Source organism: Streptomyces griseochromogenes, assembly GCF_001542625.1.
Lineage (GTDB): Bacteria > Actinomycetota > Actinomycetes > Streptomycetales > Streptomycetaceae > Streptomyces > Streptomyces griseochromogenes.
Window position 1 is genome coordinate 222,787 of sequence record NZ_CP016279.1, and the last position, 114,229, is coordinate 337,015.

Here is a 114,229-nt window from a genome sequence, read left to right on the forward strand (position 1 = left end):
GCGAATGCGAGGCCCTCGCCGTGCGGGACCAGGGTGAGGTCGAGCGGCTGGGCGTTGACGGCGAAGCGGTGGCCGCCGAGCAGCAGGGTGCGGCCCTCGTCGGCGTACAGGTCGCCGCGGTCGCGCAGGGCGCGGGCGGCCTCCTGGCGGGCGGCGGCCAGCCGGCCGTCGAGTTCCTCGGCGCGCACGCTGTCGCCGAGGGAGCGCAGCTCGTCGGCGGTGCGGCGGACCTTGGCGACCATCGGGTCCGAGGCGAAGTACGTGGTGATCGCGTCGGTGTCGGCCAGCGTGGCCGCGCGGCGGGCGACCGTCTGAAGCACCCGGGCGGCGGAGCCGGCGAGCTGCTCGGCGCGGCGGGCGCGGGCGTCGGCGAGGGACTGCTTGCGGGCGGCGAAGGCCTCGTAGATCTCGGTGCGCCGGCCGTCGAGTTCGGCGAGGAAGTCGTCGAACTCGGCGAATCGGGCGTCCAGGTCCTCCACCCGGGCGAGTACGGCGGCCAGCTGGTCGTCGCAGGCCTCGGGCGTGCCGGACTGGGCGAGCGCGGCGGTGACCGCCTGGGCCAGCAGGGCCGTCTCGGCGGCGAACTCGGCCCGGCCCTCGCGGTCCAGGAGGCCGCGGCGGCGGGCCTGAAGGGTGGCTCGGGCCCGGTTGACGCCCCCGAGCACCTCCGCGATCCGCTCCAGGATGGCCGTACGCACGGTCGCGTCGGCGATGTCGAGGCCGGTGACCACCTCGGCGACCGTGCGCAGCCCGTCGGCGAGGTCGTCGAGACGGGCGGCGACGGGCGCGGTCGCGGCGACGGTCCCGGCCGAACCCGCCTGCGCCACGAGCTCTTCGACGTCCGCGTGATGGGCGGCGAAGGCGTCCTCGCGGGCCAGGAAGGACACCGCGCGCCGCCCGAAGGCCGCGAGATCGTCCTCGGCCTGTGCGGCCAGCTCGTCCACCCGGGCGAGGTCCGCGTACCGCAGCTCCTTCAGCGTCAGCAGATGGCCGTGGGCGTGCCGGAGTTCGGTCAGGCCCCGGACCCAGGCGGCGGCGTCCCGCGGGGCCTCGCCGCGCAGCCGGCGGACGACGGCGGCGATGCGCTCCGCGGCCTCGTCCAGCGCCTCGGCGGCCTGCCGGGACAGGGCGCGCACGGTCTCGAACTCGGCCAGCACCTGCTCGGCGGTCTCCCGCACCGCGTCCAACGGGCCGCCGAGGCCGCCGAGTTCGGGATCGCGCAGCCAGTGGTGCGTGTCGGCGGCGCGTACACAGGCGGCGGCCAGCGCCCGGTAGCCCTCACTCGTCTCGATGCCCTCGGAGACGAGCCGGGCGACGGACAGGCAGTCGGCGAGCCCGCGCACCAGGTCCGCGTTGCCGGCCCGGGCCAGCGCGCCGGTGCCGGTGCGCAGGGCGGCCGCGTGCGTGTCGGAGACGTACGGGGAGGTCCACCACTGCAGGGCATGCGCATGCGCGGGCTCGTCGCCCTCGGCGCGCAGCACCGCGAGCGCGCCGTCCTCGAACAGGGCCCAGCCCCGGCAGGACAGCGGGTTGGCGACCTCCTTGCGCAACGTGTTGTACGACAGCAGGAGCGTGCGGCCCCGCGCCCGGGAACGGAACGCGTAGAGCACGTCCTCCCCGTTGGGCGAGCGCACCTCCCGCTCGAACTCGAGGCCGTCCGCGTCGGTGTCGTACGTCTTGTGGGCACCCGAGGCCAGGCAGTACCCGCCCGGGAACACGATGCCCTGGTCCTCGGGCAGCCGGCGGCACGCCTGCCCGATGCCGTCGAGCCGGACCACCGACCGGGTCAGCGTGTTGAACACCAGGTACCGGTCGGTGTCCTCCTTGTAGGGCCGTACCCGCAGCAGGACCAGCGCCCCCACGCGCGCGTGCGCGACGGCGGCGTCGGCCAGTGCCTGCAGCGGCTCCTCGACCGGCTCGGCGTAGAGCTCCTCGCCCTCCGGGCCGCGCACGGTGAGCCGCCCGCCGACCGTCGCCACGCCCGCACCGCCCGGCACCGCCACATACGGATCCCGGCCGAGGACGTGGTCCTCGCGTGCGGTGTCGGTCCAGGCGAAGTCGTACGCGGGCGGGAAGACGTCGTCGCGGTCGCCGCGCGCGTCCTGGAACCGGGCACCGCCGGCGGCCGGCAGCCAGCGCAGGGCGCGGACGTCCTCGGCCTTCTCGCCGGTGCGGAACACCGCCAGCAACCGGTCGTCCAGGCGCCGGAGCCGCAGCAGCCGGGCCTGCCGGTAGTAGCGGTGCAGGGCCGTGAACTCCCGGACGAACGCCGGGTCGTCGAGCAGCCCGGGCACGGCGTCCTCGGGCAGCCGGTTCAGGTCCCGGTCGTACAGCGCGAGGACGTCGGCCACCGCCGCCCCGCTCCCGTCGGCCGTCCGGCCGCTGCCGCCGAACAGCAGCACGTCCCCGACGGCGACGACGTCGCAGGGCACGCACGCGTGTCCGGTGCGTAGTCGCGCGGTGGCGGCGAGGGCGAGCCCGGCGGAGCCGAACTCCTCGGCGCGGCGCGTGTTGAGCGCCTCGGCCCGCCGGGCCAGGTCGGCGGCCTGGGCGGCCAGCCGGTCGCGCAACACCTCGTAGGTGCCGGCGTCGACGGTGTCGTACGAGCCCGTCTGAGGCGCGGTGGCCATCGAGCGTGCATCCCTTCAAGGGCGTCCGGTACTGCGGGGAAACGGGAGGTGGCCGGGCCGCCGACCCCCGTACAGCGGCCCGGCCACGGAGATGTCAGGCCCGGGCGGTGCCGTTCAGCGCGGCCACCGGGGTGTCCGCGAGGCCCAGTTCGCCCGCCCGGTCCAGGAGCTGCCGGAACTGGGAGGCCTGCGGGCCGCCGGAGTTCATCAGCTTCATCAGCAGCGCCGACACCGTCAGGTTCTGCACGTCGGCCGTGCCGAGCGAGCCGAGGATCCGGCTCAGGTCGTCGGTGAAGCTGCCCGAGCCGTCCAGCCAGGGCTTCGCCAGCGCCTGCGCCGTACGGGAGTTGTCGACGAAGCCGTCCACGCCCTTGCCGAGCGAGACCGCCGAGACCAGCCGGTCGAAGAAGACGGACTCCCCGCCGACGATGTCGATGTCGGCGTGCTCCAGACCGGTCGCGAGGACCGTGGCCTGCGCCTCGGCGACCTGCCGCTGCGTCTCCAGACCGGCCAGGCGGATCTCCTTCTCCGCCTGCAGCCGCAGCCGGTACTCCTCGTGCCCCCGGGACGCCTCGTCCAGGGCGGCCATCGCGGCGGCCTTCTCGGTCAGGCCCGCGGCCTCGGCCTTCAGCTTCTCGCCGATGGCGACGGCCTCCGCGAGCGCCTTCGCCTTGGCACCCTCCGCCTCGGCCTTCAGCCGGGTCTCGGTGGCCTGCGCCGCCGCCTGCGCGCCCTGGGCCTCCGCGAGCCCCCTGGCCCGTGCGCCCTCCGCCTCGGCCTTGAGCCGGGCCGTGGTGGCCTCCGCCGCAGCCCGCGCACCCTCGGCCTCCGCGAGACCCTTCGCCTTCACGGATTCCGCCTCCGCGAGCCCCTTGGCCCTGGCGCCCTCGGCCTCCGCCAGCGCCTTGGCCTGCGCGCCCTCCGCCTCGGCCCGCAGCCGTGCCTCGGTGGCCTGCGCCTCGGCCCGGCCCGACTTCTCGATGACCTCGGCCTCCTTGTCGCGCACCTGCACGGCGGCGAGCCCCTCGGCGGCGGCCTCGGCCTGGACGCCCTCGGCGAGCCGCAGCTTGGCCCGCGCGTCCAGGTCGGCGGTCTTCAACCGGGCCTCGGCGAGGGTGAGTTCCTCGGCGGCGCGGTGGGTGGCGGCCTGTTCGGCGGCCTCGGCGGCCTTGATGTCCTTGACCAGCTTCTCCTGCGCCTCCGCCTCGGCGGCGATGACGATGGCCTGCCGGTCGCGCTCGGCCTGCTCGACCGCGCGCAACTTCTTGATCGACTCCTCCTGCTCGGCGACCGTACGGTCCACCGCGACCCGCTCCCGGACGACCTCGGCGATCTCCCGCTTCTCCGCCTCGACCTCCTTCTCGGCGGCGATCTTCGTCAGCTGGGTCTCCCGCTCCCGGGAGATGACCTCCAGCAGCCGGTCCTTCTCGACGCGCTCGTTCTCCACGGCGATGACCCGCTCGCGGTTCTTGGCGGCGACGGCGATCTCGCGGGCCTGGTTCTCGCGCTGGACGCCGAGCTGCTCCTCGGTACGCAGGAACGCGCTCTGCGCGCGCAGCCGCTCCTCCTCGACGACCCGCGCGGTCTCGGCCTCCTCGCGGGCCCGGGACGTCTCGATCTCCCGCCTCTGCTTGATCTCGGCGTCGGCCTGCCGGCGCTCCAGCTCCAGGATGGCCTCGCGGGCGTCCACGTCCTGCCGGGTGATCTCCTTCTGCTCGTTGCGCTGCGCCTCGTTGGTGCGCACGTGCTCGATCGACGTCAGCTCGGTGATCTTGCGGATGCCCTGGGCGTCGAGGACGTTGGCCGGGTCGAGCTGGGTGAGCGGGGTCTGCTCCAGGTAGTCGATCGCGGCGTCCTCGAGGTGGTAACCGTTGAGGTCGATGCCGATCAACTCGATGATGTGGTACCGGAGTTCCTCGCGCTTGGTGTAGAGGTCGGTGAAGTCCATCTGCTTGCCGACGGTCTTCAGCGCCTCGGAGAACTTCGCGTGGAACAGCTCCTGGAGCGTGTCCTGGTGGCTGGCGCGCTCGGTGCCGACGGTCTGGGCGACCTTGATGACGTCCTCGACGGTCTTGTTGACCTTCACGAAGAACAGGATCCGGATGTCGGCGCGGATGTTGTCCCGGCAGATCAGCCCGTCCCGGCCGGACCGGCTGATCTCGATGGTCTTCACCGAGATGTCCATGATCTCGGCCTTGTGCAGGATCGGAAGCACGACCTGCCCGGTGAACGACACGTCGACCCGCCGTGTCTTCGACACGATCAGGGCCTGGCTCTGGTCCACCTTGCGGTACATCCGGGCCGAGCCGAGCAGGGCGAGCAGAACGACGACGAGACAGACGGCGATGAGCACGCCGAGCGCTTCCATGGCTTACGTCCTTGTGGTCAGACGATGAAGACGGAAGAGCTCCCCCCGGTTCCGGTGCGGGACGCCTGCCGGTGCCCGGCACCGGAACCATCCGTAGTGCTCCCCTTGTGCGATGGTGCACCCGGCGCGCACCCCCGCGCATTGCCGGTCAACGGCAGCGTTCACTATGTTCTCGATGCCGGAGGAGCGCTAAGAAAGCGTCACCGGCGCGTCAATATCACGGGGGAACGCGGGGGGACGGGGACGGCGTGAGCGAACACGCGATACCTGAGCACTATCTGGCCGGCTATGCCGGCACCCTGGCCGAGGTCGCGGCCACCGGCCGCCGGCTGACCCGGGAGGAGCTGGCCGCGCGCCGCTCCCTCGGCGAGCAGGCGGCCGACGCCGGTCACGGGCTGCGTGCCCTGGTGGTCGCCCATCTGGCGGCCGCCCGCACCGCCTGGCCCGGCGTTCCGGGCTCGACCGACAGCACCCTGGCCGCCGTACAGCAGGCGATCGACGCCTTCGCCGAGGGCTACGAACGTGCCCAGCGGCTCGCCGTGCGCCGGGAGGAGGCCGCACGCCGGGAGTTCATCGACGACCTGCTCTACGGCCGCAGCGACCTGGGCCGCCTCGCCGAGCGCGCCGAACGCTTCGGCCTCCGGCTCTCCCGGGCGCACGCGGTCGCCGTCGCCGAGGGCCCCGTCGCCTACACCGAGGGCGACCCGGTGACCCGGCAGGTGGAACGGGCGGTCCTCGGCCGCTTCGACGCCCGCAGCATCCTGCTCACCACCAAGAACGGCCGGCTGCTGTGCGTCGCGCCCGGCGACGAGGACGACGTCCTCACGTACTTCGCCAAGCAGGCGCACGCGGCCACCGAGGGCGGCCGGACCGCCGTCGGCCGCCCGCAGCCCGGCCCCGGCGGCGTCGTGCAGTCCTACGAAGAGGCCCTCGCCGCCCTGGAGATGGCCGACCGGCTCAATCTGGACGAGCCGCTGCTGCGCGCCGCCGACCTGCTCGTCTACCCGGTCCTCGCCCGGGACCGCCAGGCGATGGCCGACCTGGTCACACACACCCTCGGCCCGCTCACCACGGCCCGCGGCGGCCCCCAGCCCCTCCTGGACACCCTCACCGCGTACTTCGACTCCGGCTGCGTGGCCACCGAGGCCGCCCGCCGCCTCTCCCTCAGCGTGCGCGCGCTGACCTACCGCCTGGAGCGCATCCACAAACTGACCGGCGCCGACCCGACGGACCCGGCGCACCGCTACATGCTGCAGACGGCGGTGATAGGAGCCCGCCTGCTGGACTGGCCGGCCAAGTCGCTGTGACGGGTTCTTACGGACCGGTGACGGGTGGGGCGTGGCCACCGGTGCCGGGGCGGTCGCGCACCTAGCGTGGCCGTATGCGTGTACTGGTCACCGGCGGTGCCGGATTCATCGGGTCCCATGTCGTGGACGCCCTGCGGGCGCGCGGCCACGAGCCGGTCGTGTACGACGTCCGGGACGCCCCCGGCGCCGACGTGCGCAACCCCTCGGCCGTCGCCGCCGCCCTGGCCGGCGTGGACGCGGTCTGTCACCAGGCGGCCATGGTGGGCCTCGGCAACGGCGTCGCGGACGCGGCCGAGTACGTCTCCCGCAACGACCTGGGCACCGCCGTCCTGCTCGCCGCGATGGCCGAGGCGGGTGTACGGCGCCTGGTGCTGGCCGGGTCGATGGTGGTCTACGGGGAGGGCCGCTACGAGTGCCCCGCCCACGGCGTCGTACGCCCCGGCCCGCGCGCGGTGACGGACCTGAACGCGGGCCGCTTCGAGCCGGGTTGTCCCGCGTGCGGCGCACCGCTGTCCCCCGGCCTGGTCGACGAGGACGCCCCGACCGATCCGCGCAACGTCTACGCCACCACCAAGCTCGCCCAGGAGCACCTGTCGGCAGCCTGGGCCCGCTCGACGGACGGTACGGCGATCTCCCTGCGCTACCACAACGTGTACGGCCCCCGGATGCCCCGCGACACCCCGTACGCCGGAGTCGCCTCCTTCTTCCGCTCGGCCCTGGAACGCGGCGAGGCCCCGCGCGTGTTCGAGGACGGCCGCCAGCGCCGCGACTTCGTCCACGTACGCGACGTGGCCGCCGCCAACGTCACCGCGCTGGAGGCCGAGCCGCGTCCCGGCACCCTCACCGCGTACAACACCGGCAGCGGCACCCCCCACACGGTCGGCGACCTGGCCCGCGCCCTGTCCGCCGCGTACGGCGGCCCCGAACCGCTCATCACCGGCGAGTACCGCCTCGGCGACGTACGGCACATCACGGCGGACTCGTCGCGGCTGCGGAGGGAGCTGGGGTGGAAGACGGAGGTGGAATTCGAGGAGGGGATGGAGGAGTTCGCGCGAACTCGTTGATCCGCAACCGCACTTACCGTTCTTGTTCCGGCCCGTGCCCTCCAGCGGTACAGCCCTCAGCCGCCGGCCGGGACCAGGCGTCCGAAGGAAGCCGCCGCTATCTGCAGGGTGTACCGCTGCTCCGTGCCGTTCAGGTTGGTCGGGTTGAGCGAGTAGACGATCTTGCGGGAGAGGTCGCGGGTGGCGAAGACGCCGCTGGTGTAGCCGGGGCGGGAGCCGGTCTTGCCCCAGACCTCCACGCCGTTGGCGGCCTTGACCCGCATGATGCCCATGCTCATGCAGGCCCGGCCCGCGTCGGACTCGGTGCGGCACTGGCTGCTGTGGAAGCTCGGCACGTCGGGGACGGTGAAGAGCTTCTCCTGCTGGGCCGGCGGGAGCAGACGGCCGCGGAAGAGCGCGGTGATGAAATGGTCGAGGTCGGCCGGAGTGGAGATCATGCCGCCCTCGGCCCAGGGCCAGGGGCTCTGCTCGCTGACGTCCGCAGGGTGTGTGGTGCCGTCCGCCGCCTTGACCGTCAGATAGCCGTGCGAGTGCGGGGCCGGCAGGCGCGGGTCGTCGGCGTCGGGGACGTAGGTGTCGTGCAGGCCGAGGGGCCGGGTGATGCGGGACCGCACCTCGTGGGCGAAGCTGTGGCCGGTGATCTTCTCGACCAGCAGGCCCGCGACGTAGTAGTTCTCCCCGTTGTACTGCTGCGCGGTGCCCGGCGCGAACTCCATCGGCTGGCCCGCCATCAGGTCGATCACCCGCTGCGGGGTGAAGCTCTTCAGGCGGTTCGCGGCGAACCATTCCGGGCTGCCGTCGCCGAAGTCCGGGGTGTCGGCGCCACGCGGCAGGCCGCTGGTGTGGTCGAGCAGCTGGCCGACGGTGACGGGAGGGATGCCGGCGGGCAGGACGCCCGGCAGGTACTGCTGGACGGGCGTGTCCAGGTCGATCCGGTGCTCGGCGGCGAGCTGCAGGACCAGGGTGGCGGTGAAGACCTTGGAGATGCTGCCGATCCGGATGTGCGCATCGCGCGGAACACCCTCACCGGTCTCCAGGTCGCCCACGCCCGAGGTCCCCGACCAGTGGCCCGCGCTGCCGGTGATCCGGAGCAGCGCGCCCGTGACGTCCGCGTTCGGCAGGCCGCCGATGGCCGCCCGCAGCGCGGCCGGGTCGAGGGCGGGCAGCGGCGCGGTGGCGGCAGCGGCCGCGGGGCGCGCGGCGGCCGGGGTGGCGGCGGAGGCCGGGGCGGCCATGCCCGCGGCCAGGGCGACCAGGACGGCGCCGGAGGCGGCCATGGCGGTCCAACGACTGGGACGGACGGTGCGGTTCACGACGGTCTCCCCCGTGAGCGTGAAAGTGGTGGTCGGACCGGCAGCGACCGGCCCTGCCCACGAGTCTCCTGCGCACCAGTGACCCCGCTCATCAGGGAACGCCCCTGAGCAGACCCTGACCGGACCCCGACAGCGCCCTCCTGGATCCCACCTCAGGGGTGCCGAAGAGCGCCGCCGTCACCGACGAGAGAGCAGGCCTTCCGGTCCGGGTACCGGCGCGGCCGGTGTCTCCGTGACCGGAGGGGTCACTTCGCGGCCTCGGCCCGCGGCGCGGTGTGCCGGCCGCGGACGGTCTCGGGGTAGCGCACGGTGAACAGGACCGGTACGACGAACGCGGCGACCGTGAGCAGCGTACGGGCCGTGCCGTCGTCCGGGCGGTAGTGGCGCAGCAGCGCGCCGCCGGCGCCGCTGACGGTGAACGCGACGGCCCACACGGCGGTGATGACACGGTTGACGCGTACGAACAGTGGGCTGTTCCACACGTGTTCGGGCACCTGGGTGCGGGCGATGCCGAGCGTGAAGGGGCGGCCGAGCGCGAGCGAACCCCAGGCGGTGGCGGCGAGCCACACCGAGGAGAGCGGCGATCCGTAGTGGGCGACGGCGGCCGAGCCGGGCGCGGTGAACGCGGCGGCCGCGTAGACGGCGAAGAACAGCGCGGCACTGCACTCGATCACCTGCGCGTCCCAGCCGCGGCCCGCGCGACGCTGGACCGCCACGAGGCCGACGGCCAGGACGAGGCCCGTGAGCACGGCCCAGCGGATGTCGACCGAGCCGGTCAGTACGGCGACGGCGATCCATGGGACGAAGCTGCGGACGTAACCCATGAGTGGTTTCCCCCTTGTGGTCGTGCCGGGTCACGGATGCCGGAAGCGACGGCCCCCCTTCGGCCCGGCGCCCCCAGACTGCCGTTCCGCAGTGCGCACCGCCACGGGGAGAAGATGCAAGACTCTGCGGCAGGAAGTTGCACGGTACGGGGGTGCCATGAGTCTGCAGAGCCTGGGACTGACGCGCGATCAGGAACTGGTCTACCGCCATCTCCTGCGCACCCGGCGATTCGACGCCGGGACGGCCGAGGCGGAGCTGGGCGTACCCCGTCCGAGCGCGGTCCTCGACGAGCTGCGGGCGCTGGGGGTGGTCGACGGCCATCTGGTCCCGCTGCCGCCCGCCGCCGTCGTCGACCTGCTCCTCCGCCGCCAGGTGGAGCGCACCTCACGCGAACTGGCCCGGCTCGACGGGGTCTTCGACGTGGTGCGCGACCTGGCCGAGGAAGCGCGCCGCGGCCGGCCCGTCGAACTCGTGGAACGCCTGGAACACAGTTCGGAGGTCAACCTCCGGGTCGACGCGCTGCCCGACCGCGCCGAGACGATGAACGCCAAGCGTCTGCCGCGCTCGCCGGGCCACTCGGAGGAGGCCGCGCGCACCTTCCGCCGTCGGCTGACCGACGGCATGACCAGCCGGACCCTGGTCGGCGCGACGACCCTCGACCTGCCCGAGGAGATGGCCTACGCCCGGCTCATGCACGGGTCGGGGGACCTGCACCGGGTGACGGCCGAACCGTTCCTCCCCCTGCTCGTCATCGACCGGCGGATCGCCTTCGTGCTGGTCGACCCGGACGAGCCGGACGCCGCCGTGCTGATGATCCGCCAGCCGGGCATCGTGGCCGCGCTCGTCAATCTGTACGAGGCACTGTGGTCGCGCGCCGCCGACCTCGACGCGCTCGACCTCTCGGCGACCGAGGCGCGGGTCCTGCGCGCCCTGGCCGCCTACGGCAAGGACGAGACCGCCGCCCGCGAGCTGAACATGTCCCTGCGCAAGTACCGTGCCCACGTGGCCGACCTGATGAGCCGCCTCGGCGCCACCACCCGCTTCCAGGCGGCCCTGCGCGCGGTGGAGCGCGGCTGGCTGTGACGGGCGGCCGCCCGGCGACGCGCTCCGCTCAGCGGCCCGGCTCGCCGCCCAGGACGCCCGCGAACTCGGCGGTGAACCCGGTGAACGACCGGGCGGCCCCGCCCGTCAGCTTCTCCACGTCGCTGGTGACGCCGGCCGCGCCGCCGGCCGCGTAGAGCCCGTACAGCTCGACCAGACCCGCCGCCCGCCACGGGTCCCAGTCCGCGGCGAGCATCCCGGCGAGCGCGGCGTCGGGTTCCGTGGCGGTGTACGTCACCGGGTGCCCGACGGCGGCGCCGAGCCGCCCGGCGATCTCCTCGTGGGACAGGGCCTCGGGACCGGTCAGGGTGTACACCGCGCCCTCGTGCCCGTCCCCGGTCAGCACCTCCACGGCCGCGGCCGCGACATCGCGCGCATCGACGTACGACACCGCGCCCGTGCCGCCCGGCAGGGCCAGATGACCGCCGCGCACCGCCTCCGCCATGCCCAGGAAGTTCTGGAAGAACCCGTTCGGTGCCAGCACCGTCCACGGCAGTCCGGTGGCGGCCAGACGGTCGAATCCGGCGGCGTGGGCGGCCAGGAACCGTACGCCGTCGGGCCGTTGCCCGAGCCCGGCGGCCGCGTGCAGCACGACGCGGGGCCGCCGCCCGGTGCGGACGGCGGCGTCGACGACGTTCTTCTCGTGGGTCCCCATCTCCGGATGGACCGCCACGAGCAGGTACACCGCGTCGGCCCCGGCGAGGGCCGCGTCCAGCGAGTCCGGATCCGCGAAGTCGGCGGCGACCGCCTCGACCCGCGGACCCCATGCCGCCGGTACGGCCGACCCGGCACGCACCAGCGCCCGGACCTCCTCCCCGCGCCCGAGCAGCCCGCTGACGACCTCCGACCCGACGGTGCCGGTGGCTCCGGTGACGACGATCATGAATTCCCCCTGTGGCTCGAGTGGCCTCGTCCCCCAACGAGACAATGACACCGGGGAGTTGGCGGATCAAGCCGCCGCCGTTCGGCCGCACCGGCCGCCGAGCCGCGCTCGCATAGGATCACGGGCGTCGGGACACTGCTGACGGGGGAGGTCTGGTGTCCGGTTCGGCGCGGGGCGTCACCGTGGTGGTCCTGGCCGCCTTCGCGAGCGTCTATCTCGTCGCGGGATCGGTGCTCGCGCCGGCCGTGTTCGGACTCCAGCTCTTCCACGTCCTGCCCGCTCTGCGGCGCCGGGTGCCCGGACGGGCGTGGCCGCTCGCCGCCCAGGCGGCGGCCTGCTACGCGGCGGTGTACGTCACCGGTGCCTCCGTGGGCATCCTCGGCTTTCTCGGCGGTTCGCTGCTGCTGACCCCCGCATGGCCCCTGGCGATACCGGTCGCCGCGGGCGCGGCGGTCACCGGGCCCCTGGACTCGGCCATCAGCATGGTGCTCATGAGCCTGGTGATCTACGGCCTGACCCGGCTCACCGAGCGCGCGGACGAACTCCACACCGCCCGGCTGGGCCTGACGGCCGCCGCCGTCGCCGAGGAGCGGCTGCGGATCGCCGGTGAGCTGAGCGAGGGCCTCGGGCGCGGCCTCGCCGAGATCACCACCGGTGTACGGGCGGCCCTGGCGAAGCCGGAGCGGGCCGAGCGGCTGCTCGCGAGTGTCACCCGCTCGGCACGCGACTGCCTCGCCGACGCCCGGCGCTCCGCCGCCTCCTTCCGCTCCCTGTCGCTGGCGCCCGAGGCGACCGCGGCGCGGGCCCTGCTGACCACCGCCGGGATACCCGTGGAGGTGCGCACCGGGCACACCGAACCCCTGGGCCCGGCGGGCACGTTGCTCGCGGACGTGCTGCGTGAGGCGGTGACCGACCTCGTGCGCCGTGGCACGGCCACCGGCTGCCTGATCGAGACGGCCGCCGAGCGGGGACGGATACGGCTGCGCGTCGTCAGCGACGGGGCGCGGACGGCCGAGGACGAGAGCCTCGGCGCCCTGCCCGACCGGATCGCCGACGCGGGCGGCACGCTGACCACCGGGCTCACCCCCGAAGGGCGGCACGTCGTGGAGGCCGAACTGCCCGATGCGGCGCGGCCCCCGGAGCCGGCCGGCGACCGGTACGCCCATGTGCTCTCCGTCGCCCTGCTGGTCACCGTGCTGGTCGGGTTCTCGCTCAAGAGCCTGCTGCTCGTCCCCGGCGACCTCGTCCTGCCCGCCGCCGCCTGTATGGCCCTGGTGATCGCGCTGCAGGTCCGCTCGGTCCGCGGACGGCACATGGTGGCCCTCGCGGTGATGGCGCTGTGCACGTATCTGCCCCTCCTCGCGTTCGGCCGCGCCTGGATGGGGGCCGCCGGGTTCCTCGCCGGACCGCTGCCGCTCGCGTTCGGCCGCCGGGTGGGCTGGCCGCTGGTCGGCTGTGTCACGGCGAGCGTCGCGCTGATCGGGACGTGGCTGCGGCTGCCGGTCGCGACGACGGTCAACTACACCCTGAGCGCCGTGGTCACCGGGCTCGTCGTGTACGGGCTGCTGCGGCTCGCCCAGATCGTGAACGAACTCAGGGAGGCGCAGCGGCGGCTGGCCCGCGCGGCGGTCGTCGAGGAACGCCTGCGCGCGGCCCGCGACCTGCACGACCTGCTCGGCCACAGCCTGGCCGGCATGCTTCTGACCTGCGAGCTGGCCCGCAGGCTGCCGCCCGAGCGGGTCCCCGCCGTCCTGGCGGACGTCCTGGCCATGGCCGAACGCGGCGAGGCCGACCTGCGGGCGGCCACCGGCGGCACGGGCCGGATGTCACTGACCGCGGAGGCGGCCTCGGTGCGCGCGGTCCTGGCCGCCGCGGGCATCGACGCCGAGGTGTCGCTCGCCCACGACGGCCTCTCGGCCCCGGCCGAGACCGCGCTGAGCGCGGTGCTGCGGGAGGCGGTCACCAATGTGCTGCGGCACAGTGCCGCCCGGTCCTGCGTGATCTCGACGGTGATGGAGGACGGCGGGACGCGGCTTCGGGTGCGCAACGACGGGGCGCGTGGCCCGCGCGGCCGCAGGGGATCCTCGGGGATCGGCAACCTGACGACCCGGCTCGCGGCGCTGGACGGGAAACTGACCGTCATCGCGTCCGGCGACGGCTGGTTCGAGCTGGTCGCGTGGATACCGTAGCGCTCCGCCGGAGGACCGGTACGTCATCCGCGGATTCGTCGTGGCCGGTCGCGACCGTGTGACGGAGCCGCGCATCGATTCGTCCGCGCCCTTTCGGGGCGCTGCCGCACCGCGAACAGTCCTAGATCCAGCCCGCCTCCGTCGCGATCCGGACCGCGTCCGTGCGGTTGCGGGCGTTGAGCTTGGTGACGACGGCCGTCAGGTAGTTGCGGACCGTGCCCGCCGTGAGGTGGACCTGTCGAGCGATCTCGGTGGCCTCCGCGCCCGCCGCCACCAGCCGGAGCACCTCGGTCTCGCGCGGGGTGAGCGGATTGTCGGCCAGGTCCCACGCGGTGACCGCGAGCGAGGGGTCGAGCACCCGCTCGCCCGCCGCCACCTTCCGCACGGCGGCGACCAGTTCCTCCGGCGGCGCGGTCTTCAGCACGTACCCGTCCACCCCCGCACCCAGCGCCCGGCGCAGATGCCCGGGTTTGCCGTACGCGGTGAGCATCAGCACCCGGCAGCCCGGCAGCTTCTCGCGCAGTACGGCCGCCGCGTCCAGCCCGTCCAGCGCGCCCGGCATGTCGATGTCGAGCACGGCCACGTCCGGCTCGTGGACCCGGGCCGCGTCCACGGCCGCGGCGCCTGAGCCGACGTCGGCGACGACCTCGAAATCCTCCTCCAGGCCGAGCAGCGCCGCCAGCGCCCCCCTGATGATGTGCTGATCCTCCGCCAGAAGCACCCGTATCACCCGGCCACATATACCAGTTGGGCCGCGCCGTGTCCGGTTCGTCCGGCTCATGACGAGGTCATGCTGCGGTCATGACGCCGTCCATGGGCCGCCTCGTTTCCGCTCGGCAGGCTGGAAGCCATGGATGACACAGTGCGGTTGGACGCGGTCAGCAAGGTCTACGGCAAGGGGCAGGGGGCCGTCGCCGCGCTCCGTGAGGTCTCGGTGAGCATTCCGCGGGGCAGCTTCACCGCGGTGATGGGCCCCTCGGGATCGGGCAAGAGCACGTTCCTGCAGTGCGCCGCCGGCCTCGACACCCCCACGTCGGGCACCGTCCGTCTCGGCGGGACGGATCTGACCGGGATGAACGAGACGAAGCTGACCCGTCTGCGCCGGCAGCGGGTCGGGTTCGTCTTCCAGGCGTTCAACCTCGTCCCCTCGCTGACGGCCCAGGAGAACATCACCCTGCCGCTGCGCCTGGCCGGTGTCCGCCCGGACCGGGCCTGGCTCGGCGAGATCGTGCGGCGAGTGGGTCTCGAAGGCCGTACGAACCGCCGCCCGGCCCAGCTCTCCGGCGGCCAGCAGCAACGCGTCGCCCTCGCCCGTGCCCTGGCCGCCCGGCCCGAGGTGATCTTCGGTGACGAACCGACCGGAGCACTCGACACGATGACCGCCCGCGATGTCCTGGCCCTGCTGCGGGAGACGGTCGACGACATGGGCCAGACGGTGGTCATGGTGACGCACGACCCGGTGGCGGCCTCCTACGCGGACACCGTCCTGTTCCTGGCCGACGGCCGCATCGTGGACCGGATGAGCGGTCCTTCCTCCGACAAGATCGCCGAACGGATGACCCGGCTGGGAGCGTGGAAGTGATGGCCGTGCTGACCCTCGCACTGAAGACCCTGCGCCACCGCAAGGCCGCCTTCGCGGGCGCGTTCGTCACCCTGCTGTGCGCCGCCGCGCTGATCACCGCCTGCGGGATGCTGCTGGAGACCGGGCTGCGCGGCCGGGTCGCACCCGAGCGCTACGCCGGTGCCCCCCTCCTCGTGGCCGGGGACCAGTACGTGCACCGCACCGTCCACAAGTCCAACGGCAAGACGAAGCACAAGGCGAAGCCGATCGCCGAACGCGCCTGGATCCCCGCGTCGTTGACGGCGAAGCTGCGCCGGACCCCCGGTGTGCGCGAGGCGGTCGCCGAGGTGACCTTCCCCGTCGGCACCGGCGGCGGCCGGGCGCAGGGCCACGGCTGGGACTCGGCGGCACTCACCCCCTTCACCCTGGCCTCCGGTCACGCCCCGAGGACCGGCGGCGAGGTGGTCGTCGACGCCCGCTCGGGCGCCCGCGTGGGCACCCGGCTGTCCGTGCTCACCCCGGCGGGCCCCGCCGCCTACCGGGTCTCTGGCGTCACCCGGCAGGCCCTGCCCGGCCAGGACACCCTCTTCTTCGCCCCGGCCGAGGCACGCCGACTCGCGGGCCGCCCGGGTCAGGTCAGCGCCATCGGGGTGTTCCCGAAGCCGGGGGAGCGGCCCGAGGTGGCCGCCGCCCTGCGCGGCACCGGGGCGCTGGAGTACACCGGGGAGGCCCGCGGCGCGGTCGAGTTCCTCGACGCGCAGCGGGCCCGGGTCAAGCTCGTCAGCCTGGGCGGAGCACTCGGCGGCACGTCCCTCCTGGTCGCGATCCTCGTCGTGGCCGGCACCTTCGCACTCTCCGTCCAGCAGCGGCAGCGGGAGATCGCCCTGCTGCGCGCCGTCGCGGCCACCCCGAAGCAGCTGCGCCGGCTGCTCGGCGGCGAGGCGCTGGTGATCGCCGTCGCCGCGGGGGCGGCCGGCTCCGCCGCCGGCGTCGGACTGGGCTTCTGGCTGCGCTCCCGGTTCGTGGCACTGGGCGCCGTACCGGAGCATCTGCGGCTGGTGGTCAGCCCCTTCCCCGTCTTCGCCGCGCTGCTCGCCACCATGCTGGCCGCATGGGCCGCGGCCCGTCTCGCGGCCCGCCGGGCGGTGCGGGTGCGCCCGGCCGAGGCGCTCGGCGAGGCGGCGCTGCCGACCGCGCGGCTGCCCTGGGCCCGGCTGGTGGCCGGGCTGCTCGCCACCGCGGGGGCCGTCGTCCTCACCCTCGTCCTGTCGACGCTGTCCACCGAGGCGGCCAGCAGCCCCGTGGTCATGGTCACCGCCCTGATGTGGACCGTGGCGGTGTCCCTCCTCGGCCCCCCGCTGGCCCGCGCGGCCGCCGCCCTGCTCGCCGTGCCGCTGCGCGCCTCCCGCGTCGGCGGACACCTGGCCGCGGCCAACCTGCGCACCGGCTCCCGCCGGCTGGCGTCCGTCATCACCCCCCTGTGCCTGCTCGTGGCGATGACGTGCACCATCCTCTTCACACAGACCACGATGGGCCACGCGGCCCAGCGGGAGGTCGCCGCGGGCAGCCGCGCCGACTACGTCCTCGGCCCCCAGGTCCCCGGCCCGGTCGCCCGGTCGCTGCGCGGGAGGCCGGGCGTCGAGGCCGTCACCGAGGTGCTGCACACCTCGGTACGGGTCGGCCTGTCCAAGTACGCCGCACAGGCGGTGACGACCGAGGGCCTCACGCGGACGACCGACCTGGGTGTGACCGCCGGTTCCCTGCGCGGTCTCGGCAAGGACTCCATGGCGGTCAGCGAGAACGCCGCCGGCCGCCTCGGCGTCTCGGTGGGCGACACCGTCAGCCTCACCCTCGGCGACGGAACCCCCGCCACCCTCAAGGTCGCCGCGCTCTACACCCGCGGCCTGGGCTACGGCGACCTCACCCTCTCCCACGACCTGGTCGCCCCGCACGTGGACGATCCCATGGGCACCCTCTACGTCGCGGCCCCCGGCCTGAGCCGCGCCGAACTGTCCGCCCTGGTAGCGGGGGTGCCTTCCGTCACGGTCATGGACCGCGCCCGGGCCGTCGCCGCGAGCGCACCGGACGCCGAGGTGAACTACGTGGCCATGGGCCTGATCATCGCCTTCAGCGCGATCTCCGTGATCAACACCCTGGGCATGGCGACCGCGGACCGCTCCCGGGAACTGGCCCTGCTGCGGCTGGTGGGCACCACCAGGCGCCAGGTCCTGCGCGTGCTGCGGCTGGAGGCGCTCGCCGCCCTCGCGATCGCCACCGTCCTCGGCACGGGCATCGCCCTGCTCACCCTGACCGCCTTCGCCACCGGCATGACCGGCTCGCCCCTCCCGCACATCCCGCCGCTCACCTACCTCGGCGTGCTGGCCCCCACGGCCGCCCTCGCCCTCGCGGCGACGTCCCTCCCGGCCCGGGCGGCTCTGCGGCAGCGCCCCGCGGAGGCGGTCGGCGGCCGGCAGTGACCGGCACTCCCGCGTGGCCGGTGGACCGGCCGCGGGGACCACGGTGTCACCGTGCTGCCCGGCCCGGGACCGCCGCCGCCGGCGGACCACCTCCGGTGCGGGCCGGCCGGGCGATCCCCTCGGCGAGGGTGAGGGCCTCCGAGACGGCGTGCGGCGGCAGCCCGGCCGCCTCGCTGTCCGCGGCGGCCGCGAGCAGGGCCGCGTCCAGGGTGTCCGCCGCTTCACCGAGCTGATCGCGGAGCACCCCCGGCTCACCGCCACCACCGTCCAGACCGTCGGGGCCAAGGGCTACGACGGTTTCACTCTCGCCCTGGTCACCGCCTAGCGGGGCGGGCGGGCGCGTCGGCACGGGCTCAGCGCCACACGCGCAGGTAGTCGGTGGTGAAGGTGATCGGGGTGGTGCCGCTCGGTGCGGGGTGGTAGGTCCCGTCGCTGACGGAGAGGTTGAGGATGATGTTGGGCGACCAGGTGGTGCCGACGCCGGTCTGGTCGGAGTAGATCCGGCTGCCGTTGATGTACCAGTCGTCGTTGGTCGCGCCGAAGCGGACGCCCACGGTGATCCACGCGCCGGGATAGATGGTCCTGGCGTTGACGTAGTAGATGGCGGCCGGGCGGACGTGGTTGGTGATCTCCAGCAGGTTCGGGTTGTCGGGGTGGTACTCGAATCCGTCGATCTCGCTGTCCCCGTCCAGCCAGGTCCAGCTGGCGGGCCAGGTGCCGTCGGCGCCGGGCAGTTGGACGCGGGTCTCGATGTAGTCGCCGGTACGGGTCCGGAAGTTCTGTGTGGTGCCTTCGGTGGTCAGCAGCCCGGTGTCCCACGACCGCAGGCCGTTCTCCAGGATGTGGCTGCCGGGCGTGGCGGTGAAGGTGGCCGTGCCGCTGCCGGGCACGGTGATCGCCGGGGGGGTCAGCCAGTCGAGCTTGCTGTCGTACGGGTTGTGGTTGCCGTACTGGTAGGCGCTGGTGGTGGAGCCGTTCCAGCGGCTGCCGAAGGCGAGGGGGCCGTTGAACTCCTCGTCGAAGGCGAGCGACTTGCCATAGGCGGGTGAGGACGACGGGGGGCCGGTGATGGTGAGTGTGCGGGAGGGCAGGTTGTGATAGCCGGTGGACGTCCGGTAGTAGCCGAACTCGGTGTAGGTGCCCGGAGCGAAGGTGCGCGGACCGGTGGTCATGGTCAGGCCGTTGCCGCAGATCGTCGTGGTGCCGCGCGCGCCGGGGAAGTCGAGGTTGTCGCCGGCCGAGTCGCGCACCGCCACACCCAGCTGCTGCACCGTCAGACAGCCTCCGGTGGTGTGGACCCGCAGGGTCGCGGTCACCGGCGTGGTCAGCGAGGCGGTCGTGGGGCCCAGGAAGTCCTGGACGACGGTGGGCGCGGCCCAGGCGCGGCCCGTGGGGATCAGTGCCAGCAGTATCGCCATCGCGACGAGGCCGACGCGATGACGGATCGACAGGGTGACGGGCGCGGTCGCGGGGCGGCTCATCGTCAGCCCACCTCGATGACATAGGACGTGGTGTTGTTGCCCAGGTTCGTGTCGTCCGGGCTGGTCACGCTCACCTTGCCGCCCGAGAGCGTGGACCCGGGCGTGGTGCCGGCCCGGATCAGGACGGGGATCTGCACGGTGGCGGTCTTCAGCAGCCGGAGCCCGGGCGCGAAGGTGCACACCACGGTGCTTCCGTTCGCGTTGGGGGTGCAGGTCGAGGGGAAGTACGGCCCGATGGCCGTGGCGCCGGTCGGGACGGTGACGGTGACGGTGGCGGTGGAAGCCGTGTCGTCGGGCCCGTAGTTGGCGATGAGCACGCGCAGCCTGGTGATGCCACCGACCGGTGCGCCGGCGATGCCGGCGCCGACGATGCCCAGATCCGAGTGGGAGGGGTCGGCGGCACGGTGAGGCGTCGGCCGTACGGCCAGGGTGTGCGGCCGGGCTCGTAGCTGGTCGGCTGCGGCGGGCGTCGATCCGGCCGCGCACACCGCGGCGACCAGAGCGACTCGACACACAACCGAGGACCGGATCCGAGGCACCTGTGCTCTCCTCTTGGGTGCGTAGGCGAAGGTGGGGGCGGCGACACCGCACACCGACACTCCCCGGATGCGTCACGCGGCATATGCCGTCCACGGCAGGACCACTCCAACAGCCCAGGCGGCCGGGCAATCCGTCTGGCCCTGTCGCCCGTATGTACTCACAGAAGGAACTCCTTCCACGGCGACAAGTCCTTCCGCGGCGATTGCGCCACCCTCCGGCCGGGACCCTCTCATCCGTTGCCCGAACAGCTGGAGTCGCCATGAACTCCGCCCATGTCACCGAAGTCGCTCTGACGGGAGTCGGAGTGTGCTGTGCCGTTGCCAACGCGGTTCTGCACTCGCTTCTCGTGCCCGATCATCTGGAGGAGAAGTTCTACATCGGCGTCCTGTTCGCCGTCGGGAGCGCCGTCATGCTGGTCGTGGCCGTGGCGCTCCCCCTCCTGAAACGCCCGATCGCCGCATGGCTGACCGGGTCGGCCGTCAGCCTCGGCATGATCGTCGGCTTTCTGCTCTCGCGCACCGTCGGGCTGCCGTACGGCTACCACGAATCCGGCTGGGAGCCGCCGTACGGCCCCCTCTCGCTGCTGGTCGAGGGACTCTTCGTCCTCGCCTTCCTCACCTGGCTCGGGCTCGGGGCGGCCGAGGACGCCGTACCCGGACCTCCGCCGGCGGCGGAGCGTGAGCGGGTCTCGCCCGGGCGGGTCACACCGCGACGCGGGCCGGGCTGAGCCGGACGCACTCCTCTTCCGGGGCGGCCCTGCTCGGCCTCCTGGCCGCCGGGGCGCTCGGCGCCTGACCATTGCGTGAGGTACGACGGCGGATGCGGCGCTTGCTACATTCGGCTCCGTGCCGTCCATGGAACCGGGGAGCCGCCGGCCGACGCGCTCTCCCTCGGCCAGGGGATCCGGCCGCTCCGGCGGCCCGACCGCGGCCCCGGAGGGGGAGCGGTGAGTGCGCGGGCGGCGCCGGCCCGGCAGATGTGGCCGCTGTACGCGGCCGGGTTCACCACCGCCTTCGGCGCGCACGGCATCGCCGCCAACCTCGGCGGCCACACCGCGGACGCGGTCACCTCCCTGCTGGTGCTGGGCGGGCTGCTCGCCCTCTACGACGGCGCCGAGGTGGTCCTCAAACCGCTCTTCGGCACCCTCGCCGACCGCGTCGGAGCCCGCCCCGTGCTGCTCGGCGGGCTCGCCGCCTTCGCCGCCGCGTCCGCGCTGTACGCCGTCGCGGACAGCCCCGGCTGGCTCTGGGCCGCACGGCTCGGCCAGGGCGCCGCGGCCTCCGCGTTCTCCCCGTCGGCCTCCGCGCTGGTCGCCAGGCTCAACCCGGCCGCGGGGCACGGCAGGGCCTTCGGCAGCTACGGCTTCTACAAGTCCGTCGGCTACACCCTGGGTCCGTTGCTGGGTGGTGTCCTCGTGTGGGCCGGACAGCTGCGGCTGCTGTTCGCCGTGCTCGCGGTGCTCGGCGCGGCGGTCGGTGTCTGGGCCGCGCTCGCCGTGCCCGTCGTACCCCCGCTGCCGAGGGCCCGGCAGACGGTGCTCGATCTGGCCCGGCGGCTGGCCGACCCGGCCTTCCTCGCCCCGACGGCCGCGCTCGCGGCGGCGACCGCGGCGCTGTCGGCCGGGGTCGGCTTCCTTCCGGTCTCCGGCCGCGCCGCCGGGCTGGGCACGGTCGCGACCGGGGCGGCGGTGTCGGTGCTCGCGGGCTGTGCGGCCGTCGTCCAACCGCGGGCCGGGCGGGCGTTGGACGACGGACGGCTCACCACTCGGTCCGGTCTGGCCGCGGGGCTGTCGCTCACCTCCGTGGGTCTGGGCTGCGCGATGCTGCCCGGGCTGACCGGCATCCTCGTCGGAGCCGCCCTGATCGGCGTCGGTACGGGTCTGATCACCCCGGTCGGTTTCGCCGCGCTGGCCTCGTCGACCCCGCAGGAGCGGTTGGGGCAGACCATGGGCGCGGCGGAACTGGGGCGCGAACTCGGGGATGCGGGTGGGCCGTTGCTGGTGGCCGCAGTTGCCTCCGGCAGCACGCTGAGCCATGGCTTCGGTGCGCTCGGGATGCTCATCGGGGTGGGGGCGTTGGCGGCGTTCGTCCGTCGGGGCGGCTGAAGTGCGGTGACCCGGAGACGTGGCAGCGGTCCTGAGTCGCATCGCCATCGCCAACCAGGTTGTGAGTCTTGCCAGTTGCTGTCCGGCTCTCTACGTTAAGTGTTCCATTAAGTCTACTTAACTGGACACTTAAGCGAGGTTTCCGTGCCGCACCGTGCAAGAGCGCGTACGCGCAGGATCGCCGCCGCCTCAGCCGCCTTCCTCGCCGCCGCGGCGATGGCCGTCGCGGCGAGCCCGGGACCGGCCGCGGCGGCCGGCCCTCCCGCTCACACCCAGCGCGTCGAGTACTTCCCCGGTCCCGGAGCGGAGCCCCGCCAGGTGACCGTCCCGGCGGACACCCCGGGCCGAACGGCCCGCCCCGCGCCGGCTCCGGGAGGCGTCACCCCGGCGGTGAGGGCGCTGAAGCGGACCGGACCCGTGACCGGGCGGCTCGACCTGGTGGTGATGGGCGACGGCTACACCGCGGACGAACAGGGCGAGTTCACCGCGGCCGCCAAGGAGAAACTGGACGACATCTTCGCCGTCGAGCCGTACCGCAGCTACCGCGGTCTGTTCAACATCTGGCTGGTCGACACCGTCTCCGGGGAGTCCGGCGTCTCCGGCGACCCCACGGCCGACGTCGTGAAGGACTCCGCGCTGGGCGCCCGCTTCTTCTGCGACGACGTCGAACGCCTGCTGTGCGTCGACACGGACAAGGTCGCGCGCTACGCCGCCCTGGCCCCGGACGCCGACATCGTCTTCGTCATCGCGAACTCCGCCAAGTACGGCGGCGCGGGCTACTCCGCCGGCGACCTGCCGCCGGGCTCGTCCTTCCACGGCGTGGCGACGATGTCGTCCGACAACGACAAGTCGTACCTCATAGGAGCCCATGAACTGGGCCATTCCATAGGCCACTTGGCCGACGAGTACCAGTACGCGGGCTACGGCGCCTACCCGTCCGCCGACGAACCGGCCGCGGCCAACCTCACCCTCCTGCGCGATCCGGGCGCGACGAAGTGGTACCGCTGGCTCGGTGCCCAGGACCCGACGGGCTCGGTCGTGGGCACGTACGAAGGCGGGGGGTACTACGAGACGGGCATCTACCGGCCGACCGACACGTCGATCATGCGCTCCCTGGCCTCGACCGATTTCAACGTCGTCGGGCGCGAGGCGATGATCGCCGGCTTCTACGCCGACGCGGACGCGCTGACCTCCCCGGTCCCCACCTCCCGACCGGTCGGGCAAGGGCGGCGCATCACCGTACGCCTCGCCCCGCTGACCGGCCTCGCCGACCTCGAACTGACCTGGTACGTCGACGGCAGACCGGTGCCGTCGGCCACCGGCGCCCTGTCGATGACGCCACACCGGCTGGGCGTCCGCGGCCGGGGCCATGTGGTCACGGCGACCGTGACCGACCGCACGGCGGCCGTACGGGACCCCGCGGTCCGCGCACAGACGTCCAACTCGCTGACGTGGCGGGTGCGGTGACGCGGCGGCCCCTCGCGGCGCGGGCCTAGTGGTGCGGGCCTAGTGGTGCTTCCCGCCGCCCTTCCCGTCGCCCGTCCGGCCGCTCCCGGTCGCGTTGTGCGTGCGGGACGGGGCGGCGCCGGGCGTGCCGTTGCCGGAGCCGCCGGTGTTCCCCGCCGTGCCGCCGCCGGAGTTCTCGGCATCCTTGCCGGGTTTGCCGGTGCCGGCCCGCCCGTTCGGCGTGGCCTTCGCCCGCGCCAGCTGCTCGGCGCAGTACGCGGCGACCTTGTCCTTTCCGCCGGCGGCCGTGACGAGTCGCTGCCAGGCCGTCGAGTCGAGTGCCTTGCCGTGCTTGTCGACCTGCTCGTAGGCACGGCAGTGGGCCTCGGTGTCCTTCGCGGGGGAGGGACGGTCCTTCGGCCCTGAGCGGCCGGGGGACGCCGACGAGGCCGCACCGCCCGGCCGGTCCGGGGCGAGGGCCGACGGGCGCGTGGTCCCCCGGTCGGCACCGCCACCGTCGTGGGACGAGCCGACGGAGCCGATCGCCGCGACCGCGACACCGCCCAGGGCGAGGCTGGCGAACACCGCGCCGAACGTCATCCGCAGCGGGAGCCGGACGCGCCGCTCCTCGGGCAGCCGCCAGTCGTCCCGGCGCCGGGTGCGCGCCCGGCGCGCGCCGTCGCCGTGGGCGGCGGCCCGGAAGGCGGCCAGGGCCCGCTGCTCGGCCTCGGGGTCGAGGTGCTCCGCGCGGATGGCGGCGGCCAGCACCGTCTCCAGCGCGGCGGAGTCGTGCGTGTCCCAGGGGTCGGACACGGTGCCGCCAGGGTGCACATGCCGGTGACGGACCGGAACTCCGTCGCCGCTCAGCCGTTCACCCATGTCCGCTTCCGTTCCCGTCCGACCGTTTCGATTCGTTTGAGGTACAGGGCCTGACGCCTTCCGGCCGCCTGCCGTAGCTCTCGTTGTTCACTTCGACTCCCCCAGCGTTCGGGAAGCCTCATCCGTCACACCCGCCTCCGCCTCCCCGCCGACGCCCAGCTGTCGGGCGAGGCGTTTCAGGCCCCGGTGGGCGGCCGTGCGCACCGCTCCCGGACGCTTGCCGAGGGCGCGTGCGGCGGCGGGGCCGTCCAGGCCCACGACGACCCGCAGGAGCACCGCCTCGGCCTGGTCCCGCGGCAGTGCGCGGACCAGCTCCAGGGCCTGCTCGGTGGAGAGGGACTCCAGTGCCTGGTCATGGGTGCTGTGCGGTGCGGGCAGGTGCAGTATGTCCTGTTCCGTCCCGCCGGTCCGGGGTCGTGCGCGCTGGCGGCGCAGATGGTCCAGTGCCCGGTGCCGGGCGATGGTCGCGGTCCACCCGCGGAACCCGGCCCCGTCTCCCTTGAAACGCCCGAGGTCGCGGGCTATCTCCAACCAGGCGTCGGAGGCCACGTCCTCCGCGTCGTCGCCGACCAGCCCGCGCAGAAAGCCGAGCAGGCCCGGCTGCACGATCCGGTAGGCCACCGCGAAAGCGGCCTCGTCGCCGTCCTGGGCCCGTGCGACCGCAGCGCCCAATTCCCCGTCGCATGCCTGGATGCGCCGGGGTTGCCGTACTTGGCCCAAGACTGTCCTCGTTCGCACCGGGTTCATGGCGAGTCCGTGTCGTCCGCCGCGCTCCGGTCGCGTCGGCGGCCCCATGATGAACAGCGCCTGCGCTCACAGAAGTGTCACAACGCCCCAGTGGCCCTTCACGTCGCAGGAGTCCCGCCGTGCGGTCGTCGGGGCGGGAGGGCCCGCTCGGCGGTCCGGAGAACGGCGCGGTTTTGGCCGGGTGACGTTTCGCGCCGGTCGTGCGCTGGCTGAGTATCGGGGTCGGTACCCGCGCGGGCGAACGCCCGCCGGACACCGCCCCGCCGTCCCCTGTCCGTGCCGCCGATGACTCCCCCCGTGGGCGGCACGGAGAGGGGCGGGGCGGCCGGGCACCCGCCCACTGCGCGGGTTGTTCCGGCCGCGCCCCCTCGTTTCCGGCCGGCGACGGGCCCTGACGAGGGGATTCATCGGCCGTGTGATGCTTCGGGGCCTTTGTGCGCTCCTTCTGGCATGAGTACGTACCTCCGTATGCGAGCGGTACCGGCCCCGGCGTTGCGCAACAGCGCGACCTGGCTGGAGCGGCAGTTCGAGGACGACGTGAAGGCGGTCCGGCACTCGTGCGGCCGGCACCGCGAGGAGGTGCTGGACGAGCGCTATCTGGACCAGGAGCGCATCTACGCCGGCGCTCTCCCGCACGGTGCCGGGGGCGAGCCCCGGGCCCAGGTCGTGCTCGGTGGCCGTCCGGTGTGCCGCACCGGCCGTGCGGGGCCACGGCTGCTGGTGCTGACGGCGGCCCAGGCCCGCAGGGTGGCCGGGTTCCTGAGCGCGGCCGACTTCGACGCGCTGTGGGATTTCGCCCGCGGTGAGCTGCTGCCGCGCTACGGCGGTGTGTCCGCGGAGCCCGAGACCTGGGGCGCTTTCGCCGCGGCGCACCGGGAGCTGAGGGCGTTCTACGCCCGGACGGCCGAGAGCGGTGACGCGGTGGTGAAGTGGCTGCCCGTCTGAGGCGAGTATCGGTCCACGTGCTCCCCATGTGCCCGGACAACCCTTCCGGGCGACTTCGTCCGTCCCATGAGTCACAGGTGTAACACTTCCGGGCGCGTTCGCTCTCTCCATGTGGGCGACCTTGTCGGTCGGCCGGGACAAGGGGACGCGACTCGTGCGGTGGACAGACGAAAGCGGAGTGGCGTACGGCGAGGATCCGTACGGCGGAGTCGGGTACACGTATGCCTACGGCCACGAGTACGGCCGAGGTGCCACCGCCGGCTATGCCTACGGCCACGAGTACGGCCGGGGTGCCACCGCCGACACGGTCCCGCAGCCCTGGGGCGGGGCACGACCCGCGCAGTGGACGCACCCGGCAGGTCACGCCCCGACGGGCTGGCACTCCCCGCACGGTGACGTCCCGACGGGGTGGCACTCCCCGCACGGTGACGTCCTCACCGCCCAGCTCCCGGTGCCCGACCCGCCCGGCTGTTCCGTATCAGAAACGGACATACCCGAGAGCGAGTCCGTGCGGCCCGTCTTCGTCGATTCCTCGGGTCGGCGCCAGCGCCATGTGCACCGGGCCGCCCGGTTGCTGGTGATCCCCGCCGCCGGCTATGTCGCCCTGCTGATCAGCACGATGCTGGGCGGCCCCGGCATCAGCTCTCCGTTCGTCCCGCAGGCGGACCCCACGCACCCGGCCACGCCCAGGTCGACCGCACCCGACTCCCCGTCCGGCACCGGACACTCGACGAAGGGCGCGAGCCCGGCCGCGACGCGGAAGAGCTCCGGCAGCGCCGCGCGGAAAGGCTCCGGCACCGCGGCGCCGAAGGCCCCCGGCCCCACCGGCCGGTCGGCGGCCTCCACCGCCCCCGCGGCCACTTCCCGGCCCTCGGCAGCGCCCACTTCGACCGCCGCCCCTGCCCACTCCTCCAAGGGGCGCGGCCTCGGCTCGTCCCACAGACCAGTGAAGTGACGCAAGGCCCTGACATGACCGATCGCCGACACCGCGACGCTCCTGCCCGCTGCCGCACCCGCCGGACCACACCTCGTACCCACTGGCTCGTGCTGAGCGTGCTCTCGGTGACCCTGTCGACGGCGCTCCTGCTGCAGGGTTACACCCACCACATGTTCGGGATCACCTCGGACGCCGTGACCGGTGCCCGTGGCCGGAGCGAGGCGGTGCCCGCCCAGGTGGCCCACGGCGGCCCGGTGATCGCGGACGCCGCCGGCGCCGCGCACACCGCCCGGGTCGAGGACCGCACCATCGCGCTCACCTTCGACGACGGGCCCGACCCCGTCTGGACGCCGCGCATCCTCGACGTGCTGCGCCGTAACCATGTGCACGCGACGTTCTTCGTCGTCGGAACCCAGGTCGTGGCCCACCCGGAACTGGTCCGCCGGATCGTCTCCGAGGGCCACCAGATCGGCATCCACACCTTCACCCACCCCGACCTGGCCCGCCTCGCCCCGTGGCAGCGTTCCCTGGAACTGCGGGAGACGCAGCTGGCGGTCGCCGGTGCCGCGGGGGTCACCACCGCACTGCTCAGGCCGCCGTACTCCTCGAAGCCCGACGCGTTGGACGACGCCGACTGGTCGGTCCTGAAGCAGGCCGACGCGGCGGGCTATGTCACGGTGCTGTCCACCCAGGACGCCGAGGACTGGCAGCGCCCCGGTGTGGACCGCATCCTCGCCAACGCGACTCCGCACGGCCACGCCGGGCAGATCGTGCTGATGCACGACGCCGGCGGTGACCGGTCCCAGACCGTCGCGGCGCTGAGCACCCTGATCCCCCGGCTCAAGGCGCACGGCTTCCAGTTCGCGACGGTCGGTGCGGCGGTCGGCATGGCCGGGCCCGTCCAGCCCGCCGGACTGGGCGAGCACCTCCAGGGGATGGCCCTCGTCACGGTGTTGCAGGCCGGCGACTGGGCCGTATGGCTGCTGGGCCTGCTGATGTACGCGGCCGGAGCGGTCAGCGTGCTGCGCGCGGCGGTCGTACTCGTCGCGGCCCGTCGGCACCGGAGGCAGCGGACGGGGCGTCGCGGCGGGTCCTGGGAGCGGGTGAACGAACCGGTCAGCGTCATCGTCCCGGCGTACAACGAGAGCGCCGGGATCGAGGCGGCCGTGCGTTCCCTGCTCGCCTCGGACCATCCGGTGGAGATCATCGTGGTGGACGACGGTTCCACCGACGGCACCGCCGATCTGGTGGAGTCGCTCCGCCTGCCGGGGGTGCGGGTGATCCGGCAGCGGAACGCGGGCAAGCCCGCCGCGCTCAACACGGGCCTCGCCGCGGCCACCTGCGAGCTGGTGGTCATGGTCGACGGCGACACGGTCTTCGAACCCGGCACCGTCCGCACGATCGTGCAGCCCTTCGCCGACCCCCGAGTCGGCGCCGTCTCGGGCAACGCGAAGGTCGTCAACCGCGGCGGCCTCCTCGGCCGCTGGCAGCACATCGAGTACGTGGTCGGCTTCAACCTCGACCGCCGCCTGTTCGACCTCGCCGAATGCATGCCGACCGTCCCGGGGGCGGTGGGCGCGTTCCGCCGCCGGGCACTGCTGGCCCTCGGCGGCGTCAGCGACGCCACCCTCGCCGAGGACACCGACCTCACCATGGCGCTGTGCCGGTCCGGCTGGCGTGTGGTCTACGAGGAGGGCGCGGTGGCCTGGACCGAGGCGCCCGCGTCGCTGAACGCCCTGTGGCGGCAGCGCTACCGCTGGTGCTACGGCACCCTCCAGGCGATGTGGAAGCACCGCGGCGCCCTGGTGCAGCGGGGCGCGGCCGGGAAACTGGGCCGCCGCGGCCTGGTCTACCTGCTGCTCTTCCAGGTGCTGCTGCCGCTGCTCGCACCCGCCGTGGACATCTTCGCCGTCTACGGGCTGCTCTTCCTCGACCCGGTCCGGATCATCGGGCTCTGGCTGGCCTTCCTGCTCCTGCAACTTCTGATGGGCCTGTACGCGTTCCGCCTGGACGGGGAACGCGCGGGCCCCCTGTGGAGCCTGCCGCTGCAGCAGTTCGTCTACCGGCAGCTGATGTACCTGGTGGTGATCCAGTCCGTCTTCACGGCCCTGTCGGGCTCCAGGCTGAGATGGCAGCGCATGGAGCGGTACGGCAGCCTGCGGGCCCCGAAGGGCGCGAGCCCCCTCCAGCAGCCGACACCGTACGAAACCACGCAGCCGTACTGAAAGGACAGTGATCCAGGCCCATGAGCGGACACCGCCGCCGGCCGCCACAGCGCACCAACGGCGGCGCGCGAAGAGCGGCGCCGCAGAAGAAACGTTGGATCGACTATCCGCGCCGGGGCAGGACGGGCCCGCGCCGCTGGCTGCCGTCGGTCTGGCAGGTGCTGGGCTCCTTCCTGCTGTTCTTCGGTGTCGCGGCGGCCGCCGTCGGCTATGCCTACGCCACGGTCACCATCCCCGACCCCAACCCCAGGACGCTGCTGCAGAACAATGTCTACTACTGGTCGGACGGCTCGGTCCTGGCGACCGACGGCAGCGTCGACCGGCAGAACGTCACGCTCGCGCAGGTACCCGCCGACGTGCGGTGGGACTTCATCGCCGCGGAGAACGCGTCCTTCTACACCGACCCGGGCATCGACCCGCAGGGCATCTTCCGCGCCGTCGTCAACATGGCCGAGGGCGGCTCCGTCCAGTCCGGTTCGACGATCACCCAGCAGTTCGTCAAGAACACGTACCTGGACCAGTCGCAGACGCTCTCACGGAAGCTCAAGGAACTGCTGATCTCCACCAAGATCGGCGCCGGCATGAGCAAGCAGCAGATCCTCCAGGGGTATCTGAACACCTGCTTCTTCGGCCGTCAGGCCAACGGCATCCAGGCCGCGGCCCGCGCGTACTACGGCCTGCCGGTGGAGAAGCTGAACGCGAGCCAGGGAGCCTTCCTCGCCGCGGCGGTCAACGAGCCGAGTCTCATCCAGCACGCGGACTCCGACCCCACGGCCCGGGCGAAGGCGAAGGCACGCTGGTCCTGGGTGCTCGACCGGATGGTGCAGACCGGCAGGATGACGCCCGGGCAGCGGGCCCGGTACGCGGCCGCCGGATTCCCCGCGCCCAAGAAGTGGACCCCCGGCTCGGGGCTCACGGGCGAAACCGGCTACCTGGTCCAGCTCGCCAGGGCGTACGCCCAGGCACACGACCCGAGCATCACCGACGGCAGCCTGAGCAGGGGCGGCTACCAGATACACACCACCTTCGACAGGAAGCGGACCGCGGCACTGGCCAGGGCCGTCGCCAAGGTCCGCGCGGAGCGCCTCGACCCCGCCCACCGGTCGGCCGACCGTGATGTCCAGGTCGGAGCCGCCTCGGTCGACCCCGCGACCGGCAGGATCCTCGCCGTCTACGGCGGCCCCGGCTTCGACCACGCCCACTACTCGGACAACGCCGACACCTCTGGCGTCCCGGTGGGCTCGACGTTCAAGCCCGTCGTCCTCGCCGCCGCCCTCCAGCACGGAGCCGTGCTGCGGCCCGGCCAGGCCCCGGCGCCGATCACCCCCGCCAGCAAGTTCGACGGCGACGACGGCATCAGGATCAAGGACCAGCAGGGCGACTACGTCACCGACGACAAGGACCCCACCGGCCTCCTCCACCAGCACAACGACACCCCCCAGCGCTGGGGCTACATCTCGCTGCGCCAGGCGATGGAGCAGTCGGTCAACACGCCGTACGTGCAACTGGGGGAGGAGGTCGGCTACGGGAACGTGGCGAAGACGGCCCAGAGCCTCGGCCTGCGCCCCGAGAGCCTCGCCGCCGACAGCGCCGGCTTCTACATCGGCACCTCGACACCGAGCGCCATTCGCATGGCGGGCGCCTACGCGACGTTCGCCGCCTCCGGTATGCAGGCCACCCCCTACTCGGTGACCAAGGTGACCCACGACGGCGCCGCACTGCACGGCTTCACCGCCCCCGCCCCCGTACGGGCGCTGCCGGCGGCGGTCGCCGACAACGTGACCGATGTCCTCAGGGGCGTCATAGCCCGGGGCACCGGCACCAAGGCCCAGGCACTCGGCAGGACGGCCGCGGGCAAGACCGGAACCACCGACGACTACCGCTCGGCCTGGTTCGTCGGCTACACGCCCCAACTGGCCACCTCCGTGGTCCTCTTCCGCGAGGACCCGGCCCACCCCCAGCTGCAGTCCCTGGTGGGCGTCGGCGGCCTGCGGAAGGTGTTCGGCGGCGACATCCCGACCGCCATCTGGACCCGGTACATGGGCGACGCCCTCGCCGGCCTCCCCGACACCCCCTTCCCCGCCCCCGTCCCCCTCGGCAAGGGCACCGACGAGCCCGGCGCTCCGTCCCCGTCCCCCTCCGCGACGCCACCCCACGCCAAGCGGACCGACGGCCCCGACAGGAAGAGGAAGGCGACTCCCACGGCCGCCCCTACTCCGGGGAGCCGCCCCAGGTGCCGTCCGCACAAGTGCCGTTGAGGTCGGCGACGCTGGCAGGCGGACCGCCTTACGCCGGTGCCTGGGCGCGCACCATGAGCGTGCCCAGGTTTCCCGGTTCCGGAGCCTTGAGGACCTGGGCGTCGATGTCGGTGAAGCCGTGCCGCGCGAGGATGTCCGCCCACATCTCAGGGGTGTACTGCCAGCGAAGTACGGTCAGCTCGTGCTCACGGCCTTCGAGCCACTTGCCCCGCATCTGCTGAGGGCCGTGAGAACCAGCGACCGGTTCGGCCTGCGAGAACGCGAAGACCCCGCCGGGAGCCAGGCGCTTGAGGACATGCGGAAACAGGTCTTCGGGGTCCGTGAACCACACGGCCCCCCATACCGAATAGATCGCGTCGTACTCCGCAGGCGTCGACGAGAGGTAGGCGCAGGCCTCGCCCTGAAGGAAGGACAGGCCGGGCGTGTCCTTCCACCAGGCGCGGGCGCGTTCGACCTGGACGGAGGAGAAGTCGACGCCGGTTACCTCAACACCCTTGCGGGCCAGGTGGGCGGCTTCCTTTCCCTCCGCCGGCCCGAGCTCCAGTGCGCGGCGGGGCCGGCCGAGGACCTCGGCTCCGGGGCCGTGCCTGGTGTACTGCGTCCAGTCGAACCGGTCGGCCTGCGGGGCCGGCTGGGGGCCCTCGCCCTTGAAGGGCTTGTACTTGTCCCAGTACTCGGCCGGTGTCATGGGCGCGTGGGGCATGAAGTTCCTCGGGAGGGTGGAGTGACCGGTGTCCCTTGAGCCGGATACCGTACCGGCGCTCCCTCCCGCACGTGAGCGAATGACGCCACGGCGTGGGCGACACCTCCCAGGCCGTCCCTCCCTTGCTCAAGGGGAGGAAGTCCGCAGGCCGTCCCGCCCCGGTGGCCGGACGTGAGAGTGGAGCCACCGGGCGAGAGTCCGCTCAGTTCCGTGTGGTGCGGCAGTGGGGGCAGCGACATGGGGGCCAGGTGAGCGAGTCCACGAGGCGTTCCGGGTCGGGGTTGGCCGTGATGGTGTGACGGCTCGACCGTCCGAGGTGCTTGCCGTCGGGGGTGAGCCGGTAGATGTGGATCGTCAGGCGGGATTCGCCCGGCTGGGGCGGGGTTCCGGCGTTCACCGCGTGCCTCGGGTAGCCGACGCGTGGCAGGCGCAGGGGCAGCGACGCATCAGCAGCAGGCCCACGCTGCCGGGCAACGGCAGGTCCGCCGTCTGACGGCAGGCGTCGTGCAGGTCCTCGTAGCCGGGGCGGAAGGCGAGCGCGCACTCGGCCGACAGCCAGGATGTTTCCGCGCTGCTCCTCGTCCCCTGTGGCCGCTTCATGGTTGCGCCCATCACGCCACCGCCTCGGCGCCGACCACGTGCTGGTCGATATCGATACCGAAGTCGGCCGCGAGGACCAGGGCCAGCCGCCGCCGACTCTGTCGTGCCGCCCGCTCGCGCTCGTCTTCGAGGAGGTACGGGCGGACGATCGCGTTCGCACTGCCGTCGAGCGGCGTGTCCAGTCCGTACGGCGAGCGGTGAGTCGGGGGCCATGGTGCGGCGGTACGGGGTGCCTCGGGCCTGTGCGCGGGGGCCGGTACGGCGGCGGGGCGGGACTCGGCCCGGCGCCTGCCGGTACCGGGGACGAACAGGCCCAGTGCCCACCGCAGTAACGCGTGGATAATGCTCACTGTCATCAGCTCCTCAGTAGCTGTGGCCAAGCCCCGGGAGGTCCCACAACCTCGCCGGGGTGTTGCTTTTCCGCAGCGTAGATTAGGTGTACTACCCCCGTCTAGCCTCTGGGGTAGCTATGGCAGGTACACGCTCGCCGCCTACTGTCTCGGTCATGACCATTGACCGGGAAGGGCCAGTCCCGCCGTACCGCCAGATTGCCGAGAACCTGCGCGCCCGCATCGCGAACGGCACCATCCCGCCCGGCCGCCGCATCCCAAGCCTTGTGGCACTGGAAGCCGAATTCGGCGTAGCACGCGACACCTTGCGCAAAGCGGTGAAGGTGTTGAAGGACGAGGGGCTCGTGGAAACGGTGACGGGCATGGGCGTGTATGTGGTGGACAACCACTCTGAGGACCAGGCCGGCAGCGGCATGGTGTGACCCCTTCGAATCGTCCGCATGGGTGAAGGCGCGGCGGCCGGTCCAGCACCACAGCAGGGGCGCGCCGAGTGCTCACATGTCAGCCTCGGGGTGGCCCATGCGTGTTCTCGACCTGGATGGGCGTGGGGAACGTTCAGGATGCGCCGCTGAACGCTATCCTCGGCGGCCCTGAGATGGATGAGGCCAACGCGATCATCCGGCGGGGGCGGATCTCAACGTCTCCCGCAGTTGTGGCCCCGACAGCCCCTGCGGACCGGACAACGACAGCGGCGGCGGTGGCGGCGACGAAAGCGAGTGCTCTCCGGGCTTCCCTGGTAGTTCGTGCTCCCCGAGGAACTGATAGGCACATGGACACCGACCTACTCGGATCCGCAATCCAACCTGTGATCCGGGAGCACACGGGCCCGGTGGCGGAGATCCGGCGCACCGCACACGGGGCCAGCTCGGACCTTACGGCCATTGTCGAGTGCGAGAACGGCCCCTTCTTCATCAAGGCTGTCCGTAATCGGCCCGGCGGCCGGCGGGACTCCCTCATCAGGGAACGGGCAACCTGCTCGTAGGAGAGCGCCGCGTGTGGGCCGTGGATTGGGCGTGGCCGACCATGGGAGCCGGGTTCATCGATCCTGCCCTTCTGGTCGTTCAGCTGATCGCGGCCGGCCACACCCCGGCCGGCGCGGAGAAGTGGGCTTCCCAGTTGCCCGCGTGGCACAAGGCCGTGCCGGGTGCGATCAACGCCTTCGCCGCGGCCAATCTGCGTATGTGCAGCGCGTTCGCCGAGCGGAAGCCGGATGCGGACTGGTTGAAAGCCATGGTTGAGGCGTGCCAGTCGTGGACCGACCACAGAGGTGTCGGCGCAGCGTAGGCGCCGGGAACGCACAACAACGCAAAGCCGGGGCCTGACCGTCCGGAGCTACTCGGAGGCGTGCATCCCGAGGACCGCGTCGACCCACCGCAGGTAGGCATCCGACCCTGCCACGATGGGCACGGCCACCAACTCCGGGTTCTTCCAGGGGTGGTGCTCCAAGAGGTGGCCCTCCAGCTCGGCGTACCTGTCCATCCGGGTCTTCAGCAGGAGTTGCCACTCCTCACCGGTCCCGAACTCACCCTCATGCCAGAAGGCCGAGATCACGGGGCCGATGATCTGTGCACCCGCTGCGAGTCGACCCGCGACCACCGATCGGGCCAGCTCTACGGCCTGCTCGCGGGTCTCCGTTGCCGTCGACACTTGCACATGGTCAGCCATGCCGAAGACGTTATCCCCGCGTCTGTTCCTCTTCGTGCCCGATAGGACGCGCACCGAAAAGGGTCGCCGCACAGCACTTCGCCCCGCCGGACGACCGACGGGGCGAAGCAGACCATGGAACTTCTACGCCGGACTTCTACTTGGTGAAGGCCGCGACCCCGTTCGGGGTGCCCAGGCCGGTCGGGCCGTCGTAGCCCTTGCCCGCCTTGCACAGGTAGTTGCTGCAGGACCCGTTGGAGCCGTCGGTGACGTCGTTCAGCTTGTCCGGGTGCGTGTAGGGGTACGACGCCGGAACGTCACCGGAGCCCGGGGCGCCCGCGAGGGCGTAGACGCCGGCGATGAACGGCGCGGAGGCGCTGGTGCCGCCGTACACGTTCCAGCCGCTGGCCTGGTAGGTGTCGTAGACGGCGAGACCGGTGGCCGGGTCGGCGACGGCCGCGACGTCGGCGACGGCGCGCTTGGCGCAGTCGGTGTCCTTCTGCCAGGACGGCTTGGCGTCGTACTTCGAGCAGCCCGAGCCCGCGCCCTCGCCGCCGGCGGACGTGCCCCAGACGGACTCGGAGTAGCCGCGGGTGCTGCTGTCCTTCTTGAGCGAGGTGCCGCCGACGGCGGTCACGTACTGCGAGGCGGCCGGGTACTCGACGCCGTAGCCGCTGTCACCGGAGCTGACGGTGATGGCGACGCCGGGGTGCTTGAAGTACTGGTCGTCCGCGGAGGTGTCGTTGGACTCCTCGGCGCCGCCGTAGCTGTTGGAGACGTACTTGGCGCCCTGCTTGACGGCCTGGTTCACGGCCGCGCCGAGGTCCTCCATGCTGGCGGACTTGGCCTCGACGAGCAGGATCTTGCACTGCGGGCAGGCCGCGCTGACCATGTCCACGTCCAGGGAGATCTCGCCCGCCCAACCGGCGTCGGGAGCCGGGTAGTTGGTGCCGCCGTCCTGGTCGATCTTCTTGAAGCAGCCGTTGCCCGTGCTGCACTCCGGCAGGCCGTACTGGGACCGGTAGGCCGCCAGGTCCTTCTCGGCGTTCGGGTCGTCGTTCGCGTCGACGATCGCGACGGTGGCGTCCTTGCCGCCGTCCTTGGGGAGGTTGTAGGCCTTCTGCAGGTCAGCCGGTCCGAAGCCCTTGGGGGTGTCGTGGCGGCCGAGGGACTTCTGCGCCTTCACGTCGGTACGGACGACCGACTGGCACGCCATGTAGCCGGGCTTGCTCGGCTCCGAACAGAGCCGGTGGGTGTGCACCGTGGAGGCCGCGGACGACGTGGGGGTGGTCGTCGTCGCGAAGGCCGACGACTGGGTGGCGACGGCCAGGCCGCCGGTGATCAGAGCCGCTGCGGACAGGAGCGCGGGCGCGCCGCGACGTATCGAGGTCCTACGGCGATGAGAACGCAATGAACTGCCCTCCGTGGGGGGATGGATGGTTCCTCCACGGCGGCCGGACCGAGTGTCGTGCTGACGAGGGCATGACAATCAGCCCGTTGGGGGTGGCCGTGGGGGAGCCGACTTCCGGGCATGCTGTTGGTTGTTGCCACCCCGGTCAGTGGTGGCTACTGATGAGGCTATTGACAACTTCTCCGTCGGAATAGGGGCCGTTGGTAAAACCTTGCCCTCAACTCCCGGGCGCTCCCGCTACCTTGTGCTGCCATGGAGCTGGAAGCGGGAGCCGTGAACGACCTGATGTCACTGGGCCTGGCGCGCTACGAGGCGCGGGTCTACCTGGCGCTCATCAGGCGTGGTTCGTATACGGCCGCCGAGGTGTCCCGGGAGGCCGACGTGCCGCGCCAGCGCGTCTACGACGTCCTGGACGCACTCGTACGGCGGCATCTGGCCACCACCCACCCCGGGCGCGTGGCCACGTACTCCGCCGTCACGCCCGAGCTGGCCCTCGCCCGGCTGATGGCGCTGCAACGCGAGTCCCTCGACCGGCTGGAGCGGGTCTCGCAGGGACTGGCCGGTGTCCTGCAGCCGCTCTGGTCCCAGGGGCGCGAACACACCGATCCGCTCGACTACATCGAGATCCTGCGCGACCCGAAGGCCATCGCCGAGCGCTTCGCCGACATCCAGCAGCAGGCGCGGCACGAACTTCTCACCTTCTGCAAGCCGCCGTTCGTCGCGTCCGCCGAGAACACGGAGGGCATAGCCGTGGTCCGCCGGCTCCACCGGGCGGGCGGCACCGTCCGGGCGATCTACCTCGACGACGCCCTCGGCGACCCCGAGACGGTGGAGCACGTGCGGCGCTTCGCCGCCGCGGGGGAGGACGCCCGCTTCGCCCCCGAACTGCCGCTGAAACTCGTCATCGCCGACGCCTCCCTCGTCCTGTGCGACATGCCCGACCCGGTGGCCGGCGCGGGCACCACCACCACACTGTTCATCGAGCACCCGGCTCTCGCGGCCTGCCTGCGGCTGGCCTTCCACACCGTGTGGAAGGACGCCGTGCCCGGGCCGGGCTAGGATCCGGGCCATGGCCCTGACCATGAGCGACGTGGACCGGTTCGAGGCGTCCAGGCCCCGTCTGGAGGCCATCGCCTACCGCCTCCTCGGCTCCGCGAGCGAGGCGGAGGACGCCGTGCAGGAGACGTTCCTGCGCTGGCAGGCCGCCGACGTCGGTCACATCGAGGTTCCCGAGGCATGGCTGACGAAGGTCCTCACCAACCTGTGCCTCAACCAGCTCACCTCGGCCCGGGCACGCCGCGAGACCTATGTGGGCCAGTGGCTGCCCGAGCCGCTGCTCGCCGGGGACCCGATGCTCGGCCCGGCCGACACCGCCGAACAGCGCGAATCGGTCTCGTACGCGGTCCTCGTCCTGCTGGAGCGCCTCACCCCGAACGAGCGGGCGGTGTACGTGCTGCGGGAGGCCTTCGACTACCCGCACCGGGAGATCGCCGAGATCCTCGACATCACCGAGACGGCGAGCCAGCAGATCCTCCACCGGGCGAAGAGGCACGTCGCGGACGGCAGGACCCGCACCGAGGTCGACGAGGCCGCCGCGCGGCGGATCATCGACGAGTTCCTCGCGGCCGCCACCAGCGGGCGGACCGAGCCGCTCGTGCGGCTGCTCACCCAGGACGCCATCGCGATCGGCGACGGCGGCGGCAAGATCCCGGCCCGCGCCAAGGCGTTCGAGGGCGCCCTCGCCGTCGCGACGTTCATGCGTGGCCTGTTCAAGCCGAGCAAGGCCAAGCGCGACCTGACGGGCGGCTCACCCGAGGTCCACGTCATGGCCGCCAACGGCACCCCCGCCGTCGTGGCGGTCCTCGACGGCCGGGTCGTCGGCGTGATGTGCCTGGAGATCACCGCCGAGGGCATCGCGGCGTTCCGCAACCAGGTCAACCCCGACAAGCTCGAACGCGCGAGCCGGCGATGGGCGGCCGCCGACCACGGTGAACCCCTGTTCAAGGCCTTCTGACCACGGCGAGGCGCTTGTGTGAGGTGCTTCACATCGCGTTCCTGTCAGGGAACGGCGGGCCGCCCGGTTCAAGGTGCGAACCCGCTGAAGACAGGAGCATGGAGATGCAGCACCGCATCGTCGTCCTCGGAGCCGGATACACCGGAGCCACCGCCGCCGGGCGTCTCGCCCGGCGGCTGCACCGCGAAGACGTCACCATCACCCTCGTCAACGCCGAGCCGGACTTCGTCGAGCGCGTCCGGATGCACCAGCTCGCGGCCGGCCAGGACCTCAGGCCCCGGCCCTTCGGCGAGATGTTCGCGGGCACCGGTGTCGAACTGAGGCTCGCGAAGGTCACGGGCGTGGACGTCGACCGCAGGACCGTCACCGTCACCGGCGCGGACGGCGGCGCGAACGGCGCCGGGGAGCCGCAGACCGAGGAGCTGGAGTACGACACCCTCGTGTACGCCCTGGGCAGCGCCTGGAACGACCAGGGCGTCCCCGGCACCGCCGAGCACGCCCACGAGATCGCCTCTCGCCCCGGAGCGCTCCGGCTGCGCGAGCGCCTGGCCGGCCTGGACGCCGGACAGTCCGTGGTCGTGGTGGGCGGCGGCCTGACCGGCGTGGAGGCCGCGACCGAGATCGCCGAAGCCCGCCCGGACCTCGACGTCGCCCTCGCCGCCCGCGGCGGACTGGGCGACTGGCTCTCGCCCAAGGGCCGCCGCCACCTGCGGAAGGTCTTCGACAGGCTGGGCATCACCGTGCACGAACACGCCGCCGTCACCGTGGTGGAGAGCGACCGCCTCACCACCGCCGACGGTACGTCCGTCCCGGCCGCGGTCACCGTGTGGACCACCGGCTTCGCCGTCCACCCCCTCGCGAAGGCCACCACCCTGGAGGTCACCGGCACGGGCCGGATCGTGGTCGACCGGACGATGCGCTCGCTCTCGCACCCGGACGTGTACGCAGTCGGCGACGCGGCGAGCGCGATGGGCCCCGGCGACAAGCCGCTGCGGATGTCGTGCGCCTCGGGCGTGCCCACCGCGTGGCAGGCCGCCGACGCCATCGCGGCGCGGCTGACCGGCCACAAGCTCCCGAAGGTGCCGGTGCGCTACTTCAACCAGTGCATCTCGCTGGGCCGCAGGGAAGGCCTGATCCAGTACGTCACCGCCGACGACCGCTCCCTCGGCGCGGCTCTGACCGGACGGGTCGCCGCCGTCTACAAGGAGCTGATCTGCAAGGGCGCGGCCTGGGGTGTCGCCCACCCGACCCTCGCGCCGGCCCGGCGCCGCCGCGTCGTACAGGAGCCGTCCCTGACGGCTCCGGCGGCCCCGGCGGCCTCGACGGTCGAGGAGCCGGCCTGACGCACACGGCGCGACGGGTGCCCCCGATGCGAGGGCACCCGGCCTCCGATACGCCGTTGACTCGGCTGAACGGCCGTGCGACGGTGAGGAAGCGCTCCTCTCGAGGATCACTGGGAACTGGAGGCAAACCGCTGTGACCTTCGGAAACGACGAATCCCGCCAGGCCATGGGTCGCAGTCTGACGCCAGATCAGATCGAGCTTTTCGAGAAGGAGTTCGCCGCGCGGCCGGTGAACCGGCTGATGCAGAACGCCGTCACCCAGACACCGGTGGACGACGTCGCCCTGGACCGCCGGATCCTCACCGGCGCCGACCACTCGGTCTCCCACCACCTGGACGACTGGAAGGCCACCAACCAGAAGCAGAGCGGGCGTTGCTGGCTGTTCGCCGGGCTCAACCTGCTCCGGGTCGGCGCCGCGCGCAAGCTGGGCGTGAAGGACTTCGAGTTCTCCCAGAACTACCTGTTGTTCTGGGACAAGTTCGAGCGGGCGAACCACTTCCTCGAGGCGGTCATCGAGACCTCGGACCGGGACGTGGACGACCGTACGGTGGCGTTTCTGCTGGCGGACCCGATCAGTGACGGCGGGCAGTGGAACATGTTCGTGGCGCTGGTCGCCCGGCACGGCCTGGTACCCAAGTCGGCCATGCCGGAGACCGACAGCTCCTCCGCGACCCGGGCGATGAACCGGGCCCTGAAGACCCTGCTCCGCCAGGGCGCCCGCGACCTGCGTGCGCACGCCGCCGAGGGGGCCGAGGCACAGCGTGAGCGCAAGCGGGAGGTGCTGGCCGCCGTCCACCGCGTCCTCAGCATCCACCTCGGCACGCCTCCGCAGCGGTTCCTGTGGCAGTGGGAGGACAAGGACAAGACGTTCCACCGCGACGGCTGGCTCACCCCGGCCGAGTTCGCCGCCTCGTACGTGCGGCTCCCGCTGGACGAGTACGTCTGCCTGGTGCACGACCCGCGGGAGTCGAGCCCGGTCGGCCGCACCTTCACCGTCGAGTACCTGGGCAACATCGTGGACGCCCCGCCGGTGGTCTATCTCAACGCGCCGGTGGAACTGCTCAAGCGGCTGGCCATGGACACGATCGTCGGCGGCGAACCGGTGTGGTTCGGCTGCGACGTGACCAAGATGATGCGCGCCGACGCCGGCGTCTGGGACGCCGCCCTCTTCGACTACGCGGCCGTCTACGACGCCCCCTTCACCATGGACAAGGCCGCCCGCCTGCTGCACCACGACACGATGATGACCCACGCGATGCTGTTCACCGGCGTCGACGTGGTGGACGGGAGCCCGCGCCGCTGGCGGGTGGAGAACAGCTGGGGCGAGGAGAAGGCCGACAAGGGCTTCTGGACCATGAACGACTCATGGTTCGCCGAGCACGTCTTCGAGATCGCGATCCGCCGCTCCGCGCTCTCCCCGGAACTGGCCGCGGCCCTCGACCAGCCACCGATCGTCCTTCCCGCCTGGGACCCCATGGGAGCCCTTGCGGGCTGAGGACGCCCGGGCTCGGCCTTTGGGGATCACGAACTGCGGCGCGTGCCCGAAACGGACGGCGCTATGCCCGAAGAACTCGCGGCAATGCTGAGTAATGTTCAACTCAACGTTTTCCGCACCGGGTTTGCACGGGAACGGCCGGGGTAGCGCCGAGTGATCCGTTCAACTCGCAACACGACTGAATTCGGCGGATAATCAGCCGTGCGTTGGTAGGATCCGTCGCATGACGACTTCGCAACCTCTGAACAGGACAATATCCACAGATGAGTTGAGCCAGAAGCTGTCGGATCCGGATCGCAGCGTCCGCAACACCGCAGCGCTCGCCATTGGATCGCAGTTCGAGACCGAGCTGGCGGATGTGCTGGTCGAGGCCTTGTGGGCGGAGCTGGACTTCTTTGTGCGGGAGACGATGACCTGGTCGGTCACCCGGCTGGAGGAGGCCACACGGCCCGCGGTGCTCGCCGCCGCCGCTCCGGACCGGTCGTCGGAAGTCCGGGTCCAGGCGTTGCACGTGCTCAGCAAGTTCGCCAACCCCGAGACGGTGGACGCCGTCCTGCCGTACATCACCGACGCGGACGAGGAGGTCGCCCGCAAGGCCCGATGGGCGCTGGGCCGCATCCAGGAGCCCCGGGCGGTACCGCATCTGGTCGCGCTGCTCGGTGCACACGACCTGGAGGTGCGCAACGCCTTGACCAGCGATGTGGCCGCGTTCGGCGCGGCAGCCGTGCCGGCGCTGGTCGAGGCGCTCGGATCCGGCGACGACGTGGTGCGTCGCCATGCCGCGGACATCCTGTGCTACATCGGCCACCCCGACGCGGAGACCGCGGCCGAGGCCCTGGGCGCCGCGGTGGGGGACGCGGAGTCGCAGGTGGCCATGTCCGCGCTGATGGCCCTCGGCGAGCTGAGCGGTGAGGTGGCCCGGCAGAAGATCGAGGCCGCCCGGGAGGCCGAGGATCCCCAAGTCCGCGGCGTGGCCCAGCGCCTGGCCACCCGGAAGCCGCGGCGATCCGCCCTGCGGGCCCGTAAGGCCGGCTGAGCCGGAGAGGGTCACGGTATTCCTGCCTGAACCCCGGACCGGCGTGACCGGTTTTGGATTCTGGTCACCGGTTTCGGACGCGTGACCCACGGACCTCATTCCGGCCAGGATGAAGACGGCTCTTCGAATCCGGAGTTCACCTCCGGATTCACTTGGGGGTCTGTCTTTCATCAAAGGACGGAAGGAAGTCTCATGGGGAACAACGAGGAGTACTTCGTCGACGTCAACGACCTGTCGATCGACGTGTTCGACGTCGTGGAGCAGGGCGGTGCGGTCACGGCGCTTACCGCCGATCACGGCATGCCCGAGGTCGGCGCTTCGACCAACTGCTTCTGCTACATCTGCTGCTCCTGCAGCTCCAACTGACAATAAGTCAGTGAGCGGGTGGATTTCCGGTTTCGGTAAAGCCGCCCAAGGCTGATCAAGCCCGGTCCCGCGGCGCCCATCCGGCGCCGCGGGACTGCGGCGTGCCTCATCCCTTCGCGGCGCGCGGCGGGACCTGTGAACGATCGAGGTGGACACATGATTTCGGCGTCCGGACTGGCCAAGTCCTATACCGTCCGACGTGGTCGGGAACGGGTGCAGGTCGATGCGGTCGCGGACGCGAGCTTCGAGGTCGCCGAGGGAGAGATCGTCTCCTTCCTCGGGCCCAACGGCGCGGGGAAGACCACGACGCTTCGGATGCTCACCACCCTGGCCTCTCCCAGCTCGGGCTCGGCCCAGGTGGCCGGCCATGACGTCGTCGCCCAGCCGCGGGAGGTACGCCGGCGGATCGGTTATGTCTCGCAGGGCGGTTCGGCCGGCGGATTCGCCAAGGCCGGTGACGAGATAGTCGACCGCGCCATGTTGTACGGGCTCGACGCGGCCACCGCCACGCGAAGGGCCCGCGAGCTGCTCGAACGGATGGAGCTCGCCGACGTGTGGACCCGTGTCCCGCGATCGCTGTCCGGTGGGCAGCGCCGACGGCTGGACGTGGTCATGGGCCTCGTGCACCAGCCGCGTCTGCTGTTCCTCGACGAGCCGACGGCCGGTCTCGACCCCCAGGCGCGCGCCAACCTGTGGGATCACATCAGGGGCCTGCGCGAGGAGTACGGCATGACCGTGTTCCTCACGACGCACTACCTCGACGAGGCGGACGCACTGAGCGACCGGGTGATCGTGTTCGATCACGGACGGGTGGTCACGACCGGTACCCCGGACGCGCTGAAGGACCAGATCTCCGGCGACCTGGTCGAGATGGAGGTGGCCGACCCGGAGCAGATGGACGCCGCCGTGCGCGTCCTGGAGAAGTCGGCCGCGGACCGGCCCACGGTGACCGGGCCGCGGGTGGCGGGCCGGGTGCACCGGTCCGGGACCGTGCTTCCCGGCCTCGCCCGCGAACTCGACGCGGCCGGGGTGGAACTGGTGTCGCTCGAGGTGCGCCGTCCGACCTTGGACGACGTGTTCCTCACGCTGACCGGACGCTCCCTGCGGGACTCGCACTGAACGCGCCGAGAAAGGCCTCTTCCATGCTGCATGACACGATGGTCGTGTTCCGGCGTCAGATGCGCATGACCCTGCGCAGCCCGGCCATGGTCCTCACCGGGCTGCTCCAGCCGGTGCTCTACCTGGTGCTGTTCGCCCCGCTGCTGCGGTCGGTCGCCACCCAGGTCGGTTCCACGAACCAGTACACCCTCTTCGTACCCGGCCTTCTCGTCCAACTGGCCGTCTTCGGGGCCGCGTTCACGGGCTACGGCGTGATCGGCGAATGGCGCGACGGCGTGATCGAGGGCGAGCGGGTCACCCCCGCCCCTCGCGCCGCCCTGCTGCTGGGCCGGCTCGGCCGGGACCTCGTCCAACTGCTGGTCCAGATCGTCGTGCTGGTCGCTCTCGCGTACGCCTTCGGGATGGACGCCCCGCCGGCCGAACTCCTCGTCGGCGTGGTCATCACGCTCCTCCTCGGGGTCGCGTGTGCCGCGACGTCGAACGCCATCGCCCTCGGCGCCAAGGACGAGCGCGTCATGGGCAGCGTGGTCAACACCCTGCTCATGCCGGTCATCCTGCTGTCCGGGATCCTGCTGCCGGTCGGGCTGGGGCCGCACTGGCTGCGGGTCACGGCAGGGCTGATGCCGGTCAAGCATGTCGTCGACGCGGTCCGGTCCTGCTTCGCCGGTGATCTGACGACCAGCGGTGTGCTGTGGGGCAGTGGCTGGGCCCTGGTGCTGTGCCTGCTGGGTGTGTGGTTCGGCACCAAAACGTTCCGCGCGGAGGCTTGACGGGCCGTAGCGCGGCGCACGGAACACCGGCCTTTCCCCTGTGCTGAGGCCGGTGTTCGGCATGCCGTCCACCGGGTCGTTCTCCGGTCCCCGCCCTGACCCGGAATCGCGATGATTTCGCAGGTCAGAGCCGTATTGGCGGCGGCCGGCGGCAAGATTCGCACCCCGGGCAGATGCCTCGCGTGGCGTCCTTGCCTAACGGGATCAGGGGTCACTAGAGTCGAAGGCGCTGAAGGATTATCAGATCCCATGATGATCACTGCGCTTGGGTGCGGGGGGAGCCGCACGGCGTACTGAATAGCGTGTTGCCCGCCTGTGCCGAAACGGCAGTCCTGGCGGGCCCGAATCCAGATCAGACGGTCGGCCCACGCGCCGCACTGTGTCGTCGGTCCCGTGGGCGAGAGCTGACCAGGCCAGGTGCCGTCCGCTCCGGCGGGGCGCGAGTTCGAGCATGGGGGTGCTCAGCGACGTGTATGTGCCAATGTCACCTCAGGAGCCGTCCCGCCGCACCGGCCGCGGGGACACCCGATTAACCGGCCGCCGTTTCCAGCAGTAGCCGGCCGCCCAGCCAGGCGGCCCGGCTGACGGTCGATCACACACGTACGGCCCGGTTGAGGGCAAAGCACGGGGGTAACAGGGTGAATCCTGTTGATGGCTGTTCGATCTTCTCTCAAGACATCGCCGTGGACGAGGTCGTCCTCGTCCGAGTGGCTGGACTGAGCCGGTCCGCGCTCAGAGGGTTTCATCACCGTCGTATCGACACTCTGCTGTCCGATCGGGCCGGAGCGACAAGGGAACTGGCCGAGTCCGCCGAACGAGCCGACGCGGCCCTGTTCCAGGACGTCGGTGCGCGCACGGGTGAGGAGCGGGCCGTGCTGGTCGCCGCGCGCCGCGGGGTGCGCCAGGGCGACCTGTCACGGCGGACCGCCCAGCAGGCCGTGCCGGTGATGTCCGACGACGCCGCGGCCGCTTTCCACGCCTGGGCGGGTGCGCGGGACCGGATACGCGACCTGGACGCGCAGCTGGACGACGCCCTCGCGGCGGCCGAGCGCGAGGACGTGGAGCACCTGCGCGGCCTGTGCCTCGACCCGCGGTTCCGTACCGGCCTGAGGGCGACGAGCCAGGACCTGGCCGACACCGCCGGACGCTGGGCCACCGGGCAGACCGGCGCGCCGCAGCGCAAGCGGCTCCTGCGGCTCTCCCGCATGGCGGCCCGCGCCGGCGGCAAGACCAGCCCTTTCAGTTCCTGGATGGTCACGATCCCGGCCCGCTGGGGCCGCCCCGGCGGCGAGGTCGCCGGCGAGCGGCTGCTCGCCGAGCTGGACGGTGCGGTGGTCGGCGTGCTCACCCGAGCCCTGCAGGCCGCGCTGGCGGACCCCGCCCGTCTCGAGGTGCGGGTCAACCCGAGCCTGGTGCCCGTCGAGGGCGGCTGGCTGTTCATCCGGGCCGGGCAGCGGGAACAGGCGGTCCGGGCCGCGGCGCACCCGGCGATCGAGGAGTTGCTGCGTGCCCTGGAGCCCGGGGACACCGAAGCGAGCCTCGCCGCGCGGGTGCCCGGCGGTGGCGCCCTGGTGGCCAAGTGCCTGACCGCCGGGCTGATCGAGCACCGTCTTCCCGTGGCGGACCACCACCCGCGCCCGTGGGCCGCGTGGGCCGCGATCGCCGGCGAGCGGGGCGCGACGGAGCTGTCCGCCCAGCTCGCCGCGCTGGACGCGGCGCTGCACGGCGCGGAGGCGGCCGCGGCCCAGGCCGCCGCCGGACAGGTGGCGCGCCACCTCGGGGTCGGGCTGCCGCCGGTCGAGGTGCACGAGATGTCGGTCGCGACCGGTTGGCCGTACGACCTGCCCGCCCGCCCGGACGGCGCGGCGCTCGACGAACTCGACTGCGCCCGACGGCTGTTGGCGCTCACGGACGTGAAGCTTCCCGCGAAGCTGGCGGCCGCCGAGCACCTGGCGAAGCGGTTCGGCGCCGACTACGACGTACCGCTGACCGTGGCCCTGGACAGCCTCGCCCGGGCGCGCCTGGACGCCGACGACGATGTCGGCCGGATCATCGGGCCGTCGGCACCGCCGTGGGGAGCCGACCTGGCGCGCTGCTCCGGTGCCCTGGTGCGGGAGTTCGGCGGGGCGCTGCCCCGTCTCACCGAGGACGTGCTGACCCTGGCGGCGAAAGGCCCGCTCGCCGTGGCCGAGGTGCGCCGGCTGCTCGACGACTTCCCGCTGACGCATCCGAACCGTTCGGCCACCTTCTATCTGCAGGAGACCTCCGGGGCCGCGGTCCGCAGGGTGGTGAACGTCGTGCACGGCGGGCACGGCCGCGGCCGGGGCCGTCTCGCGGCGCGGGCGGGCATCCCTGTCACGGACCTGGTCGGCACCGTCGACGAGGACGTCGTCGAGATCGGCGGACTGCTCGCGTCGGCGCTGAACTCGAGGGCGGCCACGGCACCGCGGGAGCTGCAGTATCCCGGCGCCACGACCGACAGACCGCGGGAGCAGCGCCTGCCGATGGCGTCGGTGCGTGTCGTGCCCGGCGCGCACGGCCTGCCCGTACTCCGGGACGAGGACGGCCGCGACGTGCGCCTGGTGCACCTGGGCATGGCGGCGGACCTGGCGCTGCCCCCGTTCGCCAAGCTGCTGGAGCAGGTCTTCGGCAGTGCCTATCTGCTCCACCCGAGCATCGCGGCCTTCACCCCCGGAGCACCCGGGCGCGGCGGGGCGCCGCAGTCCGCCACCCCGCGCGTGACACTCGGAGCCACCGCGCTGCAGCGGGCGCGATGGCTGCTGCGCAAGGAGGAGTTCCCCGGCGGGGGCGAGCCGCGCGCATCGCTGCGGGCCTGGCACCAGTGGCTCGCGGCGCACGGTCTGGGCAGCCGCTTCTACCTCCGGGCGTGGAACTCCGCCGACCACGGCGGGGGCCAGAGCAAGGCGCGCAAGCCGGTGTTCATCGATCTCACCAGTCCGCTGCTGTTCGCGGACGCCGAGAAGATGCTCCGGCAGGCCGAGTTCGCCATCGTCGAGGAATGCCTGCCCGATCCCCTGACCGGGACGGGCCATGTGACCGAGTACGCGGTCGAGGTGGGAGTACGACAGTGACGACCTGGGCATCTTGGCATGTGCACCAGCACCACGGTCAGGATCGGCTGCTGGTCGAGGCGGTCGCACCGCTGATCCGGGCCGCTCGTGACGACGGGCTCGCCGACCGGGCGTTCGTCCTGCGGTACTGGGACGGGGGTCCGCACGTGCGGCTGCGGCTGCGCGCGCCGTCCGACGCGGCACTGGCGGCGCTGGAGTCGCGGGTGCCGGCCGAACTGGCGGGCTGGTGCCGGGAGCATCCGTCCGAGCGGACCATGGGAGCCGAGGAGTACGCGCTGCTGCGCGACCGGCTCGGCGACCCCGCCTCGGCCGCCGAACTGGTCCCCGACGGCTCCGTCGTACGGGCCGCCTACGCCCCGGAGTACCAGCGATACGGCCGGGGAGCGGCGTTGGCGGCGTGCGAGGAGCACTTCGACGACAGCACGCGGATCGCCCTGGACGTGCTCGCCCGGGGTCCCGCCCCCTCCGCCCGGGATTCGCTGGTCGTGCTCGTCCTGGCCCGCTTCCTCATGGCGCGCGGCAGCCGGGTCGGCCGTGGCTGGGCCCGGCGCGTCGGGGAGACCGGTCTCCCGGCCTCCGCGCGGCTGGACCTGACCCGGATCGCGGCCCTGCTGGAGCGGCCCCCCTCGCCGGTCGAGCGCTTCGCCCGGTCCCTCGAACAGCTCGAGGACCGGCTGCGCACGGCAGGGGACGGCTACCGCCCGCCGGAGCTCGGGTTCGGTGGCGTGGCGTTCGAGACGGCCGGGGCACAGGACCCCGTCGCGACGCTGGACATCTGCATTCACCTCTTTGCGAACCGGATAGGAGTCACCATGCCCACAGAGCTGACGCTGCGTGCCTCTCTCGCGCAGGCACTGCTCGCCGACACGAAGGCGGACGTGTGACCGGGGCGCGGGAGCGGGCCGTGACGCTCGTCGGCCAGGAGGTCACGGACTGGCAGGGGTTGTTCGCGTACCACGCGGAGGACCGTTGGAACGCCCTGCTGCCGGGGCCGGTCCTGGAATGTGCCGAGCTCGCGGAGACCGCCGGCTGCCGGTTCCGCGTGACCCGCGAATGGCAGCGCGGACCGCATCTGCGCCTGGGGGTGCGCGGTCCCGCCGAAGCGGCGGCCACGGTGCGCGAGCGGATCGACGGGCGCCTGCACGAGGTCCTGCGCTCCAGCCCGTCGACCCGGACCGTGACGCTCGACGCGGTCCGGGACCGGGCGCAGCGGATCGCCGACCGTGCCGGGGTGGAGCTGCGCCAGGACTGGCTGGCGGACAACTCCCTCACCTGGACGGCCGGGGCCCCGGCCGGGACCGGCACTGCCGAAACGGTCATGCAGGGCCTGCTGGAGGACTTCCACTACGCGGCGAGCGTGCCCGCGCTGCGGCTGTTGCGCGCGGCTGAGGGGAATCGGCTCGGCCTGGCCTGCGCCGACCTGATGGCGGTGACCGCCCAGGAGTTCGGCCGGGGCTCCCTGGCCTCGGCGGCGCTGTCCTTCCGGTCGCACGCCGAGGCGTACCTGAACCTGGAGGCCGCGGCGGACGTGCGCACGGCCTGGGACGCCGCCGCCCGCACCTCGGCACCCGCGCTGCGCCGCCGGCTGCTCGCGGTGGCCGCGGGTGCGGACCTGCCCGCCTACGCCCGGGACTGGCTCGCGGCCGTCACCCCGCTGGTCCGGGCCGCGGAGCGGGCCCGGCGTCGCGGCGAACTCGCCCTGCCCACCATGGCCGAGGGCTTCAGCGGCGATCTGACCGAGCGCAGCGCCTTCCACCGTGCGCTGGCCGGATCGGCCTCCTGGGACGAGGTGCGCACCTCCGACTGGTTCGAGATCTACCGCTTCGCGATCAACCTGCTCTACCTCCAGATGTCCCGGCTCGGCGTGGGACCGGCCGGCCGGTACCGGCTGTGCCACCTGGTGGCCACAGCCCTGGACGAACGTGAAGGCAAGACGACTGCCGAGGAAGGCGACTCGTGATCCCAGCGCAAGACATTGCCGCCGACCGGACCGAACGACTGCGGTCGGGAGTGTTCAGTGCCGAGCGCGGCGGGCGTACCCACCTCATGGCCTGGCCGCATCACCTCAGCCTGCCCGCCGGCCGGCAGACGGCCGAGGTCATCGCGCGACTGGCCGACGGCGGGCAGCCGGCAGGCGCGGACGACGAGGTCACCGAGGCGCTGCGGCGCGAAGGCTGGCTCTACGAGGAGTTCGGCGACGATCGCGGGGTCGCGTTCGTGGTGCGGCCGCTGCGCGCCCGCGGTCCCGTACCCGCCGCCGACGGGCGGCTCGACCTCTCCCGGTTCGCGGTCATCCGGGCCGAGGCCGGCGCCCTGATCCTGGAATCCCCCCTGGCCAGTGCCGAGATCACGGTCCATCGGCGGGAGCTGCTGACCGCCGCCCTCGACCCCGCGAGCGATTCGGCGACCGTACCCGGCGGGCTCGCCGCCGCCCTGCGCGAGCAACTGCTCGGCGCCGGTTTCCTGGCCGACCCGGACGGCGAAGAGGCGCGGGAGCTGCGCCACCGCCAGTGGGCGCCGCACGAGTTGCTGTTCCACGACCGCAGCCGGCTCGGCTACCGCGGGTACGTCGGCGACGGGTTCGGCGGCACCTGGTGGGGCCGTGCGGCGGGCTTCGAGCCGGAGCCCGCCGCCCCGCCGCCCTACCCGGGGCCACGGGTCGAGCTCGCCGTACCGGACTTCACGGACCGCCGGGCGGGCGAGGGCTCCTATCTCGACGTCAGCGAGCGGCGCCGGTCCGAGCGGGTGCACGACGACGAGTCCCCGATCTCGCTGGACCAGCTCGGCGAGCTGCTCTACCGCACCGCACGGGTGCGGCGTGTGCACGAGGAGGACGGCGTGGAGTTCGTCAGCTCCCCGCGCCCCTCCGGCGGATCGGTGTACGAGCTGGAGCTGTATCCGGTGGTCACCCGGTGTTCGGGCCTGGACAGCGGCATGTACCACTACGACGCGCACCGGCACGCGCTGGAGCTGGTGCGGCCGGTGAGCGACTACTCGGTGCGCCGCATGCTGCGGGTCGCCTCCCAGGGATCGACCACCGGCGCCGTCCCGCAGGTGCTGCTGGTCGTGGCGGCACGCGTCGGCCGGGTGATGTGGAAGTACGAGGGGATGGGCTACGCGGTCGTGCTGAAGAACACGGGGGTGCTCTACCACGCGCTCGCCGGCACGTGCGGCGCCATGGGACTGGCCGGCTGCCCCCTGGGAACGGACGACGCGGTCGCCTTCACGGAGGCCACCGGCCGTGATCCGCTGGTCGAGTGCAGCGTGGGCCAGTTCATCGTGGGATCCAGCCCGAGGCGGCGCGAGGAGCAGAGCCGATGAGCACGTTGCGGCGGATGAACACCTACACGATCGATCACGAGGGCAGGACCTACGGCCTGTCCGAGTCCGGACCGCTGGAGCTGTCGACCGCGCTGTCCCCCTGGATCCGGCTGGTGTCCTCCTGGGTCGACCGGGGCCAGGACATCGAGCAGGCGGCCGACGGCATGGGCGGCGCCCACGCCCGGCAGGCCCGCCGGGTACGGGACGCGATGGTGTCCGTCGGAGCCCTGCGGCGGTTCGACGCACCCGGTGAGGTGAGGTTCGTAGGCGAAAGCGCGGATCTGGCCCGCGCGGTGGAGCGCAGCGCGCTGACCCTGCCGGCCGTCGTGCTGGGCGCGGGCCCGCTGCACGGCGACTGGTTCGACGAGGTCCGGGCCGAGGCCGCGGGGGGCCGGGCGGGCGTCGTGCTCTTCACCGAGCGCGCCGCGGTCCTCGCCGGGCCGATGGACGCCGAACGACTGGAGGAGGTCGTCACCGGCCTGCGCTGCGGTGACCTCGCCGACGGGAGGCCCGGACCGGAGGTGATCCGGACGGCCGCGGCGCAGCTGGTCCGTCGTGCCGTGCTCGGAACCGGTGACGCCTGGAGCGGTGTCCTGGTCACCCGGGAGGAGACCACTTCCTACCGGGCACTGCCGCACCCGTGGCGGCCCGCGCCACCCGGTCCGGACGCCGGGCCGTTCGACGAGCGGGTGATGGCGGCGATCGACCCGGTGTTCGGCGTCGTACGCGAGATCGCCGAGGACGACCTGCCCCAGGTACCCCGGCACCTGGCGCGGGCCCGGGTGGCCGGACGGGCCACGATCCGGCCACTGGACCTGGAGGTCGTGGCGGACGGCTCGGACTACGCCGAGGCCCGGCGCCGGGCCGTGCTCGCCGCTGTCGCGCGGTACCTGGAGTCGGCCCTGGACCCGCGCGCGGTGGTCGACGCCGCGGGGAAGCCCGTCGTCGGTGACACCGCCGACCTGGGCGTGCTACGCGCCGCGACGGACCGCGTCGCCGCCGGCCCCGGACGCTTTTTCGTGCCCGCCCGCCGGGTGGCCGACGACGTCCCGGTGCTGGTCCCGGTCGACCGGGCGCGGCGCTGTGACGAGAGCGCCGGGCCGGCCCCGGGCACCGCCGCGGCCGAGACGCGGGACGAGGCGCTCGCCGCCGCGCTGCTCGACGTCCTGGAGTCCTGGGCGGTGGGCGCGGCGGGCCCGGTCGCACGCGTGCGTGACGCGGCGGGGATGCCCGCCGAAGTGCGCGAAGCGTGGGACCAGTTGCGGCTGAGCGATCGCGAAGCCTGGCTCGGGGTACTGCCGGACAGCGACGTTCCGACCGCGGTGGCGACCACCGGGCACGGCACCGCATACGCCTGCGGCGTGAGCCACGCCGCGGCGGCGGTCCGCGCGATGGAACGGGCCGTACTCGCCGACCAGGTGCTGATGCACGACCGCGCAGGCCTGGTACCGCGGACCTGGGCTCCGCCCCTGCCGCCGCCGGACCGGGCCGTCGACCTGCCCGTCGCGGCACCGGTCACACCGGCGGACCTGCGCAGCGCCGTGGCGCTGCGCGCACCGGACGCGGCCGTGGCCGAACTCGACCACGATCCCGGCATCGTCCGGCTCGGAATATCGGCAGTGAAAGTGGTGGTGGACTGATGGCGGGGACGCTGACGAACGCCGGGCGCGAACAGGCGGCACGGTCGGGGCTGTTGGCGGGCGGCCTGTCCGGCGCGCTGGCGCACCTGGACGTCGAGGTGCGGGCGAGCGACAGCTGGCGCCTCCCGGCGGACGGGCCGGCCGACCGCCCGTGGCTGAGCGTCCACACGGAGGTCGGTCAGGTGATCGTCGGGCCGCTGACCCGGCCGGGCGTGGCGGGCTGCCCGCACTGCCTCGACCTGCGGCGGCAGCGGGTCGACGCGAGCAGGCCCTGGCTCGCCCGGCTGCGTGAGGAGCACGGCGCCCGACTGGACGGCGACGTACCGCAGTTGCTCGACGAACTCGCCGTCGCGGTGGTGGCGGACACGGCCGCCGCTCTGGTGGCGGACGAGCTGGCCGGCCGGCCGGCGGATCCGTCACAGGTGCGGGAGCCGGCCGGCCAGGACGAGCCGCGCCTGGTGGCGGTGGTCGATCTGGCCACCCTCGAAACGCGCCGCCACCGCTTCCTGCCCGATCCCTTCTGCCCGCAGTGCGGAGCACTCCCCGAGGACTCGGCGGAGCGGGCCCAGCGCGTCCTGCGGCCGGCTGCGAAGATCACGCCGTTCGGGTCACGGACCCGGGACGTCCTGGCCGACTTCGAGGCCGTCCGCGCGATGTACGTGGATCCGTTCAGCGGCCTGATCCGGCGCACCGACCGCGGCGCGGAGGGCGGGCTGGTGATGTCCGGCGCATCGATGCCGCTGCGGTTCGACAACCTCGCCGAGCCCGGTTACGGCCGCAGCCGCGACTACCGGACCAGCGAGCTGACCGCGATCCTCGAAGCCCTGGAGCGCTACGGCGGCGTGGCTCCGGGGGGTCTGCGGACCTCCGTGCGGGGCACGTTCCACGAACTCGCGCCGCACGCCGTGCACCCGGACGTGTTCGGCCGCCACCCCGACGAGAGCTACGACGCCCCGTCCTTCCGCTATCGCAGATTCGACCCCGACCGACCGCTGTGGTGGGTGTGGGCGCACTCGTTCGCCACCGGCGACGCCCGGCTGGTGCCCGAGGCCCTCGCGTACTACTACTGCCACCGGCTGCGCGGCGACGATCCGGTCTCCTACTACGAGGTGTCCAACGGCTGCGCCCTCGGCTCGTCCTGGGAGGAGGCGACGCTGCACGGGCTCATGGAGACGGTCGAGCGCGACGCCTTCCTGTGCACCTGGTACACCCGGACCGTCCCGCCGACGATCGACCTGGACTCCTGTCACGACCCGCGGGTGCCCCTCCAGGCGGGCGCGATCGCTTCGAGCACCGGGTACCGCATCCACGCCTTCGACATCACGACGGACTACGGGATCCCGGCGGTCTGGGTGATGGCCGCGCATCCGGACCGCAAGGGCCCCGCGCTGCTGTGCACCGCGGGTGCGGGCCTGGACCCGGAGCGGGCGCTGTCGAACGCGTTGAACGAGCTCGGTCCGATCCTCAGCGACGTGATCCGGCGCTATCCGGCCGAGGAGGAGCGGGCCGCGCAGATGGTGCGCGATCCGTACAGCGTCGTCACCATGCCGGACCACTCCGCGCTCTACGCACATCCGGAGGCCGCGCACCGGCTCGACTTCCTGTTCGGCGGCCCGACTATCGGTGTCGACGAGGTCGGCGGGCCGGACCGGCTGCGCCCGGACCGCGACGACCTCACGGTGGACCTGCGGGCCGCGGCCGAGCGCGTCGGCGAGGTGCTCGTGGTCGACCAGACCACGCCCGAACACCGGGCCGGCGGCTTCACCTGTGTCAAGGTCCTCGTCCCCGGGGCGGTGCCGATGACCTTCGGTTACCGCAATCGGCGGATCGACGGGCTGCCGCGGCTGCTGAGCCTGCCGCGACGGCTCGGCAGGCTCGACGCGGACCTGTCCCGGGCGCAGCTGAACCCCGACCCCCACCCGTTCCCGTGAGGGCGGCGCCGATGGCCGGATTCCCGGCCCTGACCGAGCTGGACGGCGCGGGGTGGAGCGGACTGTTGCGCTGGCTCGCGGACGCGCGGCGGGACGCCCCCGTCCTGGAACTCGCCGGTATGCACCATGTGTTCCGCGCCGAGGACGTGCGCACCGTGCTGTCGGACAGCGAACTGTTCTCCTCCGACCGGACCCGGATGATGCCGCCCACCGCGCAGCTCGGGCGGGGCAACCTGACCATGATGGACCCGCCGGACCACACCCGGATGCGGCGGATCGTCAACCAGGCGTTTACGCCCGCCTCGGTCGGGGGCCTCGCCCCGGCGATCGACGAGATCGCCGGGGAACTCGTGAGCGGCCTCACGCCGGAGCGGTTCGACCTCGTGCGCGACCTCGCCTATCCGCTGCCGATCCGGGTCATCTCCCGGTTCCTCGGGCTGCCCGAGGAGGAACACGGCCGGTTCCGTACGTGGTCGGTCGGGTTCAGCCGGGGCGACGCCGCGCAGATGGACGCGATGCACCGGTACCTGGTCGAGGTGGCGGCGGCGAAGCGGGCGCGGCCGGTGCGGGACCTGATGTCACGCCTGGCGACCGCCGAGGTGGACGGAGCGCCGGCGACGGTCGACGAGATCGCCTCGCTCAGCGGCCTGATCCTGCTGGCCGGGCATGTCACCACCACCTCGCTGATCGCCGCGGCGGTCCGCGAACTGTGCGTCCGGCCGGAGCTCGCCGCCGAGGTCAGGGACCACGACCGGATCGAGGACCTGGTTCTGGAGGCGCTGCGCACCCGGCCCGCCTTCGCCCAGGTGACCAGGATCGCGGCGGGTGACGCCACACTGTCCGGCGTCACCGTCCCGGCCGGCGCCCTGGTGTCGGCGTGGATCCTGTCCGCGAACCACGACCCGCTGCTGAACCCGGACCCGGAACGCTTCCTGCTGGACCGTCCGGCCCGTCGCCACCTGTCCTTCGGGCACGGCGTGCACTACTGCCTCGGCGGTCCCCTGGCCCAGCTGGAGGCGGTCGCCGCGGTGCGCGCGGTCGTCCGCCGGTTCGCCCGCCTGACGGTGCTGGCCCCGGTGGAGTTCCACCCGCTGCCCACCCTGTCCATCCGGCGTCTCGTGCTCGCAGGGCAGGCCTATGGCGCCTGACCTGTTTCCGCGACTGCTCAGCGCGGTGCACGCCGTCGCCGGCCGGGACGGCACGCTGCTGACCACCCGCACCGGCCACCACCGCGGCCCGGCCGCGCTCCATCCGCTGCTGCACCGCCTCGCCCCGCTCCTGGACGGCCGCACGGCCGAGTCCTCGGTCCTGGACCGGGTGCCGGAGTCCGGGCGTGAGGTGGTCCGCCGAGGGCTGGACCACCTGGAGCGCTGCGGCGCTCTGCGCAGGGAGGTCATCGCACGTCCCGAGGGCATCCCGGGCCAACTCCTCGCCGTCGCCGACCTGTTCAGTGACGCCCCCTATGAGCGATGCGCGGCACTGCTCGCCGCCGGGGCCACGGTGTGCGCGCCGGCGGACTGGCTGCGGCCGCTGGAGGCGGCGCTGCACCGGCTGTCGGTACGGGCCGAGCCGTCCGCCGCGTCCGGCGCCCCCGGCGTCCTGGTGCGGATCGGCGAGGTGGAGGTGCGGCTGGCGCCGGACGACGGCTGGCTCGTCGAGCCGATCGGCGAGGTCGAGCGGGCCGTGGCCGCAGCGGCGGTCGCGGCGGAGGCCGTGGCCCGGTTCCTCGGCCGCCCGCCCCGCCCGCTGCCCGGCGCCCGCGACCTGCCCGGCCTCGACCGGCGCGGCCCGCGGACGAGTGCCGGCGCGCCGCTGCTCGACCCTTGGCCGGTGTCCGATCAGCTGCGGGCGCTCCTGCTCGATCCGGCCTCCCTGCTGCCCGCGGCGGAGCCGGAGTGCGCACGGCCCGCCGCGGTCCGGCCCCTCACGGCAGGCGAAGGGCCGCGCCTGCCCGACTGGCTCCGCGCCCTGCTGTGGTGTGTGCACGTCCCGCTGCGCTGGGAGTCGGGAGAGCTCGCGCACTCCGGCGGCTGGGCGCACCGCGGGCTTCCCTCGGCGCGGGGGTTCTACCCGGTCGAGCTCTACCTGGTGACCGACACCGGCGCCTGGTACGTCGAGCCCGGGGATCTGCGGCTGGTCCCGGTCTCCCGGTCCGCGTCGGCGGAGCCGGGGTCCCGGTTCACCCTGGTGCTGACGGTGCGCGAGACCAAGGTCTCCCACCGTTACCACCGCTACGCGACCCGGCTGTGCCTCCAGGAGGCCGGTCTGGCCCTGGCGGCGCTGGGCGACGCGGCACGCGACGCGGGCATCGCCGCCGACGCGGTCGCCGAACTGGGCGAGCGGGGCCGGAGCGGACCCTGGGGCGAACTGCTGGACCTGGGTCCGGACGAGCGGCCGGTCGGCCGGATCGTCCTCGACCCGCCGCACCGTGCCCTCGACGCGCCGGCGTTCGCCCGGCATCTGGCGTTGGTGCGGCAACGACGCTCCGGGCACCGGGTGTTCAACGCCCTGGGAGCCGACCGGGTCGGTCGGCTCGGGTCGCTGCCGGCCGACCTGGCCGCCGTTCCCGACGACCGGCTCAGCGCCTTCCTGGTCGTCCACCGGCCCTGCCTCGACGCCGCGGACGGCCACTGGGAACCAGGGTGTTACCGGGTGACCGGACAGGGCCCGGAACCGGTCCGGGCGGGCCTGGAGCCCACGGAGCGACTCCAGCGCGGGCAGGACGCGATGGGCTGGCTCGCCCCGGACTACCTCAGTGCCGTGGCGACGGTGATCGTCGCGGCACCGGTCGACGAGGCCACCACCGACGTGCGACGGCTGCACGAGATCACCGCCGCGGCCGCGCGGATCGCGCACCGGGTCCTGCTCGGTGCGGCGGCGGCAGGGGCCGCGGGGCGGATCCACAACAGCCTGCGCGCCGACGTGGTCGCCGCGGTGACCGGGGACGAGCGGCTCGCCCCGCTGTTCCAGATGATCGTCGGCTTCCCAGGTCCTGACGGGACGATCACCGTCGACGTGGACGAGACAGCGTTCGTCAGCACGAAAATCACGACACTCACGGGGGATACACGATGTTGATCACTGCTCGGCAGAGCGCCGTACAGCCACTCGGCAACGTCACCACCGACTCGTTCCGGCCCGGGCAGGCGGCCGGCGGCCGATGTACCCGCTCCGCCCGGGTCCTCGACGCCATGGTCGACCTGATCCTGCGCATCGGCTACCCGAAGATCAGCGTTCAGGACGTCGCCGAGCACGTGGGCATCGGCAAGGGAACGGTGTACAAGCACTGGAACAGCAAAGAAGACATCATCGACGACGTACTGGTCCGCGAATTCGACCGTGTGCACGACCAGTTCATGGCGCACCTGCCCGGGGACCGCAGGATGGCCACCCTGCACGGTACGAGCTGTGTGCTGTACCGCCTGGTCATGGCGAATCCGGTGCTGCGGGCCTACAACACCCGTGACGGGCGTGTGCTGGGCACCCATGTGGCGGCGCAGGGGAGCCCGGACGCCCTCGGGATCTCCCTCGTCTCGGTCCTGGGGCGTTTCCCGTACCTCGAGTTGCTGCGGGACCACGGCCTGATCGTCGACGCGGTCTGCTCCCCGGAGGGCCAGCTGTCCATCGAGGCCGTCGTCAGCGGGTTCGTCGCCCGCGCCGGACACGCGGACGACCTGGAGGAGACGAATGCCTCCTCCCGCATGATGGCGACCGTGCTGCGGCGGGCGTTCGAACCCGTCGACCCGCCGGAGCCGGCGGATCACGACCGGATGACCAAGGCCATGCTGGCGGCCCGCCCGCTGCGGTCCGGGACCCCCATGCGGGCGACCCCCACGACGGGCGAACGGTGACCCTTCCGCTGCCGGACTGGGCGCCGGCCCTCTACCAAGCCCTGCACCGCGGTCCCGAGCTCGGATTCCAGGAGCACCGCACCGCCGGGCTCCTGGCCGAGGTGCTCGGCCGCGAGGGCTTCACGGTGACCCGCGGGATCGGGGGGACCGGCCTCGCGGCGGTGCTCGACCGCGGCCCCGGCCCGGTCGTCGCGGCGCGCGCGGAGCTGGACGCCCTGCCGCTCCAGGAGCGGACCGGCGCGGCCTTCGCCAGCGAGGTGGACGGCGTGACGCACGCCTGCGGGCACGACCTGCACATGGCGGCACTCGCCGGGGCGGCCGCGCAACTCGCGTCCCGGCCCGACCTGCCGCCCGGGCGGATCGTCCTCGTCCTGCAGCCCGCGGAGGAACTCGGCAGCGGCGCCGCCAGGATGGTCGAGGACGGCCTGGCCGACGTCGTCCCGCGCCCCGACGTCCTGCTCAGCCAGCATGTCTCGGCCATGGCACCGGCCGGTGTGCTGGTCTCCACGTCCGGGACGGCGCTCGCCGCGGCGGACACGCTCGTCGTCACGGCACGCGCCCCGGGCGGGCACACCGGCCAGCCGGATTCCGGCCCGGACCCGGTGCTGTTCGCCGCGGGTCTCACCCAGCGCCTGCACACCGTGGTGGGCCGTGACGTGGCGCCGTTCGAGCAGGCGGTGGTGTCCGTGCCCGGGATAGCGGCACCGTCCGCACCGGGACTGCGCGCGCCCCGCGCCGCCGTGACCGTCAACATCCGCACCTTCGAGGAACGCGTGCGCCAGGCGGTCCTCGACCGCGTCGACGCGCTGGTGCGGGCGGAGGCCGCCGCCGCGGGCCTCGCCTTCGGCGACGACGTCCAGCTGACCCATGACACGCACGTTCCCCGAGTGGAGAACGACGCGCAGGTCCGCGACCGCCTGGCCGCGGTCCACCGCGAACGGCTGTCCATGGGCCATCTCTCCGTCCCGCCCGCGCTCGCCTCGGACGATGTCAGCCTTCTCGTGCGCGCCTTCGGCTGTCCGGCCGTGTACTGGTTCGTCGGGTCCGGCGAACCCGGCGGTCGGCTCGGTCCGGTGCGGCCCGCCTGCCACACCGACGCGTACCTCCCCCATCCGGCGACCCTCGCCGTCGCCACCGCCGCGATGCGTGAGGCACTGCTGGCCGGGCTGTCCGGCGATCTGTACGGGCCGGCCGGTCGGGCCGGTTCCTGATCGCCACCGGTGCGGAACGGGCAGGCGGCCGGCCTGCCCGTTCGACGGCCACGGTCACGCTGATCCGGTTCGAGAACCCCGGCCCGTTCCCGCAGGCGCTTCAGCACCGCTCATTCGGTGTCGGCGGACCGGTGGGCGTCATGGTCGGGGAAGAGGGTCGCGGCCACGTGCTGGGTGTCGGTGTACTCGACGACCGAGGCGATCTTGCCGTCGCGCACCGTGTAGATGCCCATGCAGCGGTTGTCGTAGGTGCCGCCGTACACGGTCTTGGCCTTGGAGGTCCATTCGGCCACCACACGGTCGCCCTCGGCGATCGTGCCGACCAGTTCGATCTCCAGGGTGCCGGGGACGAGGACCGGTCCCAGGCCGCCGAGGAACTCGTTGATGATCACGTCGCGGCCGTGCCACACCTTGGAAATGGGCAGGTCGCCCGGGTAGTGCCAGGTCGCGTCCGCGGCGAAGCTGTCATGGATGACGTCGGCGGCGCCGTCGCGCACGGCCTCGACGTAGCGGATGACGACGGCCCTGGGGTCGGTGGTGGTCATGGTCTTGCTCCTTCGGTCGTTGTCGCGTCCGGTCGTTCCGGCGTGGTTCAGGAGAGGGTGAGGACGGCCTTGCCGCGGATGCGGCGGTCGCGCAGGTCGGTCAGGGTGGTCGCGGTGTCGGCCCAGTCCGTGACGCGGCCGATCTCGGGGTGCAGCCGGCCTTCGGCGGTCAGCCGGACGAGCGCCGCCAGGTCGTCGTCGAGGCGGGTGTCGGCGTCGAGGTAGTGGAAGTGGCGGATGACAGCCGATTCGGGCCCGGTGAAGAAGTCGAAGAAGTCGAGTGTCGCCGCCGTGCGGCTGGCCTGGCCGAACCAGATCAGCGTGCCGCGCCTGGCGAGCCGGGCGAGCGCGAGGGGCAGGGCGTGGCCGCCGGTCGACTCCAGCACGATGTCGTACGGGCCGCGGGCGTCGGCGACGTCATGGACGATCTCGGCGGCGCCGAGTTCGGCAAGCCGGGCGCCGCGTTCGGCGTCCCTGGTCACAGCGGTGACCTGAGCCCCGGCCGCGGCCGCGAGTTCGGTGACGAAGTGGCCCACGCCGCCGGAGGCACCGGTCAGCAGTATCCGCCGGCCGAGCACCGGTCCGGCAGCACGCAGCAGCCGCAGCGCGGTGAGCCCGGCCAGCGGCAGTGCCGCGCCCTGGAGCACGGAGACGTCGTCCGGAAGCTCGGCGAGCGCGCCGGCCGGCACCGCCACGTACTCCGCCCAGCCGCCTGACATGGGATGGCCGACGACCCGCGCGATCCCGGAGGGTCCGCTGCCGTCTGCGGCTGGCTGCACCACCAGGCCCGCGATGTCCTTGCCGGGGCGCTCGCCGGGGGCGGGCTTCTCCAGCTTGAAGGTCTCGCCCCGGTTGACCGAGAACGCCTCGACCTTCACCAGCGCCTCGTCGGGGCGCGGCGTCGGCTCGGGGACGTCGGCGAGCACGACCGGCTCGGCGGGATCTCCGGTCGGTACGAAGGCTTTCATCGTGGTCATCTCCTCGGTGGCCCGGGGGCGTTCCCCCGGTGCTGTCTTCCGGGAACCATTCGACCGGGCGGGACCAAGGCCCGGCCAACAACAAAACCGGTTGGCCGACAACGGAGGGTTGTCGCATAAGGTCAGCGGCATGGACCTCGACCTCGCCCTGGTCCGCGCCTTTGTCGCGACCGCCGGGACACTGCACTTCGGGCGGGCTGCCGAGGAGCTGAACACCAGTCAGCAGGCGCTGTCCAAACGCATCGCGCGGCTGGAGGAGTCGCTGGCCGTCCGGCTGTTCGAGCGTCAGGGCGGCATCCGGCTGAGCGAGGCGGGGCAGCGGTTCCTGCCGGCCGCGCGCGAGGCGCTCGCGGCGGGCGAGCGGGCGATCGCGGCGGTGGCGGGCGCCGGACCGGTCGTACGGATCGACACCTGGGGCCATCTGTACGCGCCGATGCGCACGGTCGCCGAGGCGGTACGGGCGCTCGGCGCGGTGCGGTGGGAGCCGGGCCCGGGACGTGACTGGCCGTCGGTCGCGGGGGCGCTGCTGCGCGGCGACACGGACCTGGGATTCGGCCGGGTGCACCCGCTGCCCGACGGCCGGGACGCGGGACTCACCCAGCGTCTGGTGCGGCTGGAACCCGTCGACGCGGTGGTCGGCCCGGCTCATCCGTCGGCCGGCGCCGACGCACTGCGCCCGGCCGATCTGCGCGACAGTGTCCTGTGGTGCCCGGCCGAACTGAACCGCCTGGACTTCCTGCGCCGCTTCGCCGACGAATTCCGGATCACGCGGCGGCAGGACGGCCCCAATCTGGGCCTGGACCATCTCGTCCAGCGCCTGCGCACCGACCCCGAGGGCTTCACCGTCTTCCCCGCGGACGCGCCGCTGCCGGACCATATGGGCCTGCGCTGTATCCCGCTCGTCGAGCCGACACCGCTGTACGCGTGGTCGCTGGCCTGGCGGGAGTCGTCCCGCCACCCTCTGCTCGACACCTTGCTGCGCGGCTTCGCCGAAGCCGGCCGTACCCGGCGCTGGCTGGAGTACGAACCGCAGCGCGACTGGCTCCCCGACACCGACCATCCGAAACTCGCGGTCGGTTAGGAGCCTTCGCGCCCACCACGGTCCCGCCGCTTCGGCTTGGGCGTCAGCACGGTTCAGCTGCCGGACGGCGTCCTGCCTCCCGGCCTTTTCGGCATAGCGTTCACCGCCACTCCATTGCAACGGCAGGGGCCGTGCGCGGCACGGTCACCCTGCGCACCGAGAACGGCGACATCTCCGTCGGTGCCGCCCGCGGCGTCTCGGCCGCCCTGGACGCCGGCACCGCCCACGGCCGGATCCACAACGCGCCCAAGAACGCCGACGGCACCCCGGGCCTGAGCATCCACGGCCGCGAGGGGGTGCCCGAAGCCGGGCACCCCCTCGGCCGGTCCGGTCAGGCGGGCGGGCGGGCCGACTCACGGTCGCGCGGCGGGCCGTCGCAGCGGCGGACCTCCACCCGGCCCGAATCGCTGAGCGGCATCGCTCGCGCCCAGCTCAGCGCCTCTTCCTCGGAGGGGACGTCGATGATCCAGAGTCCGCCGACCTCCCGTACCCCTTCGCCGGCGCGCTCCTCGTGTTCGGCACAGGCAGGGCGGGCGAGCCGTGCTCCGTAGACGATCCGGACGCCTGCCTCCGTCATCGCGCGGCCGTACGCGCGGTTGGCGGTGAAGCGCTCCTCGCGTTCCTGCGGGGTCATCCGGTCCCAGTCCGTCTCCTGCCCGAAGACCAGCAGCGCGAATTCCATGTTCGTCCCCTTTCCAGGCGGCTTGCCGGTTTCCCGGCGGCTTTCCGGTCGGCGCCGTCGCACCGGCTACATCTGACGGCTCGCCAGGCGGGCGAAGAGCCCGTCCCGGGCGGCGAGCAGTTCCTCGTACCGGCCCTGCTGGACGACCCGGCCCTGGTCCATGACGATGATCCGGTCGGCTTCGGCGACCGTGGAGAGCCGGTGCGCGATCACCACCCGGGTGGCGTTCAGGCGCCGGGTGCTCTCGGTGACCAGGCGCTGGGTCGGGTTGTCCAGTGCGCTGGTGGCCTCGTCGAAGAAGACGATGCGGGGCCGGGAGACCAGCGCGCGGGCGATCATCAGGCGCTGGCGCTGTCCGCCGCTGAGGGTGCTGGTGCCCTCCGAGAGCACGGTGTTCATGCCCATCGGCAGGGCCGCGATGTCCTTGTCGATTCCGGCCATCTCGGCAGCCGCCCAGGCGTCGTCCAGCGTGTGGTTGGTGCTGCCGACGATGTTGGCCTTGATGTCCCCGGCCAGCAGCGCCCCGTGCTGCAGCACCACGCCGCACTGCCGGCGTACCGCCGAGACCTCCAGCTCGCCCAGGTCCTGTCCGTCGTAGAGCACCGTCCCGCTCTCCGGCCGCTCGAAGCCGAGCAGCAGCCGCAGCACCGTCGACTTGCCACTGCCGGACGGTCCGACGATCGCCACGAACTCCCCGGGCTCGATGGTCAGCGTGACGTCCTGCAGGGCGGCCGGGCCGTCCTGGCCGTAGCGGAAGGTGACATGGCTCAGACCCAGCCGGCCGGACAGGTCGCCCGGGTCCGCCTTGGTGTCGTCCACCTCCGGCGTGCCCTCCAGGATCGGCCGCAGCCGCTCCAGCATCGGCACCACACCCAGGGCGGTGACCGCCGCCGAGGTGAACTGCAGGCTCGACGCGATCAGCAGATTGAACGCGGTGAAGAAGGAGAGGAAGACCGGGATCGGGACGTCGCCGTCCAGCGGGCCGGCGATCACACCGAAGATGACCACCGAACACACCAGGGGAAAACCGGCGTTGAAGGTGGTGACGGCGTTCTGGACGCGGCGTGCGGAGGCGGCCAGACCGCGCCCCTTGCCGAACTCCGCGGCCCACACCCCGAACACCCGGTCCTCGGCCGCGGTGACCCGCAACTTCGGTACGGCGGTGAGCAGTTGGAAGACGCGCGAGGACATCGCCTGCTCGTGTGCGTAGAGCCGCCGCTGCCAGCGGAGTTCCAGCCGCCCGGCGAGCAGCCCGAAGCCGGCGCCGAACAGCACCAGCGCGGTCGCCAGGCCCGCCAGCCGCAGATCGTAGAAGTAGACCAGCACCAGGTTGGCCAGGCCGGTGAGCAACCCGAGGGTCGCGGTGGTCATCATCCCCGACAGGGTCTCCTGCGCCGCGCTGACGCCCAGCACGGTCGTCCCCAGTTCCCCGGTGGAGTAGCCGGAGAAGAACGACGCGGGCAGCGAGAGCAGCCGGGTCCAGACTCCCACCTGCATGGCGGCGGTCGAGCGGCTCTCGATGCGCAGCACGGCGATGTTCTGCACCACGGAGAGCGCGGCGACGGCCATCGCGGAACCGATCACCACCACCGCGCCCTCGGTGATCAGGCCGCGCTGGGCGTGTGCCACGAAGGTGCCGAGCACCGCACCCGTCATCACCGGGACCAGCAGCCCGATCACCGCGATCAGCACGGCCATCCCCGCGAACATCCACAGATCGCGCCGGTTGTTGCGCATCCCGAAGCGCAGCAGCCCGCCGACCGTGCGGACGGTGAGCGGCAGCGGACGGTAGAGCACCGTCGCCTTGTTCTGCAGCTCGCCGGCGAGTTCGGGGGTGAGCGGGGTGACCGTGCCGTTCTCGGCCAGGACGTAGCGGCCGCTCACCGGGAGCAGCGCCACCGCGTCGCCGCCGACCTTGCGGTAGCCGACCATGGGGCCGAGGTCCCCGCGCCACCAGCGGCCGTCGAGCCGGACGGTGCGGGTGCGGACGCCCGAGGCGAGGGCGATGGCCTGGAGCTCGTCCAGATGCCGGTCGTGGCCGTTGCCCGCCACCGGCGCCTTGACGGTGAAGCCCTGGTGGCCGGCGACCAGCCGGGCCGCCGCGAGGGTCGGCGGGTCGCCGGCCGCGTCACCGATCCGGACCCGCGAGGACGTGTCGTGCAGGACGGACTCGAAGCCGCGAGCGGAGTGCGCCAGGGTGCCGGCGTCACGCTCCCGGCGGGCGGCGAGCAGTTCGGTCTCGGCCGCGCACCGGGTCTCGACCCGGCGGTCCACGGTGTAGAGCAGTCGGCCGCAGTGCGTCTCCAGCCGCTCCCACAGCTCGCCCCCGTCGAGCAGTTCGGGCAGCGAACGGGCACTGACGGTCGCGGCGCCGCTCGCGACGAGCCAGTCCCGCTCGGTGAGGCACACGTCCGCTCCGGCGGTGAGCTCGCCGTCCGCCCCCTCGGGCAGCTCGACGGTGCCGTCCTCGATCCGCACCCACCGCACCCCGTCCACCGAGCGGAGCGCCTGGCCCTTCTTGAGCGTGGTGGGCCCGGTGGTGGACAGCGGAGTGAAATCGCGCGGCGGCAGGGTGTCGCGCAGGGCGCCGGCGAGCGCCGTGATGCCCTTGGCGAGTCCGCCCAGGAACTGGTCCACGGCCTGCTGCTGTTCGGATGCGGAAAGGGCCCGGGCGGCGGCCCCGGCCGCGGTACCGCACGGGCGTCCCAGCGCCGCGAGTCCCTCGGTCCAGGCGCCGGCCAGGAAGGAGACCTCGGCGCCGAGCACCGGGCGGGCCACGATGCCGTGCAGCGGGCCGGCGGGTGCGCCGGGCAGCAGGGTGCCGGCCTCGATCCGGCACAGGAAGTGCCAACGGCCGCTGGGTTCCCGGTCGGAGAGCCGTACCGCGAACAGATCGACGGCGCCGGCCAGCACGAGCAGCATCCGGCTCGGGTCGTCCAGGACGAGGTAGCGGTCCGCCTGCTGGTCCACCGGGTCGGCTGCCTCGGTGAAGTACGCGGCGAAGGCGCTGCCGGTCGCGGGGTCTCTGCCGGTGACCGGGGCCTTGTCGGTGACGGCGGTACTCACAGCTCGTCCTCCTCCTCGCGCCGCGAGGACTCGATGAGGGCGGTGTAGTGTCCGCCCAGCGCCAGCAGCTCCTCGTGGGTGCCTCGTTCGACGATCCGGCCCTGCTGCAGTACGACGATCTCGTCGGCGTCGCGGACCGTGGAGAGCCGGTGGGCGATGATCAGGCAGGCGCAGCCTCGTCGGCGCAGGTTGTCCATGATGGTGCGTTCGGTCTCCGGGTCGAGCGCGCTGGTCGCCTCGTCGAGCACCAGCAGGGTGGGCTCCGTGGCGAGTGCTCTGGCCAGCTCCAGGCGCTGGCGCTGCCCGCCGCTGAAGTTGCGGCCGCCCTCCAGGACCGGGCTGTGGACACCGCCGGGCCGGGTCATCACGGTGTCGAAGACGGCCGCGTCACGCAGCGCGGCGGTGACCGCCTCGTCGGACACGTCGTCGTTCCACAGCGTCAGGTTGTCGCGGACAGTGCCCTCGAAGAGCGAGATGTCCTGGTCGACATAGGCGAGCGAGGTGGCCAGCACGGTGCGCGAGATCTCCTCGCGGGGTCTGCCGTCGAGCAGGATTCGTCCCTCGCCGGGGGCGTAGAGCCCGGTCAGCAGCCGGCCCAGGGTGGACTTTCCGCTGCCCGAGCCGCCGACCACGGCGACCCGGCGGCCCGGCACCACGGTCAGGCTCAGCTCTTTGATCACCGGTTCCGACAGCGGGCTGTAGCTGAAACCGACGTTCTCGAACTCCAGCGTGCCGTCGAGTTTGGCGGTGGCCTCAGGGTCGGCGGTGGCGAAGCAGGCGGCCACCGGGTAGCGCTCGACGTCGTACAGCCGCTTGATGTCGGCCGTGACATCCTGCAGTCGGCCTCCCAGGTTGGTCAGTTGGGCGACCGGGCGGCTGAGCGCGGACAGCAGCGTCTGGAACGAGACCAGCAGGCCCACGCTCATCGCTCCGTCCACCACCCGCTGCCCGCCCACCAGCAGGATGAGACCGCTGTTGAGGGCGGCCAGCATCGGGGGCACCACGGTGAGCACGGCGCTGGGGATGCCGAGCTTCTGCTTGGCGGAGACCACCTTGGCCAGGAAGCCGCCCCAACGGCTGAAGGCCTCCGGTTCGGCGCCGGTCGCCTTGACCGTCTCGATCAGCGACAGGGTGGTGAAGGTGGTCGCCGTCAGATTGCCGCGGTCCGTGCGCAGGGCGGCCACCGCGTCCGTCCGGGCGCGTGACACGGCGTGCAGCACGACGACGTTGAGCAGCGCCATGCCCACCCCGATCACCCCGAGCAGGATGTCGTAGCGGATCAGGATCGCCGCGTAGAAGAGCACCAGGCCCAGGTTGATCACGGTCAGCGCGAGGTCCCGGGACAGGATCTCGGCGACCATGTCGTTGCCGGCCACCCGCTTGGCGACCTCGGCAGGGCGCCGCTGCAGGAAGAAGTCCACGGGCAGCCGCAGCAGATGGCGGAAGAACCGGGCCGAACTCACCAGCCCCATCCGGATCTCCAGCCGCAACAGGTAGTGCCGCTGCACCGAGGTGAGGATGAAGACCGCTACCGAGGTCAGGGCCATGGCGACCAGCAGCGGGAGGAGATAGCCGCTCCCGCTGCCGGCCAGTACCCGGTCGATGAAGACCCGGGTGTACGCGGGGATCGCGATGCCCGGGACGACCAGCAGCAGACTGGCCAGCAGAACCAGCGGCATCGCCCGTCCGGTCGGCAGCCGCCGCTCCAGCAGGGCGCGCCCGACTCCGCCCCTGCTGCCTCCGGGCCGGAAGTCCGGGCCCTTCTCGAAGGACAGCACGATCCCGGTGAAGCCGGAGTCGAACTCGTCCCACTCCATCAGCCGCGGCCCGCTCGCCGGATCGTTGACCGCGACGACGGTCCGGCCGTACCGGGTACGGATCCCCTCGACCACCATGAAGTGCTGGAAGGCCCAGAAGATGATCACCGGCCCGGCCAGGTCGCGCAGCTGGTCGGCCTCCGTCTGGTAGCCGCGGGCCGTCAGGCCGAAGGTGCGGGCGGCGGAGAGCAGCGTGGACGCGCGGGCGCCGTCCCGGGACACCCCGCACACGCCGCGCAGGTCCTCCAGCGGAACGTGGCGGCCGTGGTGGGCGAGGATCATGGCGAGGCTGGCCGCGCCGCACTCCACCGATTCCATCTGCAGGACGGTGGGAACGGCGTGCCGCCAGGGGCGGGGCCGCCGCGCCCAGCGGCTTCCGGAACGGGGCCCGCCGCGCCCGGCGGTGCCGCCGGGGCTCGCACCCGGTGCGTCGCGCCGGGTCTCAGGCATCGTGGATGTCATCGCAGCACCCCCTCAGCGGCCGAGAATCAGATCGAACGGCGTCTGCCGGCCCACGTTGATCGTCGCGGTGACCGAGACCTGGGTGTCCAGCGGCATCGGCGGACCGCTCTGCGAAGTCCAGGCGAAGCCGCTCCGGGTCGACGCGTCGGGAATCAGATCCACCACCACCAGCCGCGGCGGTGCCCCGTTCAGATAGGGCCGGGCCGCCAGCTCCCCGCCGACCAGGCCGGACACGGCCTCCTTGGTGAGCGCGTACGGGCTGATCGAGCTGATCCTCCCGCGCAGCAGGCCGAAGGCGCCGGCAGGCGCGGTGGACACCGAGAGGTCCACGGAGTCGCCCTGCCCGAGTCCGGCCGCGCGGGTGGCGGGGACGAAGACCATCGCGACCATCCGGTCCCCGGCATGGTCGGTGCGCTCGACCGAGGCGACGGGCGAGCCCGGCGCGACCACCTGCCCGTCGGTGACGGACAGCCCGACCACCCGCCCGCCGAAGGGGCTGGTGATCGCCTGGAGCCGGCCCCGGGCGTCCTGCACCTTGATCACCGTCTCCCCGGGCCGGACACTGTCGGCAGGCCGTGTCAGGACGCTGCGCACCATCCCGCTGTACGGGCTCTGGATCATCGCGGTGCCGCTGGGGCGGGTGAGCAGGCCGGGCGCGTCCACGGTGATCGGGATCCGGCCGGCGAAGGTCCACAGCAGCGCCGCGCTCATGGTGATCAGAACGACGAACAGCGCGATCCAGCCGCGTGGCGCGGCCAGCAGGGTCGGCGAGTCGAGCTCGTCCGGCTCCCGCATCCGCTGCAGAGCCTTGAAGCGGAACTTCATCGCCGGTCCCCTCCTCGGGATGTCATCTCTTGGGCTCTCTTCGCGGGACGCCGACGTCCTGACGGAGCGTCATCGGCTTGCTTCCGACGACCAGTTCCCCGACCGTGCCCTCGGTGAAGAAGTCCAGACCGCTGGCCGCGGCGAAGTCGGCCGCGTCGCCTCCGCCGAGGCCGCAGACCGCGAGGTCCATCGCGGTGGCGACCAGATAGAAGGTCTGGTAGAGCACGCCGACGTGCTTCAGGATCAGCGGATAGGCGACCGTCTCGTACTTCCACATGACCCGGCCGAAACGGGCGGTGACCAGCAGCACCACCTGAGGGTCGGACGCCATCAGGGCGGACTCGCGGGCACCGGCGACCAGCGCCGCGGTGGCCGGGCCCGGCTCGGCGACCAGCTCCAGCTCGTGCCGGTCGGTCGCGTAGTGCCACAGCCCCGGCTTCAGGCCCGCGCACTCCGTCACCAGCGGATAGACCTCCAGCTCGTGCACCGCGCCGCCGCTCGGGTACGGACGGTCGGCATGCTCCTGGCGGTCCCCGCCGGTGAAGGTCTGCCGACGGCGCATGGTGCGGTAGAGCAGCTCACCGAGCCGGTCCACGGTCAGCGGCGACTGTTCGTCGTGGTCGCGGACCGAACGGCGCTGCTCCAGCACCTCGGTGAGCGGCTTGTCCGTACGGGCGAGTGCGGCGAGATCCGGAACGGCCAGCGCGACCTTCTCGCCGGGAAAGGGCGGGGGAGAGGCGGGCTCGGGTGCGAAGCGGTCGCCGAACCGGTACGTACCGCCGTACCCGGCCACCGTCGAGGGCCGCCTGGTGCGGGAGTGGAACATCAGGTCGAGCGCCGACCACTGGGCGAACCGCCGCTCGCTCGCCTCCGGTTCCTGCCCGGCCGAGCCGTAGGCCAGCAGTCCGGCCACGTCGAACAGCCGGAGGATCTGGCGGACGGCGTCCAGGGTGAGCCCGCCGGGCAGCTGCGCGAGCGCGGCGGGGCTGGTCCACCCGGCGAGAGCGGGAAGCAGCCCCGCCGCCCCGGTGCCCAGCTCCACGGCCAGCGCACTGCCCGGCGCGCGGATCACCAGCGCGCCGTCCTCGGCCCCGGCGGTGGCGAAGCGGGAGAGCTTCACCTGCCGGGTGGGGTCGGGGACGGGGCCCGGCAGGGCGGCGCCCCGGCCGATCGGCCGCAGCCGGGCCAGCGGCTCGTCGGCGGCCCCCGTCACCCGGTGGACGGAGTGCTCCAGCATTCCGGCCATGCCGAGCCGGCGGAAGGTCAGCTGCCAGCGCAGCAGCCCGCTCTCGCCGTCCCGGGCGGCCACCAGGGCCCCGAGATCGTCCTCGGTGTGTTCTGCGAAGGCCAGCGCGGCCACCGCCTCGCGGGCTCCGGCGGACAGGTCCGGCAGGTTCAACGAGCCGACGGGGCCGGTGAGCCGGACCGTGCGGGCGGCGGCCGGCGCCGGGTCGCAGCCGGCGTCGCGACGCAGCCGGACGCGGCGGACCACCCGGGCGGTGCCGGTCCCGGTCGTGGGGGCGGCGAGGCCGGTCGGCGCCGCGGTGGTCGTCCGCGCACCGGTCTGTGCGGCGGTCGTCTGTGCCGCGGTCTGCGCGGCTGTCGTCTCTACGGTCATCTCTGGGGTTACCCGGCCCGTTCTAGAAGAAGACGTTCTTCGGGTTGAGCTGCTCCTCGGTGTGCGCGGTGGCCAGCAAGCCCTGCTCGACCGGCACGTCGTAGAGCCGCCCGGGAGCCAGCCGGCGCCAGAAGTGCCGCATGCCGGGGGCGATCACCTTGACCACGCTCAGGTCGAGGTCGGGCCTGCTCTGGTCGAGCACGATGATCTCGATGCCGCGGGCCCGCGCCCGCTCCACGCAGTCCCGCACATGGTCGGCCAGGTCGTCCCCGGCGGGCGGAGCGAAGTCGGTGACGACGGTCGGCGCCAGGTCCTGGGCCGGGAGCAGCCAGGGCTCCTGGGCGACGGTGGCCGTCCGGCACCATTCCAGGGTCTCCAGGTCGTCCGTCCGGTACAGGGTGGCGCCGTTCTCGTCGCGGCGGTCCACGAAGGGGAGGAACTGGTTGACCTCGGTGAGCGCGCGGATCGCGGCGATCCGCGGGTCCGGGTGCGCCCCGAAACCGACCATGATGTCCTCGACCTCATGCCTGCGCCGGGAGATGGCCGCGAAGGTGGGCACGCCCAGGTCGGAGGTGATGTCCAGGACCCACAGCTCACGGTCGACCGAGGCGTAGAAGTCGCGCATGGTCCGCACGTACGGGTCGTTCAGCGAGTCCAGGTCGAACTCGGGCCGCGGCAGCCGGTTGTACCACCACAACGCCACCGCGTCCCGCTCGACGACCTCGCAGAACCCCTGCAGGATCGCCTCCTCCAGGGTGTTGCCGCTGGCGCAGCCGTTGGAGTCGCCGACGCAGTAGAAGTGCCGTGCCAGGTCGGGGTGGCCGTACCAGGCGTAGCCGGAGGGGATCAGCCGCTCGGCGTCGTGGGTGAGCGACCAGGCGCGCGACCAGTCGAGTTCGGCGTCGGTCGGGAAGGGGTCGGGCACCAGGTGCAGCCGGTGGGACGGCTGCGCGTTCCATTCGGCGCGGCCGTCGAACTGGGCCTGGGAGAACAGCAGCAGACGGTCCATGTGGACGGCGGTGTCCGGGTCGAGATCCCGGTAGGCGGCGCGCACCACGGGCTCCTCGCCGCGCCAGACCGCCGAGTAGCGCTCGATCGCCTCGCAGACGGCGCTGACCTTGGCCTGGATCTCCGAACGGCCCTTGCCCCCGCTCTGGCCGCGCATGTTGCGGCGCAGCAGGTCCATGTTGTCGTTGACCATCGCGAAGTTGTGACCAGCAGTGAAGCTGTAGGTGATGCCGTTGCCGGTGTCGTCATGCGCGCCGAGGCGGGTGATGGCACCCAGGTGCGGGCTGATGTGGTGCTTCAGCCGGTCGTAGGTGAACTGCGGTGCCTGGACGCGGTATCCGCCGTCGGTCGTGTGCCCGGCCGGGCTCGCCGACAGCACCACCTTGGGGCTGCGCTCGGCGATCAGGCCGGGGTCGCCGCAGCTCGGGCACTGCGGCTGGCGGACCAGGGTGTGCTCGGTGGTCTGCAGGGTGGCCAGGTCCCACGTGACCATCAGCCCTTCCAGCGTGGCGGAGGAGCCGCTCGCCAGGAACTTCCCGGTCTCCGCGGCCAGCAGCTGCCCGAGCATGGCCGGACCGGCCGGGATCGCCGCGCGCGTCGGGTGGACCGGGGTGGCCTGGCCGCGCTTTCCGGCCAGGTAGCGCTCGACCTGCCGGTTGCCGCTGATCCGCTGCGCGATGCACGTCCAGCAGCCGGTGACGCCCGGGCGCAGCAGCGGGCCGAGCCAGAGGCTGGTGCCGGTCGGCTTGGCGAGCAGCCAGGGGTGTTCATCGGCCAGCCGGGCGGTGTTCAGCCGTTCCAGCGCCGGGTCGAGGTAGTCGTCGGTCAGCGCGATGAGCAGGGTGTCCTCACCGGCGGCCAGTGCCCCGGCCTCGTCCACCGCGCGGGCCCGGAAGCCGGTCGCGTGCAGCGCCTCGACCACCGGCGTGGCCGAGGTTCCCCCGAGGGCCAGGACCAGCAGCTCGGTGCGCTCCATGGCCCTCTGCACGGCGGCCGGGTCGACCCCCTGGGCGTCCCAGTAGGCCAGCACGTCCTCCGGCAGGCCGGGGCGGCCTTCGGCGAGGTGCCCGGCGGCCTCGTAACGCCGCAGCGCGGTCAGCGCCTGGCCGAGCGGCACGCTGCCGCCGAGCTCCTGCAGGATCTCGGCGACCGTGCGCCGGCCGTCCAGATAGGGCAGGAGACGCACGGCGGCGGCTCCCGGGACCAGGTAGTCCTGACCCTCGCCGAGCAGGAAGACCTTTCCGTCCACCACTTCGCTCAGAAAATGGGCCTTGAGCCGCGGCCGTTCCATGCGTCATCCCCCCGTGTTCATGAGTACTGTTGTCTCCGCCGTTTGAGAGGTGAATTGCTCTCGGGGCATTCGAACACGTGTCAAAACCCCTGTACATACTGCAAATTCGGCGCCGACAGTCCTTACGTATGGGCGCTCATTACGTATTCGACGGCACCGGTACGTAGGTGAATACGTATCCGGCAGTGCGTTGACAGCGTGATCGTGTGCGCGATACTGGTGGGCCGGCGGGCCCTTGACGGCCCAGGCGCGGGCGGGGCCGCGCCGACGCGCCAACGGGGGGACGCATTGTCGGCAGGCAGTCTGTTGCATCGTGAGCGGGAACTCGGGGAACTGGGCAGGGCACTTGACGCGGCCGGCGCCGGACGGCCCGCCGTGGTTCTCATCCAGGGGCCGAGGGGAATCGGGAAGACCGCGTTGCTGCGCGCCGCGCTGAGCCGGACACCCGGTGACGCCGTGGTGCTGCGTGCGCGCTGTCACGACAACGAACGTGACTTTCCCTACGGCGTCGTCCGCCAGCTTTTCGACCCGTTCATGAACAAGCCCGGCCGGCCGAACCGGCCGGACCGGTCGCAGCGTTCGGAATTCCCTGCGGAATCACCTGGCGGATACCTCGCGGAGGCGCTCCCGGGCGTCGATGCGACGGCCTCGGGCGCAGAAGTCGGAAACGGCCGCCACCATGTACTGAACAACCTCTTCAACGCGGCCCGTTCCCTCACCACCCGCACCCCGGTGGTGATGGCGATCGACGATCTGCATCTGGCGGACGACGCGTCCCGGCAGTGGTTCTCCTACCTCGCCCGCCGACTCGACGGCCTGCCGGTCGCGCTCCTGGCCACCACCGCCGACGAGGCCGCCGACCCGCTCACCGCCGACCTCGGCGCACTCGGTCACACCCGCACCATCACCCCGGGACCGCTCTGCGACAGCTGCGTGGCCGAGCGGGTGAGCGCGACGTTCGGTGCGCCGGTCGACCCGGAGCTCGCCGCCGTCTGCCACGACCTCTCGCGGGGGAACCCGCTGGTCCTCGAGGAGCTGGCGGCCCGGCTGCTGGACGCCCGTACGTCGCCCGGTGCGCCCGATCTGGAGGCGGTGCTGCGGATCGGCGCCGCGACCCTCGCCGACACCACGCTCAGCTGGCTGCTGCGCAGCCATCCACGGGCGATGGAGCTGCTCACCGCCCTCGCCGTGCTCGGCCCCGGTGCGGACCTGGCCACCGCCGCGCTGCTGGCCGGACAGGGAGACCTGCTGGCCGACGAGGCCCGCGCGGCGCTGCGGCGCACCGACCTGATCGACCCCGGCCCGCCGGAGACCTTCCGTCATGAGCTGGTGCGCACGGCCGTGCTGGCCCGCACCGATCCGCGCGTCCTGGTCGCGCTGCACGAGCGGGCCGGAGCCCTGCTGGTCCGGCTCGGCGCTCCCGCGGGCCGGGTCGCCGAGCATCTGATGTCCTCCGGCACAACCGGCCTGGACTGGGCGTTGCCGGTACTGCGGACGGCCGCCGGTGAAGCCGCCGCCGACGGCCGTTGGGACGACGCCGCCTGCTATCTGCAGCGCGCGCTCGCCGAGGCGACCGACCCCGCGCTGATCCAGTCGCTCACCGTGCAGCTCGGCACCGTCGAGCTGCACCGCGACCCGGCAGCCTGCGCCCGGTACGCCGCCCGTCTCGCGGTGGCCGCCGACCCGGTCGAACGGGCCCGGCTGCTGCTGCCCTTCGCCAACCCGGTGCTGGCGCTCACCGCCGCCGGAGCCGCGGTGCCGTTCGCCGAGGCGGCCGGCGCACTGACCGCCACCGAGGACCCGGCGGGCGAGCTGCTGCTGCCGCTCGCCGCGCAGGCGGTCCTGGCCGGACAGCGCACCGCCGTCCGGCGCGCGGTCGCGTCGCTGCGGGCGGCCGAGGACGGGCCCGCCGCCTCGGGCTTCCTGGGCGCGTTGGCGGCCATGGCCGCGGCCGGCGGGCGCTCACCCCGGCGCGCGGTCCGGCTGGCGGCCCGGTGCGTGAGCGGTGCTTCACCCGCCGAAGCGGGTATCGGGGTGCTCGGCGCGGCGATGGCCTTCGCCTGGAGCGGCCGGCTGGACGAGGCCGCCGTCTGGGCCGGCCGGGTGGTCCGCTCCGCCCAGCGCCTGAACCACCCGGGCGAGCTGGCGCTGGCCCTGCTGGCCCGCTCCGACATCGCCTACCGGCAGGGACACCTGGACACCGCGCTGTCCGACGCCGACCGGGCGGCTCGGCTGGCCGAGCAGATCCATGTCGACGAGCTGGTCAGGGCGGCGACCGCACTGCGGATCCGGGTTCTGCTGCGGCGCGGCCAGGCCCCGGACGAGTCGCGGCTCACCGGGGACGCGCTGCCCGCCGACACCCATCCGCTGATCCGGGCGGTGGTGCTGGAGACCCGCGGACTGGTCGCGGCGGCGCGCGGTGACCACGAGGAAGCGCTCCGGCTCTTCCTGGAGTGCGGCCACCAGCTGGCCGTGCGGGGCATCGCCAACCCCGCCTGCGTCCCGTGGCGCACCCACGCCGCCCAGGCGTATCAGACGCTGGGCGAGTACGCCGCGGCCCGGACCATCGCCGCCGACCCGCTGCCCGGTACGGACACCCGTCCCCGCCCGGCGCCGGATCGCGGCCCGGTGATCGGTACGCGGGACGCGGGACCGGTCCGGCTCACTCCGAGCGAGCGCCGGGTGACCGAGCTCGTGCTGCAGGGGCTGAGCAATCTGGAGGTGGCCGAGCGGCTCTGCCTGAGCAAACGTACGGTCGACACCCACCTGGGCCGGATCTACCGCAAGCTCGCCATCAAGGGGCGTCCCGAACTCGCGGCGGCGGTCAAGGCGTTGTGACGGCGGTCAAGGCGTCGTGACGGCGGTCAGGCCGAACTCCGCACCCCACGGGTCACGCAGCACGGTCGGCTCTCCCGGGCCGGAGCGGACCACCGTCGCCCCGTGAGCGAGCGCCCGGCGTACGGCGTCCGCCGGGTCGGCCGCGCCGAAGTACGGCAGCCACATCGGTCGGCCCTGGTCGCTCTCGACCACACGGGCCAGGCCGGACCCGTTCAGTTCCAGCTCCAGTCGCTCGTCCCGCGGTGCGAGCCGGTAGCCGAACAGCTCGCCGTAGAAGCCGGCGGCCCGTACGGCGTCGGGCACCCGCAGCTCGTGCCCGGACACCGCACCGGGCTCATCCGCGAGCACCACTCCCTCGTCGCGGTGGCCCTCCCAGAAGCCGACGACCACACCCGAGGGGTCGACCGCGAGGAAGAGCCGTCCGTCGTCACCCGCCGGCACCGGGTTCATCACGACCCGTCCGCCCAGCCGCCGGACCTCGACGCAGGTGTGGTCGGCGTCCTTGGTGGCCAGATACACGTTCCAGGTGGCGTTCGGTGGCAGTCCGGCCGGGCTGCCACCGAAGCCGGCGACGATCCGCCCGCCGCGCGTGGCCAGCTGGTAGCCGGACGTCTCCGCGGTGAACTCCCAGCCCAGAAGCGCCGCGTAGAACGCCTGACTCCCGGTCAGATCCGGAGTGATGCAGTCAACCCAGCATGGCGTGCCGGTAGCGTATTGGGTACGTAAAGGCATGATTCACTCTCCTCGCAGGGCACTTCTTGATCGATCAATCCGGCCGCCTCCTCCGCCCCGCTGACGCCGGGCAGCTCCAGACGGTAGGCCGGCACTCCGTCGAGCAGCCCGGCAGACCCGTCCGGCCATGCCTGCGGGGTGAGCTCGCGAGGCGTCAACCGGACGCGTTCGTCAGCACTTCGGCACAGCTGGACCAGCGTAGGCCGACCCAGCCTGGCCCGGACCGGCGCCACCGGCCCGAGACACTCCGGCCGCACCAGCAGCACCTCTGCGCCGGTCGGCGAGGTGACCGCGCGGCACAGCTCGTTCTGCAGTCCCGCGCCCCGCAGCCAGGCGGCGGACCGGCCGCGCGCCTGCAGGGGAACGAGATACGGAAGGACCTCCCCGGTGTGACGGTCCAGCACCAGCAGCCGCCCGGAGACGAACTCCCAGGAACGGTGTGCCAGTGCCGCCCCGACGTTGGCCTGCTCCGCGTACGGTCCGCCGAGCAGTGCGACCGTGGTGCCTCCCTTGGCGAGTACGACGGCCGGCACCAGGCAGAATCGGTCCTGCAACGCGGCGAAGGGCGGCAGGGCCGGAGGCACGTTCCCCCAGCCCCGGAAAGCCCGGCGCAGCAGGGGGGTGCCGTCACCGCGTCGGACCAGGAACTCCCCCGGAGCGGAACCGGTCGACCGGGAGAATTCCACGCGCAGCTGATCAGGACTTCCGGAGTTCTTCACCATGTGCGGGCCGAAGTGGAACGCGACCTCGTCCCGGTCGGCCGAGATGACACCGACTTCTATCCCGAAGAAGTTCAGCACGATCGGTTCCCATGCCGTCACAGCGCCTCCTGACGGGTTGTTGCCCATTCCGTTGAGCGTTGCCCGGGCGCGGACGCGCGCCCTAGCGCGGCCCCGGGCGCAGGCGCCAGCCGTCGAGCTGGGAGGCCGCCCACAGCGCCCGGCGGCACAGATCCGCGCCGGCCGCGTCGGCCGCGCAGGGGCTGGTGCCGGTGTAGAAGAGCACCACGTCGGTCCGCCCGGGACGGGCGGCCACGGTGACATGCTGCAGCCCGCTGTCCTTCTCGGCCACGGCCCACAGCAGCGCGCCCAGCAAAGTCCGGTCCAGGACGTGGTCGGAGTTCGGTCCGACCAGCGTCGCGGTGGCCATGTGCACGGTTGTTCAGCCCTTTTGGATCGGTGGTGCGGACCGGACCGGGCCGGGATCAGTCCCAGCGGATGTCCTGGTCGGTGTGCATCTTGATGCGCAGGCCGCTCGGGAGCAGCCCCGAGAGCGGCGCGTCGTCGACGGCGGTCTGCACGACGGCGGAGACCCGGGTGGTCGTGGCCGTCGGCAGGGTGCCGTCCGTCGACGCGTGTGCGGACCCGGCCAGAGCGCCCAGTGAAACGAACATCGCGAGCAGAGTGGACCCGGCAAGCTTGTTGCAAGAAAGCATGATTCCCCCAGGAAAAGCTGTACTCCGAATTACCGCCGCAGGTCGATTTCCGATGTCCAGCCATCACCGGGTGACGGTGAATCATCGTCGACGGATGCTTCGGAACGGGAAGGCCCCCGTGGCCTTCCGACAGAGAGGAGTCTGCTGGAGCCGTCCAGGCATCGGAAGGCCTTCAGGGCGGCATGAAAAGCGCTTTGGCACTTTGGTGCCACGCGAATGCCGCGGCGGTGGAGCGCCGCGGTCAAGGTCACCTCGCCGACGGTTGTCGTCCCCGTCAGGGGCGTGGGATGATCGGCCGGCGGTGCGCTCGGACGCGGTGCCAGGGGGGCAAGGGGCGTGCGTGCAGGGGGTGATACGGCGGCCATGCGAGGAATCGACAGTGCGGCGCAGGCGGTTTACCGCCTGATGCTGACTGATCATCAGCTGGGTGTCGAGGAGCTCTCCACCCGTCTGGGCATCGGCGAGGACGAGGTGCGTGCGGCGCTCGACCGGCTCGCCGACCTCCGGTTGCTCCGGCCCTCCGACGAGGTGCCCGGCGAGGCTCCCGGCGGACTGCGGCCCGTCGATCCGCGGGTCGGGCTGGCGGCCCTGCTGCAGCACAACGAGTCGCTGCGGCTGCGCAGGGAGCAGGAGTTCGAAGAGAGCCAGGCCGCCATCACCCGGATGCTGGCCGAGTACCGCGACGAGTCGGCGGGCGAGGAGAACCACCGGATCGAGCGGCTGCTCGGGATGGCCACCGTGCAGGCCAGGCTGGAGGAGCTGACCCGCTCGATCTCCACCGAGTGCCTCTCGTTCAGCCCCGGCGGCGCCCAGTCCGCCGCCTCCCTGGAGGCCAGCCGGCCGCTCAACAGCGACGCCCTCTCCCGGGGTGTACAGATGCGCGCCGTCTACCTGGACAGCGTCCGCAAGGACCGTGCGACCACCAGGCACGCCGAGTGGCTGACCGAACTGGGCGGACAGGTACGGACGGTACCGGCGCTGCCGCTCCGGATGATCATCTTCGACCGGGAGATCGCCCTGGTCCCCCTCGACCCGGCCAACACCCGCAAGGGAGCGGTCCAGATCACCTCGGTGGGCGTGATCACCGCCCTGATCTCGCTCTTCGAGCAGGTCTGGGCCGACGCGACACCGCTGGGCACCCCGCAGGAACGCGATGAGCGGGGACTGACCCGCCAGGAGCGGGAGTTGCTCCGGCTGCTGGGTCAGGGCTACACCGACGAGGCCGCCGGCAAGCACCTCGGGCTGTCGCTGCGTACCGTCCGCCGGATGATGGCGGACCTGATGGAACGGCTCGGTGCGCGCAGCCGTTTCGAGGCCGGACTCTACGCGGGTCGCCGCGGCTGGCTCTGACCACAGAACGGCCGTCCGGCGCACGGACAGCCGGAATGCGGAATTCGGTTACTGCGCATACGTACACCGGAAATGGCGGCCATACGTACCGCCGTTTTTCGGTATGTACGGTCTCCGACGGGCGTGTTTGAATGACCGCGTTGTCACCGACGCCGGGGAAGGCGGCTGGTCTTTGGCGGGGATGACTCTTCCCCTCGCGGTGGACCGGAAATACCTCGTCCTGGCAGCGAGAGGAAAGAGCAATCGTGACCGAGTATTTCCTGTCGGCCTATCTCACTCCGCCCGGACCGGGAGCGGTGTTCTCCGTGCGTCACGACCAGAACGTCGCCCTCTGGCGGCGTGAGGGGTCGGCGCTGACGCTGGTCCGGGTCTGGGAGCTGGAACGGGTCAGCGGACAGAAGCACCATTTCTGGCCGCTCTACACCGAGGAGCGCGCCACGGTGTTCCTGGACGCCCTGCTGGCCGAGGAGGGCCTGACCCTCGCCGACATCAGCGCCTGCTGGGGCACTCCGGGTCTGCCGAACGACCGGCCCGTGCCGAAGCCGGCCGGTGCCGAGGACTTCCCCGTCCACAGCCTGGCCCACCTCTTCAGCGGTGTCCTGCGCGACACCAAGCTCTTTCGCGAGGAACAGATCATCGGTCTGGCCATCGACGCGCTCCCCGACTACGCGCAGGAGAACCGTCCCAATCGCTACTGGTACGCGGGCTGCGTGTCCAAGGCCGGGCGGATCACGTTCGATGCGGTCGAGTCACCCGGTCCTCTCTACACGGCGGCCGAGACCGTCTTCGGCCTGGAACCGGGCTCGCTGATGGCCCTGGCCTCGGCTTCACCGACCAGCATCGAATTCGACACCGAAGCCGCGATCGAGGATGTGACGTTCTTCGGCGGATCGGCGACGCAGCCGTGGAAGCAGGCGCATGATCTGGTGCGCGACATCGTCGCCGAAGCCGAACGCCAGCTGGAGGGAACGACTCTCGACCCCGCGCTCAGCCGCGAGGACAACCTGCGCAGCGCCGTGATGAAGGTCGTCCAGCGCTGCTGCGAGTCGATCGCCGTCCGCAATGTCGAGCGGCTGCTCGCGCTGGGCGGAATCCGGGCCGAGGACACCTATCTGTCGACCAGCGGTGGCTACGCGCTCAACTGCCCCACCAACACCCTGCTGATGGACCGGTTCGGCTTCAAGGGGCTCATCACCCCGCCCTGTGCCAACGACTCCGGTCAGGGCATCGGCCTGGGCCTGCTCGGCCTGTACGGCTCCGGCGCGCTGGAGACGGCCGATCTTCGCATCGACTCCGCCTACTTCGGCCGCGACGTCACGGACGCCGAGGACGCCCTCGCCGAGTTCGCCCCGTGGATCGCCTCGGTCACCGACTTCTCGGCGGACCGGTTCGTCGCCGATGTCTCCGACGGCGTCATCGCCTGGGTCGACGGCCGGGCGGAGCTCGGACCGCGCGCGCTGGGCCACCGCAGCCTGCTCGGCGACCCGCGGTCGGCCAAGGTCAAGGACATGCTGAACGACATCAAACGCCGCCAGTGGTGGCGGCCGGTCGCGCCCGTCGTGATGGCGGAGCACGCACCACTGTGGTTCGCCTCGGACCGTGAGTCGCCGTACATGCTGGAAGCGGTCCAGGTGCGGCCCGAGGTGCGCGATCTGGTACCCGCCATCGTTCACCTGGACGGCTCGGCCCGGCACCAGACCGTCACCGCGCGGGCCAACCCGGCGCTGTACCGGGCGCTGAACGCCTTCCGGGCCGCGACCGGTGTGCCGATCCTCTGCAACACCTCGCTCAACGACAAGGGCGAGGCCGTCGTGGACACGGCGGCGGAGGCACTGAACCTGTGCGTGCGCAAGGGCATCGGCGTGCTGTACCTGTGCGGGCGGCGGGTGGAGCTGCGGGCGGACCCGGTGCCGGCGACCGCGGCGCCAGAGGGCCCGCGCCCGCGCGCCCTCGCGTACTTCGCGGGTCAGGAGGCGGACCGCGACGCGCTGTGGCAGAGCTGGCTGGACCGCGGCTACACGGTCGAGGGCATGTACCACCTCTCCCGCAGCCATGAGCTGCGCGCCGAGCAGGAGATCTCGACTCCCGAGCGGGTCAATATGCTCGCCGCCTACCGTGCCAAGGTCGACCCGTCCTTCGCCGGACTCGTCGGCAACTTCCGCCGCACCCACGGTCCCGGCGGCTCCTTCGTCGCCCCCTCGACGCTGACCGGGGCCTTCGGCGTCATCAACCCGCTGCGCCGGAGCCGCTGACGCGACGGCCGCACAGGCGGACGGGGGCGGGGCATGCCGCCCCGCCCCCGTCCGTATGCCCGTTCAGTTCCGTGTGCCTGTTCAGCCCAGATGCGAAGCGATCAGCGAGGCCACGGCCCCGGGACGCTCCAGGAGCGGCAGATGCCCGGAGTCGGGCAGGGTCAGCAGCCGGCAGTCCGGAACCGTGGCCTGCAGCAGTTCGCCGTTGCGCACGAACGCCGGCATGTCGTCGTCACCGACGATCACCAGAGTGCGCGCGGTGATCCGGCGCAGATCGTCCTCGGTGTGACGGCAGGCGGTCAGGCCGTCCATCGCGCGGTCGCCGAGCTCTGCCCAGCTGTGCCGGGCGACGACGGCCCGCAGCGCGGCCCGCACCTCCGGGTGCCGCTCGGTGCCCTTGAAGATGTCGGGCGGCGACTGCATCCACAGGTCGGCCAGTTGCTCGCCGGGGCCGGTCATCCGGTACAGCATCGTCAGCTGGCGGTAACGCACCTTCGCCGCCGCGTCGTTGGCTGTACCGGCCAGGGTGGGGGCCGCCACGACCAGGCGCTCGACCAGTCGCGGCCGCTGTGCGGCGAGTTGCACCGCGGCCATCGAGCCGAAGGACAGCGCGACGACCCGGCGGGCCCCGGTGTCCTCGGCGACCTCGGCGAGCCGCCCGGCCAGTTCGGTGAGCGTCAACCCGGGCGGGATCGGGGCGGAGCCGCCGTGGCCGGGCAGGTCCACCCCGATGTGGGTCCAGCCGGGCAGCCGGTCCCACAGCGGTCGCCACACGGTGGAGTCCATGGTGTAGCCATGCAGCCAGAGCACGGCCGGTCCGCTGCCGAAGCGGTGCAGATGGAGCCCGGTCATCGTGCCGCCCCCGCCTCGCCCGCCGCGTCCGTCAGGCCACCGAAGTCGGCGCAGAAGGCGCGGAAGGCACGTACGGGCGCATCGCGCGCGTCGTACTCGACGGCCGCGCGGGGATTCAGGTGCTCCCAGACCACCTTGTCCTCACCGAGCGCCTTCTCGCTGCCCGCGATCAGCACCGGCAGCGCGGACCGCTGATCGCCGCGCACGCCGATCGCGACCCGCGCGACGCAACCGCCCTCGGCCGTCGGCACCGAGCCGGTGACGATGACATGCACCTCGTCCGGCGGCCCGAATTCGGTGACCACCACGGACGGGCTGAACGCGCGGGCGAGGAAACGCGGCTTGTAGTCCCACCGCACCGTCCTGGTCCGTACCGCCTCCCAGCGCACTTCCTCCAGCCGGCGGGCGTCCTGCCAGGGCGAGGTCTGCATCAGGAACTCGCCCTCGATCACGAGTTCCCCGCCGTCGCCCGTCCGTGTCGCCATCCCCCGGGTGCCGGGCACTCCGTGGACGGCCTTGAAGTGGTCGGGGTCGAAGGCGTTCTCCACGACGTACTCGGACGCCACCGCGACCGGTAGGGTGACGGCCTCGACCAGCGGGTACGTGGTCTCCCATGCCGTCACGGCCTGCTCGAAGCCGCGGTCGCCGCCCGGGTCGCCGGTGAGCCGGACGAAGAGCGCCTCGCCCCAGGCGAGCACCGTGTGCTCGGCCACCGACCAGGGCCTGGTGGTGTCCCCGAGGTTGATCCGCTTGCCGTGGAAGGGGCAGACCACGCAGTCGCCCTGGCGCTTGCCGCCGTAGCCGAGATGGGCGCCGCGATGCGGGCAGTCGGCGTCGAAGACGCGGATCCGGTCGTCCTCCCGCACGGCGATCAGACGGCGGTGGCCGACCGCCAGCGGGGTGATCTCCCGGGTCAGTTCGGATCGGAAGGCCAGCAGATACCAGCCGTTGTGCACAGTTGTGGATTCCATGGTCATCGATTCGCCAATACCTTGAGCAGTTCCTCTGCCGCCCGCTCGCCGCTCGCCAGGGCTCCTTGGACCCAGGGCAGCCGGCTGCCGGTGACGGTCGCCTCGCCGGCGAAGAAGAGGGTGTCGTCCACCGGCGCGGACCATTGCCGTACCGCGTCCTCGCAGCCGGTGCGCGGGGCCGTGAACGCGCCGGTGGTCCAGGGATCTCGTCCCCAGTCCGCGGCGGTCAGGCCGACCACCCGGGCGCCCGCGGTCCAGGGCATGACGGTCTCCAGCAGTGACGACAGCGCCGGGGCACTGCGCACGGTGGCGCGCAGGGCATCGGCCGCCCCGGCCTTCGCCACGAACAGCACCTCCGGCCGGCCCGCGGAGCAGCGGACGAAGCCGCCCCCGCCGTCGACGTCGAAGGTGATGACGTCGTCGGGCGCTTCGCGGGTCAGGGTCACCACCGTGCAGTATCCGTCGCCCAGCGGCATCCGGGCGGCGGTCGCGATCTTCGCGTCGACCACCGCGGAGGGAGGCCCGATGACGCGCAGCCGCCCCTGCGCCAGCACCGGGGGCGGCACGGTGATCACGGCGGCGCAGGCGCTGGTCGTTCCCCGCACGGTGCCGGCCTCGACCCGTCCGGGGAGGCAGCGGATCTCCTGTACGGGATCGCCGAGACTGATCCGCAGGCCCTGCGCGAGCAGCAGCGCAAGCCGGTCGAATCCGCCCCGCACGGCGAACTCGCCCTCGCCGACGGCGGTGTCGCCCCGGTGGGCGCCGGCCACTCCCCGGGCGCTCAGCTCGTCCGGTTCGGCGGCCCAGCTCTGCCGGAACCACTCCTTCGCCGCCCGTTCTTCCAGGCGCGCGCTGCCGTGGGCGCGCAGCCAGGCTCCGGCCGACCGGCCCTCCGGGCCCGGGTCCCGGTGCAGCCCGGCTTCCAGCAGCCAGGGGGGACGGCGGCCATGGCTCAGGACGCCCATGTCCTGGTTGCCGCCGTCCTGGACGATGCGGGCGGTGATCCGGCGCGGCACGGTGATCATCCGGTCGGCGCCGACCAGCGCGTGCACCGGATTGCGCGCGCCGTGCACCACCTGGGCGCCGAGCTCCAGCGGAGGTCCTCCGTCGGCGGGGTGAAACGTGTGGATCCGGCCGCCCACCCGGTCCCGGGCCTCGTGGACGACCACGGTCAGCCCCTCCCGGTGGAGGCGCCGGGCGCAGGCCAGGCCGGAGGCGCCGGCGCCCACCACGATGACATCGGCCCGCATCAGCCGTGGTCCTCCTCTGCCGTGCCGGGGTCCTTGTCGTCCGCGCCCGGGACGCCCAGGTCCACGGGGAAGACGCGCAGGCGTCGCGGCACCAGGCACCGGTCCCAGTCGGGCACACCGTGCGGGCCGCGCATCCCGGGGAACCGTCGCAGCAGCCGCGGCAGCAGCAGGCCGCCCGCCTGCCGTACCAGCTGGGCGGCCAGACAGAAGTGCGGGCCGCCGCCGAAGGCGAGGTGCGGGTTGGGGTGCCGGTCGACGCGCAGTTCGTCGGGGTCGGCGAAGACGGCCGGGTCGCGGTTGGCCGCGGAGATCACCGCAAGGACGCGGGCGCCGGCCGGAAGGGTGCCACCGGCCAGTTCCACGGTGTCGGTGGTGACCCGGGCGGTGAACGGGATGGGCGCCTCGAGACGGAGCAGCTCGTCCACGGCGCGGCGGGCCGCTTCTCCGCCCGCGTCGCCGCCTTCCCCGCTCGTGTCGTCCCCAGCGGCGAGCCGACGCACCGCGGCGCGGTCGGGGAGGAGGGAGCAGAGCGCGTTGCCGACCAGCTCGGCGAGCGGCTGCCAGCCGCCCACCACCGCCAGGTTGAGGACGCCGAGCATCTCCGACCTGGTGAGCCGGTCATCGGCCGCGAACGCGGCGAGCGGCGCGGCGCGGCCGCCTCGCGCCAGTGTGGCGCAGTGCGCGTCCAGATAACGGGTGAGCGCGGCGGCCGCCGTCCGGCCGAGGGCGGCACGCGCCGGCGGGACCATCGGGTCGAGGTTGATCGAGGCGGCCCGGGCGAGGGTCTCGAAGCGGGCGTACTCGGCTGCCGCGAGCCCGAAGAGTCGGCCGAAGACGGCGGTGGCCAGCGGCCGTCCGATGTCGGCGACGGCGTCCGGGCGTTCGGCCGCGGGGCGCCGGCCGAGCCGGTCGAGCAGCTCGTCGACATCGCGGGTCAGATCGCCGGCGACGGACCGGACGGCGGACGGCCCCAGGAGCAGTGCCCCGGGGGCCCGCAGCCGGTGATGGTCCGGCGGATCGGTGGTGAGCATCGACGGCGGGAGCGCGTCGTCACGGGCACGTTCACGCTGCCCCTTGGCCGCCGAGAACCGCGGGTCCCGCAGCACCGTCTGACAGTCGGCGTGCCCGGTGACCAGCCAGAGCCCGGAGGCGGCGTCGTGGTGCACCGGATCGTTCGTCCGCAGCCACCGGTAGGCCGGATGGGGGTTGATCCGCCCCGCGGGGGAGAACGGGTGGTCGAGGTGCTCCGGCAGGCGCACCGGCGCCGTGGTCATGGTCCTGCTCCTGGGATCGTCGGCGGACCGGTGGTCGGTGGACGTGTGGTCCTCGGTTGTCAGTGGCCCCTGGTTCCAGAGGGTCGTCGATCGTCCGTCAGCGGACCCGCGGTCCGCGCCAGCGGAAGGTCAGCGCGGTGACCACCAGGCCGCCCAGTGTCCACAGCGCGAGCACCAGCGCGATATGTCCCAGCTCCCAGTTGCCGGCCGGCTCCACGGCGGTGAAGGAGTCCGGCAGGAAGACCGAACGGAAGCCCTGCGCCATCCACTTGACGGGGAAGAACGCGGCCACCGTCTGCATCCAGTGCGGCAGCTGGCCGAAGGGGAAGAAGACGCCCGAGATGAACTGCAGCACCATGAAGACCGGCGTCACGATCGCCGCCGCGGAACGGCTGTTGGGGATCAGCGCCGAATACGCGGCACCGGCCATGGCGCAGGCGACGGTCCCGAGGGCGAGGTCCCAGCCCAGGGTCATCCAGCGTTCGCCCGTGCTCGGCAGCGGAAGGCCGAACAGGGTCAGCGCGATGCCGAGCAGCAGTGCCGTCTCCAGCGCGGTGGTGACGATCACGCGCACCAGTTTGCCGATGAAGTAGGCGGACTTCGGCATCGGCGTCATCGCGAGCCGGCGCACCGTACCGGTGTCCCGTTCGATCGCGATGCTGATCGCGAGCCCGGAGAAGGCGGTGCTCATCACGCCGGCCGCGACGATGCCGGCCATGAAGACCTGCTTGAGATCGGTCTGGGTGCCCGCCACCTTGCCGGAGAAGATCGAGCCGAAGACGACCAGCAGGATCACCGGGAACATCAGGGTGAAGACCAGCGACTGCTTGTTGCGGAAGAACGCCCTGAGCTCGACCTTGGAGCGGGCCGCGGAGGCCCGCCAGACGCCGGGCATTCGGGAGGACCCGGCCATCGCACGCTCCGCTGTCGGTACGGTCCCGTCGGTGCGGCCCGTAGAGGGTTCGGTGAGGGTCATCGGATGCCCGCCTCGCTGGTGCGGTCCGCGGCTTGGCCGTCGGTGCCCTGGTCGTCGCGGCCGAGGGTGTCGGTGCCGCGGTCGGTGCCGCTGACGTTCTCCCTGATCAGATCGAGGTAGATGTCCTCGAGCGTGGGGCGGTGCACCCGCAGCTCGGGGAGTTCCCCGGCGCCCGCCTCGTGCGCCCAGGGCAGCAGTACGGACAGCAGCGCGGTGGGAGTCCGCGTGGCGATGCGCAGCACGCCGTCCGTGGTGTCCGCGAGCGCCTGCGACTCCGGCGGCAGAACAGGCAGCGCGCGTCCCGAGAGTTCCGGCGGAATCCGGAAGGAGACCGTGGTCGGAGTCTGCGAGCGGGCGCCGAACTCGGCAAGGGATCCGGACCGGACGACCTGGCCGGCGACGATCACCGCGGCGCGCTGTGCGAGCGCCTCGGCCTCGTCGAGGTAGTGGGTGGTGAGCACGGTGGTGGTACCGCGCTCGGAGAAATAACGGACCAGGTCCCAGGCCTCCCGGCGCGCCACCGGGTCCAGTCCGGTGGTGGGCTCGTCCAGGAAGATCAGGTCCGGATCGCCGACGATGCCGACGGCGACGTCGAGGCGCCGGGCCTGCCCTCCGGACAGGTCGGTGCTCTGCTTCTTCTCGTGCTTGCCCAGACCGACCATGTCGATGACCTGGCCGACCGGGAGCGGCGCCGGATAGAACGCCGCGAAGTGCTCGACGACCTCGCGTACGGTCAGGTCCGCGTAGGCGCCGGTGTTCTGGGGCACCACGCCGATGCGTGCGCGCCACCCACGCCGGTCCTCGGCTGGGTCACAGCCGAGGACTCGCACGTCACCGCCGGTTCGCTGGCGGACGCCTTCCAGGATCTCGATGGTCGTCGTCTTTCCCGCGCCATTGGGCCCGAGCAGCGCGAAGACTTCTCCTGGAAAGATGTCCAAATCCAGTCCCAGCACCGCGTGCCAGTCGCCATAACTCTTGCGAAGACCACGGACCGAGACGGGGTTCTCCCCGACGGCAGTTGCCACTTGGATCGCTCCTGGGTGGATATCAGATTGATCGGGTGGATCAGGTGCAGCAGCAGCACGGGCAGCAGCAGGAGTTGCCGCCGGCCGCGATGTCCGACAGGTCGCCCTCGCTCAGCTCGGCGGTGTCGATCTGCGGGGTCTTGGGGATGTGGAACTCGTAGCGACCGGTCGCCAGACCGATCTCGTAGAGCTCCACCTGCACCTCGAGGTTGCCCTCCTGCTCGCCCTCGGCGGCGGTGGAGACGATGACGATCTCCGCGTCGGCCGGGAGCTCCAGGCCGGCCTCGGCGAGCGCGGCACGCGGGTCCGACTGGAGCCGGGCCGCGTACTCCTCGCTCGACCAGGCGCTGATGAGGGCGCGGGTGTAGCCGTTGACGAACTCGGCCCGCTTCCGCTGGTCCAAAGCCATAAGACTTTTCCTTTTCTCGGTTCCGGTTTGCCCGCGGCGCCTTCTTGTCGCTGCCGGCGAATGAAGAATTGCACGCCGCTGGAAGGCTGCCAAGACGTCAGTTCCGGCTCCAGGGGTAAGTATTGAGCACATTCGGCGGGTGCGGTAGATTCCGAGTCGGATGAGGCCGTGAATACGTATTGGATTACGCATCGGAATACGCATCCGAATGCGTATCGCCGATCGGGGCGTACGTATTCGGGAATTCCGAGTACGTATGGCGCACGGAATACGTATGTGCGTAGGCCCGCGCCGTCCGACTTCATCTTGTTTGACCTGAATCGATCTGACATGAGAGGAATCACGGAGGTGGTCCGCACCGTGCCTACGCACACGACGACGCCGCGCGTCCCGCGGTCAGGCCCCCGGGGTGAGGCCCTTCCACCGGGGCCGCCGGGAGACATCGACATGGCGGTGATGCGGGAGTCGCCGCTCGCCTTCATCACCGAACTGGCCCGCACCTACGGCGGGATCACCCGTCACCGGGCCGACGGCGAGACCGTCTACCTGCTCAACACCCCTGAGTACGCCCGTCATGTACTCAAGGACAACGGCGCCAACTACACCAAGGAGGGCACCCCGGACGACGCGATGCTGCGTCCGCTGCTCGGAAACGGGCTCCTGACCAGCAACGGCGACGACTGGGCCCGCCAGCGCCAGCTGACCGCCCCGGCCTTCAGGCCCAGCTCGGTCAGGACCTTCGACGGTATCGTCACCGACGCCACCTCCGGCATGCTGGAGCGCTGGCGCCCGGCGATCGAGACCGGCACCCCGCTCGCGGTGGACGATCACCTCACCGCGCTCACTCTGGGCATTCTCACCCGAGCCATCCTCGGCGCCGACCTCGACGGCATCGGTGAGGGCTTCGGGCGTGCGGTGGACGCCGTCAACCGGTGCATCGGCCACTACGTGCCCGACCCGGACCCCGACCCGGCGGACACCGCACGCCGGTTCGCGGGCTTCAGCCGCGCGCGGGCCTTCCTGGACATGGTGACCCGCACGCTGATCGCCTCACGGCGTGCCGCGGGGCCGTCGGCGCCCGGCTCCGGTCCCGGCCATGCCGGAAACCTGCTGGACACCATGATGTCCGCCGGCCACCTGGTCTCCGACGAGGATCTGCGCGACCAGGTGCTGACCGTCGTCATGGCCGGGCATGAGACCACCGCCAAGTCCCTGACCTGGACGCTCCATCTGCTGGACCGGCACCCGCACGAGGCGGCGAAGGTCCGCGAGGAGGTCGACCGGGTGCTCGGCGGCCGTCCTGCCAGGGCCGAGGACCTCGCCGACCTGCCGGTCTGCCAACGGGCCGTCAAGGAGGCGATGCGGCTCTACCCGCCCGTGTGGCTCATATCCCGCCGGGCGGTGGGCGCCGACGTCATCGGCGGGTACCACGTCGAGCCCGGCACGCTCGTCTGCGTCAGCCAGTGGGTGCTGCACCGGCACCCCGAGTACTGGGACGCCCCCGACGCGTACCGCCCGGACCGCTTCGACGGTGCCTCGCTTCCCAGCCATCTCTACCTGCCGTTCGGCGGTGGTGACCGGATCTGTGTCGGCCAGCACTTCGCCATGCTCGAGGCGGTACTGGTGCTCGCCACCCTCACCCAGTCCGTGCGGCTGGAGACCGTCGAGGGGTTCGAGGTGGAGCCCGAGGCCCTGGTCACGCTGCGCCCGAAGCACGGCATGACCATGATCGCGAGGCCCAGATGAGCGCGCCCCTCTCCCCAACGGTCCGCCCGCTGGGCGGCTCGTACGACCCGGCCCGCACCACCGGCGGCGGCCTGTCGGCCGAGCTGGCCCGTCTGGAGGCCCAGGCCGAACTCTCCTTCGCCGAGGAACTGCGCATCCTCCGCGACCTCGGCATCTGCTCCACTGCCGGCGGTCCCCGCCCCACCGTTCTCGAAGTCGGCGCGGGATCGGGCGCGGTGACCCGCCGGCTCCGCCCCGCGCTGCCGGCCGGCATCACGCTCATCGCCGCCGACATCGACGCCGGACTGCTGGCCCACGCCGCCGGTCCCGGTGTCACCTCGCTGGTCGCCGATGCCGTGGACATGCCGCTGGAGGACCGCAGCGTCGACTTCGTACTGCTGCGCTATGTGCTCCAGCACGTTCCCGACCCGGCCGCCGTACTGGCCGAGGTACGCCGGGTGCTGCGGCCGGGCGGCCGGGTCGCCTGCACGGAGGTCGACTCCTCCTGCTGGGGCGTTGCCGACCCGGCCTACCCGGAACTGGGCGGCGTGCACGCCAAGATGGCCGCCGCGCAACGCGCCGCGGGCGGGGATCGTACGATCGGCCGCCGCCTGCCCCGGCTGCTGCGGGCGGCGGGCTTCGAGGACGTCGTCCTGCGACCGTTCGCCACCACCAATGACGACCACCCCACGGACGCCTTCGCTCCACAACTGGGTCCGCAGCGCCTGGAGCCCCTGGTGGCCCAGGGCGTCCTCTCCCTGGCCGAACTCGCCCTCGCCTCGGATCGCTGGAACCGCTTCCGGGCGGACCCCGACGCCTGGGTGATGCTGCTCGGTCTCACCGTCGCCGCGACCGCTCCCGCAGGTCGCGGACCGCAGGAAACCCCTGAGAAAACCCCTCGCACCACCGAACGAAAGGCACCCAAGTGAATCCCAACGTGAAGATCTTCATCACGATCTTCTGCTACATCAGCGCCGTGGCGGGCCTGCTCACCTCCGTCATGGACGCCAGCCACAAGCCGGCCGACACCACCTCGGCCATCGTCGCCGGTGTGCTCGGCGTCGCCTTCCTGCTCGGCGGCATCGCCCTGACCCGTAAGCCCCGCTACTGAGCGGGGCGGTGGGGCGGCCGGGGTGAACGTGCCCCGGCCGCCCCACCGGGCCGCCGCCGGGACCGCTCGCGCGCAAGCCGACGCGCCTGCGGGTGCGGGCTGCCCCCGCGGTCAGGTGGGCCCGTTCGGGCTCCGGGAGAAGGCCGTGTCGCCGGCCATCGCCACGATGGCGTCCTTGACGAGCAGCACTCGCGGCGGATAAGCCTGCGTTTTGTCCCCGGGGTCGTCCAGTGCGGAGGTGCGCCACACCTCCGCTCCGGTGCGGCTGTCCAGTGCCAGCAGACGGCCGAAGCGGTTGGAGAAATAGACCCGCTTGTACGTCGCTGACACCGCGGGCGCGGACAGGCTCTCCACGTCCGTCACCTTCTGCCAGAGTTGTCTGCCGCTGTCCGCCGACACGGCGGTGACCGACCCGTCGGACCGGACGAAGTAGACGACGCCGTCCACAAGGGTGGCCGCGCCGGTCAGCGGATGTGCCAGCGGTATCCGTTTGACCTGCCCGGTTTCCGAGGCCACCCGCAGCAGCGCGTTGTACGGCCGTTCGTACCCGGATTCGTACACGTTCTTCGCGGTCTGGGGGGCGAGGAACAGGGGTTGCCCGCCGGCAGCGCCGAGCGCTTGTGCCTTCTTGGGCAGTGTGGCGGTTTCGGTCAGGCTGCCGGGTCCGAGCCTCATCAGCTCGATCGGGGCCTGGTCGGGCTCGCTGGCCTTCGAGCACAGGGCGTAGGGGACGCCTCCCGGCGCCGACGGAGTGCAGTACTCGTCCAGCGAGGGCGCCCGCCACAGTTCCTTGCCGGAGGGCCCGTAGGCCACGAACGACGAGGAGTCGGGAGACAGGGTCAGCAGTCCGCCGTCGTACAGGACCGCCTCCTCGGACGGGCTGATGCCGCGTTGCCACCGCCGGTGCCCGGTACCGGCGTCGAGGGCCACCACGCGCCTGGTCCTGTCGTCCGGTTCCTCGTACATGTAGACCAGCCCGTCGCGAACGCCGATCGGCTGCGTCCCCTGAGGGCGGGTGCCGGTCCGCCACAGGATGCGGCCGGAGGCCGCGTCGATCCTGGCGGCCGTGAAGCCCGTACCTCCGCAGAACAGGGCGGTTCCCTCCGCCACGCATCCGGTGCTGTCGTAGTCGAGAGGGACACCCTTCACGTCGTACCGCAGCTCCTTCTGCCACGGCCGCCAGCCGTCGGGCAGTGACGCGGCACGGGCGGAGGTCTCGGAACCGGTGGTGTCCCCATCGGACACGAAGACACTCACCCCGATACCCAGCGCCGCGCCGAGGCCGGTGAGCAGCATCCGGGCTCGGCGTCGCTTGCCGGCGCCGGTCGCGCCGCCCGTGGAGGGGGCGTCCGCGCTCCGAGAAGCGGGGCGGCCCGGGGGTTTCGCGGACCGGGTCTTCGGGGACCCGGTGGCGTCGGATTCCGGCAGCGTCTGGAGCATGCGGTGTATGTCCGTCAGTTCCGGCCGTGCGGCAGGGTCCTTGTCCAAGCAGCGCTCGACAATGCCCAGGAGTGCTTCGGGCACCCCGCCGAGGTCCGGGGTCCCGAACACCACCTGATAGCCGGTTATGTACGGGCTCTCGGCGTCGAACGGTCCCGTGCCGATGGCCGCGAACACCAGCAGCGACCCCAGCGAGAACACGTCCGAGGCCGGGGTGACGTCTCGGGGAGAGGCCAGTTGTTCCGGCGACATGAACGGCGGAGTGCCGATCATCCGCCCGGTCGTGGTGAGGCGCTGGTTGTCAGAAGCGCGCGATATGCCGAAGTCGATGACGCGCGGCCCGTCCCCGGTCATCAGGACGTTGCCCGGTTTGAGGTCCCGGTGCACCAGGCCCGCCCGGTGGATGTCGCGCAGCGCCTCGGTGAGCCCCAGCCCCAGCGCGCGCAGCTCCCGCTGGCTCAACGGGCCGTCCTTCTCCACGACTTCGGCGAGGTTGAGCCCCGGCACGTAGAGCGTCGCCATCCACGGCCGGTCGGCGTCCGGGTCGGCGTCCACGACAGGCGCGGTGAAGGCGCCGCTCACTCTGCGCGCTGCCGCGATCTCCTGCCGGAAGCGGGTCCGGAACTCCTCCTCCTGGGCATAGGGGCCGTGCACGAGCTTGACCGCGACCTGCCGTCCGGAGGCGGAGACTCCCAGATAGACGACTCCCATGCCGCCCGCCCCGAGCCGACCGAGAAGGGTGTATCCGCCTATGGACTCCGGGTCCCCGGTGCTCAGGGGCGTCATCACCGATCGTCCTTCCCCGCGCCTGCCTGCCTCACGGGGATCAGAGTAGGGCCTGCCGCCCCGGAAACGGAGCCGCCCATATCGCGCGTCGGTGCCCTGTGTCCCTGAGCCGCGCGATGGGCCATCCGAAAACGAATCGGTCGACTGTTGATACAGGCCGGCGGTGGACCAGGTTGCTTCGCTGCAACAGCGTTTTCGAGCCTGGTCTTTAGGCGACTTCGACGCCGGAGAGGGCATTAACCGGCCACAGTTGAGCCTGGCTGCCGGGAAGATTCTCCAGCACGCCGAACCTCCCCCGGGCATTGCGCATCTTCAGTTGTGCAGGCGCGCACTGACCTCGCGCGCCGCTTCGTATTCGAGGGGAGCCCGAAACTTCATGCAGACCAAGCTGACCGCCGTGGCCCTTGCGGCGATCGTCGTCGCCGGCACTGCCGCTGCCGCCGTCCCGGCCTCGGCCGCCCCCGCCAAGGCCGAGCCGACCCGCTGCCACACCGCCGACCTGAAGGCCGGCTTCGCCACGGGGGATGACGCGAAGCCGGAGATGCAGCAGACCAAGAAGCAGACCCAGGCGTACATCTGGTTCACCAACCGGAGCAAGCGCACCTGCACCCTGTCCGGCTTCGCCGGTGTCGACATGATCGGCGCTCAGAAGACCGACGGCACCTGGTCGCTGGCGCGCTCTTCCAAGAAGCCCGAGAAGATCACCCTGAAGCAGGGGGACACGGTGGACTTCAGCATCACCCTGCTCCCGGTGGCCAAGTCCACGTCGCAGAAGGAGAAGTTCGTTCCGGCGAAGTTCCTGGTCACCCCGCCGAACGAGACAAAGCACTTCACCCTGGAGTGGCCGTTCGGCGGCCAGATCCTCAAGCAGGACGGCGCCACCCACCCGGGCACCTACCTCAACCCGGTCGGTCTGTAACCAACTGGACGGCCGACAACTTCTCCCCGAGGTGATCAGGATCCCCAGTGAACGACGTGGAATTCTCCGATGCCGTGGAGACGGTCCTGCGGGATCTCCGGGCACAGTGCGCGGTGCAGCCAGACGTACGTTCGGATGACACGATCGGGATCACGCTCTGGGCCCCGGACGGTTCAGGCCAGGGCCTGACACCACATCCGGATGGCACCGCCGCGGAGTTGCTCGTGCACCTGGCAGATCAGGTCCAGGACTGGGCGGTGGAGGCACTGTGGTCTGAAGGCCTGTCGGCGGTCTGGCCACAGTGCCCGACACACCCGGACACGCATCCGCTGACGGCGACCGTCCGCACGGACGCGGCGGTGTGGGTATGTCCGAAGAGGGGAACGACGGTGGCGCGGATCGGGGAACTGAAGACCCACTAGAGCGGGCGGGGCCCGCGGCCGGCGACCGTCAGGGCCGGCCGTGCAGCGGCCCACGCCGGCGTCTCATGGTCTGTCTCGGCGCATATGGCCCACTCCGCCCGGGGGAGCCGGCCGGCCTCCGCCGTCGGGATGTCGACGTCGAAGCGTTGAAGGTCACGGTCCGCTGTGCCGAGCCGGAGCGTACGAACGGCCGCCGTGCTCCAGGCGACACCAGATCCGAAGCCGGAACCCGGACAGTCCACCTCCCCGCGTTCCTCCGCCGGGAGGTGCGTCTCCACATGGAGCTTCCCACGTCCGGGCCGGCGGTATCAGTCCGGTTCAGCCGACGTCCGGGGAGCCGCGGAACGCCCCGGCCAGTACGGGGACCAGCCACCGCTCGATCTGCTCAGGGGGCTCGGCGGCCAGTTCGGTACCTATGGGCGCCAGCACGAGCCAGTTCAGCAGGCCGGCCGCGCACCGGATGCGGAAGTCCAACTCCCGCTCGTCGACTCCGGGAGCATTCGTCGAGAGCTGCCGGACGATGTCCCGCCGGGACTGCTGGAACTTCGCCGTCAGCCGGCCCCAGCCCTCAGGGGGGTCGATCCCGACGCGAGCCACCGTCCGCATGACCGCCAGATCCCGTCCGCCGGCCGCCAGCGCACGCATCATCGGCCCGGCGAACGCCGCGGCCAGATCCTCGACGCCGGATGCGGGGTCGAGCGAAGCGACCTCGTCGATCTGAGCGTCCAGATACCGCTCCAGCGCGTTCTCGATCGCCGAATCGCACAGCGCCTTCAGTGACCCGAAGTGATAGCTCACCGCGGAGACGTTGGCTCCCGCGCGATCCGTGATCTCGCGGAGGGTCACACCCTCCTGGCCACGTCGCGCGAGCAACTCCTGCGTGGCGGCCAGCAGGCCGTCCCGCGTCCGCTGCCCGGCCTCGCGGCGTTGATCTGTCCGTTCTGTCGCCCTGGACACAACTCAAACAGCTGCTTGATTTTGCTGTCAAGCAGCCGATCGCCGGACGGCCGGCCCATCGGCGACCGCAGAACGCCAGGCCGGCGCCCGCCTCCCTCGGGGTGGGACACCACCCCAACACATAAATCAATCATTCGCTTGACATCTTTGTGGCGCCGTTCATACAGCCAAGCGAGCGTTTGATTGAAAAGCGCCGCACCCGGCGCGACCCCGTCTCGACGGATCTCGGATCCCGAGAACCACCACGGAGGAACACGACGTGAAGTCGCTCGGATGGAAGACGATCACCGCCACGGCCGCGGTCACGAGCCTGGCCGGTCTCGCCATCGCCGCCGCACCGACACAGGCCGCAAGCCCCGTCGCCGGCGGCGCACACGTCCGCACCGCCGGCAACTCGCAGGCCCACGCGGCCCTGAGCCCTCGCGAACTGGCGGCGCTGCCGCTCACCAACCGCCACTTGACCCGGCACGAGATAGCCAATCTCGCGGTCGTGCTGAACGCGTACCACGTGGCGGAGGGCAAGCGCCTGGACGTCCCCGCCTTCGTCAACAGCTTCGCCAAGGACGGCGTCTTCAACGACGAGGTCGCCGGCAAGGCCTACCAGGGCAAGGCGCTCGGTGACGTTCTGCCCTACATGGCCAACCTCTTCCCCGATGTTCACCGTGACCTCAAGCGCATCACCGTGAACGGAGACGTGATCAGCCTGGAGCTGTCGATCCGGGGCACGTTCGAGGGACCGCTCCAGACGCCGGCGGGCACCGTCAAGCCGACCGGCGCGAAGGTCGACGCGCCGACCGCCGACTTCTGGTACCTGCACAACGGCAAGGTCGAGAAGTTCAACTGCTACGTCGGCTACACGAAGATGTACTCCGACATGGGCGTGAACCTCGACTGGGCCTCGGCGGTCAACAAGCACTGAGCCGTTCCCCGGCGGGTGCGGCCCGGCACTACCGGCCGTGCGTCACCGGCCGGGGCCCGACTGGCCCGGCATGCCGGGCCCTTCGCTCTCGACACCCCGCTGAACCGCATCGTCGCCGACCGGCGCCGAAGCCCCGCATACAGCCGACGGTGCCCGCCGCCCCACGACGGCGGGCACCGTTGCCGGGCGGGTTCGGGGGCGTCGCCTCACCTCTGGGGCTTGCAGTCGTAGAGGGCGAAGCTGCCGCCGGTGCGGCGGCCGTAGGCGGTGGGCCGGATGCGGGTGCAGTGGGACTTCACCCAGGTCGTGGCGGCAGTGGTGGGGCGCTGGGTGGTGAGCAGCGCATAGCGCAGCTGGTGGGCGGTGACGAGGCTGCCGAGCTGCTGAGCGGTGGGGAACGGGGTGCTGCCGGTGAAGCCGCCCATGACGAGGATGGGCTCGGACTTCGCGCGCAGCAGAGGCTCGGCGGTGTAGGCGGCCTGGGTGGCGAGCAGGTACTTCTCGCCGTGGCGGTGCGTGGTGAGGTAGTCGAGCAGGGCGGTGTCGCGGGCGCTCGGCTGGTCGAGTCCTATCCTTCGCGGAGCGTGGCGGTGATGGACGCTGTCGTGGTACGCGTTGCCGACCGGACCGGTCATCGGCGAGGTGGTGGCGCCCGCGTAGAGCGGGTCGAGGCTGGAGACGGCCCAGCCGGCCGGTACGACCAGGGTGGCCGCGATCCCGGCGGCGAGGGCGGCGTGGACCATCCGCGGGGAGGTGCGCGGCCCGCGGGCCCACAGGCCCACCACGCCGCACAGCGCGAGCATCACAGCGACCGGCAGCAGCCAGGAGACGAATCGGGTCGGCCAGTCGAGCACCAGCGCCCACGCCGCCGTCAGCACGATCGCCGCCGGCAGCGCCATGTGCCGCCGGCCGCCCGCCGCGTGCTCCGCCTCCCGCACCGACTCGTACTTCGCCTCGTACTCCGACCGGAAGAGCGCGATCCCGCCGCCGGCCAGCGCGGCGAGCGCCGGGGCGATGACGGCCGTGTAGTAGGCGTGGTTGCCGTTGGAGGCGCTGAACACCACGGTGTGCACGGCCAGCCAGCCACCCCACATCAGAAATCCCGCGCGCAGCAGGTCGGTTCGCGGTTGCCCGGCGCGCCAGACGACGCCCAGGACCGCGGCGAGCACGGCGAGAGGCAGGAACCAGGCGATCTGCGGGCCGACCGTGTGGTTGATCAGCATGTCCCAGCCGGTGTTGCCGGTGGTGCGGCTGGCGGCGGTGCCCGCTACGGCGCCGAACGCGGTGGGATCGCTGCCGAAGCGGCTCAGGCCGTTGTAGCCGAAGACCAGGGCGAACGGATCGTTGTCGGACGTTCCGTCGAGGTACGGGCGGTCGGCGGCCGGTGTCACCCAGGCGATCAGCACCCAGGAGCAGGAGACCGCCAGCGCGACCGCACCGCCCAGCAGGACGCGCAGAGCCCGCTTCAACGGCGTCCCGGGCGCGACGAGTTGGTACACGGCGGCGAAGACCGGCAGCACCAGCCACGCCTGCAGCATCTTCGCCTGGAAGGCGAGCCCGACCCAGATCCCGCAGGTGATCAGCGGCAGCAGCCGCTCGGTGCGCACCGCCTTCTGCAGCGCTCCGGCGGCCGCCACCAGCAGCAGAGTGAGCGCGGTGTCCGGGATGGTGGCACGGTTGAGCACCACGGTGATCGGGGTGAGGGTGAGCGTCAGCGCGGCGATCAGCGCGGCGAACGGCCCGGCCCAGGCCCGTACGATCCGGTGCAACAGCCATACGGTGAGCACGCCCTCGACGACCTGCGGAAGCGCGGCCGCCCAGGTGTGCGGGCCGAAGAGCCAGACGGAGACGGCGTCGGGCCAGAAGGCGCCGGGCAGCTTGTCGATGCTGATCGAACCGCCGGCGTCGAGCCCGCCGAAGAAGAAGGCCCGCCAGCCGCCGGCCATCGACCGTATCGCCGCACCGTAGAAGGGGTGGAGCGCGGCGTGCCCGATGCCCCAGGAGTACAGCACCGTGGCGACGACCAGCACCGCGGCGAGCGCCGGGCGCTCCCAGCGCGGGGCGTCTTCCGTCCGGCCGGAGCGGCGGTTGGCCGCCCGGCTGCCTCGGTGCGCTCCGGTGGGCTGGACGGCGGGGATGGCGGTCATGGCAGTGGTCCTCGGATCAGCAGGTCAGGTGGAGCGGCGGCGCACTGGCGGCGGGATCACAGGCGGCGGGCCGCCCGGAAGCCGCGGGCGTAGAAGTCGGTGCCGTCAAGGAGCGAGCGGCCGGAAAGATCGCCCAGCGTGGGGCCGTTGGCGGCGGAGCGGCTGGAGTAGAAGCGGTGCCGGCCCTGGTCGTCGAGGCCCATGTACATGCCGCAGTGGTCGATGAAGTCCGGCCGGTCCTTGATGATGGCGAAGAAGACCAGGTCGCCGGGCTGAAGGAGACCCAGGTCGGTGGCCTGCTGCCTGCCGGTGTGGGGGATCACCGGGCGGCCGGGTCCGTAGGCGGCGATGGCGAAGGCGCGGCGCGGCAGACCGGTGCCCTGGGCGTTGGTGTTGTGCAGGGGGATGCCCATGCGGTAGCCCCACACCAGACGCTGGAAGCCGGAGCAGTCGACGTCGCCGTAGCGGGCCTGCTCCGGCTGCACGCGCGTGCCGTCCGGGAAGGTCCAGGGAATGCCCAGATAGTCGTAGAAGTCGGACTGTTCGTCGTGGTAGGCGAAGTCCAGCGGGTTGTTGACCTTGGAATTGCGCGGGCCGAAGTGCGCGGTGCCCGCGTAGCGCACGCCGCGGGCGTTGTGCTTGTCGCGCGCCCCGGCGCTGCTGTACTCGAACGCCACCGCGAAGACGTCCGGGCTGGTGTCGGCGAGCGCCTTGCCGAACCAGCCCTTGAACCAGGCGGACTGCTCCATGCCCCGCTGCCAGGGGTGCGGCAGCACCCGCACCCAGGCGTCCGTGGTCACCTTGGCCTCGGTGGTCCGCGGCTCGCTGAAGGTGCGGGCGGGCCCGGTGAGTACGGCCGTACGGGCTCCGTCGGTGAACGTGGCGAGCGTGCCGCCGTCGGCGGCACGGACCACGGTGCGGTCGGGGGCGGACAACCGCTCGAAGGTGTGCTTGCCGTTGCGCCGGGCGTTCGAGCCGGTGCCCGTGCCGTCGGCGGCCGTACCGCCGTGGTCGTCGCCGCCGTTGCCGCCGTGCCCGAGGTGGTCCCAGGCGAATCCGCCCGCCACCCCGGCGGCCGCAACGCCCGCGATCGTCCCGAGCATGGCGCGGCGAGTCGGGCGGCTGGGTCTGCCGGCGGGTGCGGAGTGCATGGCCGATCCTCCTGGAAGTGCGGGGTGAGAGGGCGTTGGGCTGGTCAGCCGGTGGGCAGGACGCCGATCAGCAGACCGGATACCAGCACCACGTACGTGGCCAGCGTCACCGCCGTGGTCGATATGAGTGTGGCCGCCAGCGGCTGGCGGACCATCTGGTAGGAGACCAGGCCCGGGACGATGAAGCCAAGGGTCTGTGACGTGTACAGCAAGGGAAACTCGTGGCTGAGGGCGAGCATCACGGTGGTCTGCATCAGCACCGCGCACAGCACCACGGCGGCGAACAGCCGCTTGCCGTAGAGAATCACCGTGCGTTGCACCAGCTTCGTCATGAAGTAGGTGAGCACCGCGACACCGACCATCAGCGCGGCCATCTTCACGTCGGTGACGAGTGTGAGGGCGATCCAGCCCGGGGTGATCATCCCGCCGGGGGAGAGATTGGTGGTCAGATAGCAGACGAGCGAGAAGATCAGCCCGAGGGCGATCCCGAGCGCGGCGGTCTGTGCGGTGAGGTTGGCGGGGATCACGGGTTCCTCGTGGACTGGGACGGATCGTAGGAGTGGTGCGGGTCGGCCGCGGCGCTTTCGCCGTCGGGCCGGCCCTGGCGGGCGGCGGACCGGCGGGCGAGTTCGCGCTGCTCCGGGACGTGGAAGGCGTACGTCGGTGTCTCCAGCGGTGCCACCCAGCTGTACGGCTCCGGCTCGGGCGGCCGGGCCGTCGCGATCCTCGGCCGGGGCAGCGCGATCTGCATGGTCTCCTGGTCCAGGCCGTCGCCGTCGGGAACGGCGTCCAGCGGATCCTCGGATTCGTCCAGCGGCAGCTCGGCGAGGCATTCCAGGAACAGCTCGCCCTGGCCGTGGATGTTGCCGATCGCCACCAGGGAGGAGGACGGGCCGAGCTCCGCGAGCATCGCCGCGGTCAGCTCCCGCGGGTCCCGGCGGTCGCCGCCGAGATCCACCACCCGCCCGGTGAAGCCGGCCGGAATCGCGTCGCGGGCGCTCTTGGTCGGGTGGCCGATCAGGAACACCGTCTCGGCGGCGAGGTCGGGGACGATCGCGCCCATCTGGCCGTTGCGCTCCACCCGGTCCGGGCGGCAGTTGACGACCACGTTGAGAGGCCGTCTGATCGCGCCCAGATCCTCCAGCTGCTTGACGTTCATCAGCGTCGACTCGGGGTCGTTGGCCGCGAAGACGTTGGCGAACCGCAGCCGCTTGCCCTCGGGGGTGACGTAGCGCTCCACCGACAGCACGCCCGGGTCGGGCGGCGCGTCCCACATGCCCTGCATCGCGGTCTGCCGCTCCACGCCGAGCAGCTCGGCGACGGCGAGCGCGATCGCCACGTTCTCCTTGAAGGTGAACCAGCTGAAGCCGCGCAGCTCCTCGTCGGTGACCGTCTCGGGGTCGGCGTAGACCAGCCTGCAGTTACGGGCGTCGGCCTCCTCCTGGAGGATGTGGAAGCGATCCTTCTCCGCCGTCACGCACACCCCGCCCACCGGCATCGAGCGGCAGAGCGAGCGGGCGACGTCGTCCAGCGTCGGCCCCATCTCCTCCAGATGGTCCTCGCGGACATTGCACAGCACGCCGATCGTGGAACGGATCAGCTTCTCCTGGTTGATCTCCTGCAGTGCGGGCATCACCGCCATGCACTCGATCACCAGCGCGTCCGGCCGGTAGGTCGCCGCCCGCCGCACGATGCCGATCTGCTCGACGACGTTGGCCAGCCCGAACTTGCGGTACACCGGCTCCTCGGTGGCATCCGGATGGATGAACCGGGCCGCGGTGCCGGTGGTCTTGGCCACCGTGACCAGGCCGCCGCCGCGCAGCGCGCCCGCGCACAGCCGGGTGATCGAACTCTTGCCGCGGATGCCGTTGACCAGCACCCGCGTCGGTATCTGCTCCAGCGAGGCGAAGTGCCGCTGCTGCTCCAGGATTCCGGCGATCCACAGCGCGGCGCAGCACAGCAGGACTATGACATAGAGGAAGAGCACGCCGATTCCGTCCTTCTACCGCTGGAGGGTGTTCTCGCGCAGGGACCGGGAGGGCTCGCCGACGTGGCCGGATCTGGCCGCCCGGTCGCGTTCCGCCAGGGCCTGACGCATCAGCTCCAGGCTGCGGGTGACCGAGCCGACCTCGTCGTGGTTGACCGGGTGCAGCACGGTGCGGCGGTCTCCACCGGCGAGCCGCTCGACGAGCAGGGCGACCGCGCGCAGCGGCCGGATCACCACGACGTGCAGCCAGCCCAGGCAGCCCGCGCTCAGGGTGAGGCCCAGGATCCCGGCGAGCATGGTGCGCTGCTCGGCCTGCACCGCGGGGATCTGGAGCGCCGCCGCCGGCTCCGCGGTCACCACGTGCCAGCCGAGGCGGGCCGTCGGGCCGCTCTGCGCCAGCGGCGCGGCGGCGTCGACCGATGGGCCGGAGGACGTGCGGAGCACTCGCGAGGTCGCGGTGCCCGCGGTCCCCGGGGCGCCCTGGGTGGCGCGGGCGAGACGGGCCAGGCCGGACTCGGGCAGCGACTGGAAGGCGCGGTAGCCCACGCTCGCCGCCAGCACCTTGTCGTCGCTGTCCGTCACCCAGACACTGCCCAGCTTCGGCCTGGGCAGAATGGAGTTGAGCGCCTTCACGTCGATCTCGCCGAACAGGACCACGCCGGCCGCCGAGGTCTTGCCCTTGACGGCGCGTACCTGGGCGTAGGCGGCGATCGCCGGGATCCGGCCCGAGGTGTTGACGGTGGTGATCCCGCCGCCGCCGGGCACGTGGACGAGGGTGCGCAGCGGTGTGTCGCCCACCCTGAGCGTGATGCCGCCCGAGCGATCCAGGAGATACAGCGAGCGGTACTGCTTGTGGTCGTCCAGGGCGTGCCGCAGAACCTCGGTCTGGGCGGCCCGGCTCCTGCCCGGCAGACTCGCGGCCGCGTCGCTCAGGTCGGTGTACGACTGGTCGAGGGACTGCCGGATCCGGTTCGTCGCGATCTCGGTGCGCGTCTGCTGGACGGCGAGGACCGGAGCCGGAACCGCGTTCGCGGTGTCCGCCCGGTTCAGCAGGAAGATCATCGGCACCGCCCAGCAGGCCACCACCACCACGCCGACCACGGCCAGCGCCCGGTAGCCCGGTCCGCGCCGGTGCGGGAACTCCTGCGGGCCGCTCTCGCCGAGCAACTGCCGGCGCAGTGACTCCAGTGCCCGCCCGATCCGGGCCAGTTCCCCGAAGCCATGCACCGGAACCGGCCGGGACAGCTCCTCCCACGCGATCGGCCCGTCCTCGGTCGCGCCCCGGGCCAGGCGGCCGGCGGACAGGTACAGCCGCAGCAGCGGCCGCTGTACGGAGAAGTGCAGCGCCAGCCCGAGCAGCAGCGCGAGCACGGCGAGCGCCCCCGCGGCCTTGAGCGCGAAGCCCGAGTAGTCGGCGTCGGCGGTCGTGGCGGGCACCGCGTGGGAGGTGAGCACCACCAGACCGAGGTCGTCGGTGTCGCCCGGACCGGTCGCCGAGGCGACCTGGGCCCAGCCGGCCACCGTGCGCCGGCTGCCCGTGGCGGCACCCAGCAGGCTTCCCGAGGCATCGGTGTCACGCCCCGACCCCTTCGCCGCACGGGTCGCCGCCGAGGGCAGACCGCTGTCGGCGGCGGCCGGCGACGCCTTGCCGTGGGCCGTGGTGGCGAGCGCGGTGCCGCTCGCGTCCAGCATGTCGGCGGTGCGTCCGGCGCCGTACGCCGTGGGTGCGGGGAGCGCCTCGGAGACCACCAGCAGCCACTGCCGTTCGGTCTGGCTCTGGACCTGGTTCTGGTCCTGGTTGGCGTCCTCCTGCTGCGCGGGCAGCGTGACCTTGGCGAAGTACACCAGTTGCCGCGCGCCGCTCGACGTCACCAGCCGGGGCGGGATCGCCCCGTGCCCGGACGCCGTCCTGGCGATGTCCAGCCCGGCCAGCGGCACCGTCTTGCCGCCGGCCGCAAGCAGTTTGCCGGTGTGCGGATCGAGCAGCGCACTGCCGAGGACCGTCTTCCTGGCAGAAGTCAGCGCTTTGAGCGCGGTCGCGGGGGTCGATGTGCTCGTCGCCGGGTACGCGTCGGCCGTACGGCGTACCGTGCTCGCCTCGACGTCGATCGTGGTGCGCATCGACAGCGCGGTGTCCGCGGCGATCTGCTGCTCCCCGTCCAGCACGGCCTGCGGCACACGCTCGGCGTGGATGCCGTCGAGGCCGATCATGGTCAGGGCGGCGACCACCAGCAGGAGTACGACGAGCGAGGCGATCGGCGGGCGCACCCCGCCAAGCATCGGCATATCGGCGCGGCGGCGGATGCGGTGTCGGCGCGGCGCCCGGGGTGCGGAGGGCAGGGCAGTGGATCCTTCCTCAATTGGCGCCGAGCGCCCGAATGTTCGATAGGGCGAACACTCTAGCCTCGCGCGATGACATAACCATCACACTTTCGTCCCTGTTTCGTACGTGTGAACCAGGTCACTGGGCGGGGGCCGACGCGTACGGGCTCCCGACACGCCGAAGGACGGACCCGTGAGCAGGACCCGCCCTTCGGATGTCCGGCCGGCCGTCCGGTCAGCCGTCCGGTCAGCGGACGAAAGAGATCTCCGGGTACCTGTTGTCGGGTCCGTCGAGCAGGGTGCTGTGCCGGTGGCGCAGCTCCTGGTCGAAGAAGGCCGCCAGATAGGCGCGCTGGACCGCGACCGCGCGGCTCGGGTCGATCGTGCCGTACTGCTGCTGGAGCTGAGCCTGGGAGAGCCCGAGCAGGCCCGCCTCCTGCGGCACCATCCACTCGTTGTCGCTGAACGACAGGTGCGCCGCGCCATGGAGTTGGACGTCGACCCGGTAACCCTTCAGATGCGACCACAGCGTGCGCCACGACCCGTCGTTGTTGCGGTTGTGGGTGCCGGAGCTGAAGAGCATGAAGGGGCGGTCCAGGTCCTTGCTCGGCGCCGTCCCGAAGAACTGGCCGTCCAGGTTGGCACCGGCGGCGATGCGGTGGTCGAGCTGCATGGCGGTGTCGACCGCGGCCCCGCCCAGCGACCAGCCGAACATCCCGATGCGGGACGTGTCCACCGACGTCGACAGCCCGGAGGGGAGTGTGGCGTGACCGACGTCCGGGTTGCCGCCCCTGCTGATCGTGCCGAGCTGGTTGATGACGAACCGGATGTCGGCCGCGCGCACCTTGAGCGTGTCGGAGGAATGGCTGCCCGCCGGCATCGTGTTGACCTCGAGCCGGTTGCCGGGGAACTGCACCTCGTTGGCGTCGTGGGTGTGGTCGACGGTGACGACGAGGTAGCCGCGGCTGGCGAGATCCTGGGCGAGCGCGGTGCCCATCGCGCGGTCCGAGTGCAGCCCGGTCGAGTACAGCAGGACGGGCAGCTTGCCGAGCTTGGTGTTCACCGGGGCGAGGACATGGCCCGCGGTCCTCGGCAGGGTCACCTGCTGCGGCGACAGCCCGCGCGAGGCGAGGAAGTGGGCGCCGGAGACCGACGGCATCCACGGCGCCTGGTAGTGCCCGGACGTGGCGGTGGCCGGATACCAGAGCGACACCATCAGCTCGCGAGGCTTGCTGCCGGGCACGTACGGATCGGTACGGGACTTGTCGACGAGGTGCAGGCCGACCATGCCCACGCTGTACTGCCCGGTCGGCGCGGGCATGTTGAGCTGTAGACCGGTCGGGGCCGTGCGGCCGGACGCGAGGGCGTCGGGATGTACGGGCTTGTGGTGCAGCGGCGCCTCGTCGTTCTCGGGCGCCCAGGGCGTGTGCTGGTCGGGCCGGTCGGGCTTGTCGGGCGAGAACCCGGTGGCCGCGGGCTTGCCGGACGTCTTCCCGGCGGCCATCGCCGGCGTTATCCCCACACCCAGAGCGACGGCCAGCGCACCCGCCGAACCGACCGCTCTGGCGATCACTCTGCGACGGTGGCGCGGGCGGCGGTGTTTCATGAAACCCCCTTGTTGTTCAGCGATCGCAGAACGGGCGATCGACTGCCGCACACCGTACCGCCGCAGCGGCCGCCGGACCCGCGCGCCCCGGATGCCCTCGTAGTGACTTCACGTACCGGATGCCGAACGTGTTCAAAGTTCGAGCACGCCCCGAAGGGGCGCGAGACCGATGTGATCAGCGACGACTACGTGGCGCGGTAGGAGCCCGGCACCGGAGAACCGGTGGTGCGACGGCTGAACCTCTCGTGGCTTCGGGATGCCCGGCTCGGACAGGACGGCCGGGTGTGTGTCCGGTTCCGTGTCCCGTTTCGCATGCCGCGCGGGGCCGGACCCAACGGGTCCGGCCCTGGCGGGCTGGCCGGCCGGATGACGGTGGTCGGCTGCCGGGGTGCGCGGTGTCCTCGCGGCGTGGGGGTGGTCAGCGGGCGCTGCCGAGGTTGCGGTCGGCGTCGGAGCCCTTGAGCATCAGGGTGGTCTCCTCGATGCGCTGGAAGCGGCCGTCGGGGGAGAGGTCGGCGAAGACGTAGACCTCCATGCTCACGGTCGAGCCGTCCTTCTTCGTGAAGTGGCAGGTGTGGCGGTCGGCGTACTTGGTGCCGTCGTAGAGCTCTTCGTGGACCTCGACCTCGCCGCCGGTGACGAGCGTGCGCAGGTGGGCGATGTGGTCGAGGAACTCGGTGCGGTCGGCCCACTCGCCGTCGGTGCGCTGGCGGTAGTCGGGGGTGAAGTGGCGGTCGGCGGCCTCGGCCAGGGTGATGTCCTCGTTGAGGAGCAGGTCGGTGAGAGCGGCCTTGATGCCGGTGCGGGTCATGGGAGGTCCTCCAAGTGGATGCAGAAGAGAGGGATTCGCGGCGGTGCCTGGTGGGCCGGGGCCTCAGGCGCTGGTGCCGGCGAGGGTGTCGTCGAGCCAGTCGTAGATGCGGGCGAGGGACAGGCGCATGGCGCCGGGGTGGCAGTGGGCGCCGGCGCCTTCTTCGGCGGTGAACACCATCAGGGTCTTGGGGCAGGTCAGGTGGTCGTAGAGCTGCTCGGGCTGGCCCTTGAAGAACTCGTCCTCGGCGGCGTCGCAGACGAGGGTGGGGCACTGGATCTTTTCGGCGATGCCGTCGGCGAGGGTGTAGTCGAGGTACGAGGCGTTGAAGGCACGGGGGGTGTCGACACCCATGACGTACATGCCGTGGTTGATCGCCCACCGCGCGGTCGCGTCGGTGGCCATGATCCGTTCCATCGCGGCGTCGAGTTCGGGGGCGGAGTCGGCGCGCAGGAGGCGTTCGGCTGCCTCGCGGTCGCCGGGGATGTTGCGGACGGATATCTGGCCGAGGTCGTAGACACCGTCGACGGCCATCAGTGCGGCCAGGCGGTGTTCGAAGGCCGCGGCCCTGGGGGCGAGTACGCCGCCCATGCTGGTGCCGAGGAGTGCGATGCGGCTGTTGTCGACCTCGGGGAGGGTTTCGGCGAAGTCGATCACCGGGGTGATGACGTTCTCCCAGTCGGGGCGGAAGACCAGGTCCTGGTGGTGACGCGGTCCGGGCTGTCCGGGGCCGTCGAAGACCAGCACGGTGTAGCCGCGCTCGACGCCGGCCAGTGCCCCGAAGAAGTGCATCTCCTCCGCGGTGCCGTCGAAGCCGTTGTGCATGATCAGGGTCGGCCGCGGTGTCCCTGAGTCGTCGGCCCGGTAGAGGTAGCCGGGCAGGGTGGTGTCCTCGTAGGGGATGCTGACCGGTTCGATGACCGGGGTGAACAGTGCCGCCGCCGAGCGGAAGCAGGCCACGGAGCGGTCGTAGGCGTGGTCGTGGCGGGGGTCACAGGGGTGGCCGTGCAGGAAGAACTCGGCCGAGCGGTAGTAGTTCGACGCCCGCAGGAATCCGTCCCGGGCGCTGACCGTGTGGCCGGCGTCCAGGGCCTTCTGCGCTTCGGCGGACACCCGGTCGGCGGTGGCCAGCCACTCCTTGTGCCAGCTGTCGTAGTCGCCCTCGACGATGCGCTCGCTGGTGGAGACGACCTCGCCGAAGTCGGCGCCGCCGTAGGCGATGTGGCTCATCGAGCGCAGGGTCTCGTACCAGAACTGGGTGTTGTTCGGGAACAGCAACTGCTTCATGGCACTCTCCTCTGCTCCGCAAGCACAGATCTGTGCTTGCGGAGATCACTGTAGACCCATGGGCGCCGCGAAGCAAACATCTGTGCTTACGATGTGGGGGTGACTTCGAAACAACCGACCGCACGCATCCGCAAGAGTTCCGAGCAGGTCCGCTCAGCCGTCCATCAGGCGGTCATCGACCTGCTGTCCGACTCCGACGGTGCGGACCTCACCATCCCCGCGATCGCGCAACGCGCCGGGGTCAACCACACCAGCATTTACCGGCGTTGGGGCGGTCGTGAGGCTCTCCTGGCCGACGTGGTCACCACCCGCCTCGAACGGGACTGGCCGCTGAACGACACCGGCACCCTGCGCGGGGACCTCACCGCCTGGGTGGAAGCGGGGGTGGCGAGCATCCGCACACCCGAAGGCCGCCTTCTCGTACGAGCCGTTGCCCTGTCCATGCCGAGCAGCGCCCACACGCAGGCGGAACGCGTACAGCACTTCCAGCGCCGGATCCACTCCATCGAGAGCATCCGCGAGCGGGCCGCAGCCCGTGGCGAGACCCCCCCGCCCCTGGAGGAGATCCTCGACCAGCTCATCGCACCGCTCTACCTGCGGGCGATCTTCGGCATCGACCCGCCGGCCTCCGGCTACGCGGAACTCCTCGTGGGCAGGCTCCTCGGCGACACGGGTGCGCCGGGCGCGGCGTAAGCGTGGCGCACCCAGGGCGATGTCGCGGCCGGGCTGGACGACATGGTTCGCGTCGGGCGTGGGAAGCGCCACCAGGACGGGCGTGCGCACCACAAGGAGGAGTCCACCGGCAGTCGGACCGGCTCTTACGGCGCGGATGTGGTGCGCGCACTGCCTGCGGGGCAAGACGACAAAGAACCCCCGGGCCGTCCCGCTCGGGCGGCACCACCGGTTGTCGCCGCGCAGTCCGGCGGCGACAACCGGGCGGAGCGGGCCGTACCGGCCTCGTGCGGCTTGCGGCTCATTGCCGAACCGTTGGCCCCTCCGGGACGCGGTTCTCGCGTCCGGTCCGCTCACAGACCGGGTGCCACATCCTCGGTTTTCCAACCCGCGAACGGTGCATGACCTGTCGTCGCCCCGGAAAGCGTCACCAACCGAGTGCGTCCTCGTCGGCTCGCGCGTCCCAGTCCGGCGTGACCGGGCGCGCGTCGTGGCAGGTGAAGCCGAGGCGGGTCAGCGCTCGGTGCATCTCGACCGAGGTGAAGTCGCGGCGGTTCTGCCTGGTGACCACTTCCCCGACCTGCATCACGGGGTAGACGCGGCGGTCGATGGTCACGCACACGCCGGTGGCGGGTTCGGGCGTGATGCCGCCCATCGACTGCTCGACCTCGATCTTGGTCAGGTCGAAGGGGAAACGGGCGATGACACAGCGCATGGATGCCTCCATAGAGCGGTCAGGGGGTGAGGGCGAGGATGCCCAGGGCGTAGCCGTGTTCGTCGATCACGGGGGACACGTGCAGGGCCCGGACCCGCATGGCGGCTTCCGCCTCGCTGAGTACGGCCCTGGACGAGGTGAACGGTCCGCGGTCGAGCGGGATGTCCCGCAGCCGGGTCCGGTCGCAGTACCACGAGCCGCCGCGGTGCGCGGCGAGCTGGGTCCGGGTGACCAGTCCCGCGCACCGCCCGTCCTCGTCCTGGAGGAGCAGGTGGGGGACGCGGGCACCGATGAGCACGGACAGGGCCACGTCGACCGTCATATGGTCGTCGACCTGCGGCCCGGGAGCGTGCATGGCGTCGCGGGCGGTCAGACCGATGCCGTAGGCGCTGTCGGCCTGCTGTGTCCGGGACGGATACTGCGTCAAGGGCTTCTCCTCTTCGGCGGGGCGGGCGACGGATCTGCCTGACTGCTGGGAGTGCATCCCCGTACGGGGGCTACGGGGTGTTCCTCGGGGCGGAGCGATGGGCTCGGGCGGCGGCCCGGCCCCTGCGATTCCGGCCGGTCTGCGCGGTACGCGCAGTGATGCCGGCGTCGGCCGTCAGGCGGTACACCGCGCGGGGCTGGTGCGGCAGGACGAGGGTGACGACGGTGCCGGACTCGCCAGGGCGTTCGGCAGGGTGGCCGCCTGGATCGGGAAGGGAACGGTCACGCCCTCGGTGCGGAGCGCGGCCAGCAGCCGTTCGGGCATGTCCGGTTCGGTGAACGTCTCGACCGCGGACAGCGGCTCGGTGAGGGTGACCGGCAGGGCGAACTCCTGTCGGTGCGCGGTGGAGCGTGCTCCCCGGGCGCTCTTTCGCCCGGCGCCCGGACGAGGACCTTGCCGGCCCGTCTCCTGCGTACGGAAGCGACTGCCGCGAGCGGAGCCCGTCGAGCGGGTGGAACTTCTGTCCGTGCGTAAGCGAACGGAAATTTCGCCGGCTTGACGGGCGTGGTTCATGCGGGAACCTTCCTCGATGCGGCGTATCGAGGAATTCCGGCCAGCGGCGGGCCGCAGCACGAGGAATCGCAAGAATGAGCCGAAGAGAAATGCGAAAAGCTGGGTAAAGCAATGAGCTGGGGCCCGCACCCCAAGAGCGCGGGCCCCAGCCACATGATGCGCGAACCAGTGGCTCGCGACGTTCGCGTCAGCGTCAGGCGGGAACGATGTTCTCGGCCTGCGGGCCCTTCTGGCCCTGCGTGACGTCGAAGCTAACCTTCTGGCCTTCCTGAAGCTCGCGGAAGCCACCGTTGCTGATGATGTTCGAGTAGTGGGCGAACACGTCAGCGCCGCCGCCGTCCTGCTCGATGAAGCCGAAGCCCTTTTCCGCGTTGAACCACTTCACGGTGCCAGATGCCATATTGAATCTCCCTTGAGGGGCAGTGCCGAACTCCGCACTTTGCCGAGTCCGAGTCGCCGCGATGATCACCCCTCCGGAAAGATCCCGGAAAGCTCTGCAAAGAAAAAATCTCTGGTAACCAAAACTGCAACTGCTATCACGTTAACACAGCCGGGTGGAAGCGGTCATGTGCCTTTTGGGATCGCTCGCTTATTCTCATCCCGCTGGAGGCTGTATATCTATATTGGTGAGACTAGGTATCCGCGCCGTGCTCGTCCAGCTTCCGGCGCATTTCCCGGTTCAGACGGAGGGCGTCATCGAGCTGGTCCTCAAGGGAGATGATGCGGCACGCGGCCTCGACGGGGGTGCCCTGGTCGACCAGCTCCCGGGCGCGGGCGGCGATGCGCAACTGACGGCGGGAGTACCGGCGGTGACCGCCTTCCGAACGCGGAGGAGTGATCAGCCCGGTCTCGCCGACGGCCCGGAGGAAGGCGGGGGTGGTGCCGAGAACGTCTGCGGCCCGCCCCATGGTGTAGGCGGGGTAGTCGTCATCGTCGAGGCTGCCTGCGGCAGAAACGTTCTCAGCGGGCATGGCACCTTCGTTTTCGGGGACGCGGCAAGGGACCCGGGCGTGCCTGGCACCGGTCTCCGAAGGATTCAGCGCCATCCGCGTCGTGCGACAACCCTAACTCCGGCAGGCGCGGAGATGTGGGCTCGCCATGACAGATCTCCTTCCGCGCGCGGCCCGACGATCCGCCGCAGTTCCCCCCGCCCGTGCCGCCGGGCGGGTCGAACCCGCGCGCTCAGCTCGCGAAGTGGCCCTGCTCCGGCGTCAGTCCCACTGCGGACATGAGCGATTCGGCGGCCGGCTCGGTGGCCGTCGGCGGCACGACCAGCAGATCCCGGCGCCCATGGGCGGGGGCCATCAGAACGATGGTGCTCGGCGTGCGCTCCGTGGTGGTCCTGCGCAGCCGGACGACCTCGTTGCAGACGAGCATGCGGCCCGGTGCCCCGGCCCACCCCGTGCCGTTCACCAGGACACTGACGATCCGGCCCCAGGCACAGGGCAGACCGGAGAGCAGCGGCGGCAGTTCCGTCAGAAGATCGAAGGTACGCGGCCACCAGGCCCCGTCGATACGGCGGGGCACGGTGCTCTCGGGCGCGAGGTACAGGCGGAGGACGGGCGGGGCCGGTGGCGGGCGCCGTAGTCGGTCGTTCATGAGGTGTCCTGTCGAGTGGTTCGGCGCGGTACGACGTCCTCGGCCGGACGGTGCGCCTCGGCGGCCAGGATTGCGCTCGCGGGGAGGTGGAGTGCGGCGTCGGCCGTTCGTCCCTCCCAGGCGTCCTGTGCGTTCGGGTAGGCGGGGAAGCGGTCGAGCAGGCCGGTGTGGCGGAAGACCAGGTCGGTCGTGTGGTTGTCGTACACGATGCGTATCCAGCCGCCCCGGGCGCGGCAGTCGGACCACGCCTCGCACAGTGGCGTCAGGATGCTGCAGTCGGTGAAGGTCACCTCGCTCAGGTCCACGATCAGGAGGAGCCGCCCGGGCCGGGCCGCGCGGGCCGCGGCCAGGGCGCGGACCAGTGGGGCCACGGTCCGCGTGTCCAGTACGCCGTGTGCGCGGACGATGCGGCACTCCTCGAAGAGCGCAGGCGCTTCGTCCTGAGTGGGCAACGGCTCGCGCGAGGATGGTGGTTGAGGCCGGTCGGTCGTGCCTGCCGTGGGCTCCCAAGGGGCCCCGTGCCTCATTCCGCCTCCCCGGTCGCGCTCATCGGGCGACCCTCCCCCAGTGCCTGAACGGCCTGGGCGCGCCCCCAGGCGAGCGCCAGCATGCGCGTGGCGGTCAGCGGGTTCTCGGGGTCGGCGGCGGCGGCCAGCAGCCGGGCGGCTGTTCCTGCGGACTCATCGGGCGGGACGACCAGGAGCACCCAGCGTCCCACGGTGCCGCAGTCCAGGGTGATGACGTGCGCGTCGCTTCCGGGTCCGGCCGGCTCCACGGCGATCGCCCCGCCGGGCGCCATGACCGTGTGCGGGGCGTCGGGCCATTCGGCGGGGTCCACGGTGACCCGTATGGCGGCTCCCGGCTCCGGCTCCAACGAGCCGACGAGCGAGGGAAGTTCGAGTTCCAGCGCGTCGCAGCGCGGCCACCAGGCCCCGTCCAGCGGGCCGTGGCTGACGTCCGGGGTGAGGGTCAGGCGGGGCAGGGGCATGCGGTACGTGTGCGCGTCGGCATCGGATGCGCCTTCGCCCGGCGTTCTGGTGGGTTCCATCGTGCGGTCCCGTCCCGGGAGCCGTCGGACGACTACCCGTTTCGTCCCTCGCCGGGAACGGCACCGCCGGAAGCGCTGCGCGAAAAGCTCTCGGTGCGGTCAGGCTACTCCTGGCCGAGGGAGAAGCGGACGGCTCAGTCGTCCGGCTCCGCCTTCCCTGCCTCCTCCTGGGCCTCCTGTTCTCCCTTCTGTTCTCCCTCCTCTTCTTCCTCCAGCTCCTCCATCAGGCAGATGCCCTCATGCGTCAGCGAGACGGCTGCGGGGGTCTGGTGCGAGGTCCAGTCCACGCTGATCAGGCCCTCGTCAGCCAGATAGGCGCAGGCGGCGGAGAGGTCCTCGTCGGGCAGGCCCAGCTCGGTGCGGAGCGCCGATCCGCTGACCTCGGGGCGATTGAGTCCGACGGCCCCGTACAGGGACCGCAGGACCGCCTCCCGGTTGTTCTTGCGTTCGCGGAGTTTCGTCATGGCTGTCGTTCTCCGGGGTGACGGCCGCGCGGGGACGGACGCGACGGTGGATCCTCGTGGCCTCACGGACCCGGTTCATACCTCGTCGGCGTGAGCGTGCGCCTGCTCTGTCGATTCACTGGTCGCGAGCCAGGACCGTGCGGGTTCCGCGGCGTGCGCGGTGTCGAGGGTGAGATGGAGCCGGGTCCCTCCTTCGCGGCCGGCGGGGTAGCTGCGCTGCTCGGTCGAGTCGAAGCAGCGCCGGAGCACTTCGGCGACGCGACGGGCGACCTCCGGCGTCGCGGCGACGATGCGGACTTCGGCGTGGCCCTCGGAGGGCAGGGGCTCGTGCTCCATACGGACCTCCTGGCAGGCGACGGGTACGAACCATGATTCCGGTCGCTGCCCGAAACGCCGGGCGACGGTGTGGGGGCTGCGTCGCGTTTCCACGGCCGCCCCCTTTTGAAGGATATGCCGGGTAAGGGCGGCCATGCGTCCCATGATCGGCCGGCCGACGGACCGACGGACCGACGGACCGGCCGAGCGGCCGAGCGGCCACCTTCAGGTGGCCAGGCCGAGCCCGGTGGCCACGCGAGGCGGGCCCGGCCGGGAGTACGGTGGAGGCACCGAGGGTACGCCGCGCACCGCCTCAGGCACCGGTGCCGTTCTCGGGGATCGACGACGCCGGGGCGGCCTTCGTCCGTGTCCGGGGCAGGGTTGGTCATGACCGCGCAGGTGTTCCTCCCGACGACCTTGACCCTCCCCGCGCTCCGGCCCGCACGGGGCAGGCCGCGTACCCGCGTGCCAGGCCCGCCGAAGAGGGAGCGCAGGTCCTCGCCCCAGGTCGCAGAACGGGTCCGCCCGCTGACGCGTGGTCAGGTCGCGGACCGTCTGCAGGAGCTGGGCGACCTGTACGCGGAGACCTCCGGTGGCGACCCATGGGCGTGGAACGAGGCGCGTGTCGCCTTCCTGAGCCATCTCGCGGCCGACGCGCGACGACCAGGGTTCTCGCTGCTGATCGCGGAGACCACCGCCCTGACCGGATACGCCTACGGCTTCCTCACGGGCGGCGCGGGTCCATGGTTGGCGGGCTTCGACGGACACGTTCGGGGAAGTCTGCTCCGCCGCGCCGCTTCCGGCCGGCTCTTCGTCGTCTCCGGGATCGTCGTCCCGCCTCGGGTGCGCCGGGAGTACCGGGACCAAGTCTGGAACCTCGCCCGGCGCCTCCAGCGTCGATTGCTCGCCGACC

General features: G+C 72.1%; 98 protein-coding genes and 4 pseudogenes (2 of these 102 running past the window's edge). 48 read left to right on the forward strand and 54 right to left on the reverse strand.

Annotated elements, in window-relative coordinates; genetic code table 11:
* Positions 1–2,630, reverse strand: partial view of a DNA repair ATPase gene (locus AVL59_RS01095; protein ID WP_067299338.1) — the 5' portion only. 2,209 nt of this gene lie to the left of the window's left edge; the window shows 2,630 of its 4,839 coding nt (coding positions 1–2,630); it begins with the start codon at positions 2,628–2,630; its stop codon lies beyond the left edge, outside the window.
* Between the two features lie 94 nt (positions 2,631–2,724).
* A complete protein-coding gene (locus tag AVL59_RS01100) occupies positions 2,725–4,998 on the reverse strand; it encodes a flotillin family protein (protein WP_067299339.1) in 2,274 nt (757 codons plus the stop codon).
* 248 nt (positions 4,999–5,246) lie between these two features.
* On the opposite strand from AVL59_RS01100, the gene AVL59_RS01105 reads away from it, so the two are divergent.
* Together AVL59_RS01105 and AVL59_RS01110 are read left to right on the forward strand one after the other, a co-directional pair.
* The gene (locus AVL59_RS01105; RefSeq protein ID WP_067299340.1) at positions 5,247–6,305 is read left to right on the forward strand and encodes a PucR family transcriptional regulator; all 1,059 of its coding nucleotides are present in this window, start codon (positions 5,247–5,249) and stop codon (positions 6,303–6,305) included.
* A 74-nt stretch (positions 6,306–6,379) separates the two neighbouring features.
* Entirely contained in the window at positions 6,380–7,369 is a 990-nt protein-coding gene (locus AVL59_RS01110) for an NAD-dependent epimerase/dehydratase family protein (RefSeq protein ID WP_067299341.1), read from the forward strand.
* A gap of 56 nt (positions 7,370–7,425) precedes the next feature.
* Here AVL59_RS01110 and AVL59_RS01115 read toward each other — a convergent pair whose 3' ends face one another.
* Positions 7,426–8,682, reverse strand: coding sequence for a serine hydrolase domain-containing protein (locus tag AVL59_RS01115; protein WP_067299342.1), 1,257 nt, complete (start codon positions 8,680–8,682; stop codon positions 7,426–7,428).
* A gap of 245 nt (positions 8,683–8,927) precedes the next feature.
* Positions 8,928–9,506: a hypothetical protein gene (locus AVL59_RS01120; protein WP_067299343.1), complete on the reverse strand. Its 579-nt coding sequence runs from the start codon at positions 9,504–9,506 to the stop codon at positions 8,928–8,930.
* Positions 9,507–9,663: 157 nt separating this feature from the next.
* Here AVL59_RS01120 and AVL59_RS01125 point away from each other — a divergent pair, with 157 nt between their 5' ends.
* Positions 9,664–10,590: a helix-turn-helix domain-containing protein gene (locus AVL59_RS01125; protein WP_067299344.1), complete on the forward strand. Its 927-nt coding sequence runs from the start codon at positions 9,664–9,666 to the stop codon at positions 10,588–10,590.
* A gap of 28 nt (positions 10,591–10,618) precedes the next feature.
* Here AVL59_RS01125 and AVL59_RS01130 read toward each other — a convergent pair whose 3' ends face one another.
* Positions 10,619–11,491, reverse strand: coding sequence for an NAD(P)H-binding protein (locus tag AVL59_RS01130; protein ID WP_067299345.1), 873 nt, complete (start codon positions 11,489–11,491; stop codon positions 10,619–10,621).
* 155 nt (positions 11,492–11,646) lie between these two features.
* Between AVL59_RS01130 and AVL59_RS01135 the strand changes: the two genes are divergently transcribed.
* Positions 11,647–13,680, forward strand: coding sequence for a sensor histidine kinase (locus AVL59_RS01135; RefSeq protein ID WP_237281405.1), 2,034 nt, complete (start codon positions 11,647–11,649; stop codon positions 13,678–13,680).
* 121 nt (positions 13,681–13,801) lie between these two features.
* On the opposite strand, the gene AVL59_RS01140 is transcribed toward AVL59_RS01135, so the two are convergent.
* Entirely contained in the window at positions 13,802–14,410 is a 609-nt protein-coding gene (locus AVL59_RS01140; protein ID WP_237281406.1) for a response regulator transcription factor, read from the reverse strand.
* Positions 14,411–14,530: 120 nt separating this feature from the next.
* On the opposite strand from AVL59_RS01140, the gene AVL59_RS01145 reads away from it, so the two are divergent.
* From AVL59_RS01145 to AVL59_RS47320, 3 genes and pseudogenes are all read left to right on the forward strand, one after another.
* Positions 14,531–15,262 (forward strand): ABC transporter ATP-binding protein, encoded by a 732-nt coding sequence (locus AVL59_RS01145; RefSeq protein ID WP_067299346.1) that lies wholly within the window; start codon positions 14,531–14,533, stop codon positions 15,260–15,262.
* Positions 15,262–17,718, forward strand: coding sequence for an ABC transporter permease (locus tag AVL59_RS01150; RefSeq protein WP_067299347.1), 2,457 nt, complete (start codon positions 15,262–15,264; stop codon positions 17,716–17,718). The genes AVL59_RS01145 and AVL59_RS01150 overlap by 1 nt, the downstream gene beginning before the upstream one ends.
* A 196-nt stretch (positions 17,719–17,914) precedes the next feature.
* Positions 17,915–18,043: pseudogene (locus AVL59_RS47320) on the forward strand (methyltransferase); the annotation flags it as partial.
* A 28-nt stretch (positions 18,044–18,071) separates the two neighbouring features.
* Here AVL59_RS47320 and AVL59_RS53840 read toward each other — a convergent pair.
* Positions 18,072–19,199 carry a glycoside hydrolase family 16 protein gene (locus AVL59_RS53840; RefSeq protein WP_237281407.1) on the reverse strand — a complete coding sequence of 376 codons (1,128 nt, stop codon included), beginning with the start codon at positions 19,197–19,199 and terminating at the stop codon, positions 18,072–18,074.
* Positions 19,200–19,201: 2 nt separating this feature from the next.
* Positions 19,202–19,714, reverse strand: coding sequence for a hypothetical protein (locus tag AVL59_RS01165; RefSeq protein ID WP_067299349.1), 513 nt, complete (start codon positions 19,712–19,714; stop codon positions 19,202–19,204).
* Between the two features lie 284 nt (positions 19,715–19,998).
* Here AVL59_RS01165 and AVL59_RS01170 point away from each other — a divergent pair, with 284 nt between their 5' ends.
* The 3 genes from AVL59_RS01170 (at position 19,999) to AVL59_RS01180 (ending at position 23,310) form a co-directional block, all read left to right on the forward strand.
* Positions 19,999–20,466, forward strand: coding sequence for a hypothetical protein (locus tag AVL59_RS01170; protein WP_067299350.1), 468 nt, complete (start codon positions 19,999–20,001; stop codon positions 20,464–20,466).
* A gap of 249 nt (positions 20,467–20,715) precedes the next feature.
* Positions 20,716–21,843 carry an MFS transporter gene (locus tag AVL59_RS01175; RefSeq protein WP_067299351.1) on the forward strand — a complete coding sequence of 376 codons (1,128 nt, stop codon included), beginning with the start codon at positions 20,716–20,718 and terminating at the stop codon, positions 21,841–21,843.
* 144 nt (positions 21,844–21,987) lie between these two features.
* On the forward strand, positions 21,988–23,310 hold the full coding sequence (locus AVL59_RS01180) for a M64 family metallopeptidase (RefSeq protein WP_237281408.1): 1,323 nt from the start codon (positions 21,988–21,990) through the stop codon (positions 23,308–23,310).
* Positions 23,311–23,349: 39 nt separating this feature from the next.
* Here AVL59_RS01180 and AVL59_RS01185 read toward each other — a convergent pair whose 3' ends face one another.
* Together AVL59_RS01185 and AVL59_RS01190 are read right to left on the reverse strand one after the other, a co-directional pair.
* Entirely contained in the window at positions 23,350–24,168 is an 819-nt protein-coding gene (locus AVL59_RS01185) for a hypothetical protein (RefSeq protein ID WP_067299352.1), read from the reverse strand.
* 87 nt (positions 24,169–24,255) lie between these two features.
* A complete protein-coding gene (locus tag AVL59_RS01190) occupies positions 24,256–24,888 on the reverse strand; it encodes an RNA polymerase sigma factor (protein WP_067299353.1) in 633 nt (210 codons plus the stop codon).
* Between the two features lie 477 nt (positions 24,889–25,365).
* Between AVL59_RS01190 and AVL59_RS01195 the strand changes: the two genes are divergently transcribed.
* The 4 genes from AVL59_RS01195 to AVL59_RS01210 all read left to right on the forward strand — a co-directional run bounded on the left by AVL59_RS01195 (position 25,366) and on the right by AVL59_RS01210 (position 31,280).
* Positions 25,366–25,860: a DUF1877 family protein gene (locus AVL59_RS01195; protein ID WP_067299354.1), complete on the forward strand. Its 495-nt coding sequence runs from the start codon at positions 25,366–25,368 to the stop codon at positions 25,858–25,860.
* A gap of 154 nt (positions 25,861–26,014) precedes the next feature.
* Positions 26,015–26,815: a hypothetical protein gene (locus AVL59_RS01200; RefSeq protein ID WP_159399848.1), complete on the forward strand. Its 801-nt coding sequence runs from the start codon at positions 26,015–26,017 to the stop codon at positions 26,813–26,815.
* 14 nt (positions 26,816–26,829) lie between these two features.
* Positions 26,830–29,022, forward strand: a complete 2,193-nt coding sequence (locus AVL59_RS01205; protein ID WP_067299356.1) for a bifunctional polysaccharide deacetylase/glycosyltransferase family 2 protein — start codon at positions 26,830–26,832, stop codon at positions 29,020–29,022.
* A gap of 20 nt (positions 29,023–29,042) precedes the next feature.
* The gene (locus tag AVL59_RS01210) at positions 29,043–31,280 is read left to right on the forward strand and encodes a transglycosylase domain-containing protein (RefSeq protein WP_067299357.1); all 2,238 of its coding nucleotides are present in this window, start codon (positions 29,043–29,045) and stop codon (positions 31,278–31,280) included.
* Positions 31,281–31,308: 28 nt separating this feature from the next.
* On the opposite strand, the gene AVL59_RS01215 is transcribed toward AVL59_RS01210, so the two are convergent.
* The 3 genes from AVL59_RS01215 to AVL59_RS01230 all read right to left on the reverse strand — a co-directional run bounded on the left by AVL59_RS01215 (position 31,309) and on the right by AVL59_RS01230 (position 32,939).
* The gene (locus AVL59_RS01215; RefSeq protein WP_067299358.1) at positions 31,309–31,983 is read right to left on the reverse strand and encodes a class I SAM-dependent methyltransferase; all 675 of its coding nucleotides are present in this window, start codon (positions 31,981–31,983) and stop codon (positions 31,309–31,311) included.
* A gap of 393 nt (positions 31,984–32,376) precedes the next feature.
* The gene (locus AVL59_RS01225) at positions 32,377–32,595 is read right to left on the reverse strand and encodes a hypothetical protein (RefSeq protein ID WP_237281409.1); all 219 of its coding nucleotides are present in this window, start codon (positions 32,593–32,595) and stop codon (positions 32,377–32,379) included.
* Entirely contained in the window at positions 32,595–32,939 is a 345-nt protein-coding gene (locus AVL59_RS01230; RefSeq protein ID WP_067299360.1) for a hypothetical protein, read from the reverse strand. The genes AVL59_RS01225 and AVL59_RS01230 overlap by 1 nt, the downstream gene beginning before the upstream one ends.
* Before the next feature lie 149 nt (positions 32,940–33,088).
* Between AVL59_RS01230 and AVL59_RS01235 the strand changes: the two genes are divergently transcribed.
* Complete coding sequence (locus AVL59_RS01235) at positions 33,089–33,355, forward strand: GntR family transcriptional regulator (RefSeq protein WP_079146470.1); 267 nt, start codon at positions 33,089–33,091, stop codon at positions 33,353–33,355.
* Between the two features lie 571 nt (positions 33,356–33,926).
* Positions 33,927–34,217 carry a hypothetical protein gene (locus AVL59_RS53845; RefSeq protein WP_067299363.1) on the forward strand — a complete coding sequence of 97 codons (291 nt, stop codon included), beginning with the start codon at positions 33,927–33,929 and terminating at the stop codon, positions 34,215–34,217.
* 48 nt (positions 34,218–34,265) lie between these two features.
* Here AVL59_RS53845 and cutA read toward each other — a convergent pair whose 3' ends face one another.
* Positions 34,266–34,598 (reverse strand): divalent-cation tolerance protein CutA, encoded by a 333-nt coding sequence (gene cutA, locus AVL59_RS01250; RefSeq protein WP_208870284.1) that lies wholly within the window; start codon positions 34,596–34,598, stop codon positions 34,266–34,268.
* 136 nt (positions 34,599–34,734) lie between these two features.
* On the reverse strand, positions 34,735–35,988 hold the full coding sequence (locus AVL59_RS01255; protein WP_237281410.1) for a S53 family peptidase: 1,254 nt from the start codon (positions 35,986–35,988) through the stop codon (positions 34,735–34,737).
* Positions 35,989–36,240: 252 nt separating this feature from the next.
* On the opposite strand from AVL59_RS01255, the gene AVL59_RS01260 reads away from it, so the two are divergent.
* The 18 genes from AVL59_RS01260 (at position 36,241) to AVL59_RS01345 (ending at position 59,177) form a co-directional block, all read left to right on the forward strand.
* Positions 36,241–37,047, forward strand: a complete 807-nt coding sequence (locus tag AVL59_RS01260; protein WP_067299364.1) for a TrmB family transcriptional regulator — start codon at positions 36,241–36,243, stop codon at positions 37,045–37,047.
* A 10-nt stretch (positions 37,048–37,057) separates the two neighbouring features.
* Positions 37,058–38,002, forward strand: a complete 945-nt coding sequence (locus AVL59_RS01265; protein WP_067299365.1) for an RNA polymerase sigma-70 factor — start codon at positions 37,058–37,060, stop codon at positions 38,000–38,002.
* Positions 38,003–38,106: 104 nt separating this feature from the next.
* Positions 38,107–39,345, forward strand: a complete 1,239-nt coding sequence (locus AVL59_RS01270) for an NAD(P)/FAD-dependent oxidoreductase (protein WP_067316759.1) — start codon at positions 38,107–38,109, stop codon at positions 39,343–39,345.
* A gap of 133 nt (positions 39,346–39,478) precedes the next feature.
* On the forward strand, positions 39,479–40,840 hold the full coding sequence (locus tag AVL59_RS01275) for a C1 family peptidase (protein WP_208870285.1): 1,362 nt from the start codon (positions 39,479–39,481) through the stop codon (positions 40,838–40,840).
* 223 nt (positions 40,841–41,063) lie between these two features.
* Positions 41,064–41,876 carry a HEAT repeat domain-containing protein gene (locus tag AVL59_RS01280; RefSeq protein WP_079146471.1) on the forward strand — a complete coding sequence of 271 codons (813 nt, stop codon included), beginning with the start codon at positions 41,064–41,066 and terminating at the stop codon, positions 41,874–41,876.
* A gap of 192 nt (positions 41,877–42,068) precedes the next feature.
* Positions 42,069–42,242: a thiomuracin/GE37468 family thiazolyl RiPP peptide gene (locus AVL59_RS01285; RefSeq protein ID WP_061921845.1), complete on the forward strand. Its 174-nt coding sequence runs from the start codon at positions 42,069–42,071 to the stop codon at positions 42,240–42,242.
* A 156-nt stretch (positions 42,243–42,398) separates the two neighbouring features.
* Positions 42,399–43,361 carry an ATP-binding cassette domain-containing protein gene (locus tag AVL59_RS01290; RefSeq protein ID WP_067299366.1) on the forward strand — a complete coding sequence of 321 codons (963 nt, stop codon included), beginning with the start codon at positions 42,399–42,401 and terminating at the stop codon, positions 43,359–43,361.
* Positions 43,362–43,384: 23 nt separating this feature from the next.
* Positions 43,385–44,131, forward strand: coding sequence for an ABC transporter permease (locus AVL59_RS01295; protein ID WP_067299367.1), 747 nt, complete (start codon positions 43,385–43,387; stop codon positions 44,129–44,131).
* A 683-nt stretch (positions 44,132–44,814) separates the two neighbouring features.
* Positions 44,815–47,223: a lantibiotic dehydratase gene (locus AVL59_RS51965; protein ID WP_067299368.1), complete on the forward strand. Its 2,409-nt coding sequence runs from the start codon at positions 44,815–44,817 to the stop codon at positions 47,221–47,223.
* Complete coding sequence (locus AVL59_RS01305) at positions 47,220–48,107, forward strand: lantibiotic dehydratase C-terminal domain-containing protein (protein WP_159399850.1); 888 nt, start codon at positions 47,220–47,222, stop codon at positions 48,105–48,107. The genes AVL59_RS51965 and AVL59_RS01305 overlap by 4 nt, the downstream gene beginning before the upstream one ends.
* Positions 48,104–49,183: a lantibiotic dehydratase C-terminal domain-containing protein gene (locus tag AVL59_RS01310; RefSeq protein WP_067299370.1), complete on the forward strand. Its 1,080-nt coding sequence runs from the start codon at positions 48,104–48,106 to the stop codon at positions 49,181–49,183. The genes AVL59_RS01305 and AVL59_RS01310 overlap by 4 nt, the downstream gene beginning before the upstream one ends.
* A complete protein-coding gene (locus AVL59_RS01315) occupies positions 49,180–50,544 on the forward strand; it encodes a SagB family peptide dehydrogenase (RefSeq protein WP_067299371.1) in 1,365 nt (454 codons plus the stop codon). The genes AVL59_RS01310 and AVL59_RS01315 overlap by 4 nt, the downstream gene beginning before the upstream one ends.
* Positions 50,541–52,184 carry a hypothetical protein gene (locus AVL59_RS01320; RefSeq protein ID WP_159399851.1) on the forward strand — a complete coding sequence of 548 codons (1,644 nt, stop codon included), beginning with the start codon at positions 50,541–50,543 and terminating at the stop codon, positions 52,182–52,184. Before AVL59_RS01315 ends, AVL59_RS01320 begins: the two co-directional genes overlap by 4 nt.
* Positions 52,184–54,115 carry a TOMM precursor leader peptide-binding protein gene (locus AVL59_RS01325; RefSeq protein ID WP_067299373.1) on the forward strand — a complete coding sequence of 644 codons (1,932 nt, stop codon included), beginning with the start codon at positions 52,184–52,186 and terminating at the stop codon, positions 54,113–54,115. The genes AVL59_RS01320 and AVL59_RS01325 overlap by 1 nt, the downstream gene beginning before the upstream one ends.
* Before the next feature lie 11 nt (positions 54,116–54,126).
* The gene (locus AVL59_RS01330) at positions 54,127–55,263 is read left to right on the forward strand and encodes a cytochrome P450 (RefSeq protein ID WP_067299374.1); all 1,137 of its coding nucleotides are present in this window, start codon (positions 54,127–54,129) and stop codon (positions 55,261–55,263) included.
* Positions 55,253–57,193 carry a hypothetical protein gene (locus AVL59_RS01335; RefSeq protein ID WP_067299375.1) on the forward strand — a complete coding sequence of 647 codons (1,941 nt, stop codon included), beginning with the start codon at positions 55,253–55,255 and terminating at the stop codon, positions 57,191–57,193. Before AVL59_RS01330 ends, AVL59_RS01335 begins: the two co-directional genes overlap by 11 nt.
* Entirely contained in the window at positions 57,187–57,966 is a 780-nt protein-coding gene (locus AVL59_RS01340) for a TetR/AcrR family transcriptional regulator (RefSeq protein ID WP_067299376.1), read from the forward strand. Before AVL59_RS01335 ends, AVL59_RS01340 begins: the two co-directional genes overlap by 7 nt.
* Positions 57,963–59,177 (forward strand): amidohydrolase, encoded by a 1,215-nt coding sequence (locus AVL59_RS01345; protein ID WP_067299377.1) that lies wholly within the window; start codon positions 57,963–57,965, stop codon positions 59,175–59,177. The genes AVL59_RS01340 and AVL59_RS01345 overlap by 4 nt, the downstream gene beginning before the upstream one ends.
* A gap of 110 nt (positions 59,178–59,287) precedes the next feature.
* Here the strand turns inward: AVL59_RS01345 and AVL59_RS01350 are convergent, their stop codons facing one another.
* Positions 59,288–59,722, reverse strand: a complete 435-nt coding sequence (locus AVL59_RS01350) for a nuclear transport factor 2 family protein (protein ID WP_067299378.1) — start codon at positions 59,720–59,722, stop codon at positions 59,288–59,290.
* Between the two features lie 47 nt (positions 59,723–59,769).
* Entirely contained in the window at positions 59,770–60,690 is a 921-nt protein-coding gene (locus AVL59_RS01355; RefSeq protein WP_067316765.1) for a zinc-binding dehydrogenase, read from the reverse strand.
* A 139-nt stretch (positions 60,691–60,829) separates the two neighbouring features.
* Here AVL59_RS01355 and AVL59_RS01360 point away from each other — a divergent pair, with 139 nt between their 5' ends.
* Both AVL59_RS01360 and AVL59_RS56815 read left to right on the forward strand, forming a co-directional pair.
* Entirely contained in the window at positions 60,830–61,780 is a 951-nt protein-coding gene (locus AVL59_RS01360; RefSeq protein ID WP_067299379.1) for a LysR family transcriptional regulator, read from the forward strand.
* 119 nt (positions 61,781–61,899) lie between these two features.
* Positions 61,900–62,064: pseudogene (locus AVL59_RS56815) on the forward strand (DUF4097 family beta strand repeat-containing protein); the annotation flags it as partial.
* A gap of 47 nt (positions 62,065–62,111) precedes the next feature.
* Here AVL59_RS56815 and AVL59_RS01370 read toward each other — a convergent pair.
* From AVL59_RS01370 to AVL59_RS01395, 6 genes are all read right to left on the reverse strand, one after another.
* Positions 62,112–62,462: a YciI family protein gene (locus tag AVL59_RS01370; RefSeq protein ID WP_067299381.1), complete on the reverse strand. Its 351-nt coding sequence runs from the start codon at positions 62,460–62,462 to the stop codon at positions 62,112–62,114.
* Positions 62,463–62,528: 66 nt separating this feature from the next.
* The gene (locus AVL59_RS01375) at positions 62,529–65,528 is read right to left on the reverse strand and encodes an NHLP bacteriocin export ABC transporter permease/ATPase subunit (RefSeq protein WP_067299382.1); all 3,000 of its coding nucleotides are present in this window, start codon (positions 65,526–65,528) and stop codon (positions 62,529–62,531) included.
* Positions 65,525–67,807 (reverse strand): NHLP family bacteriocin export ABC transporter peptidase/permease/ATPase subunit, encoded by a 2,283-nt coding sequence (locus AVL59_RS01380; protein WP_067299383.1) that lies wholly within the window; start codon positions 67,805–67,807, stop codon positions 65,525–65,527. The genes AVL59_RS01375 and AVL59_RS01380 overlap by 4 nt, the downstream gene beginning before the upstream one ends.
* A gap of 12 nt (positions 67,808–67,819) precedes the next feature.
* Positions 67,820–68,632: an HlyD family efflux transporter periplasmic adaptor subunit gene (locus tag AVL59_RS01385; protein WP_067299384.1), complete on the reverse strand. Its 813-nt coding sequence runs from the start codon at positions 68,630–68,632 to the stop codon at positions 67,820–67,822.
* A 22-nt stretch (positions 68,633–68,654) separates the two neighbouring features.
* Positions 68,655–70,250, reverse strand: coding sequence for a SagB family peptide dehydrogenase (locus AVL59_RS01390; RefSeq protein ID WP_067299385.1), 1,596 nt, complete (start codon positions 70,248–70,250; stop codon positions 68,655–68,657).
* Between the two features lie 22 nt (positions 70,251–70,272).
* The gene (locus AVL59_RS01395; protein ID WP_067299386.1) at positions 70,273–72,549 is read right to left on the reverse strand and encodes a TOMM precursor leader peptide-binding protein; all 2,277 of its coding nucleotides are present in this window, start codon (positions 72,547–72,549) and stop codon (positions 70,273–70,275) included.
* 306 nt (positions 72,550–72,855) lie between these two features.
* Here AVL59_RS01395 and AVL59_RS01400 point away from each other — a divergent pair, with 306 nt between their 5' ends.
* Positions 72,856–75,387, forward strand: coding sequence for an ATP-binding protein (locus AVL59_RS01400; RefSeq protein ID WP_159399853.1), 2,532 nt, complete (start codon positions 72,856–72,858; stop codon positions 75,385–75,387).
* 6 nt (positions 75,388–75,393) lie between these two features.
* On the opposite strand, the gene AVL59_RS50245 is transcribed toward AVL59_RS01400, so the two are convergent.
* The 4 genes from AVL59_RS50245 to AVL59_RS01420 form a co-directional block, all read right to left on the reverse strand.
* Entirely contained in the window at positions 75,394–76,119 is a 726-nt protein-coding gene (locus tag AVL59_RS50245; protein ID WP_159399854.1) for a VOC family protein, read from the reverse strand.
* Positions 76,053–76,940: a hypothetical protein gene (locus tag AVL59_RS01410; RefSeq protein ID WP_067299389.1), complete on the reverse strand. Its 888-nt coding sequence runs from the start codon at positions 76,938–76,940 to the stop codon at positions 76,053–76,055. The genes AVL59_RS50245 and AVL59_RS01410 overlap by 67 nt, the downstream gene beginning before the upstream one ends.
* Before the next feature lie 61 nt (positions 76,941–77,001).
* A complete protein-coding gene (locus AVL59_RS01415) occupies positions 77,002–77,268 on the reverse strand; it encodes a hypothetical protein (RefSeq protein ID WP_067299390.1) in 267 nt (88 codons plus the stop codon).
* 55 nt (positions 77,269–77,323) lie between these two features.
* Positions 77,324–77,512 carry a hypothetical protein gene (locus tag AVL59_RS01420; protein ID WP_159399855.1) on the reverse strand — a complete coding sequence of 63 codons (189 nt, stop codon included), beginning with the start codon at positions 77,510–77,512 and terminating at the stop codon, positions 77,324–77,326.
* 447 nt (positions 77,513–77,959) lie between these two features.
* Between AVL59_RS01420 and AVL59_RS01425 the strand changes: the two genes are divergently transcribed.
* Complete coding sequence (locus AVL59_RS01425; protein WP_237281411.1) at positions 77,960–78,904, forward strand: helix-turn-helix domain-containing protein; 945 nt, start codon at positions 77,960–77,962, stop codon at positions 78,902–78,904.
* 245 nt (positions 78,905–79,149) lie between these two features.
* Positions 79,150–81,156, forward strand: a complete 2,007-nt coding sequence (locus tag AVL59_RS01430) for a carbamoyltransferase C-terminal domain-containing protein (protein WP_067299393.1) — start codon at positions 79,150–79,152, stop codon at positions 81,154–81,156.
* Between the two features lie 81 nt (positions 81,157–81,237).
* On the opposite strand, the gene AVL59_RS01435 is transcribed toward AVL59_RS01430, so the two are convergent.
* The 7 genes from AVL59_RS01435 to AVL59_RS01465 all read right to left on the reverse strand — a co-directional run bounded on the left by AVL59_RS01435 (position 81,238) and on the right by AVL59_RS01465 (position 87,913).
* Positions 81,238–82,008 (reverse strand): alpha/beta fold hydrolase, encoded by a 771-nt coding sequence (locus tag AVL59_RS01435; RefSeq protein WP_067299394.1) that lies wholly within the window; start codon positions 82,006–82,008, stop codon positions 81,238–81,240.
* Complete coding sequence (locus tag AVL59_RS01440; RefSeq protein ID WP_079146475.1) at positions 82,005–82,985, reverse strand: Rieske 2Fe-2S domain-containing protein; 981 nt, start codon at positions 82,983–82,985, stop codon at positions 82,005–82,007. Before AVL59_RS01440 ends, AVL59_RS01435 begins: the two co-directional genes overlap by 4 nt.
* The gene (locus AVL59_RS01445) at positions 82,982–84,229 is read right to left on the reverse strand and encodes a flavin monoamine oxidase family protein (RefSeq protein ID WP_067299396.1); all 1,248 of its coding nucleotides are present in this window, start codon (positions 84,227–84,229) and stop codon (positions 82,982–82,984) included. Before AVL59_RS01445 ends, AVL59_RS01440 begins: the two co-directional genes overlap by 4 nt.
* The gene (locus AVL59_RS01450) at positions 84,229–85,503 is read right to left on the reverse strand and encodes a cytochrome P450 (RefSeq protein ID WP_067299397.1); all 1,275 of its coding nucleotides are present in this window, start codon (positions 85,501–85,503) and stop codon (positions 84,229–84,231) included. Before AVL59_RS01450 ends, AVL59_RS01445 begins: the two co-directional genes overlap by 1 nt.
* Before the next feature lie 97 nt (positions 85,504–85,600).
* Complete coding sequence (locus tag AVL59_RS01455) at positions 85,601–86,479, reverse strand: ABC transporter permease (RefSeq protein WP_079146476.1); 879 nt, start codon at positions 86,477–86,479, stop codon at positions 85,601–85,603.
* The gene (locus AVL59_RS01460) at positions 86,476–87,504 is read right to left on the reverse strand and encodes an ABC transporter ATP-binding protein (protein ID WP_067299399.1); all 1,029 of its coding nucleotides are present in this window, start codon (positions 87,502–87,504) and stop codon (positions 86,476–86,478) included. The genes AVL59_RS01455 and AVL59_RS01460 overlap by 4 nt, the downstream gene beginning before the upstream one ends.
* Before the next feature lie 40 nt (positions 87,505–87,544).
* Positions 87,545–87,913, reverse strand: coding sequence for a hypothetical protein (locus tag AVL59_RS01465; RefSeq protein ID WP_067299400.1), 369 nt, complete (start codon positions 87,911–87,913; stop codon positions 87,545–87,547).
* 447 nt (positions 87,914–88,360) lie between these two features.
* On the opposite strand from AVL59_RS01465, the gene AVL59_RS01470 reads away from it, so the two are divergent.
* The 3 genes from AVL59_RS01470 to AVL59_RS01480 are packed head-to-tail and all read left to right on the forward strand — an operon-like array spanning position 88,361 to position 90,749.
* The gene (locus AVL59_RS01470) at positions 88,361–89,659 is read left to right on the forward strand and encodes a cytochrome P450 (protein WP_067299401.1); all 1,299 of its coding nucleotides are present in this window, start codon (positions 88,361–88,363) and stop codon (positions 89,657–89,659) included.
* Entirely contained in the window at positions 89,656–90,567 is a 912-nt protein-coding gene (locus tag AVL59_RS01475) for a class I SAM-dependent methyltransferase (protein ID WP_067299402.1), read from the forward strand. The genes AVL59_RS01470 and AVL59_RS01475 overlap by 4 nt, the downstream gene beginning before the upstream one ends.
* Positions 90,564–90,749 (forward strand): hypothetical protein, encoded by a 186-nt coding sequence (locus tag AVL59_RS01480; protein ID WP_067299403.1) that lies wholly within the window; start codon positions 90,564–90,566, stop codon positions 90,747–90,749. Before AVL59_RS01475 ends, AVL59_RS01480 begins: the two co-directional genes overlap by 4 nt.
* A gap of 111 nt (positions 90,750–90,860) precedes the next feature.
* Here AVL59_RS01480 and AVL59_RS01485 read toward each other — a convergent pair whose 3' ends face one another.
* A complete protein-coding gene (locus AVL59_RS01485) occupies positions 90,861–92,975 on the reverse strand; it encodes a protein kinase domain-containing protein (protein WP_067299404.1) in 2,115 nt (704 codons plus the stop codon).
* A 376-nt stretch (positions 92,976–93,351) separates the two neighbouring features.
* On the opposite strand from AVL59_RS01485, the gene AVL59_RS01490 reads away from it, so the two are divergent.
* The 3 genes and pseudogenes from AVL59_RS01490 to AVL59_RS53850 all read left to right on the forward strand — a co-directional run.
* On the forward strand, positions 93,352–93,894 hold the full coding sequence (locus tag AVL59_RS01490) for a DUF4232 domain-containing protein (protein ID WP_067299405.1): 543 nt from the start codon (positions 93,352–93,354) through the stop codon (positions 93,892–93,894).
* Between the two features lie 47 nt (positions 93,895–93,941).
* The gene (locus AVL59_RS01495; protein ID WP_067299406.1) at positions 93,942–94,316 is read left to right on the forward strand and encodes a hypothetical protein; all 375 of its coding nucleotides are present in this window, start codon (positions 93,942–93,944) and stop codon (positions 94,314–94,316) included.
* 47 nt (positions 94,317–94,363) lie between these two features.
* Positions 94,364–94,600, forward strand: a pseudogene (locus AVL59_RS53850) (site-specific integrase); the annotation flags it as partial.
* 34 nt (positions 94,601–94,634) lie between these two features.
* Here AVL59_RS53850 and AVL59_RS01505 read toward each other — a convergent pair.
* Positions 94,635–95,273, reverse strand: coding sequence for a TetR/AcrR family transcriptional regulator (locus AVL59_RS01505; protein WP_208870286.1), 639 nt, complete (start codon positions 95,271–95,273; stop codon positions 94,635–94,637).
* Between the two features lie 259 nt (positions 95,274–95,532).
* On the opposite strand from AVL59_RS01505, the gene AVL59_RS01510 reads away from it, so the two are divergent.
* Complete coding sequence (locus AVL59_RS01510; protein ID WP_067299408.1) at positions 95,533–96,192, forward strand: nuclear transport factor 2 family protein; 660 nt, start codon at positions 95,533–95,535, stop codon at positions 96,190–96,192.
* A gap of 206 nt (positions 96,193–96,398) precedes the next feature.
* On the opposite strand, the gene AVL59_RS01515 is transcribed toward AVL59_RS01510, so the two are convergent.
* The 8 genes from AVL59_RS01515 to AVL59_RS01550 all read right to left on the reverse strand — a co-directional run bounded on the left by AVL59_RS01515 (position 96,399) and on the right by AVL59_RS01550 (position 107,503).
* Positions 96,399–98,339, reverse strand: a complete 1,941-nt coding sequence (locus AVL59_RS01515; RefSeq protein WP_067299409.1) for an ArnT family glycosyltransferase — start codon at positions 98,337–98,339, stop codon at positions 96,399–96,401.
* A gap of 56 nt (positions 98,340–98,395) precedes the next feature.
* Positions 98,396–99,490, reverse strand: a complete 1,095-nt coding sequence (locus tag AVL59_RS01520; protein WP_067299410.1) for an NlpC/P60 family protein — start codon at positions 99,488–99,490, stop codon at positions 98,396–98,398.
* A 44-nt stretch (positions 99,491–99,534) separates the two neighbouring features.
* Entirely contained in the window at positions 99,535–100,017 is a 483-nt protein-coding gene (locus AVL59_RS01525; protein ID WP_067299411.1) for a poly-gamma-glutamate biosynthesis protein PgsC/CapC, read from the reverse strand.
* The gene (gene pgsB / locus AVL59_RS01530; RefSeq protein ID WP_067299412.1) at positions 100,014–101,477 is read right to left on the reverse strand and encodes a poly-gamma-glutamate synthase PgsB; all 1,464 of its coding nucleotides are present in this window, start codon (positions 101,475–101,477) and stop codon (positions 100,014–100,016) included. Before pgsB ends, AVL59_RS01525 begins: the two co-directional genes overlap by 4 nt.
* Before the next feature lie 15 nt (positions 101,478–101,492).
* Entirely contained in the window at positions 101,493–103,745 is a 2,253-nt protein-coding gene (locus tag AVL59_RS01535) for a HAMP domain-containing protein (protein ID WP_237281412.1), read from the reverse strand.
* A gap of 301 nt (positions 103,746–104,046) precedes the next feature.
* Positions 104,047–105,372 carry an alpha/beta hydrolase family protein gene (locus tag AVL59_RS01540; RefSeq protein WP_237281413.1) on the reverse strand — a complete coding sequence of 442 codons (1,326 nt, stop codon included), beginning with the start codon at positions 105,370–105,372 and terminating at the stop codon, positions 104,047–104,049.
* A gap of 451 nt (positions 105,373–105,823) precedes the next feature.
* Complete coding sequence (locus AVL59_RS01545) at positions 105,824–106,216, reverse strand: nuclear transport factor 2 family protein (RefSeq protein ID WP_067299414.1); 393 nt, start codon at positions 106,214–106,216, stop codon at positions 105,824–105,826.
* Positions 106,217–106,279: 63 nt separating this feature from the next.
* Positions 106,280–107,503 carry an alpha/beta hydrolase family protein gene (locus AVL59_RS01550; RefSeq protein WP_067299415.1) on the reverse strand — a complete coding sequence of 408 codons (1,224 nt, stop codon included), beginning with the start codon at positions 107,501–107,503 and terminating at the stop codon, positions 106,280–106,282.
* Between the two features lie 99 nt (positions 107,504–107,602).
* On the opposite strand from AVL59_RS01550, the gene AVL59_RS01555 reads away from it, so the two are divergent.
* On the forward strand, positions 107,603–108,196 hold the full coding sequence (locus tag AVL59_RS01555) for a TetR/AcrR family transcriptional regulator (protein ID WP_067299416.1): 594 nt from the start codon (positions 107,603–107,605) through the stop codon (positions 108,194–108,196).
* A gap of 406 nt (positions 108,197–108,602) precedes the next feature.
* Here AVL59_RS01555 and AVL59_RS01560 read toward each other — a convergent pair whose 3' ends face one another.
* From AVL59_RS01560 to AVL59_RS01605, 10 genes and pseudogenes are all read right to left on the reverse strand, one after another.
* Positions 108,603–108,890, reverse strand: coding sequence for an SCO5918 family protein (locus AVL59_RS01560; protein WP_067299417.1), 288 nt, complete (start codon positions 108,888–108,890; stop codon positions 108,603–108,605).
* A 19-nt stretch (positions 108,891–108,909) separates the two neighbouring features.
* Positions 108,910–109,317, reverse strand: a complete 408-nt coding sequence (locus tag AVL59_RS01565) for a CBS domain-containing protein (protein ID WP_067316772.1) — start codon at positions 109,315–109,317, stop codon at positions 108,910–108,912.
* Positions 109,318–109,551: 234 nt separating this feature from the next.
* Positions 109,552–109,890 (reverse strand): annotated as a pseudogene (locus AVL59_RS01570) (DEAD/DEAH box helicase); the annotation flags it as partial.
* Between the two features lie 193 nt (positions 109,891–110,083).
* Complete coding sequence (locus AVL59_RS01575) at positions 110,084–110,290, reverse strand: cold-shock protein (protein WP_067116135.1); 207 nt, start codon at positions 110,288–110,290, stop codon at positions 110,084–110,086.
* Between the two features lie 232 nt (positions 110,291–110,522).
* Positions 110,523–110,861 (reverse strand): helix-turn-helix domain-containing protein, encoded by a 339-nt coding sequence (locus AVL59_RS01580; RefSeq protein WP_067299419.1) that lies wholly within the window; start codon positions 110,859–110,861, stop codon positions 110,523–110,525.
* Between the two features lie 211 nt (positions 110,862–111,072).
* Positions 111,073–111,489, reverse strand: coding sequence for a DUF5994 family protein (locus AVL59_RS01585; protein ID WP_067299420.1), 417 nt, complete (start codon positions 111,487–111,489; stop codon positions 111,073–111,075).
* The gene (locus AVL59_RS01590) at positions 111,486–111,941 is read right to left on the reverse strand and encodes an STAS domain-containing protein (RefSeq protein ID WP_067299421.1); all 456 of its coding nucleotides are present in this window, start codon (positions 111,939–111,941) and stop codon (positions 111,486–111,488) included. Before AVL59_RS01590 ends, AVL59_RS01585 begins: the two co-directional genes overlap by 4 nt.
* A 71-nt stretch (positions 111,942–112,012) precedes the next feature.
* Complete coding sequence (locus AVL59_RS01595) at positions 112,013–112,537, reverse strand: DUF5994 family protein (RefSeq protein ID WP_079146480.1); 525 nt, start codon at positions 112,535–112,537, stop codon at positions 112,013–112,015.
* A 134-nt stretch (positions 112,538–112,671) separates the two neighbouring features.
* The gene (locus AVL59_RS01600) at positions 112,672–113,001 is read right to left on the reverse strand and encodes a hypothetical protein (RefSeq protein WP_067299422.1); all 330 of its coding nucleotides are present in this window, start codon (positions 112,999–113,001) and stop codon (positions 112,672–112,674) included.
* Positions 113,002–113,076: 75 nt separating this feature from the next.
* The gene (locus AVL59_RS01605; RefSeq protein WP_067299423.1) at positions 113,077–113,337 is read right to left on the reverse strand and encodes a hypothetical protein; all 261 of its coding nucleotides are present in this window, start codon (positions 113,335–113,337) and stop codon (positions 113,077–113,079) included.
* A gap of 366 nt (positions 113,338–113,703) precedes the next feature.
* Here AVL59_RS01605 and AVL59_RS01610 point away from each other — a divergent pair, with 366 nt between their 5' ends.
* On the forward strand, positions 113,704–114,229 hold the 5' portion of the coding sequence (locus AVL59_RS01610) for a hypothetical protein (protein ID WP_067299424.1). The gene runs 155 nt beyond the window's last position; the window shows 526 of its 681 coding nt (coding positions 1–526); the start codon lies at positions 113,704–113,706; its stop codon lies off the right edge, out of view.

Excerpts from the sequence above, each read along its gene's own strand:
- AVL59_RS01100 (WP_067299339.1), bottom strand. The coding sequence starts at position 4,998 with ATGGAAGCGCTCGGCGTGCTCATCGCCGTCTGTCTCGTCGTCGTTCTG.
- AVL59_RS01110 (WP_067299341.1), top strand. The coding sequence starts at position 6,380 with ATGCGTGTACTGGTCACCGGCGGTGCCGGATTCATCGGGTCCCATGTC.
- AVL59_RS01120 (WP_067299343.1), bottom strand. The coding sequence starts at position 9,506 with ATGGGTTACGTCCGCAGCTTCGTCCCATGGATCGCCGTCGCCGTACTG.
- AVL59_RS01125 (WP_067299344.1), top strand. The coding sequence starts at position 9,664 with ATGAGTCTGCAGAGCCTGGGACTGACGCGCGATCAGGAACTGGTCTAC.
- AVL59_RS01130 (WP_067299345.1), bottom strand. The coding sequence starts at position 11,491 with ATGATCGTCGTCACCGGAGCCACCGGCACCGTCGGGTCGGAGGTCGTC.
- AVL59_RS01145 (WP_067299346.1), top strand. The coding sequence starts at position 14,531 with ATGGATGACACAGTGCGGTTGGACGCGGTCAGCAAGGTCTACGGCAAG.
- AVL59_RS01150 (WP_067299347.1), top strand. The coding sequence starts at position 15,262 with ATGGCCGTGCTGACCCTCGCACTGAAGACCCTGCGCCACCGCAAGGCC.
- AVL59_RS53840 (WP_237281407.1), bottom strand. The coding sequence starts at position 19,199 with ATGAGCCGCCCCGCGACCGCGCCCGTCACCCTGTCGATCCGTCATCGC.
- AVL59_RS01170 (WP_067299350.1), top strand. The coding sequence starts at position 19,999 with ATGAACTCCGCCCATGTCACCGAAGTCGCTCTGACGGGAGTCGGAGTG.
- AVL59_RS01175 (WP_067299351.1), top strand. The coding sequence starts at position 20,716 with ATGTGGCCGCTGTACGCGGCCGGGTTCACCACCGCCTTCGGCGCGCAC.
- AVL59_RS01185 (WP_067299352.1), bottom strand. The coding sequence starts at position 24,168 with ATGGGTGAACGGCTGAGCGGCGACGGAGTTCCGGTCCGTCACCGGCAT.
- AVL59_RS01195 (WP_067299354.1), top strand. The coding sequence starts at position 25,366 with ATGAGTACGTACCTCCGTATGCGAGCGGTACCGGCCCCGGCGTTGCGC.
- AVL59_RS01205 (WP_067299356.1), top strand. The coding sequence starts at position 26,830 with ATGACCGATCGCCGACACCGCGACGCTCCTGCCCGCTGCCGCACCCGC.
- AVL59_RS01210 (WP_067299357.1), top strand. The coding sequence starts at position 29,043 with ATGAGCGGACACCGCCGCCGGCCGCCACAGCGCACCAACGGCGGCGCG.
- AVL59_RS01215 (WP_067299358.1), bottom strand. The coding sequence starts at position 31,983 with ATGCCCCACGCGCCCATGACACCGGCCGAGTACTGGGACAAGTACAAG.
- AVL59_RS01225 (WP_237281409.1), bottom strand. The coding sequence starts at position 32,595 with ATGGGCGCAACCATGAAGCGGCCACAGGGGACGAGGAGCAGCGCGGAA.
- AVL59_RS01230 (WP_067299360.1), bottom strand. The coding sequence starts at position 32,939 with ATGACAGTGAGCATTATCCACGCGTTACTGCGGTGGGCACTGGGCCTG.
- AVL59_RS01235 (WP_079146470.1), top strand. The coding sequence starts at position 33,089 with ATGACCATTGACCGGGAAGGGCCAGTCCCGCCGTACCGCCAGATTGCC.
- cutA (WP_208870284.1), bottom strand. The coding sequence starts at position 34,598 with ATGGCTGACCATGTGCAAGTGTCGACGGCAACGGAGACCCGCGAGCAG.
- AVL59_RS01260 (WP_067299364.1), top strand. The coding sequence starts at position 36,241 with ATGGAGCTGGAAGCGGGAGCCGTGAACGACCTGATGTCACTGGGCCTG.
- AVL59_RS01265 (WP_067299365.1), top strand. The coding sequence starts at position 37,058 with ATGGCCCTGACCATGAGCGACGTGGACCGGTTCGAGGCGTCCAGGCCC.
- AVL59_RS01270 (WP_067316759.1), top strand. The coding sequence starts at position 38,107 with ATGCAGCACCGCATCGTCGTCCTCGGAGCCGGATACACCGGAGCCACC.
- AVL59_RS01280 (WP_079146471.1), top strand. The coding sequence starts at position 41,064 with ATGACGACTTCGCAACCTCTGAACAGGACAATATCCACAGATGAGTTG.
- AVL59_RS01285 (WP_061921845.1), top strand. The coding sequence starts at position 42,069 with ATGGGGAACAACGAGGAGTACTTCGTCGACGTCAACGACCTGTCGATC.
- AVL59_RS01290 (WP_067299366.1), top strand. The coding sequence starts at position 42,399 with ATGATTTCGGCGTCCGGACTGGCCAAGTCCTATACCGTCCGACGTGGT.
- AVL59_RS01295 (WP_067299367.1), top strand. The coding sequence starts at position 43,385 with ATGCTGCATGACACGATGGTCGTGTTCCGGCGTCAGATGCGCATGACC.
- AVL59_RS01320 (WP_159399851.1), top strand. The coding sequence starts at position 50,541 with ATGAGCACGTTGCGGCGGATGAACACCTACACGATCGATCACGAGGGC.
- AVL59_RS01325 (WP_067299373.1), top strand. The coding sequence starts at position 52,184 with ATGGCGGGGACGCTGACGAACGCCGGGCGCGAACAGGCGGCACGGTCG.
- AVL59_RS01330 (WP_067299374.1), top strand. The coding sequence starts at position 54,127 with ATGGCCGGATTCCCGGCCCTGACCGAGCTGGACGGCGCGGGGTGGAGC.
- AVL59_RS01335 (WP_067299375.1), top strand. The coding sequence starts at position 55,253 with ATGGCGCCTGACCTGTTTCCGCGACTGCTCAGCGCGGTGCACGCCGTC.
- AVL59_RS01340 (WP_067299376.1), top strand. The coding sequence starts at position 57,187 with ATGTTGATCACTGCTCGGCAGAGCGCCGTACAGCCACTCGGCAACGTC.
- AVL59_RS01350 (WP_067299378.1), bottom strand. The coding sequence starts at position 59,722 with ATGACCACCACCGACCCCAGGGCCGTCGTCATCCGCTACGTCGAGGCC.
- AVL59_RS01355 (WP_067316765.1), bottom strand. The coding sequence starts at position 60,690 with ATGAAAGCCTTCGTACCGACCGGAGATCCCGCCGAGCCGGTCGTGCTC.
- AVL59_RS01360 (WP_067299379.1), top strand. The coding sequence starts at position 60,830 with ATGGACCTCGACCTCGCCCTGGTCCGCGCCTTTGTCGCGACCGCCGGG.
- AVL59_RS01370 (WP_067299381.1), bottom strand. The coding sequence starts at position 62,462 with ATGGAATTCGCGCTGCTGGTCTTCGGGCAGGAGACGGACTGGGACCGG.
- AVL59_RS01380 (WP_067299383.1), bottom strand. The coding sequence starts at position 67,807 with ATGACATCCACGATGCCTGAGACCCGGCGCGACGCACCGGGTGCGAGC.
- AVL59_RS01385 (WP_067299384.1), bottom strand. The coding sequence starts at position 68,632 with ATGAAGTTCCGCTTCAAGGCTCTGCAGCGGATGCGGGAGCCGGACGAG.
- AVL59_RS01390 (WP_067299385.1), bottom strand. The coding sequence starts at position 70,250 with ATGACCGTAGAGACGACAGCCGCGCAGACCGCGGCACAGACGACCGCC.
- AVL59_RS01395 (WP_067299386.1), bottom strand. The coding sequence starts at position 72,549 with ATGGAACGGCCGCGGCTCAAGGCCCATTTTCTGAGCGAAGTGGTGGAC.
- AVL59_RS50245 (WP_159399854.1), bottom strand. The coding sequence starts at position 76,119 with ATGCCTTTACGTACCCAATACGCTACCGGCACGCCATGCTGGGTTGAC.
- AVL59_RS01415 (WP_067299390.1), bottom strand. The coding sequence starts at position 77,268 with ATGGCCACCGCGACGCTGGTCGGACCGAACTCCGACCACGTCCTGGAC.
- AVL59_RS01420 (WP_159399855.1), bottom strand. The coding sequence starts at position 77,512 with ATGTTCGTTTCACTGGGCGCTCTGGCCGGGTCCGCACACGCGTCGACG.
- AVL59_RS01425 (WP_237281411.1), top strand. The coding sequence starts at position 77,960 with ATGCTGACTGATCATCAGCTGGGTGTCGAGGAGCTCTCCACCCGTCTG.
- AVL59_RS01435 (WP_067299394.1), bottom strand. The coding sequence starts at position 82,008 with ATGACCGGGCTCCATCTGCACCGCTTCGGCAGCGGACCGGCCGTGCTC.
- AVL59_RS01440 (WP_079146475.1), bottom strand. The coding sequence starts at position 82,985 with ATGACCATGGAATCCACAACTGTGCACAACGGCTGGTATCTGCTGGCC.
- AVL59_RS01445 (WP_067299396.1), bottom strand. The coding sequence starts at position 84,229 with ATGCGGGCCGATGTCATCGTGGTGGGCGCCGGCGCCTCCGGCCTGGCC.
- AVL59_RS01450 (WP_067299397.1), bottom strand. The coding sequence starts at position 85,503 with ATGACCACGGCGCCGGTGCGCCTGCCGGAGCACCTCGACCACCCGTTC.
- AVL59_RS01455 (WP_079146476.1), bottom strand. The coding sequence starts at position 86,479 with ATGACCCTCACCGAACCCTCTACGGGCCGCACCGACGGGACCGTACCG.
- AVL59_RS01465 (WP_067299400.1), bottom strand. The coding sequence starts at position 87,913 with ATGGCTTTGGACCAGCGGAAGCGGGCCGAGTTCGTCAACGGCTACACC.
- AVL59_RS01470 (WP_067299401.1), top strand. The coding sequence starts at position 88,361 with ATGGCGGTGATGCGGGAGTCGCCGCTCGCCTTCATCACCGAACTGGCC.
- AVL59_RS01475 (WP_067299402.1), top strand. The coding sequence starts at position 89,656 with ATGAGCGCGCCCCTCTCCCCAACGGTCCGCCCGCTGGGCGGCTCGTAC.
- AVL59_RS01485 (WP_067299404.1), bottom strand. The coding sequence starts at position 92,975 with ATGACGCCCCTGAGCACCGGGGACCCGGAGTCCATAGGCGGATACACC.
- AVL59_RS01490 (WP_067299405.1), top strand. The coding sequence starts at position 93,352 with ATGCAGACCAAGCTGACCGCCGTGGCCCTTGCGGCGATCGTCGTCGCC.
- AVL59_RS01515 (WP_067299409.1), bottom strand. The coding sequence starts at position 98,339 with ATGACCGCCATCCCCGCCGTCCAGCCCACCGGAGCGCACCGAGGCAGC.
- AVL59_RS01520 (WP_067299410.1), bottom strand. The coding sequence starts at position 99,490 with ATGCACTCCGCACCCGCCGGCAGACCCAGCCGCCCGACTCGCCGCGCC.
- AVL59_RS01545 (WP_067299414.1), bottom strand. The coding sequence starts at position 106,216 with ATGACCCGCACCGGCATCAAGGCCGCTCTCACCGACCTGCTCCTCAAC.
- AVL59_RS01550 (WP_067299415.1), bottom strand. The coding sequence starts at position 107,503 with ATGAAGCAGTTGCTGTTCCCGAACAACACCCAGTTCTGGTACGAGACC.
- AVL59_RS01560 (WP_067299417.1), bottom strand. The coding sequence starts at position 108,890 with ATGCGCTGTGTCATCGCCCGTTTCCCCTTCGACCTGACCAAGATCGAG.
- AVL59_RS01575 (WP_067116135.1), bottom strand. The coding sequence starts at position 110,290 with ATGGCATCTGGCACCGTGAAGTGGTTCAACGCGGAAAAGGGCTTCGGC.
- AVL59_RS01580 (WP_067299419.1), bottom strand. The coding sequence starts at position 110,861 with ATGCCCGCTGAGAACGTTTCTGCCGCAGGCAGCCTCGACGATGACGAC.
- AVL59_RS01585 (WP_067299420.1), bottom strand. The coding sequence starts at position 111,489 with ATGAACGACCGACTACGGCGCCCGCCACCGGCCCCGCCCGTCCTCCGC.
- AVL59_RS01595 (WP_079146480.1), bottom strand. The coding sequence starts at position 112,537 with ATGGAACCCACCAGAACGCCGGGCGAAGGCGCATCCGATGCCGACGCG.
- AVL59_RS01600 (WP_067299422.1), bottom strand. The coding sequence starts at position 113,001 with ATGACGAAACTCCGCGAACGCAAGAACAACCGGGAGGCGGTCCTGCGG.
- AVL59_RS01605 (WP_067299423.1), bottom strand. The coding sequence starts at position 113,337 with ATGGAGCACGAGCCCCTGCCCTCCGAGGGCCACGCCGAAGTCCGCATC.